Origin of the sequence: Ramlibacter sp. (genome assembly GCF_050250995.1) — a bacterium.
GTDB lineage: Bacteria > Pseudomonadota > Gammaproteobacteria > Burkholderiales > Burkholderiaceae_C > Ramlibacter.
Window position 1 is genome coordinate 1 of record NZ_JBFWNP010000015.1, and the last position, 97,651, is coordinate 97,651.

Here is a 97,651-nt window from a genome sequence, read left to right on the forward strand (position 1 = left end):
CTCGTGGACCACCACGCGCCCGCAGCTCCAGGCGGGCCAGCAGAACAACCCGCTGCTCTTTCGCTACCTCGAAGTCATGGGCGCGGACGCGGGGCCGGCGTGGGAAGACACGCCCGGCGGGACGCAGTTCGTCGAGAGCGAGGGCAACGTCATCGATGCCGGCGCGGGCGACGACTACGTGGTGTCGGGCACGGGCGACGACATCGCGGCCGGCGGCGACGGCGACGACGACATGATCGGCCTCGACGGCGACGACCTGCTGCTGGGCGATGCAGGCGACGACTTTCTCTTGGGCGATGGCACGCAGGGCGACGACTACGTCCACCATGTGCCGCTCGACAGGCACGGCGCCGACACGCTGCTGGGCGGGGCGGGCCACGACATCCTCATCGGCCAGGGCGGCGCCGACGAACTCTACGGCGGCGAAGGAGACGACAAACTCTGGAGCGACGACGACCATTCGCTGGAAACCCCCTCGGCGTATCACGGCAACGACTGGGCCGAAGGCGGCTCGGGCGATGACGACATCACCGGCGGCGGCAGGAACGACACGCTCCTCGGCGGCACGGGCAACGACCGGCTCTGGGGAGACAACGGCCACGCGGTCCAGCTCGCACTGGCTGACCACGGCAAGGACTACCTCGACGCGGGCGACGGCGACGACTATGCGGCCGGCGGCGGCAACGACGACGAACTCCACGGCGGCGAAGGCAACGACACGATGCTGGGCGACGACGTGCAGACCTCGGTCGCCGTGAGCGACCACGGCAAGGACTACCTGGACGGCGAGGGCGGCAACGACCTCCTGGCCGGCGGCGGCAACGACGACACGCTCTTCGGCGGCGAAGGCAACGACCAGCTGCAAGGCGACGACCTGCAAGGCAACCTCGAGCTCGCAGCCCACGGCAACGACCTGCTCGATGGCGAAGCCGGCGACGACACCGTCATCGGCGGCGGCGGCGCCGACGAACTGTACGGCGGCGCGGGCCACGACCTGCTGCGCGGCGACGACCGCCCGGAGAACGTGGAGGCCAGCGCGCACGGCAACGACACGATGGACGGCGGCGAAGGCAACGACACCCTCTTTGGCGGCGGCGGCAGCGACCTCGTCATGGGCGGCGCGGGCGACGACGGCCTCGCGGGTGACAACGGAATGGGAGCCGACGACGGCAACGACACCTTGATCGGCGGCGCCGGCGTGGACTACCTCAGCGGCGGCCAGGGCGACGACCTCTACCGCTTCGCCGCGGGCGACAGCATCGTCAACGCCCTCGGCCAGGCCGACACCATCGCCGACGCGCACGGCAACAACCGGCTGCAGCTCGAAGGCATTGCGCTCGATGCGATCACGGCCGAGGCCCACGGCGCCGACCTGCACCTGCGCTACGGCGACGAAGCCATCGTCGTGACCGACGGACTGGCCAGCGGCATCCAGCGCTACGACATCGGCGGCACGGCCTACACCACCGCGCAACTCTTCGGCCTGCGCGCCAATGCGCCGATCACCATCACTCGGGCCGATGGCAGCACCCAGGCCATGGGCGGCAGCGGCAACGACGTGCTCCTGGGCAACACGCTGGCCGACCAACTGAGCGGCGGGCTGGGCAACGACACGATGGCGGGCGGCGCGGGCGGCGACCGCTACGAATGGGGAGCCGGCCTGGGCGACGACGTCATCGACGACGCGGACGCGCAGGCCGCCAGCGTCGACACGCTGCGCATCGCGGGTGCAATGCCCGAGGACGTCATCGTCACCCGCGCCGGCACGGACCTGCGCCTGCGCCTGGCCACGGGCGACACGGCCACCATTCTTGGCTTCTTCGCAGCCGCGGCCTCGGTCGGCATCGACCGCCTGGAATTCGACGACGGCACCGTGTGGGACCGCGCCGCGATGGCCGCCCACGTGAGCAACGCGCTCGGCGAAGGCCCCGACACCTACACCGGCTCCGCGGACAACGACCTCATCGACGGCCTGGGCGGCGACGACACCCTCTTCGGCGCGGACGGCAACGACAGCATTGCCGGCGGCGCGGGCCAGGACGTGCTCCACGGCGACGCCGGCGCCGACACGCTCGACGGCGGCGCGGGTTCGGACTCGCTCGACGGCGGCGCGGGCGCCGACACCTATCGCTTCGCGCTCGGCGGCGGCAACGACCTCATTGCCGACAGCGGAGTCGACGGCGCTGCAGACAAGCTCCTGCTGGGCGCCGGCATCACGATGAACAACGTGCGCATCGGCGGCCTGGCAAATCCGGTGCTCACGCTGCTGCCCACCGGCGAGCAGATCCGCCTCGGCCCCAACTCGCTGGTGGAGCGCATCGAATTCGCGGACCGGCGCGGCTGGAACCACGACCAGATCCTGCTGCGCGCCGCGCGCGACGCCACCACCGAAGGCGACGACAACCTCGAAGCGTTCGCCGGCTCGGCCGCCGACATCCACACCGACGGCAAGGCCGGCAACGACCACATCACCTTTGCCGGCCCCGGCCGCCGGCACCTGCAGGGGGGCGCGGGCGACGACGTCCTCACCAGCGGCAGCGGCACCGACACGCTCGAAGGTGGCGCGGGCTACGACCGTCTGTACGCCGGCGACGGCAACGACGTCCTCAAGGAAGGCGAATTCATGTACGGCGGCAAGGGCGGCGACACCTACGAGTTCGCCACGTGGCAGGCCGCCGACATCGAGGAGACGCTCGAAGCCCCGAGTGCAGCCGAGGCCATCGACGCCATCGTGCTGCCCGCGAACATCACGCCCGAGCAGGTGCGCGTGGAACGCGACTTCAACGACTACACCCACGGCTGGGACGACGTGCTGCTGCGCACCGGCGCCGCGGGCAGCGCGCCGATCCGCATGGTCATGCAGGCGTACAACGACGACCCCGCGGACATGAAGATCGAAGAAGTGCGATTCGCCGACGGCACCACCTGGGCCGACCTGATCGGACGCCTGGTCAACTACCAGAAGACGAACCAGGCCGACGACATCAAGGGCCAGCGCTGGGGCGAAACGATCGACGCGCTCGGCGGCAACGACACGGTGCAGGGCTATTTCGGCGACGACGAACTGCTCGGGGGTGAAGGCGACGACCTGATCTACGGCGACGCGTACGTCTCATGGGCCGACGTGCGCGACGGCAACGACACGCTCGACGGCGACGCCGGGCGGGACACCCTGCTAGGAGGGGGAGGCGACGATCGCTACCAATGGCGTCGCGGCGTGGGCAACGACACGGTGATCGATGCGGGTGGCGTCGATACGCTCGCGCTCGGCCCCGGCATCGCGCAGGCGGACGTCGCGCTGTACCGCGCGGGCGCCGACCTCGTCGTCGTGCTCGACGGCAGCGCCACGCAGCTCATCGTGGCCGGGCACTTCGACAGCGCCGACACCGCGCTGGAATCCGTTGCCTTCGCCGACGGCAGCGCGTGGGACGCCGCGCAGATCGCCGGCCGCACCGCCGCCGGCAACGCGAACGCGATGACCGGCACGGCCGGCAACGACCTCTTCCTCGTCGACGACACGCTCGACACCATCGCCGAAGGCGTCGATGCGGGCACGGACAGCGTGCAGGCCTCGGTGAGCTACATCCTCCCGGACAACGTCGAGAACCTCACGCTCACCGGCCCCTTGAACCTGGAAGGCACGGGCAACCGCGTGAACAACGTCATCACGGGCAACGCCGCGGCCAACGTGCTGCGCGGCGCGCGCGAGGCGATGCTGCTGAACGAGGGCACCGGCGCGGACACGCTGGCCGGCGGCGCGGGCGACGACACGTACTGGGTCAACACGGTCAACGGCCGTGCGACCAGCGACGAGGTCGACGACGTGGTCGTCGAAGCCGAAGGCGAAGGCACAGACACCGTCCACGTCTGGGGCTACGCCTACACGCTGCCGGCTCACGTGGAGAACCTCGTCGACGTCAACCGCGAATGGGCGGTCTACAGCGCGCAGGGCGAACTGCAGCCGGCTCGCTTCACGGGCAATGCGCGGAACAACGTCATCGACCACGGCGGCGCGCGGCTCGCGCCGGGGTGGCTCGACGGGGGCGCGGGCGCGGACACGATGATCGGCGGCAGCGAGGGCGACACCTACGTGGTCGACGACGAGGGGGACGTCGTGGTGGAGACCGAGCCCGGCGGCGTGCGGCCCGACACGGTGCGCGCAGGCGTCTCCTTCAAGCTCGGCGCATTCCTGGAGAGTCTGATCCTGATCGGCGCGGCGGCCACGCGCGGCGAGGGCAACGCGCAGGCCAACCTGTTCGCATCGGTCAACGGCGCGGCCAACACGCTGGTGGGCGGCGCGGGCGACGACCGCTACGAGATCGATGCGCTCGACGCAGTGACCGAACTCGCGGGCGAAAGCGAAGGCGAGGACACGGTGACGATTCTGCAGGGCACGGCCGGCGCGACGTACGGCCTCGCCTCGTATGCCCATGTGGAGAACCTGACGCTGGGCGAAGCGCTGGGGGCCGCGAATGCGATCGGCGACGCCGGGGCCAACGTCCTGATCGGCAACCGATACGCGAACCTGCTCGAAGGCGGCGCGGGCAACGACACCTTGCAGGACAACCTGCCCGGCAACAACGGCTTCGACCAGGACACCCTGCTGGGCGGCGCGGGCGACGACACGCTGCGCGCGATCTCGGGCTCGGACGAGCTCGATGGCGGCGCGGGCGACGACACCTTGATCGATGGCGGCGGCGCCTGGACGGTGCGTTTCGGCGCGGGCGACGGGCGCGACACGTTCGCGACGAGCGCGCCGGCGTCCAGGGCGCGCGTGCAGTTCGACGCCGGCGTCGCCGCTTCGCAGGTGCAGGTTCGCCGGGACAATGCCGACGTCGTGCTGTCGCTCGGCGACAGCGACAGCGACAGCCTGCGCCTGATCGACTTCTACGCGGATGCGCAGACCGTCGAGCTGCGCGGGGTGATCGACGCGGTGGCGTTCGACGACGGCAGTTCGGCCGCGGCCGCGCGCGTCGACGAAGTGGCCCGGGGGCTGCGCACGGACCTGGTGGAGGCGCCGCAGAACGAGCCGCCGTGGCTGAACCTGCTGCTGACGGATTTCTACGCCATCGAGACCCAGGCCTTCAGCTATACGATCGCGCCGGACCTGATGATCGACATCGACCCGGGCGACACGGTGAGCTACTGGATCGGCATGGAAGACCATGCGCCCATGCCCGGCTGGCTCACGTTCGATGCGGCCACGCGCACGCTCGCGGGCACGCCGGGCAGTTCGGACTCGGGCGTCCTCAACCTTGCCATCGAGGGTACGGACAACCACGGCGCGACCAACGCGGTGCCGCTGGCGATGCATGTGCTCAACATCGTCAACGGCACGTCCTCGGCCAACACGCTCACCGGCACGTCGCAGGCAGACGCGATTTTCGGGCTGGCCGGCAACGACACTCTCAACGGCGCGGGCGGCGACGACTCGCTCGTGGGCGGGCTGGGCAACGATTCGCTGTCGGGCGGCGCCGGCTGGGACACGCTGGACGGCTCCGAGGGGACGGACACGCTCGCGGGCGGCACGGGCGACGATGTCTACCGGCTCGCGCGCGGCCACGGTGCGGACACGATCGTGGAGAACGACGCCACCGAGGACAACGAGGACAGCGTGCGTTTCGGCCCGGACATCGCGATCGACCAGCTGTGGTTCCGCCGGGTGTCCAACAACCTCGAGGTGTCGATCGTGGGCACCTCCGACAAGATGACGGTCACGAACTGGTACCTGGGCAATCAATACAAGGTGGAGATCTTCGAGATCGACAACGGCGACTACCTGGAAGCCGAGGACGTGCAGGGGCTCGTCAACGCCATGGCCGCCTTCAAGGTGCCCGCCAAGGGTCCGCTGACGCTGCCGGCCCACTACTCGGCCGCACTGGAGGCGCAGATCGCGGCGAGCTGGGTGTGACGGGCGATGGATGGTGCGGAAGTGGCAGTAAGCTTCGCCATCCATCAAGGAGGAATATCCAACATGCTGGTCCAGGCGCGCCTCGAGCGCTTCACCCGATGGCTGCTGGTTGCGGCGGCCGTTGTCCTCGCGTCGTGCGCGACGCCGGCCACCGAGGCGCAGCGGCCGAAGAACGTCATCGTGCTGTTCGCCGACGGCGTGGCCGCGACGCAGCTCGAATTCGGCCGCTATTCCAGCCGCGCGCTGCGCAACGCCGGCTTCGCGATCACCGACACCGTGCTCGCGCAGGGGCACATGGGCCTGCTGGCGACTCATCCGCATGGCGCCTTCGCCACCGACTCCGCGGCCGCCGCCACGGCGATGTCGACCGGCGTGAAAACCACGAACGGCGCCGTGGGCGTGGGGCCCGACGGCAAGCCGGTGCGAACCGCGGCCGAATACGCGAAGGCGGCGGGCAAGCGCATCGGCCTCGTCACCACGGCGGAAATCTATGACGCATCGCCGGCCGCGTTCTCCGTGCATGCGCTGCAGCGCGGCAACTCCACCGCCATCGTCGACCAGTATCTCGCCTTCGAGCCCGATGTGATGCTGGGCGGCGGCAGCGATCACTTCCTGCCGGAAGGCCGACCGGGCGGCAAGCGCAAGGACGGGCGGGACGTGATCGCGGCCTTCGCTTCCAAGGGTTACACCGTCGCCCGCAGCGCGGCCGAATTGAGCGCGGCGCGCGGTCCGCGCCTGCTCGGCCTTTTCTCGGACGATGCGATGGACAACGAGATTGACCGCGCGGCGACCTCGCAACCCTCGTTCGCCGACATGGTGGCGGCCGCCCTGCGGTCGCTCGAGAACAGCCCGCAGGGCTTCTTCCTCTTCGCCGAGAACGAGAACACCGACACGGCGGGCCACCGCAACGATGCGGCCGCGCTGATGCGCGACCTGTGGGCGTTCGACGCGGGCGTGCAGGTCGCGCTCGAGTTCCAGAAGCGCCATCCCGACACCTTGATTCTCGTCACCGGAGACCACGAGACGGGCGGCCTGAGCATCACCTACGCGCTGCGCGACCTGCGCGACATCACCTCGCGCAACCGCTTCTACAGCGGCGATACGCAACTGAAGCTGCTCTCGGGCATCACGATGTCGCTCGACAAGGTGCAGGCGACGCTGGGCCGCACGCCGACCTCCGCCGAACTCGACCGGCTGCTCGCCACGCATTTCCCCGGCTTCCGGCTCGACGACGACCTGCGCGAGTCCATCCTGCAGCGCCGCCCTCTGGAGCGCAACCAGTGGGACATCGTGCGCAACGCCCTCGGCCGCATGGTCGCGCGGCAGACCGGCGTGTACTGGGGCACGGCGGGACACACCACGGAGCCGGTGGTCGTCGGCGCGATGGGCCCCGGCGCCGAGCGCTTCCGCGGCTATCGGGACAACACGGACTTCGCGCGGATCCTTCACGGGGTGTTCGGCGCGCGTTGAATTCGCGCCTCGTTACAACTTGTGAGCGTCCTCGTATCATCTCTTCCGGGAACGACGCAGGAGAAGCCATGCCCTCGATGCTGATGAAGGCGGACCAATGGATGTCCTTGACCGAATCGGGCGGCATCGGCACCCGCTCGAAGGTCTCGTTCATGCTGCGCGAGTACGACACGACCACGATGGCGACGGCTGACCAGAAGCTGGCCATGCTCGCGAAGATCCAGGAAACGGCCGCGCAGGGCGTGAAGGCCGGGGAGCCGCATGCAGCGACCTGGGGCATGCTCGGGCTCAGCGCTCAGAAGGAGCGCGATGCGGTCGAGGCGCCGATGCGCGCCGCGCGCGCAGGCCCAGGCCCTGGTCCAGGCGCGGGCTCGCGCGAACTGGGGCAAGGCGAGATCGGCGGTCAACCAGGTGCTGCTGCCTTCGCTCGATTCGCGCCTCTCCGGGGGCCACCAGCACATCAACGAGTCGTACTGGCTCGAAGCCATCGACCCCCGGCATCGCTCCTGGGGCCACATCGAGATGAGCGCAGGCAAGAGTGCGCGCGAGTTGCTCGCCGAGTGGATGAACGACCGCAAGGCGCAGACCTTCTGGGAGTGGTGTACGGCGCAGGGTCTCGACGCATTGCCGTCGGTGCAGTATCTGGCGCCCGACCAGCGCTGGAAATACATGGTGCAGTTCTCGACGGACAAGAAGCTCACCACGCTCAATGCTTCGAAGTCTCCCGAGCCCTTGTCGACGGCGGCGATGAGCACCGCGGTGCATGGCCCCAATTTCGCGATCTGGGTGGCGAGCGGCACGGGCGTCTTCTTCACCTACAGCCACACGCTCAGCCAGTTCCATCACTCTTCCTTCCTCGGCGGCCGGCCGCTCTTGTGCGGCGGCGAGTGGATGAGCTATGGCGGCAAGCTCGTGTACCTCTCGCACCGCACGGGGCACTACCAGTCGAGCGCCGAGGACCTCGTGCTCGCGCTCAAGAAGCTCGAAGGCAAGGTGGACCTGAGCCGGACGCTCGTGCATCTGATGCGCGTGGACGGCCACACGACCAAGGCGGTCAAGTACGTGTGGGCCGAGGAGTTGCTGCGGACCAATCCGGAGGATTCGAAGATGATCCCCCCGGAGGAGTTCACCGAGTGGCAGCGCGAACTCCACGCGAATGGCCTCAACGCCGGGCAGAACGTCGTCTTCAAGCGGCTGGAGCAGGCCATTGCGCAGAACACGTTCGGCGAATGGGAGGCACTGGGCTGGAAAGGCATGCGCACGCTCTCGGGCATGATTTTCAGCGCGGCGGAAAAGCGCGCGCTGCGCCCGGCGCTCGTCCGCTGCACCGCCGCGGGAATCACCTTCAAGGACAACGGCGACTACATGGAGGTGCTGCTGCGCGGCACCGTCATCGGCGGCGAGTCGCGCATCGTGCCCAGCGAAGTCAACATGGCGGCCTTCGCCGCCGCGGGCCTGAAGCTCGACGACGACTCCGAAGGCGACTGCATCCTGAAGGACATCGCGTCGTCGCTCACGCTGTGGGCGCAGCGCAGCACGCTGCCGCGCCTCGACGAGATCGCGGCGCCGGTGCGCTGAGGGGCTCAGGCGCTCAGGCGAAGGGCTTCGTGCGCACGCGCTCGGGCCGCACGCCGATGCCCACCATGCGCGCCGGCAGCCGGCGCAGCAGCGGCAACCTTTGCAGCAGTGTCACCGGCAGCGGCACGCGGTCGGGCTGCGCGGTGCGCGCAAGAACGGGCGAGAGCACGACGTTCTGCACGGCGACCTGGGCGCGCTGCGTGACCCGCGCGGGCCACTGCCGGCGGCGCTGCACGGCTTCGAGATCGCTCGCGGCGAGCCGTCCTTCGCGCAGCGGCTGCGCGAGCAGGTTGGACGCGGCCACGGCGTCCTGGATCGCCAGATTGATCCCGACGCCGCCGACCGGCGACATCGCATGCGCCGCATCGCCGATGCACAGCAGTCCGTCCCGCCACCAGCGCGGCATCATGGCGATCTGCACGCTCAGCAGCTTGACGTCGTCCCAGCTCGCGAGGGCGGGGACGGAGTCGTCGAGGAAGGGGGCGATGTCCGCCACCTTCTTGCGGAACGACTCGATGCTGTCCTGCTTCAAGGTCTCCAGCGAACCTTTCGGGATCACGAAGGCGCATTGCCAGTATGTGCCGCGGTTGAGCGTGACGAGCATCGCGCCGGCGCGGATCGTGCCGCCCGTGATGTCGGGGTCGTTCTTCACGTCGCGGGGAAGGCTGAACCAGAGCACATCGATGGGCGCGCCGAGGTCATCGCTCGCAAGGCCCGCGCTCTCGCGGATCGTCGTATGGCGACCGTCCGCGCCGACGACGAGGTCGGCTGCGATGCGGTATCGGTGGTCTCCCGACTGCGCCTCGATGCCCGTGACGACGCCGTCGTCCTCGATCACGCCGATGGCCCGGGTCGACATCCGCAAGGAGAAACGCGGCAGGCGCTTCGCTTCGTTCGCGATGAAGTCGAGGAAGTCCCATTGCGGCACGAGCACGAGGAAGGGCCGGGGCGCGGGAAGGTGGCGGAAGTCGGCGAGGGTGACGCGCTCGCCGAACACGTCGCCGGTGAGTTCCCGGACCTCCTGGTGCGGAAGTTCCAGGAAGGCTTCGAGCAGCCCCAGGTCATCGAGGACCGTGAGCGTGGACGGGTGGATCGTGTCGCCGCGGAAATCGCGCAGGAAATCGGCATGCTTCTCGAGCACGACGACGTCGACGCCCGCACGCGCGAGCAGGTAGCCGAGCATCAGGCCCGCAGGGCCGCCGCCGGCGATGCAGCATTGGGTGCGGGCGTCGAGGAAATTCTCGTTGGCCATGGGGGGTTCCTTGCCTCGCCGCATCGTAAGGGCCGAATGCGAAGCGGCGCAAGGTGCCGATCGATGCTCTGCAACGCGCGAGGAGTCGTCGGTGGCATGATCCGGTGAACCGGACAGGCCACATGGACTACTTGCTCGTATTTCTCGGCGGCGGCATCGGCGCGATGCTGCGGCATGCATCGAACGGCCTGAGCCTTGCACTGTGGGGCGCCGCCTATCCCTGGGGCACGCTGTTCATCAACGTGTCCGGCTCGCTCCTCATGGGCGTGGTCGTCGAGCTCGCCGCGCTCAAGATCGGGATGCCGCCGCACGTGCGGCTCTTCATCGCCACGGGCATTCTCGGCGGCTACACGACCTTCTCCACGTTTTCGCTGGAGGCCGGGCTTCTCCACGCGCGGGGCGACACGGCCGCCGCCATCGCGTATGCCGTGGGCTCGGTCGTGCTGGGCGTGGCGGGATTCTTCGCGGGCATGCACGCCGTTCGCGCACTCGCCTCGTGAGTCCGCGCGGCTGGCGACGCTGCGGCTTTGCACAAGCGACACGCGCGCGCCTCACAATCGGCGCACGATGAATCGACGCTGGTTGTTGTCGATGGCGCTTGCGTGCTGTCCGGTTGCCGACCTTCGCGCTGAAGGCGGCGAGGGCGGTCCGCGCCACAAGGTCCGTGCCGCCGAGCTGCACGCGGCGTTGTCGACGCGCTTTCCGATGCAGTTCTCGCTCGGCAGCGTGCTGGCGGTGCAGGTCAGCGCGCCGCGCCTGCTGCTCCTGCCCGCGCGGAACAAGGTCGGCGCGACGCTGGTCGCGCAGCTCGTCGGTATTCCGCCCCAGGCCGTTGCGCCCGGCGAAGTCGACGTGGTGTTCGCACTGCATTACGAGCCGTCGGACCGGACCGTGCGCGCCCGCGAGCCGGAAGTCCTGGACTTGAGATGGCGGGGCGTTCCGCCCGAGACGCTTCAGCAACTCCGACGCGGCCTGGGCGCCGTGATGAAGGAGGCAGCGGGCGATCTCGTCGTGCATACGCTTGCGCCGCGCGATCTCGCCCTGGCGGACACGATGGGCTTCGAGCCTCGGCGCATGGACGTCGTGGACGATGGCGTGGTGATCGTGTTCGGCCCCAAGGCGCGCCGTTAGCGCGACAGCACGACCGCACGACAGCACGACAGCACGACAGCACGACAGCACGACAGCGCGACAGTCCGCTCGCGCGTATTCTTCGCAGATGGACGACATGAACCAGATCGAGCCGCCCGCTTCGTTCGCGGCGATCTATTCCTCGAGGGACGGAAGCCGTCTGCTGCGACCCGCGCAGGAGGTGATCGCGCGCTACGAGCTGTGCGAGGACCTTGCGCACGCCCTGGTGGAACGGGCGACGATGATGCTGTCCGGCTCCGAAGGAAACGAGCAGCGCATGATGGAGCAGATCCGCGAGGGCCTCGTCGGCGTGGGTTCGCCGCTGTCCGAGCCGGAGGCCGACTGGGTGGTGCTCCGGCTGCGCGAACTGCTGGAGTGAGAAGGCGTCCTTTTCGGTCCCGCTGCGCGCCGCGCGAGCCGTCACAATACTGCGCACGGCATGAACAAAGGTGTTGAATCATGAGAATTCCCGTTCGATCCATGCAGTGGATTGCTTGCGCAGCGGCTGCCTTCGTCATCGTGGGATGCGCCGCGCTGCGCACTCCCGCGGCATCGAGCGAACGCTTCGCCGCCATCGTCGCCAGTGCCGACCGCGCCCCCGCGGACCGCGTCAACGACCAGCGCCGCAAGCCGGTGGACATGCTGACCTTCATCGACGTGCGCCCCGGCGCCACCGCGCTCGACCTGAGCGCGGCGCGCGGCTACACCACGGAACTCATCGCGCGCGCCGTCACGCCGAGCGGCCGCGTGTATGCGCAGAACGCGCCGCGCGACCCGGCGCGAATGCCACCCCCGCAGGCCGAAGGCCGGGCCGCGCCCCCACCCGCGGCGGCTTCCGCAACGCCTCCCGCGCCCACGCTCGTGGAGCGCGCGGCACGCATGAGCCACATCGTGCCGCTGACCCGGCCCTTCGAAGACCCGCTGCCGCCGGAGGTGGCGGCCGGGTCGATCGACCTCGCCACGCTGATGTTCAACTATCACGACCTCGGGCACCTGCGCGTCGACCGCGCGCGGATGAACCAGGCGGTGTTTCGCGCCATGCGCTCCGGCGGTGTCTACGTGATCGCGGACCATGCCGGGCGGCCCGGCACGGGCATCTCGGAGTCCGGCACGCTGCATCGTGTCGAGGAGGAGTTCGTGGTCCGCGAGGTCGAAGCCGCGGGCTTCCGGCTGGCCGGGCGCGGCGCATTCCTGCGCAACCCCAACGACCCGCGCGACCGCAACACGCCCGTGCCCGCGATGCCCAAGGACCAGTTCGTGCTGAAGTTCGTCAAGCCGTGAGGTCGATGGCGCGCTCTTCCAGCATGCTCGGTGGCGCGACGGGATAGGCTCACCGAAGGTCGGCTCGGGTCGATCTCCTACAACATTCGCATCCAGCAGCGTCTACGGTATGTCCATCGTTTTGGTGAGGTACCGATGCACGCTCTGCTCGTCTTCTGCGCAATCTCCCTGTCCCTTGGCGCCCTGCTCAGCAACTGGGCCTACTGGACAACGGAGCAGATTCAGTGGACCAACTTCGCCTCATGGCTGACGGCCGGCGCGCTCGTGTTCACGGGCGTTGCCCTGGTCTGGGCGCTCGTGGAGCGAGCTCTGAGGCGCAACCGGCATGGGGCGCCGCCACTGTTGTATCTGCTCGGCCTCACAGCCTGTTGCGCGGTAGGACTGCTCAGTTCGCTGGTGCTTGCCAAGGATGGATGGGCCGCGATGCCGGCGGCGCTCTGGCTGTCCGTTCTCGCCGTGCTGCTTGTGACGGTCACCGGCGGCCTCGGCGCCGTCGGCCTGCGCAGGAGGGTGGCGCCATGAGAGCCGCGACGTTCACCGCCATTGCTTCGCTCCTGCTCGCGGCCTGCGGCGATGTGCCCATTGGCGCGCAGTACGGACCCGACCCCGCGCTCCCGCAGCCCAGTCGCGGTTTGCTGCCCGCCATGAAGATCGCAAGCCCCGTGGGCTGGGGCGACCGGCGGCCCGTCGTGCCGCAGGGCTGGACCATCACGCCGATCGCGACCGACCTGAAGATCCCGCGCCAGACCCTGGTGCTGCCCAACGGGGACATCCTGGTGGCCGAAGGCCGCGGCGGCGGCGCGCCGGTCCTCACCCCGAAGGACTTCATCGCCGGCTTCATCAAGGCCAAGGGCAACACGTCGGTCGAGAGCGGCGACCGCCTGACCCTGCTGCGCGACGCCGATGGCGACGGACGCTACGAAGGCCGCTGGGTCTACGCCGAGAACCTGGACGCGCCGTACGGCATGGCGCTGATCGGCAACCAGCTGTTCGTGGCCAACCAGGACGCGCTGGTGCGCTTCGACTACGAGCCGGGACAGACACGGGCCGGCAAGCCGCCGGTCACGGTGACCCAGCTGCCGTCCGTGATCAACCACCATTGGACCAAGGCGCTGACCGCCAGCGCCGACGGCCGTTTCCTCTACGTCGGCATCGGCTCCAACAGCAATGTCGGCGAGCGCGGCATGGAAGTCGAGGAAGATCGCGCGATGGTCTGGCAGATCGATCCGGCCACCGGGGCCTCGCGGCCCTATGCCACGGGTCTGCGCAACCCGACCGCGCTGGCGATCCAGCCCGGCAGCGGCCAGCTGTGGGCCGTGGTCAACGAGCGCGACGAGCTGGGTCCCAATCTCGTGCCCGACTACCTCACCTCGGTGCGCGAAGGCGCTTTCTACGGCTGGCCCTATGCCTATTGGGGCCCCAATCCCGACCCGCGCGTGCGGCCCGCCAACGACGCCAAGGTGCAGGCGACGGTGCGCCCCGACTATGCGCTGCCCTCCCATTCCGCGCCGCTCGGGCTGGCCTTCGTGACCGCCGGCCAGGATCCGCGCTTCGCCGAAGGCGCGTTCGTCGGCCAGCGCGGCAGCTGGAACCGCAAGCAGCCGGTCGGCTACAAGGTCGTGTTCGTGCCGTTCAAGGACGGCCGGCCCGCCGGCGAGCCGATCGACTTCGTCACCGCCTTCCAGGCCGACGGCAAGACCATGGGCCGGCCGGTCGGCGTGACCTTGGATCCCAAGGGCGGCGTGATCGTCGCCGACGACCTGTCGAACACGGTCTGGCGCGCCACGCCCGTTCAGCAGACGGCGCAGTCCCGTTGAGCGGTCAACGCCTCTCGGGCGCTCGCGCGGGCACGCCGGACACCGGACCGTCGAGGTGCCGGGCGCCGATGCGCAGCGCCGCCAGAAGATAAATCGCGCCGCCGGGAATCCACATCAGCAGCCCGGCCAGCTGCTGGTCGGCCAGGCCGGCGGCCTCGGCGCCATAGAGCGGGCGCGGAGAGAACGCCAGCAAGGCGCCCAGCATGCCCGTGTGCGCCATCGTGACCAGCAGCGCCGTGAGCGCCTGCGGCCACTGTCGCCGGCCTCCGGCGAGGACCGACCACCACAGCATCCAGGCCGTGAAGAGGAAGCTGGCGTGCTCCAGCGCGTGCCACAGCGGATCGGCCAGCGCCGCCTTGTACGGCCCGGGCGCATGCCAGGCCCAGACGGCAAGGGCATGCACGGCCGCGCATGCGAGGGGACGCCGAGCCAGGGTCATGGAAAGACGCCAGGCCACGTCGAGCCCGTGTCCGCAGGCGGCACGCCATTGCGCGAGCGGGCGTGCGACCACCAGCAGCGGCGGCACCACTGCCATCAGCAGCATGTGCTGCGCCATGTGCCATGCCGTCGATCGTTCGGCCAGGAGGTCCAGCGGTCCGAACAGGGCCAGCCCGAGCACCAGCATGCCGCCATGAAACGCGGCGCGCCGGCCTGCTGTCGGCGGGCGGCGCAGCGCGCCGGCGGTGAACGCGAGCCATGCAGCGGCGAACAGAATCTGCGTCGTCCACACCGGCCAGTCGCGAAGCGTCCCGCTCGCGCCCGGCGCGTGCGCCGCCGACACCATGGGCCAGGCCAGCAGCACGGCGCAGAATGCGCGCAGGATCAGACGCACGGCGGCAACCACCGCAGCGGAAGACCCCCGGCGAGCGTGGCCACGGCGGCCAGCGCATCGAGTCCGGCGGACAGCCGCGCAACGAATCGCGAGGGCGCGTCGGGCGCATGCCGCACGGCACGGGCCGAGGCCCACGACAGGCCGCCCAGCGCAGCGGCCAGCCCGATGCAGAGCGCGCCCAGGCCCAGGACCCAGACGGGGGGGAGCGCCGCGGCCGACGGCTGCGTGCTGCAGAGCACCGAGACGCCGCCATAGGCCGCGACGAACCACAGGGCCCACAGGCCGAGGCCGAAGGCCGGGTGCAAGGGGTGCCACAGGAGCCGGCGCAGGCGCTGCGCGTTCACGCGAACGCCCTCGGCAGCAGCACCATCGCCAGCCATGCCAGCACGCAGCAGGCCACGGTGTAGCGCCACAGCAGCGTCACCACCGCCGGCTCATAGGGCGCTGCGATGCCGACGTGTCCCAGATGGGCGCGCCACGCCTGCAGCAGCGACAGCACGACCGCTGCCGCCCCATGCAGCAGCAGGTAGGCCAGCGTGAAGACCAGGACCGCGTCATGCGCGTTCGCGGTGGGCGCCAGCGGCGCGCGGCTCCACAGCAGGGCGATGAGCGCGCAGGCCAGCATGCCGGCGCCGGCGGCGGCAAGCATCAGCGGGCGCAGCCGGGCCTGCGAATGCCTGCGTCGCAGCCGTGCGACCGCGATCTCCATCGCGGCCTGGCCTGCCGCGAGCGCCGCGGCCGCGCAAGGCAGCAAGCCGCCTTCGAGCGGCGAACGGGCGGGCGGCTGCCAGTTCGGCGCGACGGTCCACAGGTAGAACCAGGCGAACAGCAGGGACACGTAGAGCGTGCCGTTGGCCAGCAGCGCCAGGCCCATGCCCCAGAGCCCCGGGCCGTCGAACGTGCGCCAATGGAGCTGCAGCCCGTGCGGGAGGTCGCGCGGAAATTCGTCCGACCCCGTGGCCGCCATCGTCGGGTGGGCGCCGTTCTCCCAGGACCAGCGCAGCAGCGCGGCCACCGCGGCGAGGGCGAAGAACCCTGCCAGGGTGTAGGCCTTGGTCAGCAGGCCCAGGCACAGCCCGGCCAGCAGGAGCGCGGCCACGAGCGGCCACCAGGAGTTGGACGGCAGGTGGATCACTTCTCGCGGCACGCCGCTCACGGGGTCGCAGCCCAGGGTTTCGCGGCGCCCGTGGGAGGCGTCCGCCAGGGCATGGTCGCCGGCGGGAATGCTGCGCATCAGCCCCGGCTGCTCCCACAACGGGTGTCGCATGGGAAGCTGCGGCAGGCTCGCGAAGTTGTACGAGCGCGGCGGCGTGCCGGTGGCCCATTCCAGCGTGTCGGCGCGCCACGGATTGGGGCGCGCCTTGCGGCCCAGCCGCCGGTGCAGGGCCAGGTCGAGCAGCACGGCGGCGACGCCGAAGGCCATGACGAAGCTGAACACCGACGACACCAGGTTGGGCCAGTCCCATCCCAGACCGGCGTCGTAGGTGTACACGCGCCGCGGCATGCCGACGAGGCCCGTCCAGTGCATCACGAGGAACGTGCCGTTGAAGCCGATGAAGCTGAGCCAGAAGCCCGCATGCGAAAGCGCGCGCAGCGGCATGCGTCCGCTCAGGTGCGGCAGCCAGTGGTAGAGGCCCGCGACCAGCGGAAACAGCATCCCGCCGATGAGCACATAGTGCAGGTGGGCGACCACGAAATGCGTGTCGTGCGCCTGCCAGTCGAACGGCACGAAGGCCAGCATGACGCCGGTCAGTCCGCCGGCCACGAAGATCGCGAGGAAGCCGGTCAGCCACAGCATCGGAATCGACCAGCGCGGACGGCCGTCGAGCAGCGTGGCGATCCACGCGAACAGCTGGATGCCCGTGGGAATGGCCACCAGCATGCTCGCCACCGCGAAGAAGCTCTGGGCGAGGGCCGGAATGCCGACCGCGAACATGTGATGGACCCACAGGCCGAAGCTGAGGAACCCGACCGCGACCAGCGACAGCACCACCCAGGTGTAGCCCACCAGCGGCCGGCGGGCGTAGACCGGCAGGAGGGTGGAGACGATGCCCGCGGCCGGCAGGAAGATGATGTACACCTCCGGGTGGCCGAACAGCCAGAACAGGTGCTGCCACAGCAAGGGGTCGCCGCCGCGCGCGGGGTCGAAGAACGGCATGCCCGCCGCACGCTCGAGCTCCAGCAGGATCGAGCCGAGGATCAGCGGCGGGAACCCGACGATCACCATGAACGACGACACCAGCATCGCCCAGGCGAACACCGGCAACTGGTGCAGCGCCATGTGAGGACCCCGTGCGCGCAGCACGGACACCACAATGTCGATGGCGGCGGCCATGCTGGAGATCTCGATGAACGTGACGCCCAGCAACCAGAAGTCGGCGTTGGGACCCGGCGAGTGGCGCGCGCTCGACAGCGGCGTGTACATGAACCAGCCTGCGTCGGGCGCGAGCCCCAGCGGGATGCTGGCCACGAGGATCACGCCGCCGAACAGGTAGCACCAGTAGCCGAACGCGGACAGCCGTGGATAGACCAGGTCGCGCGCACCGAGCATCTTGGGCAGCAGGTATGCGGCGAGCCCCTGCAACACCGGCACGGCGAAGAGGAACATCATCATCGTGCCGTGCATCGTGAAGGCCTGGTTGTAGGCCTGTGCGCTCATGAAGCCCGCGCCCGGCCGGGCCAGCTGCACGCGCATGGCCATCGCCAGGAGGCCCGCAAGCACGAAGAAGACCGCGCCGGTGGCCATGAAGCGCACCGCCACGCTGCTGTGATTGACCACCGACAGCGAACGCCAGCCGGTCGGATTGCCCCAGACGCGCTCGAACGCTTCGTGGAGCGCGTGCGCGTCGTGCGCGTCGTGCGCGCCGGAGGACGGCGTGGCGGGCGCTGCGCTCATCGTGCCGCGCCTTCCTTCAGCCAGGCGTCGAACTGCGCCGCGGGCAGCGCCTCGACCTCGAACACCATGTGCGCGTGTCCCAGCCCGCAGAACTCCGCGCACTGCCCGCGCCAGCGGCCCGGCTCCTGCGCCTGCAGCCGGATCACCAGCGTGCGCCCGGGAATCGCATCGAGCTTGCCCGCCAGCGCCGGCACCCAGAACGAGTGAATCACATCGCTGCTGCGGGTGTGAATGTCCACCGGCCGCCCCGCGGGCAGGCGCAGCCGGTTGTCCAGCCGCGGACCCGCGTCGCCGCCATAACGGAACTCCCATCGCCACTGGTTCGCAACGGCGTCGATCCGCAGCGGCGCGGGCGCCAGTCCGGGCAGCGCCAACTGGTGCAGGCCCGCGCCCGCGCCGAAGCCGATGAGCGCGGCGATGGCCACCGCCGGCAGCACGATGCCGCCACCGATCAACCACCTTCGCTCCCATCCCGGGTCCGCCGGCCGCGCGGGCCGCCTGCGGCGGCGCATGCCCGCGAGCCAGAGCAGCAGGACCCCCGCCAACACCGCCGCGGATACGCCCAGCATCCACCACCACACGAGCGCGATGGCCCGCGCCGACGGTCCGGCGGCGTCCAGGGTGGACTGCGGCCCGGCGCAGGCCGGCAGCAAAACCATCGCCACGCAGGCCGCAACGGCGCGGACAATGCCGCCATGCCCCAACCCCCCACGGCACCGCCCGAGCCGATTCAAAGCAATGCCGCGATCGGCGGGCATCCGCTGCACCCGATGCTGATCCATTTCCCCGTGGCGGCGCTCGTCGCGCTGCCTGCAGCGGATGCAGCCTTTCTCTGGAACGGCGATCCCTTCTGGGCGCGAGCCGGGCTGTGGCTGGCCGGCGTGGGCGCGCTCGGCGGCTGGGTCGCCAGCCTCGCGGGACTGGTCGACCTGCTCACCGTGCAGGCGATCCGCCGGAAGGTCACGGCGTGGACGCACGCCTTGCTGGCCGTCATGCTGCTGTCGCTGGGGACGCTGAACTGGCTGCTGCGCCTGCGCCTCGGCGCCGCGGATTCGGTGATGCCGCTGGGCTTCGGCCTCTCGATTCTCAATCTGGTGCTGATCGCCCTTGCGGCGTACCTCGGCGGCAAGCTCGTCTATGAACAGGCCGTGGCCGTCGATGCCGCGGCGGTCCCGGACGAGCACGGTGGCCTGCGAGGCTGAGTCGTGCTCAGGCACGGACATCGGGCTTGCCCAGCACCAGCCACGCCACGGCCATCAGCAACAGCGAGGCGAGCCCGGCCAAAGCGGGACCCAGTGCGCGCGGGACGTTGGAGCGCATCTGTTCGCGGCGCAGCAGGAGCCAGCCGCATGCCGCATGCACGAGGACCAGCATCGCCACCAGGGCGAGTTTGGCCACGAGCCACGCCGCCAGGGGGCCGCGCAGGCCGAAGATGGCGGTGCCGGAGGCGATGGCGACCAGCGCGGCCGGCGTAGCGACGCCCACGTACACCCATCGCAGGAGCAGCGAGGCGCGCGCGGGTGCAAGCGTGCCCGCGCCTGTCGGCGGGCGCGACGCGACGGCCAGCGCAAGGTAGGGCAGGGCGCCGCACCAGACGATCACCGCGCAGATGTGGAGAAGCTTGAGCCAGGGCATGGGATTGGACGGGCCATACTAGCCTCAACCACCGGCGGCAGGGACTATTTGAAACAAGGTTCCGCAAGCGGTGGAACGGAGCATCGCTGTGCGACACTCTCCGAGCAGTCACGCAGCAGTACATGTCGACTCAGCTTCCCGATCCCACGCAATTTCTCGCTTCGCTCGGCCGGTCGTTCAGGGATGACGAAACCCTGGCGGTGGGACACCACCTCGGCGAGATCCATCAATACCGTCGCGACCCCTTCATGCAGGCCGTGGCCATGGCGCGCATGTGGCGCCGTTGTCAGGCGTTCTGGCGGCAGCGGCAGAATGCGCCGCTCAGGATACCGGGCACGGCGCCGGTACCTCAGCAGCCAGACCGCACGCGGCTGAGCAGCGGCGGGCGTCAACGCAGCAACGGCCTGGTGCCGATGCGCACCACGCATGTGTTCTCCGAGGAAGCGACGCGCGTGCGTGCAGCCGTGCTGGAGCGCATCGAGCGGCAACTGCTCAAGGAGCTGTGCGCCATTCTTCAATGCGACGTGTACGCGCTGCCGAATTTTCTGGAGTCCCGCTTCTTCTCGGGCCTGACGAAGCACGGCGTGGACACGGATGCAGGCAGCTTCTCGTGGCCGCTCAAGTACATGGAACAGGCGGAAGCGGCCGAGTTGCGGCTGACCTTCCGCAACGGCTGCGCCCATGCGCTGGTGCGGGAGCACGATGGCGTGGTCGAGCGGCCCGCGGACACCCGAAGCAACACGAAGGAGCCGGCCACGAAGCATCGCCGGTATTGCTTCGGCTACGTGCTCACGGGCACGGACTTGCTGATGGCCGACCATCGCGTCTACGAATTCACTCACCAACGGACGTTCTTCCACTCGTCGTACCTCGCGGGGCAGCAGATCGTGTGTGCCGGCGACATCAGTTTCGAGCAGGGGCGCTGCACGAGCATTTCAAACCTGAGCGGCCACTACCAGCCGACGGAACCGCAGTTGATGCACGTGATCGTGTTCCTGCGCAGCAGGGGGCTGGATGTCTCGCGGACGCTGATCGTGCTGCACTCCGACGCCGACGGCGACCTCGAGGCCCTGAGCGCCGACGATCCCGTCGGTGTGGTCGATCCGCGCCTGCTGCCGGAGGACATGGGCAACCGCTTTCTGCAGTACCGCACGGCGAACATGTTTCTGCAGAAGTATGGGATGCGGGGGTAGCCGGAAACCTCGGGGACGGCGCCTGGACCGAGAACGGAGCATCGCTTATCGAGCGGGGTCACGCAGCCGCCCACACGGTAACCTCGCCCGCCATCGAGCCCCGCCGTGGACTCGGCATTCGAGGCCGGATGAAGATCTCGACGTCGCGATCCATCAGGGTGATGAGATGCAGGAGGCGTTCGCTCGAGAAACGAGCCAGCTTGAAGCGCTTCAGCTCCGAGACATGAGGCTGGGAAATCCCAAGGCGCTTCGCGGCAACGGTCTGTGTCATGCCTTCGAGAAGATCGATGAGCCGCATGGCCAACTGCACACGCAGACGTCGGTCGTCGGAATCCGGCAAGCCGAGATCCGCGAATACATTGCCCGAGCCGGTTTCGACATATCCCGACGCGGGGTGTTTGGATTTAGCTTTCATGGTGTTCCTTGTAATGCTTCTGAGCCACCTTGAGCCTGTCGTGAATCAGGTCCACATCATTCTGCGCGGTACGGATTCCGCTGCTTGACTTCTTCTGGAAGCAGTGGAGCACATAGACCGCCTCGGCGAAGCGTATCGTGTACACCGCGCGAAACGCGTCGCCGCGGTGCGTCTCCACCAGCTCCAGCACCCCTGAGCCCTCGCCCTTCCATGGCTTGGCCTGTGCCGGCGTGGCTCCCATCTGCACCGCGCCGAGTGCATAACCCAGGTCGTCAACCACGCCAGCCGGCATTGCCAGCAAGTCCTTCTTGGCAGAGCCGACCCAGTGCAGGGGTTTTTCTCGGAGCGGTAAGCGCATCGGCTCCAATATACCGTATTCGGTATGGGGGCCGAATACCGCCCCTCGGTGGAAGCGCCGTCAAAGGACAGCGCTCACGCCGCCGGCTCCCGCAGTGCCAGCACGAATGCCACCACCTCGGAGAACGATCGCACCACCAGATCGACCGGGCCGCGCACCAGCGCCTCGTCGGCGAGCCCTTCCTGATAGGGCGGCTTCACCGTCAGGACCATCGCGTACGGGTAGGCGTCGCGCAGCTTGAGCGAGGCGGATTGCCACGCCTCGTGGTCCTCTTCCAGTGGGTAGGCGAGCACGACCGTGGAAACCAGCACGGTGCCACCGACCGCCGCCGGGCCGGGAACGCTCCCGCCGTAGTCCCAGCGGGCATCGACAGAAATGCTCCTCGTCTCCACGCCTTCGTCGCGCAGCGACTGGCTCAACAGTTCGCACATCAGGCCGTCGCGCTCGGTATCCAGGCCCGCGCAGAGCACGTGCGACGACTTCAGGTCCTCCCGCGACCCCGGCCAGAGGCTCAGCCGCGTCGAGCGCACCTGGCGCAGATGGGCGCCGATGTCTGCCTCCAGCAGCGATGCCGATCGGCGCCTGCGGCTCGCATCGACGGCCGGCGCCGCCTGGTCGAGCGCCTCCGCGGCCTGCCGGATGCTCAGGCGCACGCGCTCCTGCTGCTCCTTGCCGATGCGCGACTGCCGCGCATCCGACGAGGCCAGCGCGAGCGCGGGCAGCACGACCTGGTCGCAGTAGCGCGCGAAGTTGTTGCGGCGCAGGTACGGTCGCGCGGCCGCCACGATGTTCTGCGGATCGCCCGACAGCGCTTGCTGGTAGAAGCGCAGTCCTTCGGACAGCCCCGGCGTTTCGCCGAAGATGACGGTGATCGGCTCCAGCGCGCGGATGTAGCGTCCCGCCACCACGAGGCACAGCGTCATCGGCGTGGACAGCAGCAGCCCCAGCGGCCCCCAGACCGAGCCCCAGAAGATCGCGGAGAGCACCACGCCCAGCGGCGCGAGGCCGGCCGTGTGTCCATACACCTGCGGCTCCACGAAGTGCGCCACGAGGCCCGACAGCACGAGGAAGCTGCCGATGCTCCAGAACATCAGCGACCATCCGGGATCGACGGCCGCCGCGAACGCCGCGATGGAGACACCCGCGCCCAACGCGCCGACATAAGGCACGAACCGCGACAGCGCGCCGAGCGCACCCCAGAGCGCGGGATTGGGAATGCCGACGATCCACAGCGCCAGGCCCAGCACGACGCCGAATGTCGCATTCACGACGAACTGCGAGAACAGGAAGCGCGAGACGCCCTGGGCGGCGTCTTCGATGGCCTCGATGGTCCCGCCCACCTCCGCCTCGCCCGCAAGCCGGATCACGCGTTCGCGGATGGTCTCGTGGCCCAGCAGGATGAAGACCAGCAGCACGAGCACCATCCCCGCCTTCGACAAGGGACCCCAGAGGGACGACAGGAAGAAGGCCGTGGGGTCGTTACGCGTCGCCAGCGCGTCGGAGTGGGGGGCAGGCGGGCGCGCGGCAGGCGCATCGGGAACGATGGTGACGATGTCGGAGCGGAATTTTTCCAGGGGGTTGATGACCACGTCGCGGGCGCGCTGCAGCTTGCTCCGGATCGCCTGCTTGTACTGGGGCAGGTCGCTCGCCACATCGACGAATTGCGAGGTGAGGAAGATGGCGGCGAGGCCGATGCTGAGGGTTGCGATCAGGACCGCGATGGCCGCGCCTCCTGCGTGGCCGAAGCCCTTGCCCGCGAGCCGGCGCTTGAGCGGCGCGAGCGCGAGGCTCAGCACGCCGGCGAGGGCCAGCGGCGCGAGGACTTCGCGCCCCACATAGAGCAGGGCGATGACACACGTGGCAGCGATGATTCGCGAAGCACCTGAAGACGGGGCGAGAGAGATGGGGCGCATCGCGAGGCGGCTGGGCCGGAGGCCGGGGGTTGGAGGGAGGTCGGGTTTGAGGATACCTGTTGCGGGCGACCCGGTGGGGTTTCGAAACGTGAAGTCGGCAGTCTCTTCGCGCGCCGATCTGGAGATGGCGCAGGTTCTCGCCGTGGGCTTCTACGGACGCAGCTCAGCGTGAGCTTGCAGGCGGGCCGGCATCCGTCAGGCCGGGGCCATGAATCATTCGAGCGACACCTGCTTGTGCGGCCGTTGCCTCGCACAGGGCACAAGGACGCGAGGTGGAGTAGAGCACCGCGCCGCGGAGGGCGTCCGGGCCGAATCGCTCGCGTGCGTCGCGGATGGCTTCGCGTTCGGCATGGGCGTCGGAGTCCTTGCGCTGGATGACGCGGCTGGGGGCTTGACCGACGATGCGGTCGGAGTGAACGACGACGGCGCCGTAGGGTTGGTCGCCTTGGGCGAGGGCGAGGCGGCGCATGGATTCGGCGGCTTCGTACCAGCGGTGCTGGGGGAGCGAGGGTTGGGCGCGAAGCGCCGGGACGGCGACGACGGTGGATAGCGCGAGGAAGGGGCGGCGTTTCATTGTTTGAAGCGGAAGGGCGCCGATGCTGTTGCGAGGCGTGCAGACCGAACTCAGCCAGCGAGCAATTGTTTCGTCAACGGATCATGCTCGCCGCCGAAGAAGCGATCAATGCATCTCGTGAAGATCGGGTTCGACGACACTGCCTCGAACAAGGTGAGGCACGAGCGGAGTTTCATTGCGTCGATGTCGCCGAAGATTTCTTCCGCCGACGCGCTTCTCGCATTCAACAAGACGTTGCAGCATTCGAGCAGACGTGGGCCGAGCACGGGGTGGTCAAGGTAAGCCCGGGCCTCGTCGAGGCCGCTGATCCCGTAGAACTTCGCGGTGTCGCTGCGACCGAGCGCAGCAAGCTGGGGGAACACAAACCACATCCAGTGCGATCGCTTCGCCGACTCGTCGAGTTCCGCTCTCACCGCGCGCCAGACCGGGGCTTGTGCGTCGACGAAGCGTTGGAGGTTGAACGGGTCCATTTCTTCAGCATATTCTGCTTCGACTTGACAGCCGTTCGCTAGCCCAGCGGCTCTCCTTACATCGGTCCGTCCGATTCGTCTGCCCAACGAATTGAACCGCGCCCGTTTGTCCGAATGTGACCGCCGGCTGGTTTCCTTACGCAAGGGCTTCGATAAAGAAGTGCATTGGAGCCTAGGCCGCGGGACCTTGTGCCCGCTGCTGCCTCGGTCAACACGGATGACAGTTTCTGGCCGGAAGCAGACATCAGCTTCTCACCGGTTGCGGAGTCGGAAAGAGCCGCCGCGCGAGACGGATCGAAAGCAGGCTCACGTCTTGCGCCGCGGTGGCTTCACTTGGGCGGCTGAGGTGACCGGTCGAAGTGAGGAATCTTTCCATCGAGGCAGACCCAAGGCTGCGCGCTGGACGTCCATATGTCGAGCATCGGCGCAAAGCTCGCTGCATCTTCCAGCGTCGGGAACCGGATCGACGTGAATTGCGGATTGGCCTCGCTCTGCGTGAAGAGAGGAGTGCCGCAGTCGGCGCAGAAGGTACGCGTGGTGTGCATGCCGCTACTTGCGCGAACTGAGTGCGTTGCCGGACTGCCTTGCACCTCCAGATCGGCACTCGCGACGACCACGCCGGATGCAAACGGCGCCCCGCTGGAGATCTGACAATCGCGGCAGTGGCAGTTCAGCATCGCGAGCGGCGCGCTCCGGCACGTGTAGCGCACCGAGCCGCATGCGCATCGGCCGGAGAGATTCGAATCCATGCTGCGATTATGGGACGTCCGCTTCCGACCCAAAGCAGACATTGCTCCCCCTCAGGCACCGGCCAGCGTGGGCACGGTCCGCCGCGCTCCATCCGGATATCCCTCACTAGCACTGCTGGCTACCGCTCGACCCTTCAATCCGGAAACCGCTCGACGTGCGTTTCTCCATTGCGGCCGAAGTACGTGACATGGCGTCCGGTCATCCAGACCGTGTAGCCGATGCACCCCGCGCGCTGCGAGAGTGCCTTGAACTCGGGGTACATCACCCGTCCTTGCTGGGCCCCCAGGATTGCCGCACGCACAGCGTCTGCGTCGAAGGTTTTGGGAGTCGCGCCAGAGGCAGGATCGAAAGCGAGGTCCAGCGTGTCGCCGTCGGCCAGGTAGAAAGTCGTTCGGCCTGAGCGGTAATCGACATGGTACGACTCGACCTCGACGGCCAGGAGTCGTCCAACTGCTTCGCCGAAATGGATCTCGGCCCCGTTCGATGCCTCGAACGTGGACTGGATGACGGTCCTGGTGTTCTCGTGCATGGTGCTTCTCTTCATCGGATGGGTTTCCGCCCCGTTGCCGCATCACGGTCGAGAACGTACTTTCGCGCCTCATGCCACGGAATGGACTTGCCACTCGCCAGGAACCGCTCCATCCGCGCATCCGCCTCCTCGTGAAAGTCTGCGTGACGCTCGACCCTCTCGGTCTCGTGCGCGATGGCTTCGACCATGAGTTCGTGCGCCGATACTCCGGCGCGCGCCGCCGCGCGGGCGATGCGCTGTTTCAGGTCGTCGGAGATTCGGCTGTTTGTGATGCTCATGGAACCCTCGCGCGTCAGCGTAGCACGCGTGTGCTCCATGGGGCAGGCATGAAAGTCCGCGCGCAGTAGCCGAAGTTTTCGCCCGAGTCCCCCGAACCGCCGGGACCACCTGATAATGCCCCTTCGCTCCTCGCCCGATTCGCAGTCCCCTCGATGTTCCGCCACAGCCTCACCCACCCCACCCGCACGGCCCGCATCGTCGTGCTGGCGTGGCTGTTGGCGATGCTGCTGGCACAGACGCTTGGCCTCATCCACCGGGGCGCGCACATCGAGGGCATGCGAAAGAGTTCCGCTGCGACCGCCCACGCGCATTTCGCGGATTCGCGCACGCACGCCTCGACGCGCATCGAGGCCCTGTTCAACGGCCACACCGCCGACGCCGACTGTCGGCTCTACGACGCGATCGGCCAGGTGGGTTGTGCGCCCGCGGCCACGGTCCTCGTGCACGTCACGGTCTTCAGCACATTCATCATCGCCAGCGGAGCCGAATTCAAGGCCCGCTGGAGCGCGCTCTTCGACGCGCGCGGTCCGCCTCCTTCCCACTGAAATCCCGTTCCCGGCCCATGCCTTCGCGTCCTCACGCGAGGGCGCCGGTCCCGTTCGACTTTTCAGTGAGATGGCCTTGCACAACTTCAACAATCCCATTCCCATCGGCGCAGCGCGCCCGGTATTCGCGGCCACGCTCGCTTTCGCCGCACTCACCGCATCCGCCCAGCAGCCCGACACCTGGCAGTTCGGCTACGCGCTGGACCTCTCCGCCGCGTCGCGACAACTCGCCCTCGGCCAGCGCGACAGAGGCCTCGGCCTCGGCCACAGCGACGTCAGCGCACGCGGCCCGCTCGGCCGTCACTTCGATGCGCAGGTCACCGCCGTCACGCACACCGCCGAGCGCAAGTTCGAGTTCGAACTCGAAGAGGCTTGGCTCCAGACGCGCACACTCCCATCAGGACTGCAGGTCCGCGCCGGCCGCTTCGCCTCCCAGCTCGGCTACCTCAACGAGCAGCATCCGCACAGCGACGACTTCGTCGAGCGGCCGCTCCTGTACCGCGCGTTCTTCGGCGGCCACTGGATCGACGACGGGCTGCGCATCAACTGGACCGCGCCCACCGACGTCTACATGCGCTTCGGGCTCGAAGCCTTTCGCGGCCGCGGTCTCGTCCCCGACGCCGCGGCCACCAAGCGGCCCGGCGTGCTGGTGCTCACGGGGCGAATCGGCGGCGACATCGGCCGCAGCCAGAGCTGGCAGGCCGGTCTGTCGCTGGTGCACAACCGCCGGGGCGGGGCGCTCGAAGACGACGCGGAGGCCGGCCATGCCGAAGACCACGACGACCACGCCTCCGAATCGGAGCCGGCTCACGCACACAGCCACGGCGCCGCATTCGGCGGACGGCGAATGCGCGTGGCCGATCTCGCATGGAAGTGGTCGCCCGATGGCAACAACCGGCAGCAGCAGGTCCGCGTCGCCTACGAACATGCCTGGGTGGACCGCGTGAATCGATTCGCGACCCGCGGCGATTCGCATCGCGCGTCGTACCTCAGTGTCGTGTGGCGCTTCGCGCCCGCCTGGGAAGCCGGCGTGCGCGCCGACCTGCTGAAGGTGCGGCGACCGCACGAAGACCATTTCGACGATGGCCGCCTGCGCGAGTCGGCCCTCATGCTCGCGTACAAGCCGTCCCACACGCAGACGCTGCGAGTCCAGCTCACGAAGCAGAACGACCGCGTCGGCTTTCCCGGCGCGACTCGTGCAGTGCAGATCCAGTACATCCTGACCGGAGGCGCGCATGCGGCCCACTCGTTCTGACTTCCGCCGCGCCGCGTTCAGCGCCGCACTCACATGCGGCGCGCTCTTCGCAACCACTTCCGCGCAGGCACTGAACGTCTTCACCTGCGAGCCCGAATGGGCGGCGCTCGTGAAACAGCTCGCGCCCGCCGCCGACGTGCGCAGCGCCACCCACGCGCGTCAGGACCCGCATCACATCGAGGCGCGGCCCAGCCTCATCGCCCAGCTACGGCAGGCAGACCTGGCGGTCTGCACGGGCGCCGATCTCGAGGCGGGCTGGTTGCCGACGCTGCAGCAACGCTCGGGCAACCCGCGCGTGCAGAAGGGCGCGCCGGGCATGCTCTTCGCCGCCGACCACCTCACGCTGATCGATCCGCGTCCGAACGCTTCCGCGTCCGATGGCGACGTGCATGCGGCCGGCAATCCGCATGCCCACCTCGACCCGCGCCGCGTGCTCGAGATCGCGGAGGTGCTTGCCCGTCGCCTCGAAGCGGTCGATCCGCCGGGCGCGTCGGGCTACCGCTCGCGGCTGGCCGCGTTCCGCACGGACTGGCAGGCGCGCATCGCTCAATGGGAACGCCGCGCCGCGCCGTTGCGCGGCATGCGCGTCGCGGCGCAGCACTCGACGTTCGCGTATGTCTGGCGCTGGCTGGGCATCGAGCAGGTGGCGGACCTCGAGCCGAAGCCCGGCGTGCCGCCGACGCCGGGGCATCTGCAGAAGATCCTGGACGCGGCGAAGGGCGCGCCGCCGCGTGCCATCGTCGTGTCGGCCCACCAGGACCCGCGCGCGGGGCAATGGCTCGCGCAGCAGCTCGGCGCGGGCGCGACCTTGCTGCAACTGCCGTCCACGGTGACGGACGAGCCGCCCGCGAACACGCTGGCCGCGCTGTTCGACCATCTGATCGAGCGCCTGCTCGCGGCGCAGCGATGACGCCCGCGGACTTTGCCTGGCTCGCCGCGCCCGCCGCCGCGCTTCTGGCGGCGACGCTCGCGCTCGTCCCGCTCGGGGCGCAGGTGCTGGCGCGCGGAGTCGTCTTCATCGACCTCGCGGTGGCGCAGGTGGCGGCGCTCGGCGTGCTCGCGGTCGGCATGGCGGTCGAAGGCGCGCCGCCGATGGCGGCGACGGCTGCCGCCGCCGTCGCCGCGCTGGCGGGTGCGGCGTTCGTGCGCTGGCTCGCGCAGCGCTGGCCGGAGCAGCGCGAAGCACTCATCGGCCTCGTGTACGTGGCGGGGTCCGCCGCCTGCGTCGTCGCGGTGGCCTTCGATCCGCATGGGCGCGAACGGCTTACGGCACTGCTGGCCGCCGACGTGCTGTGGGTGCCGTGGTCCTCGGTGCTCCTGCTCGCCGTCGCGGCAGGCGTCGTGGTTACGGTCGCGGCGAGGGCGCATGGGGCCGCGCTCGCGCGCGACGCGATGTTCTATCCGCTGTTCGCGTTGACCTTGTCCGTGGCGGTTCAGACGCTGGGCCTCTATCTCGTCTTCGCATTGCTGATCGCACCGGCCCTCTGGACGCGCCGGGGACACGGCCTCGCCACCGCCATCGCGGCGGGCGGTGCCGCCTGCGCGCTGGGCATGGCCGTCTCCTGGGGCTTCGACGGGCCGAGCGGCGCGTGCGTGGCGCTCTCTCTTTGCCTGCTCGGACTGGGTAGCGCCTGGCGGCTACGTCCGCACTCGGACGACATGCACGGCATAGCTCGGCGTTAGCCTACAGGCGCAGGCTGCGCCCGTCGTTAGGCTACCGCCGATGACGAATGCGACCGAGTGCGATCCGCCGAACTGCATTGCGGCCCCGAACGCGGAGGCGCTTCAACGCGCCATTGCCGCGCGGGACCGGCAGTTGCAGATCGCGACCCACGAGCTGCGCACGCCGATCTCGACGATCCTGCTGAACCTGCAGATGCTGGAGCACGCCTGCCGCGACAAGGATTCGATCGACAGCGCGGTCGTCACCCGGCTCCTGGAAGTGCCCAAGCGGCAGCTGACGCGCCTGGTCCACATGGTCGATCTCCTGCTCGACAGTGCGCAGGTTGAAAGCGACCGGCTTGTCCTGCATCGGGAGACGCTCGACCTCTGCGCGCTCGTTCACGACGTGGCGGCCCGCCATTCCGAAATGGCGCGGGGGCGCGGTTGCGTTCTCGACGTTCGTTCCTGCGAGCCGCTCTTCGGCGAGTGGGACCGGCTGCGGATGGAACAGGTGGTGAGCAACCTCGTGACCAATGCGATCAAGTACGGCGGGCCGCGGGCGGACCTGTATGCCGAGCGCACCGAAGAGGGCGCGCGTATCGTGGTCGAGGACACCGGACGCGGAATCGCACCGGAGGATCGCGCGCGGATCTTCGAGCCCTACGAGCGGCTCGTCACGGCGTCGAGCGGCGACGGGGCCGGCCTGGGCCTGTACATCGTGCGAGAGATCGTCCGTGCCCACGGCGGCCGCATCGAGGTGACCGGCGCGCCGTCCGGCGGCGCACGCTTCACGGTGCTTCTTCCCATCACAACAAATGAAAACATGGATGGCCACGAAAGAAACGTCCTCCGAGAGCGATGAGAAACGCGCCGCTGCGAACGGGCCGGTCGAGCCGCACGCGATTGCGCGAATCGAAAGCCAGATACCGCGGCTCGACTACATCCTGAAGGGCGGCTTTTTCCGGGGCGGCACCTACACGCTGTACGGCCCGCCCGGGGCGGGAAAGACGATCCTGGCCAATCAGCTCTGCTTCAACCATCTGGCGCTGACCGACGGCAAGTGCGTCTACATCACGGTGCTCGCGGAATCGCACGCCAAGATGTTCAATCATCTGTCCACCTTGCGATTCTTCGACCCCAAGGTCGTCGGCACGCGCCTGAAGTACATCGCGGCCTACCAGACCCTGCGCAAGAACGGCCTGCCCGGCGTGCTGTCCCTGATCCAGGCCACCGTGATGAGCGAGAAGCCCGGCATCCTGATCATCGACGGACTCGAGTCGATCGAGGAGGCGGCCGACGAGCGCGTTCACGCCAAGGAATTCCTCAATCAGCTGCAGGCGTTCACTTCGATGACCGCGACCACCACGTTCCTGTGCGCGGTCGACAAAGGCGATGTGAGCCGCAGCGACGAGAACGCGATGGTGGATGGCGTTCTGGAGCTGTCGGACCACCTGATCGGACCGCGCGCCGTGCGCGAACTCACGGTCCACAAATTCCGCGGCTCCGGCTACCTGCGCGGGCGGCACGAAGTGGAAATCACCGACGCCGGAATCCAGATCCACCCGCGCACCGAGATCCAGTTCGACAGCCCGCCGACCCACGGCGACGAGCGGCGCGAGCGCATGAGTTTCGGCGTCAAAGGCCTCGACGACATGATGCGCGGCGGCGTGCTGTCCGGCTCCACCGTGGCCCTGATCGGCGCGCCCGGTTCGGGCAAGACGACGCTGGGCCTCAGCTTCCTCGTCGAAGGCGCCAAGCGCGGACAGAAGGGCATGTATTTCGGTTTCTACGAGCCGCCCCCGCGCCTGATCGAGCGCGCCGAAGCCATGGGCATTCCCCTGAAGGAGCATGTCGACAGCGGCGCCATCCAGCTCGTGTGGCAGCCGCCGCTGGAACACTACATGGACTCGCTCGCGGAGTCGCTGCTCGAGCGGGTGCGCGGCGAGGAGCCGTCCCGGCGGCGCCTGTTCGTCGACGGCGTCCAGGGCTTCGCCGCGGCATCCGTCTATGCCGACCGTTTGCCGAGATTCCTTTCCGCCCTGACGAACCAGCTGCGCGCCTGGGACGTGACGACGCTCATTTCCGAGGAGCTGCCGCTGTTCGGCACGGAGCTCGAGGTGTCCACGCCGGAGCTGGCGCATGTCGTCGAAACGGTGCTGCTGCTGCGGTATGTGGAGCTGAAGTCGCAGTTGCACCGGCTCATCTCGATCATGAAGATGCGCGAGAGCGACTACGACAGTTCCATCCGCGAGTTCAAGCTGGGTGCGGGCGGACTGAGCGTCAACGATTCCTTCGAGAGCGCGGAAGCCATCCTGTCGGGCTTCCCGAGGCGCGTGGGGGGAATGCAATGAAGAAGATTCTCGTTGTCGACGACGAGTTCGACCTTCTGGAGACGATCTGCGCGACGCTGGAGATGGGCGGGTACGAACCCATCCGGGCCGGCAACGGCCGGGAGGCGCTGGAGATCGTGGAAGGCGCGCAGCCCGACCTGGTGCTGACCGACGTGATGATGCCTTACGTGTCCGGCTACGAACTCGTCGCGGCGCTGCGCAAGAAGTCGCAATGCCAGGACGTTCCGGCGGTGATCATGAGCGCCATCGATGTTTCGCAGCATCCCGAGGGGACGTGGATTGCGGTGCTGAAGAAACCCTTCACGTTCGAGACGCTGCTCGGCACGGTGGAGAAGATCGTCGGCAAGTGACGCGGTGCCGCCGCCGCGCCGCTACCCGCGGTGCAGCGGCGCGCGCCCGGGCTGCATGTACCCGTAACGCAGGTTCGTGCGGCCCTCGCCGTGCAGATCGTATTCGGCCTTCGCGACAGCGACGAAATCGTCCTTCAGCGCCGCGCGCTGTTCGGGTCGGTAGTGATAGAGCCGCGCGGAGTTGTCGCCGAAGATCTGGCGCTTCACCGGACCGTCGGCCGCGCCGAGCGGCGCAAAGCCGTACTTCTGCTGCATGTCCTGCGGGATCTCGAGCCGGCGCAGCGCCTCGATCTGCCACTGCGGCGCGCCGGTCCACACCGCATCGGTGCCCCACACGACATGATCGGCGCCGAGTCCCGCGACCAGCTGGCCCATCATGGCGGCGCACAGCCGCGGCTCGGACACCGTGCTCTGCGCGAAGATCTGGCCGAGGTCGGCGTACACGTTCTTCACGCCGTGCTTGCGCGGAATCTCGGCGAGGTCCGTCACCCAGTCGATGCGTCCGGTGCGCTCGAACTGTTCCCACGACGGCGCGACCGGGCCGGACCGGTAGCCCGAGTGGTAGACGATGAAGTTCAGTTGCGGCCAGTCCTTCGCCGCCTTCGCGACGTCGCGCACGTCGGCATGCTTGAGCAGATCGGGGAAGCGCTGCGTCACCGACTCTGGGAACAGGCCCTTGTGGACGCACACGTTGGCGAGGCTGGGCCGCGTGCGCGCCGCGCGCGCCAGCTTCTCGTAGAAGGGATAGAGCAGCTTCTCGTCGTCCAGGTGCCAGGGGTGGCGCGCGAGATGCTTGTTGGTGTTGTCGCCGACGGTGTAGCCCTTGAACGAATCGGGCTTCAGCTTCTCCAGGTCCTCGTCGACCTTGTCCAGCCAGCCGGGCAGGCCGGGCATGAAGATCGCGTGCGAGAACATGCGCCGCGCGCCGGCCTTCATGTTGACTTCCTCGCGCGCCTTCGCCTTCATCTCGTTCGTGAGGAACCAGTCGCGCGGGTCTTCGGAGCCGGAGCCGGAAATCAGCGCCACCTTCGTGTCGCTGTCGAGCCAGATCTCCTTGAAGTAGTTCGCGAACTTCAGGTCGTCGAGCGTCTGCGGCTTGCCGACCAGCGCGGGGTTCCAGCCGGCCTTGCCCACCGCCTCGCGCGAGCGCACGAAGCCTTCGAGCCGCGTGTCGTCGCGCAGGAAGTGCGTGTGCATGTCCATGATGAACTGGCCCTTGAGCCCGGCCGCGCGCGCATCGGCCATCTCGGGCGTCGCCGCTTCGGCGCGGCTCACGAGGTAGAGTGGGCCGAACGTTTCGTTCATCGCGACGAAGGCGGCGGCCATGCCCGCGGCGCTCTGGAAGAAGCGGCGGCGCGACACGCCCTGGTGCTTCGCGAGCTGCGTGCCCAGCGCGCCGATGCGCGATTCGAACTCGCGCTGCTTCGCGGACTGCGGCGCGGGCAGGTACTCGTCGCTTGACACCGGTCGCGTCGGGATGGGGCTGCGAAACCGGTCGCGCTCGGCGGGCGTCAGGCGGGCAATGTCTTCGACGGACAGCATCGGGGACTCCTGGGGGCGGGGCGCGGGAATTCAGTGTAATGGCAGCCTGCCCCTGGCATCTCTCCGACAATACGTCCATGTCCCGAGATTCCACCCTGACGCCCGAGCCGACATCCGTACGCACGTCGGCGCCGCGACGCAAGCCGCCGCGGCCGGTGCCGCCCCTGCTGCAGAAGCTGTTCGAGCTGTATCCCCGCCTGTTCGGCGCGAAATTCCTGCCGCTCAAGCGCGGCGTTTTCGAAGACCTGCTGGCCGCGCACCCGGAGGCGCTGCCTGCCGCCGAGCTGAAGGTTGCGCTGGCGGTCCACACGCGCTCGACGCGCTACATCGAGGCCGTCGCATCGGGCGTGCCGCGTCACGATCTGCAAGCGACGCCTGTGGAGCCCGTGGCGCCCGAGCACGTGCATCACGCGATCCTGGAGTTGTACAAGCGCCGCGGCGGCAAGTCGCCGGAACAGGCACGCGAGCGCGCCGTGGCGCAACTCACGGCCGCGATCGAGGCCTCGGGGCTGGGGCGCGAAGACTACCGCGCGCGCTTCGTTTCGGCCGACGGCGACATTCAGGCGCTCGTCGAAGATGCGCTGGCGATCGTGGCGCAGAAGAACGCGCGCCGCGAGGCCTTGCAGAACGCGTTCAAGGCCAGCGGCAAGACGGTCGCCGAGTTCGCGCAGATGTATGGCCTGGATCCGGCGGAGGCGAAGGCGCTGCTGCAGTGAACGGGGCGCTCTTCTACCCAGGGTCCTTTTTTCTCTCGAGTTCGTGAAGCAGGACCTGGAGGGGGTGCGAGAGGTGCGCACCGTCCAGCCGATGCGCCTGGCTGCGGCACGAATACCCCGTGGCCATCACAGTATCCGAGCCAGCAGCAGCCAGAGCGGGCGCCCAGCTGAGTCGATAGATGGATTCGGAACTCTGCCGGTTCGCGCGCTCGTGGCCGTAGAGACCCGCCATCCCGCAGCATCCGCTCGGCACGATCTCGAATTCGATGCCAAGATGCCGTGCCACCGCCACCCAGCTGGCCGTGGCAGCCGGCGCGTTGGTTCGCTCGGTGCAATGCGGCAGCAACTTCCAGGTTCGACCCGTACCTTCCCGCTTCGGAATCCGGTCGAGGCGTTGCGCCAGCCACTCCTGGGGCAACGCCACCTGCGGCACCGCGTCCTTCCCGAGGGCCTGGACGTATTCGGCACGGTACGCGAGGGTCATGGATGGATCGACACCGACAAGGTCGACGCCCGCGCGTTCCAGGTCGCGCAGCATTCGTGCATTCCGCTTTGCTGTCGTGCGAAACGAGTCCAGCATGCCCAGAACGTGCTGCGGCTTGCCGTTGGGCAGAAACGGCGCGAGCCACGGACGAAAGCCCAGCACCTGCAGCAGCTCGATCCAGTCCATCACCACGCGTGAGTCGTAGTGCGTCGTGAAGGCGTCCTGCACGATCACGACGCTCCGGGCTCGCTCGGTGTCCGGCAACGCACGCAGCAACTGGGGCGTTGCGACCGCTACACCCAGTCGCTGAGCGGCCTGCGCGGCCTCGACAGTGCCGAGTTCGGGCAAGTCAACCAGTCCGAGCCAGCGCGCGACCGCCCGGCTCAGCGGGTTGTGTGTCAACCCATTGGAAAGACGGGGCGCCCGGGCCGCAATCGGCAGCAGCGACTCCAAGCGCGCGACCAGCAGATCCTTGGCCGGTCGCAAGTACCGGCCGTAGTACGTCTCGAGGAAGCGCGAACGGAAAGCAGGCACGTCGACTTTGATGGGGCACTGGCCCACACACGACTTGCAAGCGAGGCACCCGTCCATCGCCTCCTTCACTTCCCGGGAGAAATCGGCCTGGCCGCGCCGGCCTCGCCACGTATTCAGCGCGCGGTGCGGCCATTCACGCCAGCGTGAAGACCGCTTTGCGTCCGGATCCATTCCCTGCCGCGCCAACAACCGCAGCCACTCGCGCATCAACGAAGCACGCCCTTTCGGCGAGTGCCTGCGGTCCCGCGTCGCTTTCCACGAAGGACACATCGCATCGTCGGGGTCGAAATTGAAGCAGGCCGCGTTGCCGTTGCAGTGCAGCGAATCTTCATTGGCGCTGCGCACGCCGATCGGGATCAGCCGATCATGCTGGCCTCGCGTGGGCACGCCATCGATCCGGGTGAGCGTCTGGCCCGGCGGCGACGCGATCTTGCCGGGGTTGAGCTGGTTGTGCGGGTCGAAAGCCACCTTGATCTCCTGCATGCGCGGATAAAGCGGGCCGAAGAACTCGGGCACGTACTCCGAGCGGAACCCCTTGCCATGCTCCCCCCAGAGCACGCCCTTGTACTTGCGCGTGAGCTCGAAGACCTCGTCCGAAATCTCACGCACGAGCCTTTCCTGCTCGGGATCCTTCATGTCGAGCGCCGGCCGCACGTGCAGGCAGCCGGCATCGACGTGCCCGAACATCCCGTAGACCAGGCCGCGCCTGTCGAGTGCCGCACGAAACTCGCGGATGTAGTCGGCGAGGTTCTCGGGTGGAACCACGGTGTCTTCCACGAAGGGCATGGGACGCTTGTCGCCTTGCATGTTGCCGAGCAGTCCGACCGACTTCTTGCGCATCGACCAGATCGCAGCAGCGGCGCCGGCGTCCTGCGCGACGGTGTAGCCCCTGCGCCCGGCGCCGCCTTGCGCAAGCGCCGCTTCGACGCGCGCGAGCTGCTCCTCCAGCTGCGCCCGTTCGCTCGCGACGAACTCGACGATGTTCACGCCCTCGGCCGGGCCCTGCGGATCGTCCGGGAAATAGTCGCGCACCTTCAGCCAGATGGCGTCTTGCCGCGCGAGGCCCAGCACCGTGGCGTCGATTGTTTCGCTCGACGCCGCCTGCAGCTTCATCAGGTTGCCCGCGTCACGCAGCGCGGCGTCGAAGGTCGCGTAGCGAATGTTCAACAAGGCCGTGAATCGCGGCACCGGCGTGAGCCGGACTTTCGCCTCCGTGACGAATGCCAGCGTGCCTTCGGCGCCGCAGATCACCGCGCTCAGGTCCAGGCGCCCTTCGCAGTCGCACAGGTGCGCCAGGTCGTAGCCCGTCACGCAGCGGTTCAGCTTCGGGAAGCGCTCGGCGATGAGTTCCCCGTCTTCCTCGCGAATGCGGTCCAGCACGCGAAGCACCTGCCCCACCCGATCGTTGCGGCTCTTCGCCGTGAGCAGTTCCAGGGCCGTCAACGGCCGGGAGTGCCACTCGGTTCCGTCCATGAACACCGCCCGCAACGCCATCACGTGGTCGCGCGTCTTGCCGTACAGCACCGAGCCTTGCCCCGACGCGTCGGTGGCGATCATCCCGCCGATCGTGGCGCGGTTCGAGGGAGAGAGCTCCGGCGCGAAGAACAGGCCGTGGGGCGCAACCGCCGCGTTGAGCTGGTCCTTCACCACGCCGGCCTGGACGCGCGCCCAACCCTCCTCGGCGTTGACCTCGAGGATCGCATTCATGTGGCGCGAAAGGTCAACCGAGATGCCATCGGTCAATGACTGCCCGTTGGTGCCGGTGCCGCCGCCGCGCGGCGTGAACGTCAAGGCGTTGAAGCGCGGCTCGTTCGCGAGTTTCGCGATCCGCACGACGTCGGTGTCGTGGCGCGGGAACAGGATCGCCTGCGGGGCGACCTGGTAGATCGAGTTGTCGGTGGCGAAGACGGTGCGCTCCGCGTGCGAGTGCGCGATGTCGCCTTCGAAGCCGCGCAGGCGCAGCTCGGCAAGGAAATCCAGGGTGAGCGACGACGGCCGCTCACCCGCCCGGAGTGCGGGGATCACGCGCGCTTTCCTTCCGCCCGGTGGGCGCTGAACTCGCCGCGCTGACGCTTGAAGCGGTGCGAGGCCACCCGCAGGTGCAACTGCATCACTTGCCTGGCCAGTTCGCCGTCGCCCGCGCGCACGGCGGCGGCGAGATCGCGGTGGTGGCCCAGGCTCTGCACCTTGTCCTGCAGGGTACTGATGAAGTGCGAGCGCAGCACGATCGGCATGTCGATCAGGCTCGTGAGCATGGCGCGAAGCCGCGGCGAGCCGCTGCCTTCCAGCAGCGCGCGGTGGAACTGCGCATTGATGAGCTGCAGCTTTTCTGACAGTTCGCTGCCGCCCTTTGAGATGGCCTTGTCCATCTGCTCATTCAGCGCATCCAGCCGGTCTGCCAGGCCCGCACCGCCGCGGCGAGCGGCAAGGTCCGCGGCGTGCGACTCGAGCAGTCCGCGCAGGTCGAAGGTTTCCTCGATGTCGAACTCGGTCCACTCCGCAACGCGCACGCCGCGATTGGGGTCCGCCGTGGCGAGGCCGTCGTCCACGAGCCGCTTGAGGGCAACCCGCACCGGCGTGCGGCTGATGTCCAGCTCGCGCGCGATGTGCTCCTCCTTCAGCTGGGCGCCTGGCGCATAGGTGCCGCCGACCACCCTCTGCTTCAGGACTTCATACGCCTTGTCGGCGGCAGCAGCCATTTTTGTACCTATTTTGTATTTTCACGACAAACGGTCATCAGCTAAGGGGACGAATTTACGTGCCTTGATTGTTTTTTTATTGTACATTACGCGCACTGCCATCTCCACCCTTCCCAACGAACCATGGTCGGACTCCAAATCCTCAAGCGCAAGCGCCAAGTCTCCTCGCAACTCGTGCAAGCCTTCAAGGGCCTGCCCGTTGCCAACATCAGCGACTGCATGGCGCGCATGACGGCCGCGGGCCCCCGCCTGCGCCCCATGCACGACGGCGCGTATCTCGCGGGCCCCGCGCTCACGGTGAAGTGCCGGCCCGGCGACAACCTCATGATCCACAAGGCCCTTGCGCTTGCGCAGCCCGGCGACGTGATCGTGGTCGATGCCGGAGGCGACCTCACCAACGCGCTGTTCGGCGAGATCATGGTGGCGACCTCCGTGAAGATCGGCTTGGCCGGCATCGTGCTGAACGGCGCGGTGCGCGACTCCGAGGAGATCCGTCGTGGCAGCTTCCCGCTGTACGCGGCTGGCGTGAGCCACCGCGGCCCGTACAAGGACGGCCCCGGCGAAATCAATGTCCCGATTGCCATCGACGGCATGGTCATCCAGCCCGGCGACCTGATCGTCGGAGATGCGGATGGCCTGCTGTGCGTTCCGTTCGACGAGGCCGAAGCGCTGCTCGCTGCAACCCACAGGAAGATGGAAGCGGAGAAGAAGATGATGGCGGACATCGCCGCCGGCACGCTCGACAAGTCGTGGATCGACGAAACGCTGCGGCGCATCGGCTGCAACACGGAGCCGATGTGACGGCGACCGGGAAGCGAGTCGTCCGGTCGGACCTCTGGATCAGCCCTGCGTTCGACGAGCGTCTGGCCCGGGAGAGCGACATTTCCCTCGCCGTGTTCCCGATCGAGGGGAACGACCCGCTCGGCCGCGACCTGCTGGCTGCGGCCCACGTGTACCACATCTCCGCGGCGAAGGACGAGTTGCCGCAGCAATGGTTCGCGCGTGCGGAGCTGCTGTCCCGCTGTCCCGACCTGCTGTGCGTTTCCGCGGGAGGCGCGGGCTACGACACCGTGGACGTTGCCGCATGCACCGCGGCGGGCGTGGCGGTGGTGAACCAGGCAGGCGGCAACGCCGTCTCGGTCGCCGAACACACGCTGGGCTTCATGTTGGGCGTCTCGCGTCGCATGCTGGAGGGGGATCGCCGGATGCGCCGCGAGATCGGTTACACGCGCGAGGACGTGATGGGCCGCGAGATCCGGGGCAAGACGGTGGGCCTCGTCGGCATCGGCCACATCGGCACGCGCGTGGCGTCCCTCGCACGCGCGTTCGGGATGGAAGTCATCGCGACCGACCCATTCCTTTCCTTGGACGAGATCGCGCGCCGTGGCGCCAAGGCAGTCTCGTTCGACGACCTGCTCGCGCAGTCCGACTTCGTGTCGCTGCATTGCCCGCGGGATGCCGGCACCCTGAAGCTGATGAACGCGAAGGCCTTCGCCCGGATGAAGAAGGGCGCGATCTTCATCACGACCGCGCGCGGCGGCATCCACGACGAAGCGGCGCTGGTCGATGCACTGCGTTCGGGCCATATCGCCGGCGCCGGCATCGACGTCTGGGACCAGGAGCCGCCGCCCCTGGATCACCCGTTGCTTGCCATGGACAACGTGTACGCCACCTTCCACACGGCCGGCGTGACGCATGAGGCCCGCCGCAACGTCGCCGCGATCGGCGCGGAGCAGATCGTTGGCCTGTTGCGCGGCGAGCGCCCGCCGCGGCTGGTCAACCCCGAAGTCTGGCCGGCATACGAGAAGCGACGCGCGCGCCTCTTCAGCTGATCCGTTCGAACCATCCAACCCAGGAGACACTTCAAATGCACCGAATTCTTTCCATGCTGCGCAAAGCGCTGCCCGCCCTCGCACTGTACGTGGCCGCTGCCGCGCCCGGCCTCGCCCACGCAGCCTACCCCGAGGCGCCGATCAAGATGATCGTGTCCTACTCCGCCGGCGGCGGCACGGACATCACCGCCCGCCTGTTGGCCCAGTACATGCAGAAGCATCTGGGCGCGAACGCCTCGATCGCGGTCATCAATCGCCCGGGCGCGGGCGGCGGCATCGGCTTCGCGGAACTGATGAATGCGCAGCCCGACGGCTACACGATCGGCTTCATCAACACGCCCAACGTGCTCACGATTCCGATCGAGCGCAAGGCGCCGTTCCACTGGCAGAACTTCGACCTGCTGGGCAACATCGTGGACGATCCGGGCAACTTTTCCGTGCATGCCGACACGCCGATCAAGAACCTCGCGGAACTGGTGACGTACGCGAAGGCGAATCCCGGGAAGGTCACCTACGGCACCACCGGCATCGGCTCCGACGATCACCTTGCCGCGCTGTCGTTCGAGAAGGCCGCGGGCGTGAAGTTCACGCACGTGCCTTTCAAGGGCGCCGCCGAAGTACACAACGCAATCGCCACCAAGCAGATCTTCATGGCGGCCATGAACATCGGCGAGGCCATGCAGTACCAGAAGGGCGGCACGCCGCTGCGCCATCTCGGCACCATGAGCGAGAAGCGCTCGACGCTGGCGCCGCAGGTTCCGACGTTCAAGGAACAGGGCTTCAACGTGATCATGGCCTCCCTGCGCGGCGTCGCGGCGCCGAAGAATCTGCCGCCCGCCGTGCGCGAGCAACTGGTGGCCGCAGTCCAGAAGGCCGTCAACGATCCCGAATTCCAGGCCAAGGCCGCCGGCTTCTTTGCTCCGCTGCGTTACCTGGCTCCCGCAGCCTACGCGACCGAGCTGAAGAGCGACGAAGCCGAGTTCAGGCAACTGTGGCAGACGATGCCTTGGACGGACAAATAAGCCTTGATTCCGTATCGTCCTGAGGCTTACTCCGCGCGGATCTTCGCCCGCGTCACCACTTCCTTCCAGCGCTTCTGCTCCACCGCGATGAACTGCGCGAACTGAGCCGGCGTGCTGCCGACGGCTTCGGCCGCGTCCTGGTTCAGCCGCTCGATGGCGGCCGTGCTCTTCATGCCCTTGACTGTTTCGGCAGCGAGCTTGTCGATGTTGGCCTGCGCCATCGTCGCCGGTGCGAGCATGCCGTACCACTGCGTCATCTCGAAACCGGGGAAGCCTTGCTCGGCCACCGTCGGCACGTCGGGCAGCTGCGCGAGGCGCTTCGTCGAACCGGTCGCGATGCAGCGCAGCTTGCCCGTCTTGATGTGCTGGATGATGGCCGACGCGCCGACCGACGCGGCCTGCAGGCGTCCCGCGAGCAGGTCGGTGAGCTGAGGACCCGTGCCGCGGTACGGGATGTGCGTGATGAACATGCCGCTCGCCATCTTGAGGTACTCCATGGCGAGATGGCCCGCGCTGCCGTTGCCGGCGGAGCCGTAGTTCAGCTGCGCCGGCTTCGACTTCACGAGCGCGACGAACTCGCGCAGATTCTTCGCGGGCACGTCGGGATGCACGACGTAGAGGCTCGGCACCTTGGCCAGCAGGCTCACGGGCTTGAAGTCCTTGTTGGCGTCGTAGGGCAGCTTGTCGAACATGTACGGGTTGACCGCAAGCGTGCCGATGTGACCGAGGATGACCGTGTGCTGGTCGTCGGCACGCGCGACCTCCTGCATGGCGATGTTGCCCGACGCGCCGGGCTTGTTGTCGACGAAGACGCTCTGGCCGATCGTTTTGGAGAGCTCGCCCGCGGCCGAGCGCGCGATGATTTCGGAGCTGCCGCCGGGCGCGAAGGGCACGACGAAACGGATCGGCTTGCTGGGCCAGGCCTGGGCGAAGGCGCCCAGCGGCGCCGCGACGAGCGCGGCAGCGCCGGTGGTGAAGCTGCGGCGGGAAATTCGGGTCATGGAGCTTGTCTTTCTATGGAGCAGGGCCGAGCCTCGCATTCTCGCGCCTGACCGACAATGCGTGTTTCACCGCATTCATGAGCACCGCCACATTCGCCTCGCTGGGGCTCGCGCCCGCACTCGCCGACGCCTGCGCGCGGGCGGGTTTCGACGCGCCGTCGCCGATCCAGGTGGAGGCGATACCGTCCTTGCTGCGCGGCGCCGACTTGCTGGGCCTCGCGCCCACGGGCTCGGGCAAGACCGCGGCCTTCGTGCTGCCGCTGCTGCAGCGGCTTCTGGCCGGCCCGCAACGCGCCTTCCGGCGGGTGCGCGTGCTCGTGCTCGTGCCGACGCGCGAACTGGCGGCGCAGGTGGGCGAGGTGTTCGCGCGCCTCGGTGCGTCGGCCGCGCGGCCCCTGAAGGTCGACGTGGTCCACGGCGGCGTGTCGATCAACCCGCAGATGATGCGGCTGCGTGGCGGCGCCGACATCGTCGTCGCCACGCCGGGTCGCCTGCTCGACCTGCTCGATCACAATGCGCTGCGCCTGGACAGCGTCGAGACGCTCGTGCTCGACGAAGCCGACCGGCTGCTCGACCTCGGTTTCGCGGCGGAGCGCGACCGCATCCTGGCCGCGTTGCCGGCACGGCGGCAGAACCTCTTGTTCTCGGCGACCTTTCCGGCCGACGTGCAGGCGCTCGCCGATGCGCTGTTGCACGAACCCGTTCGGGTGGAGGCCGCTTCGCAGGTCGAGGCGATTCCGGAGATCGAGCACAGGACGATCGCGGTGGATGACGGACGGCGCACGGAACTGCTGCGCCACCTGCTCCTGCGGCAGGACAAGGGGCAGCGCGCACTCGTGTTCGTGGCGACGCGCCGCGGGACCGAGCACGTCGCGCACAAATTGACCGGGCGCGGCGTCGGCGCGGCGGCGCTGCACGGCGAGCTAAGCCAGTCGCAACGCACGCGCGTGCTGCAGGATCTTCGGGACGGCGCGATATCCGTCGTCGTGACGACCGACCTGGCCGCGCGCGGGATCGACGTGCCCGGCCTCGACCTGGTGGTGAACTACGACCTGCCGCGCTCGGCCGCGGACTACGTCCATCGCGTGGGGCGCACGGCGCGCGCCGGTGCGCGGGGTGCGGCGATCAGCTTCGTCGGCGCCGCATCGGAGGCGCACATGCGACTGATCGAGAAGCAGCATGGTTTGCGTCTCGCGCGCGAGCAGGTGCCCGGATTCGAGCCGGTGGAGGTGGCGCCGCCGGTGCGCGCCGACGCGGGCACCGGCGGGATCAAGGGCCGGCGGCCGAGCAAGAAGGACAAGTTGCGGGCGGCGGCGGCCGATGCCGCCGTGGGGAAGCCGGCGGGCGGTGGCGTGCCGGGTGGCGAAGATTAAGGCGCGCAACGCCGCCGGGGTGCGCATGTCGAACGCCGATCAACCGTCGCCGCGGAAGCGGGTTGTCGCGAGCGGAGACTATGCAAGCATCGGCTCCGGCCCCGGCCTCATCCAGCGGCACGACAACTTCGACACGCTCGTGCGCGACGTCGAGCACTGGCGCGCCGTGTTGACGCAATGGGAAGCGCGGATCGCGCGTTACGAGCAGGTCACGGCGCCCGTGCGTCACGAACTGCATGCCGCATGGCGCGAGTGGGTCTTCGCACTTGACGAAGCGACGCTTCAGCCCGCGTTCGCGCGGCACGAGCGCGAGCAGTTGCGCGGGTGGCTGCTCGAAGCGGCGGGCGCGCTGCTCGAAGGCGAGGACGATGCCGGAGTCGCATCGGTGGCGAACCGTCATGCGGACCCGTCGCCCGCAGCGCCGGGCGATGGCGATCGCGCGATCCACGAGGCCGGCGAAGTCATCGATGACGCGCTGCCGGACTGGGAGCGGGAGGCCGCCGCCGCCGCGGCGCAGCGCGCCGAGTGGGCCGCGCAGCGACGCGCCGCCGCCGGCGAGAAGCGGAGCCGGCAGGCCGCGGAAGACACGCGGCAGTCGTTGCGCGACGTCTATCGCCGGCTCGCGAGCGCGGTGCATCCGGACCGCGAGTCCGACGCGGCGCAGCGCGCGCGCAAGACGGCGCTCATGCAACAGGCGAACGAAGCGTACGCACGGGACGACCTGCATGCCCTGCTGGAACTGCAGCGGCGCGCCGGCGCGCTCGATGCGGCGCAGGCAGTCGCCGCCGACCCGCGCCGCTTGCAGCACTACACGGCGTTGTTGCAGGAGCAGTTGGCGGCATTGCAATCCCGGGTGCGGCAACTCGAGTCCGAATTTCGGGCGGCGACGGGACTCGCGCCGGGGTCGGGGCTGCAACCGCGCAAGGCCGACCGGCAGATCTCCGCGGAAACCCAGAGACTGCGCGCCGACTTGCTGGGCCTGCGTCGCCAGATTGCGCTGTTGCGCGACGTGGAGGAAACGAGGCGGTGGTTGCGCGAGGAGCGTCAGAATCCATGACGCGCTGTCTCCGAGGCTGGCAACTGGGGAGTCGAGGACCTCGGACCGGGCCAGCTGGAAGGCCTTGCGCCACCACCGCCGAGGCGTCACGATGGTTGGGTCGCCGACGGGTCGGGAGGGGCGCCTGCCTTTCGCTTGCCTCGATCGGCGTGATTCTGCAAGGGGCGATGCCATGAAAACGAAGACGATCCTCCTGCTGGCTGCGACGCACATCGCCGCGTGCGCCGCCGGCTTTGCGCTCGGCATCTATTACCTGCCGATCCTCGCCGCGCCGCCCGCGCCGAGCGCGGCCGAGGTGCAGGCGGCCGCCGGGAAGGCAAGCTTCCAGGGCGAGTTCAAGCGGGCGCTGAAGGGCAGCGACGCGCTCCACTGGGGCGAGGGCAAGGTGAGCGTCGGCCCCTCGCACGTCACGCTCGTTGGCAGCGTCGCGCCGGGTCCGGCGTACAAGCTGTACCTCGTGCCGAAATTCGTAGAGACCAACGACGATTTCCGCGCAATCAAGTCGCAGTCCCTGCAGGTCGGCGACGTCAAGACCTTCGACAACTTCATCGTGCCGCTGCCCGCGGGCGCGCCGCTCGACCGCTACGACACGGTGCTGATCTGGTGCGAGGCGTTCTCGCAGTTCATCACGGCGGCGAGATATCGTTGACTGCGCGCCCGCTGGCGTCGCTCCCTCCGATTCCGCCCATCGGAATCCCACCGTTGCCTCCATCCGGCGCGCTTCCCATACTGCGCCGATGCACACCCTCTCACGCCGCCGTTTCACCGCAGGCAGCCTGGCGCTGCTCGCAGCTCCGTGGTCGCATCACGCCCGCGCGCAGGCGTTCCCCAGCAAGCCGATCCGCTTCATCATCGGCTTCACCGCCTCGGGCGCGGCGGACGTGATGTGCCGCACCGTCGCGCAGCACCTCGGAACGCGGCTCGGGCAATCGATCGCGGTGGAAAACCGGCTCGGCGCGAGCGGCATCATCGCGGCCGACGCGGTGGCGAAGTCGCCCCCGGACGGCTACACGCTGCTCTTCGGATTGCCGGGGCCGATGGTGATCCTGCCCGCGCTCGGGCAGAAGCTGCCCTACGACCCGATCAAGGACTTCGCGCCCGTCGGCCCCGCCGGCAACCTGCCGCTGGTGCTGGTGGTGCCGAGCGGCCTGCCGGCACAGAATCTGAAGGAGCTCATCGCGCTCGCGAAGGCGCAACCCGGCAAGCTCAATTACGCATCGACCGGACCCGGTTCGACGACGCATCTCGGCATGGAGCTTCTCAAGCACGCCGCCGGGCTCGACATCCGCCAGGTGCCGTACAAGGGACAGGCCGCCGCGCTGCCCGACCTGCTCGCCGGCAACGTGCAGATGCTGCTGGCCGGCTGGTCGACGGCAATCCCGCACGTGAAGTCGGGCAAGCTGCGCTACATCGCGGTCACGGGCGACCAGCGCTCCGCCGCGCAGCCGCAGGTGCCCACCATGGCGGAGCTCGGCATCCCCGGCATCGACCCGTCGCTGTGGTGCGGCCTGTGGGCCCCGGCGGGGACGCCCGCGGACATCGTGACGAAGCTCAGCACCGAGCTCGCAGCCGTGACGCAGTCGGCGCCCGTGCGCGAGCGCTTCGCGGAACTCGGCATGGACCCGATGACGGCGGATGCGCAGCAATTCGCGCGCTTCGTTCAGTCGGAGCAGACGCGCTGGGTGCGCGTCATCAAGGAGACGAACCTCAAGATGGAGTGACGGTCACTCCGCGCGGCGGAAGCGGAAGCGGCGCAGCAGCGCGCGCGCGCTCAGCCAGAGGAGCCGCAACCCGTCGAGGGACTGCGGTGTCGCCGGTGCGGCCAGGGGCGAGGACGCGGCAGGCGTCGTCGAGGCAGGCGGCCCCGGATCATGGATCGCCCCATCTTCCACGGCGTGCGATGGCGCCTGCGCCATTTGCTGCTCGAGGTTGCGCGCGAAGTCCTCCACCAGCGCCTGCGCGACCGCCTGGATCATCGCGCTGCTGCGGCCGAACTGGGCGACCATGCCGGAGAGTTCGACATCGGCTTCGATTGCGGTGCGCGACGACCTCGCATCGTCGGCAAGCGGCTCGACATGGAAGCGCATGCGCGCATACACCGCGCCGCGGCCCTTGTCGGCGGCGCCGCGCGCGGTCGCGGTCGCACGCCGCGCGGCATCGTCGCGTTCGTCGAACCGGAACTCGCCCTTGAAGCGGAAAGCCGCCGGGCCGAGCTTCACCCGCAGGCTGCCGCGATGCGTCGCATCGTCGACGCGCTCGTCCAGCTGCGCGCCGGGCAGGCACGAGGCCACGCCCTCCACGTCCTTCAGGCGTTCCCACACTTGCGCCGCGGGGCGCGCACTCGTGAACTCGCAGGCAATCGTGACGGCCATGCGTTCAGTCCGGGAACTTCAGGTTGCGTTCCGCGATGATTTTGCGGAAATTGGCGATGTCGCTGCGCAACTGCTCGCCGAGTTCGTCCGGCGTGCCGGCGCCGGGCTCGAAGCCGATCATGCGCAGGTCCGAACGCACCTTCGGCTCCTTCAGGGCGCCGGCGAGCGCCGCACTCAGGCGCGCGACGATCGGGTCGGGCGTGGCCTTGGGCGCGACGAGCCCGTTCCAGCCGTTGTAGACGAAGCCGGGCAGGCCGGTCTGCGACAGCGGCGGCACGGTGGGCATCGACGGCCAGTTCTCGGCATTCGTCGTGGCGAGCGCCTGGATCTTGCCCGTTTCCACCAGCGGCTTCGCGCCCGCGAGAAACGCGACGTGGATGCGTCCGCCCGCCATGTCGAGGGCCGCCGCCGCCTCGCCGCGATACGGCACGTGAACCATGTCGATGCCGGCGGCGGCCGCGAACATCTCGGCCACCAGATGCTGGCTCGATCCGTAGCCGATGCTCGCGTACGAAAGCTTCCCGGGGTTGGCCTTCGCGTACCGGATCAGCTCCTCGGTCGTCTTCACGTTCAAGGCTGGGGAGACTGTGAGCATCATCGCGGCCACGCCGATCTTTCCTACGGGCCGCATCTCGCCCACGATGTCGAAGGCCTGCCGGGGGCGGGCCGCGAGGTTGGAGGAATTCGCCGCGCTCGGCAGCGCGAGCGTGTAGCCGTCGGGCGGCGACTGCGCGGCGCGCTGCAGCGCGATGTTGCCGGTGCCGCCGGTGAGGTATTCGAAGACGAGCGGCTGGCCGAGCGCCTGGCGCATCGGCTCGGCGACCGCGCGCAGGCACTGCTCGGCCGCGCCGCCCGCGACCGTGGGCACCATCACCTTGATCGGCTTGTCCGGAAAGCCCGCCTGCGCGCGTACCGCCGCCGGCGCGGCGACGAGGCCGGCGGAGGCCGTGGCGACGATGAAGCTTCTGCGAGTCGTACCCATGCTATGTCTCCTCTCGTTGGACGGCGTCGAGGAATTCGAGCACCGCCTTGTTGAATGCGCCCGGCTGGTCCAGGCACGAAAAGTGGCCCGCGCCCGCCAAGGTGACGAGGCGCGCGCGAGGGATGCCGTTCGCGAGCACGGCGCCCGCGGCGGGCGGCGTGCTCGCGTCGAGCTCGCCGCAGACCACGAGCGTGGGGGCGGCGATGGAAGCGACCTGCGAGCGGAAGTCCTGCCGCAGGATCGATGCGAGCGTCTGCACATACGCATTCGCGCCGGAGTTCTCCACGTCGAGTCGATACGCGGCGCCCACGTCCGAATCGACGTCGGGCGCAAGGCGGCTGCGCACGTACTGCTCGGCGAAGGCGGAGAAGCCCAGCTCGCGGATCTGCGCGCGGATGCCTTCGAGACGCTGCGCCGCGACCTCGGGCGCCGTGCCGCCGGCCGAGGTGTTGGCGAGCACGAGCGCGCGCACGCGGTGCGGATGCGAGATCGCCACCTGCATCGCCGTGTGGCCGCCCATCGAGATGCCCATGACCACCGCGCGCTCGATGCCGAGCGTGTCGAGCACGTCGATCGCGTCCTGCGCATTGCGCGCGATGTCGAAGGGGCCGGGCAGGGCGCACGTGCCGTGAAGCCGCGCGTCGAAGCGGATCAGGCGCATGTCGGGCAGCGCCGATCGCGCGAATCCGTCCCACATCGAGAGGGAACCACCCAGGCTGTGCAGCGCGAGCACGGGCAGGCCACGGCCTTCGTCGCGCATGGCAGGGGATGCGTCGTCGCGCCGCATGGCAGATCAGGCCTTCCGCGACCGCGCAATGGCGAGCAGCGAGCCGGCGAGATCGTCGACCAGCGACGTCGGCATCGGTTGCACCGAGGCGCCGAACTTCTTGACGGTGGCGAGCACGGCGCGCGGACGCGTGAGCATGGCGTCGATCAACGCATCCGCGCGCTGCCGCAACTCCGACTCGACATGCACGCGGCTGACGATGCCCGCCTGCATCGCTTCGGCGGCCGAGAGCTCCTGCGCGCTGTAGACCATGTACTCGAGCGTCTTGCGCGACACGCGCGTGTGCAGCGCCGCCATCGCGAGCGCGGGCGGCACGCCATGCTCGATCTCGGGCAGCGAGAAACGCGCGCCCTCGCTCGCGAGCGTGACGTCGCACGTCCCTGCGAGCGCGCAGCCGAAGCCGCGCGCGCGGCCGCGCACGACCGATACCACCGGCTGCGGGCAGCCGCGAAGCGCGCCGTAGAGATCGAGGATGGGCTGCATGAAGCGCTCGCGGTTGTCCCAGGTGCTCAGGCCTTCGCGGACCTCGCCTTTGTTGTCGCGGCCAAGGCAGAAGTCCTCGCCCGCGGCGTCCAGCACGACGAGGCGCACATCGGTGTTCGCGGCGGCTTCGCGGAGTACGCGGGTGAGGTCCTGGAGCATCGCCATGTCGACCGCGTTGCCGGCGTCGGCGCGGTTCAGCAGGATGCGCGCGGCGCCGCCTTCGGTCCGCGTCTCGATCCGGTTCGTGCTCATGCGCCTCCTCCCTGTGAGGCTGCGGCGGGCCGCCCGCGCGGCTCGTGTCCCGCGACCACCTTGCGATCCATCAGCGCGCGCACCTGCCCGGGCGGCAGCCCGAGGATGTCGCTCAGCACACGCTCCGTGTCCTCGCCGAGCAGCGGCGGGTAGCGATGCTGCTGCGCGCCGCTTTCGGGCACCTTGAAGGGATTGCCGGCCACGCGCGCGCTCAGGCCCCTGGCCTCGTCGCGCAACTCGAGATTCATCTCGCGATGCAGTACCTGCGGATCGGCCATCACGCGGTCGAGCGTGTTCACCTCGGCCACCGGCACCTCGTGCGCATGCAGCACGCGCACCCAGTCGGCGGCATCGCGCTTCAGGAAGGCCGCTTCCAGCGCGGCCCAGATCTCGTCGCGCACGTAGTAGCGTTGCGCGCGCGTCGCCATGCGCGGGTCGTCGCGCAGGTCGATGCGCTCCACGGCTTCGCACAGCGACCGCCACATGCGGTCGGTGTTCGCGGTCACGACCACGTCGCGGCCGTCCCGCGCGGTGAACGCGCGATAGGACGGCACCGACTCGTGCTCCCGTCCCTGCGGACCCGGCACCTTGCCGGAGGCGAGGTAGTACGCGGCCTGATAGGACAGCATTGCCACCTGGCAGTCGAGCATGCCGATGTCGATGAAGCGGCCTTCGCCCGTGCGGTTGCGGTGATGCAGCGCGGCGAGGATGCCCATCACCGCGTACTGGCCTGCGGCGAGATCGGCGAGGGGAATGCCGGCGCGCACCGGCCGGCCGTCGCGCTCGCCCGTGAGGCTCATTCCGCCCGACAAGGCCTGGATCACCATGTCGTACGCGGGTCGCGTGCGATAGGGGCCGTCCTGTCCGAAGCCCGAGAGCGAGCAGTACACGAGCCGCGGATTGATCTGGCGCAGGCGCTCGTAGGAGAGCCCGGACTTCGCCATCGCGCCCGGGCGCAGGTTCTCGAAGAACACGTCGCACTTCGTCGCGAGCTGCTCGATCAGCGCCGCGCCCTCGGGGGTGCGGTAGTCGATCACCGCGCTGCGCTTGTTGCGGTTGCAGCTGAGGTAGTACGCGCTGTCTTCTCCGATGAAGTTGGGCGGCAGCACGCGGGTGTGGTCGCCGCCGGGCGGCTCCACCTTGATCACTTCCGCGCCCAGGTCGCCCAGCAACTGCGTGGCGAACGGCCCGGACAGGAAGATCGAGAGATCGAGGACGCGCACGCCCTCCAGGAGGCCGACGCCGGTCATTGAAGGGTCTCCCCGTCGCCGGCGGTGCGGCGGCGCGCCGCGCCCAGGCTCGCCGAGAGAAGGCGCGCCTGTTCGAGCAGCGTATGGATGTAGAAATTCGCGCGGTCGCTGCGGAAGCGCTGCTCGGGCACGATCAGCAGCACGCAACCGACGAGCGCGTCGCCCGAGCCGAACACGGGTGCCGCGAAGCCGACCGCCCAGTCGATGAAGTGGCCCCGCGACATCGCGTAGCCGCGCTTGCGGATGGTCTTCGCCTCTTCGGCCCAGGTGTCCCAGTCCGGCGCGGCCCAGCCGGATTCGGAAGGAGCGGCCTCGGCGAGCGCCAGGCGCTGCTGCGCCTCGGGCAGCCACGCGAGGATGGCGCGGCCGGCGGAGCCCCAGACGAGCGGGCGCAGCTTGTGCATGCGGAAGCGGTAGCGCAGCGGATGCGAGGGATTGCGCTGCTCCACGAACACCATGCGCGGCTCGTTGCCCACCTGCATCGCGAAGATGGCCGTCTCGTCGCACCGCTGCACGATCTCGTGCAGCGCCGACTGCGCGAGCGCGACCGGTGCGATGTGATGCGTGGTGAGCGCGCCGAGGCGGAAGAATTCGAGCGCGGCACGGTAGCGGTGCTGCGGCGTGCGCACGACCCATTCGGCGCGCAGGAGTTCCTCGAGCAGGCGATGCACGGTGCTCGGCGCAAGGTGCAGTTGTTCGCCGAGCGCCTTCACGCTCTGCGGCTCGCCGGCTTCGACCAGCGCTCGCATCAGCGCCGTGGTGCGCGCGATGACGCCCTTGGCCGCGTTGTCCTCGCGCGGCGGCTTGGTCTTGCGTGCGGCGACGCTCGCGGCCTTCTTCGTGCGCAGCGGTTCGGCGGTCGAGGACGGGGCCGCGCGCTTCCTCGCACCGTGCAACGGTTGGGCGCTGGCGCTCACGGCCGCCCCTGCGCCAGTAGTTCGACGATCCGCATCGGCGTGATCGGCGCTTCGTGGATGCGCACGCCGAAGGGCGAGAGCGCGTGTTCGATCGCCGAGATGATGGCCGCGGCCGCGGGCAGCGTGCCGCCTTCTCCCGCGCCCTTCACGCCGAGCGGATTGAGCGGCGAAGGCGTTTCCATATGATGCACCTCGATGGGCGGAAGTCCCGCAGCGGTCGGCATCAGGTACTCGCCGAAATTCGTCGATACCGGCTGGCCGCTGTCGTCGTAGACCATCTGCTCCAGCAGCGCGTTGCCGATGCCGTGGACGACGCCGCCCACGACCTGCCCATGCACCACCATCGGGTTGATCGCGCGGCCGCAGTCGTCCAGCACCACGTAGCGCAGCAGCGTGACGTGGCCGGTCTCGACGTCGACCTCGGCCTCCACCACGTGGCAGCCGTTCGAGTAGGTCGAGGCGCTCGGCGAGAAGTAGGCCGTGTGTTCGAGCCCCGGCGAATCGATGCCCTCCGGCAAGGAATAGCCGGGCATGCCGGTGCCGTAGAAAGAGAGCTGGCGGAAATCGAGCCGGCGGGTCGGGTCCGTCGTGTCGTACACGCCGCCGTCCTTCATCGTCAGCTTCGCCGGGTCGGTCTGGAGCATCTGCGCGCCGATGAGCAGCGCGCGGCGCCGTACCTCGACGGCCGCGAGATGCACGGCGTTGCCCGCGTTCACCGCACTGCGCGCGGCGAAGGTACCCATGCCGAGCGAGATGCCGGCCGTGTCGCCGGTCACCACCTCGATCTGCTGCGGCGCGATGCCCAGTTGATCGGCGGCGATCTGCGCGAGCGTGGTCTTGTGCGACTGCCCGTGCGGCGCGGCCCCGGTGTAGAGCACCACCGCGCCGGTGTTGGTGATCTTCAGCGCGGCGCCTTCGTAGGGGCCGAGGCCGGTGCCTTCCACGAAGTTCGCCATCCCGATGCCGATGTACCGTCCCGCCTCGCGCGCCTTCTTCCGGCGCGCATCGAAGTCCGCGTAGCCCGCGATCTCGAGCGCGCGGCGCTGCGCCTCGGGATAGTCGCCGCTGTCGTAGACGACCGGCTTGCCGTCGCGCGAGATCATCCGGCAGCTCCACGGCATCTGCGCGGGCTGGATGAAGTTGCGTCGGCGCACCTCCGCGCGGTCCAGCTTCATCTCGGCGGCGACGATGTCCATCAGCCGCTCCATGGAGAACACCGCCTGCGGCCGGCCGGCGCCACGCACCGGCGTACACATGATCCGGTTGGTGAACACCGCCAGCAGCTCGATGCTGAAGGCGGGAATAACGTACGGTCCGTGGAGCGTGGTCACCGCGATCCACGGCAGCACGAGGCCCCAGGGCACGTACGCGCCGCAGTCGTTCGTGAGTCGTCCGCGCAGGCCGCGGATGCGCGCGTCGGCATCGACCGCGATCTCCAGATCCCAGATCTGGTCGCGCTCCTGGTGCGTGCAGAGGAAGTGCTCGCGCCGGTCCTCGACCCACTTGACCGGCTTGTTCAGCTGCATCGCCGACAGCACGAGCAGCGTGTATTCCGGGTAGAACGAACCCTTGGGACCGAAGCCGCCGCCCACGTCCGGCGCGACCACGCGCAACTGGCTGTCGGACAGTCCCAGCATGTCGAGCAGGTTGCGCTTTGTGCGGTGCGGCGACTGCGTGGCGATGTAGGCGACGACACCCTGCTGGCAGGTGTCCGGCACGGCGAGGCAGGTGCGCGTCTCCATCGCGAAGCCGCCGCCTCGATGCTGGTGGAAGGTTGCCCGGAAGCGGTGCGCGGCGCCCGCGAACGCGGCGTCGACGTCGCCATCGGCGAAGGTCGTGCGGCCCGCGACGTTGGTGTCGCTGCCCAGATGCGCGCGCGGGCCGTCGGGCGCGAGGGCCTGCTTCAGGTTCGCGACGGCGGGAAGCGCCTCGTAGTCGACGTCGACCAGGGCGCAGGCGTCCTCCGCCAGCGCGCGGCTCGTTGCAATGACCATCGCCACGGGCTCGCCGACGTAGCGCACTTCCTCGGGCGGCAGCGTGTACTGCGTCTGCACCTGCGTGATCGCCGGGTTGGGCACGAGCAGCGGCATGGTGCGTTTCTGCAGGTGCGCGGGCAGGTCGGCGAAAGTGACGATGCGAACGACGCCCCTGGCCGACTGCGCGGCCGAGGTGTCGATGCCGCGGATGCGCGCATGCGCGAGCGGGCTGCGCACGAAGGCCGCGTGCAGCAGGCCGGGCGGCGCCATGTCGTCGACGAAGCGGGCCTGGCCGGTCAGCAGCGGCGCGTCTTCCACGCGCGGCACGGAAGCGCCGAAGTGCGTATGGGGCAGCTCGTGCGGCTTCATGCGTGCGCTCCGGCGGCGGACAGCAGGGGGCTCGTCTCCACTGTCGCGCCGGCATGCCGCAGGGCCTGCGCGACCGCGTCGACGATGCCCTGGTAGCCCGTGCAGCGGCACAGGTTGCCCGAGAGCATCTCGCGGATCTCCGCTTCGGTCACCGTGGCGGACACGTCGCGCTTCTCCATGAACTCGGTCACCGTCATGAGGATCCCCGGCGTGCAGAAGCCGCATTGCAGCGCGTGGCACTGCGCGAAGGCCTGCTGCAGTGGATTGAGCTGCGCTGCGGTGCCGAGACTCTCGACGGTGCGGACTTCGCAGCCGTCCGCCTGCACCGCGAGCATGAGACAGCCTCGCACCGAACGGCCGTCGACCAGCACCGTGCAGGCGCCGCACACCCCGTGCTCGCAGCCCACGTGGGTGCCCGTGAGCCCGCCTTCGTAGCGCAGGAAGTCCACCAGGTTGAGCCGCGGATCCACGCTGCCCGCGCAGGCCTGCGAATTCACCGTGAGCCGGATTTCGTGTCTGTCTTCCATCGTTCCTGATCCTCCTCAGCGCAGGCGGGCCGCCGCGCGTTCGAGTCCGCGGCGCACGAGCACGCCTGCCAGATGTTTGCGGTAGGCGCCGCGCACGTAGGCGTCGTCCATGGCGTCGATCTCGCGAGCCTCCGACGCTGCCTGTTCCCATGCGGCGGCGGACATGGGCTCGCCGATGAGTGCCTTCTCGGCCCGGGCCAGGCGCACCGGCGCGCTCGCGCAGCCGCCCAGCGCGATCGCGGCTCGCGCGATGCGGCCCTGCGCGTCGAGCGACAGCAGCGCCGCAACGCACACGATCGCGAAGTCGCCGTGCCGTCGCGCGTACTCGTCGAAGGCGAAGCCGTGCCCGGCGGGCCAGGGGTCGAAGGCGATGGCCGCGAGCAATTCCCCGTCGCGCAGCGCGGGCGTGAGATAGCCGAGGCTCCAGTCGGCCACCGGCACGCTGCGACTGCCTTCCGGCCCGACGATCTCCATGCGCGCATCGAGCGCCGCCGCCACCGTGAACAGTTCCGCCGCCGGGTCGAGATGGCAGAGCGATCCGCCGATCGTGCCCCGGTTGCGCGTCTGCGGGTGCCCGACGTGCGCGAGGGCCTCGCCGAAGAGTGGGGCACGTTCGCGAAGCAGGGGCGTCGTCGCGAGGTCGCACTGCCGCGTCATTGCGCCGATTCGGATCGCGCCGCCGTCGCCGCGCACGCCCGCGAGGCCTTCGACGCGGTTGATGTCGACGAGATGGTCCGGTTGCACGACGCGGAAGTTGAGCATCGGCATCAGCGACTGACCGCCCGCGAGCACCTTGGCGTTCTCGTGTTCCGCGAGCAGCGCGAGCGCCTGGTCGAGGGTGCGGGGCGCGTGATACCGGAACGCGGCGGGCTTCATGCGGTTTCCTCGGTGGCAAGCGGTTCGTGGACGTGGCCCAGCAGATGCGACAGGCGCGCGGCGTGGCTCACGACGCTGCTCGCGAGCAGGTCGCGGCGCGCGGGCGCGAACCGCATCTCGGGGATGGTGAGCGCCAGCACGGCGGCGACGCGGCCGCCTGCGGCGAACACGGGCGCGCCGATGCCGACGGCGCCCGGCAGACGCTCGCCCTGGCTGAAGGCGTAACCGTCGCGGCGAATGCTTTCGAGCTCCGCCTCGAGTTGCTGCGCCGTGGCGCGCTTCAAGGGGGCGCGAACGCCGGTCGGCGCAGAACGCATGGCCAATGTCTCGCGTTGCTGCGCCGACAGGTGCGCGAGCAGCGGCTTGCAGCTCGCGCCGGCGAACAGCTCCTTGCGCTCGCCCAGCGGCAGTTCGTACTGCAGGGCGGCGGAACCGTACTCGGCGGCGACGCAGGCCGCGAGCAATTCATCGGGCAACAGCACGTTCAGCGTTGCGCTCTCGTCGGTTTCCGCCACGAGCGACTTCAGCACCGGCCGCGCGAGCTGCTCCAGCGGATGGTGATGGGCGATGAGCGCGGCGAGCCGCAGGGCCTGCGGGCCGAGCGAATAGCCGCTCTCCGCATCGCGGCAGGCGAGTTGCGTGGCGACGAGGCGCTCCAGCGTCCGCCGCGCCTCCATGGCCGACAGGCCGGCCGCCTGCGCGACATCCGCCAGGCGGGCGGGCGCGGGCGCGCTCGCCAGCGCCGTCAGCACGGACAGCGTGCGCGAGGCCGCGGGCGTACGCACGGTGCGCCCTTCAGCGCGCGAGGACGGTGATCGCACAGGCGCCATGATCGAGTCCGATGATGCCGCCGCCCGTGCAGTGCGCCAAGCCGACCTTCGCGCCTTCCACCTGGCGCTTTCCGGCCTGGCCGCGCAGTTGCCACACGAGTTCGCAGAGTTGTGCGATGCCGGTCGCGCCGACCGGGTGACCCTTCGACAGCAGGCCGCCGCTCGGGTTGACGGGGATGCGGCCGCCCACCGAGGTCGCGCCGCTTTCGAGCAGGTGCATGGCCGCGCCGCGCTCGCAGAAGCCGAGCGCCTCGTAGTACAGCAGCTCCGCGATGGAGAAGGCGTCATGCACTTCCGCGAAGTCGACGTCCTTCGGCCCGAGCCCGGCCTCCTCGTAGGTCTCCTTCGCGCCGCGCAGGGTGATCTCGGGCGAGGTCATGTCGCGGTAGCCGGGCATGTAGACGCCGGAGGTGAGATGCGCCGCGCGCACCCACACCGGCGGCTGCGCGCAGCGCTCCACCTTGCTCGCGGCCGTGAGCACCACCGCCGCGGCGCCGTCGCCGGTGGGGCAGCAGTGCAGCATGGTGAAGGGCTCGGCGATGGGCTTGGCGTTCATCACGTCGTCGACCGTCACGAGATTCTGGAACTGCGCGAGCGGGTTGAGCGCGCCGTGGCGATGCGCCTTCACGGGCACTTGCGAGAGTTGCCGGAGCGTGAGCCGATGGTCGTGCAGGTAGCGGCGCGCGCGCATCGAATACAGCGCGGGCATGCTCATGCCGACGGCCACGTCCGCGTCGTCGGGCTGGCCGGGCAGCACCCCGCCGCCGAGCGCCGAGAGCTTGTCGATACCGAGCACGAGCGCGGTGTCGTAGTGCCCGTCCTGGATCGCGAGCCAGGCCTGGCGGAACGCGGTGGCGCCGCTGGAGCAGGCGTTCTCGCAGTTGACAACGGGAATGCCCAGCATGCCGAGCGAGCGCAGCACGCGCTGCCCCGGCAGGCGGCCGGCGAAGCCGGAGCCGGCGAAAACGGCTTCGATTTGTCCGCGCTCGAGTCCCGCGTCCTGCACGGCGGCCTTCACGACCGGCCAGCCGAGGTCGTGCAGGGCGAGGTCGGGGTAGCGGCCGAAGCGGTTCATGGCGGCGCCGACGACGGCGACACGGCGGCCTGTGTTCGTGGAGGTCATGCGCTCACTCCGCCAGCGTGAATTGATGCGCGAAGTGGTCGCGCCCGGCCTTGTCGGTGCGCAGCCGTCCCTCGCCGACGACGACCTGCACGTCGAGCGGAATGTCGGTGCCCGCGCCGCGGACCGGTCCGCTCACGCGCACCGCGCCGCCGTCGAAGTCGACGACGCCGATCACGTAGGGCGTGTCCCAGCCCTCGCGGCCGCGGTGGACCACCGAATAGGCGTACAGCGTTCCGTTGCGCGGAAGGAGGTGATCCTCCAACTGCTCGCTCCAGCAGTTCGCGCACACGGGCGGGCGGGGGAATGCACGCCAGCCGCAGGCGGTGCAGCGTCCGCACACGAGCCGGACGTGTCCTTCGCCATCGCGCGCGAGTGTCCCGGGCAGTGCCCAGCTTCGTTCGTCTTGCCTCGTTTCCATCGTCGTCGTTCCTTCGTGCGGCCTGGTTTCGCGGCGAGTATGGGACGGTGCGGGCCGGAAACCATGCGAGCGATTCCGGCTGGCGGAATGCGGTGCGCGTTCGGCGGATGGTGGACAAGAGCAATCGGTGCCGTACAGTCGACCGATGCCCGTACGAGACGAATTCGCCACCTACTGCGCCGAGCTGCTGTCCTCGGCGGGCGCGGAGCAGCAAGCGCATGTTCGGCGGCCGCGGACTCTACGTCGACGACGTGTTCGTCGCGATCCTCGCGGGCGACGTGCTCTACCTGAAGACCGACGACGAGACCCGCGAGCGATTCGAGACCGCCGGGGGTTGCCGTTTCGAGTACACCCGCCAGGGGACGACGCAGGTCACGGGCTACTGGGCGCCCCCGTCCGACGCCATGGACTCGCCGGCGCTCATGGGACCCTGGGTGCGGCTCGCACTGGACGCCGCGCTCCGGGCGCGAGCGGGAAACCGAAAGAGGCGCTGACCGCACGCGCAGGCGGTATAAGGTCGGTCCATGAAGGCCGTTTACCTCCAGCAATTCGGCGGACCCGAGGTCCTGATCCACGGAGACCTTCCCGATCCGGCCGCAGGCCCCGGGCAGGTCGTCGTCGACGTCCATGTGGCGAGCGTCAATGCCGCCGACTGGCGGGCGATCTCCGGCAAGTACGTGAGTCCGGGCGCGGAGATCCGCTTCCCGCTGATCCTGGGCCGCGATTTCTCCGGCACCGTCGGTGCGATCGGGGAGGGCGTCGACGACTTCCGCGTCGGCGACGAGGTGTTCGGCGTGCTCGAAGCCGGCCGCAACGGGACGTATTGCGAGAAGCTGGCGATCGGCGCGGCTATCGTCGCGAAGAAGCCTCCGGACGTTTCGCACACCGTCGCCGCCGCGCTGGCCCTCACGGGGCTCACGGCGCTGAGCGCGATCGAGGACACGCTGCGGCTCCAGCCGGGCGAGACGGTGCTGGTGCAGGGCGGCGCGGGCGGGGTGGCGAGCGTCGCCATCCAGATCGCGAAGCACATCGGCGCACGCGTCGTCACCACGGCCAGCGCCGGCAACATGGCGTGGCTGCGCGAACTCGGCGCCGAAGAAGTGATCGACTACGGCGCCACGGACTTCACGAAAGCGGTTCGCGACTGCGACGCGGTGCTCGATACGGTCGGCGGCGAAGTGGCGAACCGGTCCCTGGAGGTCCTGAAGCCGGGTGGCCGAGCCGCGTTCATCGGCGGACTGCCGACGGAGCCGACGCGCGGCGACGTGGCGATCCTGAAGCCGCCCGTGGCTCGTGCGCGGGCGCCGCTGGAGCGCATCGTTGCACTCCACCAGGCCGGCGTGGTGCGGACGCCCGTCGTGACCGACTATCCGCTGTCGCGCGCCGCGGAGGCCGTCGGCGTCAGCGCGGCGAGGCACCTGCGGGGGAAGCTGGTGCTGAAGGTGCGGTGAACGGCGGCGCTCGGGGCGACAACGCCTTCACGAGCAGCGCGTGGTCCGGCTTGCTCTTCGGAGACATGGTCTGGCGGAAGTGCCAGTAGAAGCCGCCGCCGACGAACGCCGGCTCCAGGGTCGTGTACGAATGAAACCGCCCGATGAGCTCGGCGCGCGTCGCGGCGTCCCGAGGGATTTCGCGGCCCCAGCCGAATTCGCCGAACGCGACTTTCGCCGCCGGAAAGCGCCGCGCGAGGCCGGTGAAGATGGCATCGATCTCCCGCTGAGTGAGCCGGTGGCCGCCGTTCTCGTCTTCGTAATAGCTCACCAGGACGTAGTCGAGGCCTGCACGCAGCCGGTGGCCCGGCGGAATATGGGTGTCGATCCACGGCAGCATGTCGTGGCCGGGTGTCGCCGGGTTCTCATGGAAGAACGTCAGCGCCGTCTTCTTGCCGTGCGCCCGCGCCACGTCGAACATCGCTTCGATCTTCGGCACGGGATCGCGCCCCACCCAATTGCCGTTGACCTCGTTGCCCACCTCCCAGATCGTCGCCGCATCGCCCAGCGCCCGCAGGTAGCGGTGCGCGCGTTCGCCCGCGCGCTTCGCGTCGATGTCCTTCATCCAGGACGAGTCGACGGGAAGCGCCATCACGTCCGCCACGGCGGCGAGCCGGCGCACCGAGTCGACGTACGACGAAGGCGGGGTGCCTTCGTCGAGCACGACGCGCAAAGCCGGCCGGCGCGGCAGCGCGGACAGTGCCTCGATCTGCGCGGCGGTGTCGACGTTCGGGTCGTCGGTGGTCACGCCCAGCCAGGGCCACGCGCGCGGTGCAATAGCGGAGGCCTGCGACGGCGCCATGACCTGCGCACGCGTGCCGGGAAGCACGCTCGCGGCGCAGGCGCAGAGCCCCCACGCAAACCAGCGCCAAGGCGGCGTCATGTCGTGGGTGGGAAGCGGCGGCGTCAGCCGCGCCGCGCCGCCTCGATCTTCGCGATGTCGATCTTGCGCATCGTCATCATCGCTTCGAAGGCGCGCTTGGCCGCCGCGGGGTCGGGATCTTGAAACGCATCGGTGAGGGCGCGCGGCGTGATCTGCCAGTTCACGCCCCACTTGTCCTTGCACCAGCCGCATTCGCTTTCCTGCCCGCCGTTGCCGACGATGGCGTTCCACAGCCGGTCGGTCTCGGCCTGGTCGTCGGTCGCGATCTGGAACGAAAACGATTCGTTGTGCTTGAACACCGGTCCGCCGTTGAGCCCCATGCAGGGGATGCCGCACACGGTGAAGTCCACGGTGAGCACGTCGCCCTCTTTGCCCGACGGATAGTCGCCGGGCGCGCGGTGCGTGGCCAGGACCGCGCTGTCGGGGAAGGTCTTCGCGTAGAACTCGGCGGCTTCGAGCGCCGTGCCGTCGTACCAGAGACAGATCGTGTTCTTGGGAATCGTCAAGGTTTTTTCTCCTGCTTCGTGGATGCCATTTTGACCCCACGACCCTCGGTTTTCGAGGTCAGGCGGCCATTCCGTGACCTTTGCATTTGGCATCATGGCTCATCAGCGGACGCAACTGTCGGAATCCGCTGACGGCTGCATCGGCGGCTTGCCTGCATAGTCTCCTCCTCGACTGTACGGAAGGTCCATGCCCGTTCGCGCCCGCTCGCTCCTGCTCATCCTTGCCTCGCTGCTCGCGCCGGCGCTCGCCGTGGCGCAGGCGCCCGCGCCGGGCGGGGTCGACGCGAACGCGCCCTCGTTCGATCTGGTGGTGGAGGCGCCGGGCGACCTGCGCGAGCTGCTCGAGCGCCACCTCGAACTGCGCCGGTACCGCGAGGTCAGCGACCTCGACGACGTGGAAATCCAGCGGCTGATCGTGCTGGCCGAGCGCGACGCGCGGCAGCTGCTCGGCACGCGCGGCTACTTCAGCCCGACGATCCGAATCGCGCGCGACAAGGGTCCGTCGCGCCCGCGCATCACCGTCGCGGTGGAGCCGGGCACGCCGGCCGCCATCGACAAGGTCGACATCGCTTTCGAAGGCGCCATCACGGCCGAGGAGCGTGGGATCGCGCAGCAGCGCGAGGGCATCCGCGGCGGCTGGGCGCTTCCCGTGGGGCGCCGGTTCACCCAGCAGGACTGGGATGGCGCGAAGCGACAGGCGCTGCAGGACCTCACGGCGCGCCGCTTTCTCGCGGGACGCATCGAGTACAGCCTGGCGGACGTCGATGCGGCGGCGAACAAGGCGTCGCTGTCCTTGCGGCTGAACTCGGGACCGGTGTACCGGCTCGGACCCATGCAGGTCACGGGTATCGAGAAGTATGACCCTGTGCTGGTGCCCCGTTTCTCGCAGCTGCAGCCCGGCTCGCTGTACGACCGCAACGAGCTCGTGGAGGCGCAGTTGCGGCTCACGGGCAGCGGCTACTTCGATTCGGCATTCCTCCTGGTCGACCCCGACGGCGATCCGGCGGCCGCGCCCGTGCAGGTCGCCGTGCGCGAAGCGCCGCTGCAGCGCCTCGTGCTCGGTGTGGGCGTGACCACCGACGTGGGCCCGCGCACGACTGTCGAGCACACGCACAACCGCCTGCCCCTCGTGGGCTGGCGCACCGTCAGCAAGCTCGACCTCAACCGCAAGACGCCGCTGATCCAGGCCGAGGCCACGTCCATCCCCGACGACGACCTCTGGCGCTGGAGCGTGCTCGGACGCACCGGGCGCGTGGAGGACGACGGCGTGCTCACCCACGGCCAGCGGCTGCGCATGGGCCGCATCAAGTCGTGGCGGCACATCGACCGCAACTACTACCTGCAGTACGACCGGGCGACCGCGCGGGCGGACGGCAGCGTCTTCGTCGCGCCGCAGGAGCTCGGCACGGGCTCGGCGCTCAGCGCCAACTACGTGTGGACCGGCCGCTACTTCGACAGCGACCTCTTGCCCACGGCCGGCTACGGCATCACGGGCGAGCTGGGCGGCGGCATCACGCTGGCCGGCGATCGCTCGGTCTTCCTGCGGCCGATGGCGCACGGTCTCATGTACCGGCCGATGAAGGAAGGGCGGCTGCAGTTTCGCGCGGAGCTCGGCGCGGTGATCGCGCGCAAGTCGGCGCTGCTGCCCGCCACGCTGCTCTACCGCACGGGCGGCGACACGACGGTGCGCGGCTACAAGTATCACGAGATCGGCGTGGACCTCGCGGGCGGTCGCACCGGCCCCGGCCGCTATCTCGCGAGCGGCAGCGTCGAATGGCAACGTCCGCTTCGCATCCGCGGCAACGCGTCGGACTTCGAGAGCGTGATGTTCGTGGACGCGGGCGCGGTGGCCAACCGCATCGGCGACCTCAAGCCGCGCGTCGGCGTCGGCGGCGGCGTGCGCTGGCGCAGCCCCGTCGGCCCGCTGGACGTCGCGCTCGGCTACGGTCTGAAGACGCAGAAGCTGCGCCTGCACCTCAACGTGGGGGTGACGTTTTGATGCTGGCGATGCTGTCCCGGGCGCTGCGCACGCTGCTGGGCATCGTCGTGGGCGCGATCGTCCTGCTGATGCTGCTGGCGGGCGGCCTGTGGTGGTGGACGGACACGGAAGGCTCGCTCGACTGGGCGTTGCGCCGCGCGGCGCGTGACCTGCCCGTGACGCTCGAAGGCGTGACGGGGTCGCTGCGCGACGGTTTGCGCATCGAGCGATTCGTGTGGGAGAAAGACGGCCTGAAAGTCGAGGCGCGCAAGGTCCACCTCGAATGGAACGCGCCGGCGCTTGTCAGGCGCACGGTGCAGGTCGACGAGCTCGAAGCCGCATCGGTCATCGTCACCGACAAGCGGCCCGCGACGGGCGAGCCGTTCAGCTTGCCGGCGTCGCTCGCGCTGCCGATGCGCGTGGTGGTGGACAAGTTCAGCGTCGGCGAGATCGACTATCGCAATGGCGTCGCGGTGAACGCGAAGGGCGCGGCCGGGAGCTATCGGTTCGGCGGCCTGAAGCACGAGCTGGTCATCGACGGCGTGCGCTGGGCCGAAGGGCGCTACGGCGGCAAGCTGGAGCTCGGCGCGACCGGCGACATGAAGGTGGACGCGCGCGTTCGCGGCGCGCTTTCGACGCCGGTGCCCGGCGCGCAGGAGAAGGTGCCGCTGGAGTTCGAGGCCACCGCGCGCGGGACCGTGCGCACGCTCGACGTGCAGGCGCTGCTGTCGGCGCGCCCGGACGTGAAGGCGACGCAGCCGCCGCGCGCGACCGTGACGGCACACGTCACGCCATTCGCCGATCAGCCGGTGCCGCGCGCCAACGCCGTGCTGCAGCGCGTGGACGTCGGCGCGCTGTGGCCGCAGGCGCCTCGTACCCTGCTGTCGGGCCGGGTCGAAGTGAAGCCGGCCGGCACCGCGACATGGGTCGTGAGCGCCGACCTCGACAACGCCGCCGCCGGACCGTGGGACCAGGGCAGGCTGCCCGCGAGTGCGCTGCGCGGCGCGGGTGAGTGGCACGGCGGCGCGGTGCTCGTGCGCGAACTGTTCGCGTCCGTGGGCGGCGGGGAAGTCCGTGCGAAGGGCGAATGGCGCGCGGGCGGCTGGGAGGTCGATGCGAACGTGAAGGGCGTGAACCCGGCCGAGGTGTACGGCACGCTCGCGCCCATGAACGTGAGCGGCAAGGCGCAGGCGCGCCAAGTGAAGGATGGCATCGCGTTCGATGTCGATCTTGCGGGGCAGGCGCGGGCGCGGCCGGCTGCACGACCGTCGGCACAACCGTCGGCCGGCGGCGACGCAGCCTCCGCGCTTGCCGCGCTGCAGATCCAGCAACTGCTGGCCAGGGGCCAATGGGCGGGCGACACGCTCACCTTGCAGACCCTGCAGGCGCGCGCGAGCGACGCGCAGCTGCGCGGCACGCTCGCGGCGAACATCAAGGCGCGCTCCGGCAGCGGCCGCCTCGAGCTCGACGCGCCGGGCATGAACGCGCGCGTGGACGGATCGATCTCCGCCTCGCGCGGCGGCGGCAAGGTCGAGGTGCGCGCCAGCGACCTCGCGCGCGTGCAGCAGTGGCTGCGCGGCGTGCCGCTCGTGCCTTCGGCGCTCGTCGCGACGCCCGTCGCGGGGCAGGCGCTCACCGCGTTTACATGGCAGGGCGGCTGGAACGACCCCGCGGTGCAGGGCTCGATCACGTCGCCGCAGGTGCGCTGGGGCAGCGGCGACGCGGCCTGGGCCGTCCGGGACGTGTCGGCCACCGTCGCCGGACGCCTGCGCGATGCGCAGCTGCAGCTTCGCGCGCTGGCGCAGCAGGGCACGCGCAGCGTGCAGGCGAACCTGAGCGCCCGCGGCGGCAAGGCGGGTGCGGAGTGGCGTGCGGCCGTCTCCGAATTCCGCTTCGCCCTGAAGGACCCGTCGCTCGGGGGCGGCGAGATTCCGTGGGAGCTGCAGTCGCGCACGCCCTTCGACCTTCAATGGGCCGACGGCGTGCTCGCCACCAGCGCGGGCGAAGCCACCCTCAGCGCGCCGGCCACGGGCGCCTCGCGAACGCCGCCCGCGACCCTTGCGTGGTCGCCCATCCGCTGGGGCGGCGGCGAGCTGCGTTCGCAGGGGCGCATCGCCGGCCTGCCGATGTCGTGGCTCTCCATCGTCGGCGGCCCGCAGCTCGCTGGCGGTGCCCTGTCGGGCGACATGGTGTTCGACGGCCAGTGGAACGCGCAGCTCGCGCGCGACCTGCGGCTCGATGCGACCCTGTCGCGCGTGCGCGGCGACATCGACGTCTTCGCCGAGAGCGACGAAGGCGTGGGCCGGCGGGTGAAGGCCGGCGTGCGCGACGCCGGCGTGCGCGTGCGTGCGCAGGCCGGGCGGGTCGAATTGTCGGCGCGCTGGGACAGCGAGCGCGCCGGCACGGCGACGGCCGAGGTCTCCTCCCGCCTCGTGCCTGGCGGCGCGCTCGGGTGGCAGTGGCCGCAGGACGCGCCGCTGCAGGGCCGCGTGCGCGCGGAGCTGCCGCGCATCGGCATCTGGTCGCTGCTCGCGCCGCCGGGCTGGCGCCTGCGCGGCACGGTGCGCGCCGACGTCGAGATCGCGGGCACGCGCGCTGCGCCGCGTCCGAGCGGCATCGTGAGCGGGGACGAACTCGCGCTGCGTTCGGTGGTCGACGGCGTCGAGCTGCGCGACGGCCGGCTGCGCGTGCGGCTCGACGGCGATCGGCTGCGCGTCGAGGAACTCCTGCTGCGGGGCGCGGGCGAAGGCGAGGGCGGCGGCACGCTCACGGCGCGCGGCGAGGGCCGCTGGACCGCGGCCGGGCCCGAGTTCGACGCGTCCGTGCAGCTCGCGAAACTGCGCGCGAGCATCCGCGCCGACCGGCGCATCACCATGTCGGGCACGCTCGACGCGAAGGTGACGCCGCAGCGCGCCGAGGTCGATGGACGCCTCTCGGTGGACGAGGCCGTCATCACGATCCCGGAAGAGTCGGCGCCGCAGCTCGGCGACGACGTCGTCGTGCGCAATGCGCCGGGACAGATCGCGACGGCGGACGAGCGCAAGAGGCAGCCGCCGCCGCAGCGCGCCGAGGGCCAGGCGGCGCAGCGGCCGATGCGCGCGTCGCTCAGGATCTCGTTGGGCAATGCGTTCCGGCTGCAGGGCCGCGGCGTCGACACCCGGCTGGCCGGCGACGTGGAAGTGACGGCGACGTCGCTGCGCGAGCCGCGCCTGAACGGCACCGTGCGAACGGTCGGCGGACGCTATCGCGCGTACGGCCAGCAGCTCGACATCGAGCGCGGCGAGATCCGTTTCACGGGTCCGCCGGACAATCCCGCGCTCGACGTGCTCGCCATTCGGCCGCGCATGGAACAGCGCGTCGGCGTGATGGTCACGGGCCGCGCGCAGTCGCCCGTGGTGCGGCTGTATTCCGAGCCCGACATGGCCGATGCGCAGAAGCTCACGCTGCTCGTCACGGGCAAGCCGACGGCCGCGACCGGCGCCGAGGCGGCGCTGGTGCAGCAGGCCGCGCTCGCGCTGCTCGCCGCGCGCGGCGGCGGCAAATCGGGCCCGGGCATCGCGGGCCGGCTCGGGCTGGACAACCTGTCGGTGAGCCGCGGCAGCGAGGGCGCGATGGTGTCGCTCGGCAAGCGTTTCGCGGACAACTTCTATGCCTCGTACGAGCGCACCCTGTCGGGCGGCATGGGCACGCTCTACATCTTCTACGAGCTGTCGCGAAGGATGAAGGTGCGCGCGGAGGCGGGGCAGGCATCTGCCATCGACCTCATCTTCACGTTCGCGTGGTGAGCGCTCGCGCGTGATTGCGAAATCCGCGAAGTTCGCCGCACGGCCGCGCACGGCGCTGCACAATCCCTTGGAACTACCCGAGAGGCCGATATGTTCAAGTTCATCGCCAAGTTCGCGGCAGTCGCCGCGCTGACCGTGGCCGCCGGCGTCGCCGCGGCCTACCCCACGAAGCCGATCACGCTGATCGTTCCCTTCAGCGCGGGCACCATCAACGACATTCTCGCGCGCGACTTCGCGCAGGCGCTCACGAGCGTCGCGAAGGTGAACGTGGTGGTCGAGAACCGCACCGGCGCCGAGGGCACGCTGGGCGGCATGGGCCTGCTGAGCGCGCCGGCCGACGGCCACACGCTGATGTTCAGCAGCAACTCGCTCACCGTGTTCGATCCGCTCATCAAGAAGACGATTCCGTACGACCCGATCAAGGACCTCGTGCCGGTGTGCAGCGTGGGCCGCAGCACGCTGTTGCTCAACGTGTCGGCGGCGGGTCCGTACAAGACGGTAACCGATTTCGTCGCGGCGGCGAAGGCGCAGCCGGGCAAGCTGACCTTCGCGTACGCGAGCACCGGGATGCGTCTGGCGGGCGAGATGTTCGCGCAGGCGGCCGGCGTGCAGCTCACGGGCGTGCCGTATCGCGCGAGCGTGGCGGGCCTGACCGACGTCAGCTCGGGCCAGGTCGACGCGGTCTTCATCGACCATTCGTCCGCGCGTTCGTTCTTCGAAGGCGGCAAGCTGCGGCCGCTCGTGGCCGGCGCGCAGAAGCGCATCGCCGCGCTGCCGAACCTGCCGTCCGCCGCCGAGGCAGGGCTGCCCGCCTTCGCCGTGCAGCCCTGGTTCGGCGTCTACGCCTCCGGCAAGACGCCGCCCGCCATCATGGCGCAGGTGAACGAACTCGTCGGCCGCGCGGTCAAGACCCCCGAGATCGCGGCCATGCAGCAGAATCGCGGCCTCGAATCGGCCGACACCTGCGGCGACGCGATGGTGAAGTTCCGCAACGACGAGATGGAGACTTGGCGCGCGGTGGTGAAGAAGGCGGGGATCCAGCCTTCTTGAGCGGGATCCCGGACTCTACACAGCCGCCGTCACCCTGATCCCTCGGATCTGCCCCGCTTCGCGCGACACCGGACGCGGATAGGTCTGCGCGTCGAAGCGGTGCAGCAGCTCCGCTTCGCGTGCGCGGGCGACGGCCACGTTCGCGAGCTTCACATGGCCGAAGCCGCGCATCGACAGGGGCAGGGCGGCGATGTCGGTGGCGACCTTCAGGCGTTCGGCCGTCAGCGCGGGCAGCAGTGACGCGATGCGCTGCGTGTAGGCCCCGATCGACTCGCGCTCCATCCTGCGCTCCGCCGTCCGGCCGAAGAGGTCGAGCCAGGTGCCGCGCAATCGCTTGCCCAGGGCGAGCGCGCGCATCGCGGGCAGCATCCACGCACCGAGGCGGATCTTGCGCGGCGGCTGGCCGCCGCGCGAGCGCGAGAGCACGGGCGGCGCCATGTAGAACTCGAGCGCGGCATCGCCTTCGAACTGCTCGCGCAGCGTGCGCTGGAATTCGCCGTCGGTGTAGAGGCGGGCGACCTCGTATTCGTCCTTGTACGCCATGAGCTTCAGCAGCGACCGGGCGACGGCGCGCGTGAAGGGCAGCGAGGCGTCGACATTCAACGAAGCCTCGCGCGCGCGGACCTGCTCGACGAACGCCATGTAGCGGGAGGCATAGACCGCGTCCTGGTAGCCGGTGAGGTGACGCACCGCTTGCGCGACGATCGCATCGAGCGTCTCTGCGGCGTGCGCCTCGCTCGGCCCGGGCGCATGCACGCCGACCAGCGCCTCCACGGCGCGTGGGTCGTGCGCGCCCAGCCTGCCGAGCGAGAACGCGAGCTTGTTGGTCTCGACGCCCACGCCGTTCAGCTCGATCGCGCGCAGCATGGCCGCGAGGCTCACCGGCACCAGACCGCGCTGCCACGCGGAGCCGAGCGCCACCATGTTCGAGTAGATCGTGTCGCCGAGGAAGGCTTCCGCCAGGGCCTGCGCATCGAGCGTCTCGACGCGCTCGGCGCCGGCGGCGAAGCGCAGCTTCTCCAGCAGTTCGGGCGCGCGCAGGCTCGCGTCCGGGTTGCGCAGGCTCTCGGCCACCGGCACCTCGTGCAGGTTCGCTAGGATGCGCGTGCGGCCGTGGCGCACGGTGACCAGCGCTTCGGGGGAGGCGCCGACGACGAGGTCGCACGCGAGGATGGCATCGGCCTGCTGCGTGTCGATGCGCACCTGGTTGAGTCGCGAGGGGACGTCGGCAAGCCGGACATAGGAAAGCACCGAGCCGCCCTTCTGCGCGAACCCCATGAAGTCGAGCACGCTCGCGCTTTTGCCTTCGAGGTGCGCGGCCATCGCGACGAGCGCGCCGAGGGTGACGACGCCCGTGCCGCCGACGCCGGTGACGAGAAGGTCGTAGGGGGCGGTCCAGGTGGGGTCCGCGGGCAGGGGCAGCCGTTCGATGTGGGCTTGGAATGCGTCGAGGATGGGAAGCCCTGGATCCCCGCCTTCGCGGGAATCCAGGGCTCCCGCCTTCTTCCGCGGCTTCGCCCCGACCACCCCGACGAAGCTCGGACAGAACCCCTTCGCGCACGAATAGTCCTTGTTGCAGCTCGACTGGTCGATCTTCCGCTTGCGTCCCATCGACGTCTCGAGCGGCAGCACCGCCACGCAGTTGCTCTGCACGGTGCAGTCGCCGCAGCCTTCGCACACGCGCTCGTTGATGAAGAGGCGCCGCGCGGGCTCGACCAGCTCCCCTTTCTTGCGCCGCCGCCGCTTCTCCGCCGCGCAGGTCTGCTCGTAGATCAGCACCGTGACGCCCGGCATCTCGCGCAGGCGACGCTGCACCGCATCGAGCTCGGCGCGATCATGGAATTCGGTGCCTGAGGGAAATCGCGAATGCAGTCCGTCGTACTTCGCAATGTCGTCCGACAGCACCACGACCTTCTTCACGCCCTCGGCCTCCACCTGCCGCGCGATGCCGTCGACGCTGATGATGCCGTCCACCGGCTGGCCGCCCGTCATCGCCACCGCATCGTTGAAGAGGATCTTGTACGTGAGCGTCGCCTTCGCCGCGACCGCCTGGCGAATCGCGAGATAGCCCGAGTGGTAGTAGGTTCCGTCGCCGAGGTTCTGGAACACGTGCGGCACCTTCGTGAACATCGCGTGGGACACCCAGTCGACGCCTTCGCCGCCCATCTGGATCAGGCCCTCGGTGTCGCGGTCCATCCAGCTCGCCATGAAGTGGCAGCCGATGCCGGCTTGCGCATGCGAGCCCTCGGGCACCTTCGTCGAGGTGTTGTGCGGGCAGCCCGCGCAGAAGTAGGGCTGTCGCTTCACGCTGTCCGATCCGTTGGACAGCAGCTCGGGCGGCGTGAAGTCGCGCACGAGGTGGCGGCGGTCGAGGTCCGGGTAGTGCGCCACGAGCCAGTTCGCCACGATCTCGATCAGGCGCGACGGACGCAGCTCGCCGAGCGCCGAGACGAGCGCGCGACCCTGCGCATCGTGCTTGCCGACGACGGCGGGACGCACCGCGTCGTTGTAGAACATCGAGCGCAGCTGCTCCTCGACGACCGGACCCTTTTCCTCGATGACCAGCAACTCCGACAGGCCGCGCGCGAACTCCCGCATGCGGGTGGGCTCGATGGGATACGTGAGGCCGAGCTTGCAGATGCGCACGCCATGCTGCGCGAGCGTCTCGGGCGAGATGTCGAGGCGGCGCAGTACCTCCATGAAATCGTAATGCGCCTTGCCGGCGGTGACGATGCCGACGGTGGCCCGCGGACTCTCGACGATGTGACGGTCGATGCTGTTGATGCGGGCGAATGCGCGCACGGCGTCGAGCTTCGCATGCAGGCGCTGCTCGATGACGAGCGAGGGGAGGTCGGGCCAGCGGTAGTGCAACCCGCCCGCGGGCGGCACGTAGCCGGTCAGCGCACGGACGGTCTGCGCGTCCTGCCACGTCGCGACCCGGGCATTCACGAGATCGAGGTCGACGGTCGATCCGCTTTCCACGATCTCCGACAGCGCGGTGAACCCGACCCAGTTGCCGGAGAAGCGCGACAGCGCCCAGCCGTAGAGCCCGAACTCGAGGTACTCGGCCACGCTTGCCGGCGAGACGATGGGCGCGTGCCAGGACTGGAAGGCCTGATCGCTCTGGTGCGGCATGGACGAGGAAACGCAGCCGTGGTCGTCGCCCGCGACCATCAGCACGCCGCCGTGCGGCGACGCGCCGTACGCGTTGCCGTGTTTGAGCGCATCGCCCGCGCGGTCGACGCCCGGCCCCTTGCCGTACCACATGGCGAACACGCCGTCGCACGTGCGTTCGGGGTCGGCCTCGACGCGCTGCGTGCCGAGCACAGCCGTCGCGCCCAGCTCTTCGTTGATCGCGGGAAGGAATCGCAGTCCAGCCTCGTCGAACTTCCGGCCGGCCTTCCAGACCTGCTGGTCGAGCATGCCCAGGGGCGAGCCGCGGTAGCCGCTGAGGAAGCCCCGTGTGTTCAGGCCTGCGGCGGCATCGCGTTGCCGCTGCATGAGCATGAGGCGAACGAGCGCCTGCGTGCCCGTGAGGAACACGGCCCCATCGGGCGACCACAGGTTGTCGGCGAGCCGGTAGCCGGGGCGGGCGAGCGTCGTCTGCATGCGGGAGAGCTTACGCGCGGTAGGGAGAAAAGTGATTCTTCTTTACCTCTTCCGACGTGCCGTACGAGAATGATGTTCTCGCGGGCTTGAAGGGGCTGGAGAATGATCGAACTCGACCGTCACGACCTCCTGCTGCTTGCCGAGCTCCAGCGCGATTCACGCCAGACGGTGCAGCAACTCGCCACCGCCGTCGGGCTGTCGAACACGCCTTGCTGGAAGCGCGTGAAGGAGCTGGAGGCGCGCGGCGTGATTCGCGGCTACACCGCGCTGGTCGACCGCGAGAAGGTCGGCCTGATGCTGTGTGTGCTGGCCGAGGTCAACCTCACGCGCCACCACGAGGACGACGTGCAGAAGTTCGAGCGTGCCGTCGCCGCGTGCCCGCAGATCGTGGGCTGCTACGCGACGACGGGCCAGGCCGACTACATGATCAAGGTGCTCGTGCCCGACATCAAGAGCTACGAATCCTTCCTGCACGAGACCGTGTTCAAGCTGCCCGGCGTCACGCACGTGCGATCGAGCGTGGTCCTGAAGGAGGTGAAGGCGGAGACGCGGCTGCCCGTGGAGGGGACGGAGAAGGTAGCGCCGCGGCGCAGGCGGGCGTGAGGGCAGGGTCTGGCGTCAGAAGGGATTGACGATCCGCAGGGTGTCGTCGATCACGAGGCCGGAGTGCATGTCCTCGGAATACAGAGTCCTGCATTCTGCGATCAATGCAGAGGCCGCGATCATGGCGTCATACAGTGCCAGTTGATGGCGCTGAGCCAGGGTCCGGCCGAGCCGGTTCGTTTCGACGGTCAGGGGCTCGACTGCGACGAAGGCCTCGACCAACGCGAGCAACTCGTCGATCTCGGCCCACGACAGGGCCAGCTTGCGGCGCGCGACGTTCGTGACCTCGTTGAGAACCTGGACGCTGACGGTCGCGCCCGAGCGAAGGATCGCTTCCGCACGATCGGCCTTCGCCGCATCCGAGGACAGAAGATACAGGAGGACGTTGCTGTCGAGAAACGCGTCACTTCCGGCCATTGGCATCGTCCCGATCGAATCTGAAATCGACCGGCAGCCTTCCCCGGAACTTTCGCAACCTTGCGAGCAACGCATCCTTGCCCGGCTTCTTCTTCACCTCGAACACACGTTCCCCCGCCACGATCACCTCGATGTCGTCACCTTCATGGAGTTGCAGGGCGTCGACCACGGACGCCGGCAACCGGATGGCAAGACTGTTTCCCCACTTCGACACCTGCATGACAGCCTCTGGATATACCTTCATAAAAAGTATATCCACGATTTCTCATCGGTACAAGTTGTCCGCATGTCATAAAGTCGATTGCATGAACACCCTCCAGAGCTACATCGCCGGCCGCTGGGTCGGCGCCACCGCGGCGCAGGCGCTGCGCAGCGCGGTCAACGGCAAGACCGTCGCGGCCACGCATGCGGAGAAGATCGACTTCGCCGAAGCGGTCGACCACGCGAGGCGCGTCGGCGTGCCGAACTGCTGAAGCTCGACTTCCAGCAGCGCGCCGAGCGGCTCAAGGCCATGGCGAAGTTCCTCGGCGAGCGCAAGGAGACGCTTTATGCGATTTCCGCGCACACCGGCGCGACGCGCACCGACAGCTGGATCGACATCGAGGGTGGCAGCGGTACGTTGTTCGCGTATTCGGGCGTCGGCGCGAACGAGCTGCCGTCGGGCAACGTGGTCCACGAAGGGCCGGTGATTCCGCTCGGCAAGAAGGGCGGCTTCGCAGGCACGCACATCCTGGTGCCGCGCGGCGGCGTCGCGGTCCACATCAACGCGTTCAATTTTCCGGTGTGGGGCCTGCTCGAGAAATTCGCCCCGAGTTTCCTCGCGGGCATGCCCTGCATCGGCAAGCCGGCGACGTCGACGAGCTATCTCACCGAAGCATGCGTGCGCCTGCTCATGGAATCGGGTCTGCTGCCCGAGGGCAGCCTGCAACTCGTGATCGGTAGCACGGGCGACCTGCTCGACCGGCTCGATGGCAGCGACGTCGTCACCTTCACCGGCTCCGCCGACACGGCGGCGAAGCTGCGCGTGCATCCGAACATCGTGCGGCATTCGATTCCTTTCAACGCCGAGGCCGACTCGCTGAACATGGCCGTGCTCGCGCCCGACGTCGCACCGGACGACGAGGAGTTCGACCTCTTCGTCAAGGAGGTGGCGCGCGAGATGACGGTGAAGGCCGGGCAGAAATGCACGGCGATCCGCCGCGCGATCGTGCCGGCTTCGCATGTCGATGAAGTCGCGAAGCGCCTGCGCGCACGCCTCGCGAAGACGGTCGTGGGCGATCCGTCGCTGGAAGACGTGCGCATGGGCGCGCTGGCCTCTCACGACCAGCTCGCGGACGTTGCGGCGCGCGTGCAATCGCTGCTGGGGAGCGCCGAGCTCGTGTTCGGCGAGAAAGACGGATTCGCGCCGAAGGGCGAGGGCGTCGCCGGAGGCGCGTTCTTTGCGCCCACGCTGCTGCTCGCCCGCGACGCGCTGAACGACGACGCGGTGCATGACATCGAAGCGTTCGGGCCCGTGTCGACGCTTATGACGTATCGCGATCTCGACGAAGCGCTGGCGCTCGCCGCCAAGGGCAAGGGCAGCCTGGTCGGCACGCTCGTCACGAAGGACCCGGCAACGGCCGCGCGCTTCGTGCCGGCGGCCGCGGCCACGCACGGGCGCATCCTCATCCTCGACCGCGAAGCCGCGGTCGATTCGACCGGACACGGCTCCCCGCTGCCGGTGCTCAAGCACGGCGGCCCGGGCCGCGCGGGCGGCGGCGAAGAACTCGGTGGGGTGCGGGCGGTGAAGCACTACCTGCAGCGCACGGCGGTCCAGGGCTCGCCCACGATGCTCGCGGCGGTCACGGGCGAACACGTGCGCGGCGCGAAGGTGCGCGACGACGGCGTGCATCCGTTCCGCAAGTACTTCGAGGACCTTCAGGTCGGCGACTCGCTGCTCACGCATCGCCGCACGGTGACCGAGGCCGACATCGTCGCCTTCGGCGGCATCTCGGGCGATTACTTCTACATGCACTTCGACGACGTCGCCGCGAAGGAGTCGCCCTTCGGCAAGCGCATCGCGCACGGCTACTTCGTGCTGTCGGCGGCGGCGGGCCTGTTCGTGTCGCCTGCGCCGGGGCCGGTGCTCGCGAACTACGGCCTCGACACGCTGCGCTTCATCAAGCCCGTGGGCATCGGCGACACGATCCAGGCACGGCTCACGGCGAAGCGCAAGATCGACAAGAAGAAGGACCAGGGCGTGGTGGCGTGGGACGTCGAGGTGACGAACCAGGAGGGGCAGGTGGTGGCGAGCTACGACATTTTGACGCTGGTGGCGAAGCGGGGCGGGTAGGCTTTCCAGGGGCGTGACATACTGCCAGCCCATGGCCGAGCCTTTCCCTTTTTCTGCGATCGTGGGGCAGGACGAAATGAAGCTGGCGATCCTCGCGACCGCGATCGATCCCCGCATCGGCGGTGTCCTGGTCTTCGGCGACCGGGGCACCGGCAAGTCCACTGCCGTGCGTGCGCTGGCGGCCTTGTTGCCGCCCATCCGCGTCGTCGTCGCCTGCCGCTACAACTGCGACCCCGCCGAGCCCTTCGCCGAATGCCCCGACTGCGCCGCGTCGCGCACGTCATCCGCCAGGTCGCCGCGCTCGGCACTGGTGCCCGTGCCGGTGGTCGACTTGCCACTCGGCGCGACCGAGGACCGGGTGGTCGGCGCCCTGGACCTGGAGCGCGCGCTCGCGCAGGGTGTCAAGGCTTTCGAGCCGGGCCTGCTGGCCCGCGCCAACCGCGGCTATCTCTACATCGACGAAGTGAACCTGCTGGAGGATCACCTGGTCGACCTCCTGATCGACGTGGCAGCTTCCGGCGAAAACGTGGTGGAGCGCGAAGGCCTGAGCGTGCGTCACCCCGCGCGTTTCGTGCTGGTGGGCAGCGGCAATCCCGAGGAGGGCGAGCTGCGGCCGCAGTTGCTGGACCGGTTCGGTCTCTCGGTGGAGGTCAAGACGCCGCAGGACCTGGATGTGCGCGTCGAGGTGGTACGGCGGCGCGATGCCTTCGAGAGCGACCCGGCCGGCTTCGTGGCCCAGTGGGCGAAGGAGGACGCGCGCACGCGGCGACGCATCGTGGCCGGCCGCAACCGGCTCGCGAGCGTGGAAGTGCCGGACTCGACCCGCGCGCTCGCCGCTCGGTTGTGCACCGTGCTCGGCACGGACGGCTTGCGGGGCGATCTCACGCTCATGCGGGCCGCGCGCGCGCTGGCGGCCCTGGAGGGCGATGCCGAAGTCGGCGCCGCGCACCTGCGGCGCATGGCCGCGCCTGCCCTGCGCCACCGCCTGCGTCGCAATCCGCTGGACGACGCGGGCTCCACCGTCCGCGTGGAGCGGGCGGTGGCGGACCTGCTCGGCGCGTGATGTCCGCGGCCTCGATACCGGCCGGACACGCGGATGCAGTGGCGGATGCGGTGGCGGATGCGGTGGCGGATGCGGTGGCGGCGGCTGCGCTGTTCGCGGTGGACCCGGCGGGGCTGCAGGGCGTCGTGCTGCGTGCGCCGGCAGGCGCCGCGCGCGACGAATGGACGGCGCTGCTGCAAGCGCTGCTGCCCCCGGCGACGCCGTGGCGGCGTGTTCCAGCGCACTGCACGGACTCCGCGCTGCTGGGCGGCCTCGACCTCGGCGCGACCTTGCGGGAAGGCCGTCCGGTCGCCCGGCAGGGAATGCTGGCCGCCGCGGATGGCGGCGTGATCGTGCTGCCGATGGCCGAGCGGCTGGCTGCCGGGCGTGCAGCGCTGCTCGCCGCCGTGCTCGACACCGGCGAGCTTGCTGCGGGCCACGACGCCCTCCTGCCCAGGAGGCCGGCGCGGCTGGGCGTGCTCGCGCTGGACGAGGGCGTGAGTGACGAGGAGGGCGTTCCGGCGGCCCTGATGGACCGCCTCGCATTCCATGTGGATCTGCAAGGCTTCGCCATCCCCGAGGGTGAAGTGGCGCCCGGGTCCGCCGAAGACATCGCGCGTGCGCGCGGCTTGCTGCCGCTCGTGCGCTGCGGCGACGACATCCTGCAAGCCCTGTGCGCGGCGGCGCTGGCGCTGGGAGTGGACTCCGCTCGGGCCTCCTTGCTCGCGGTGCGCGCGGCGCGCGCGGCGGCGGCCCTGGACGGGGTGGCCGAGGTGCGGGAGCCGCACGCCGCGCTCGCGGCGCGGCTGGTGCTGGCGCCGCGTGCCACGCAGGTTCCGGCGCAGCCCGCCGACGAAGCACGGAGCGCGCAGGAGCCGGCGGAGGCGCCCCCACCGGAAGTGCAGGCGGAATCCCCCCCCCGAACCCCAGGCGCAGTCCCCGGATACCCCAGGGCCTCAGGACGAAGGCGACACGTCGGAGGGGGCCGAGATCGCAGCCGACGCCTTGGCCGACAGCGTGCTGGCCGCAGCGCACGCCGCGATTCCCGCCGGACTGCTGGCCGGCTTGAAGCTGGGGACCGGCCATCGCGCGCGGGGCGCCGCGGGGCGCTCCGGCGCCGCGCAGAAAAGCCAGTCGCGCGGGCGGCCCATTGGCGCGCGCCGCGGCGAGCCGCGGGCCGGCGCACGGCTGCACCTGATCGAGACCCTGCGCGCTGCCGCGCCCTGGCAAAGGCTGCGGCGCGCGCAGATGGGGCAGGCGCCTTCGGCGGACCCGGGGACGGCAGCAGGCGCCGGGCCCGCCGCGCCGCGCGTGCTGGTGCGGCGCGAGGATTTCCACGTCGCCCGTCTGCGTCAGCGCAGGCAGACCACCACCGTGTTCGTCGTCGATGCTTCGGGGTCCGCGGCGTTGAACCGGCTGGCGGAAGCCAAGGGGGCCGTCGAACTGTTGCTGGCCGACTGCTACGTCCGCCGCGACCGGGTGGCGGTGCTGGCCTTCCGTGGCGCGGGCGCCGAATTGCTGTTGCCGCCCACGCGCTCGCTGGCACGGGCCAAGCGCAGTCTCGCAGCATTGCCCGGAGGCGGCGGTACCCCGCTGGCCGCCGGTCTCGACGCGGCGCGCCAGTTGGCGGACGGCATCCGGCGGCGGGGCGAGACGCCGATCGTGGTGCTGCTGACCGATGGCCGCGCGAACATCGCGCGCGATGGCACGCCGGGCCGCGCCCGCGCCATCGATGAGGCGCATGCGGCCGCGCGGCAACTGCGCATGGAGGCCTTCACCGCCTTGCTGCTGGACACATCGCCGCAACCCGAGGCCAGCGCCCGGCTGCTGGCGCAGGCGATGGGCGCCACCTACCTGCCGCTGCCTTACGCCGGCGCGCAACGGCTGTCGCAGGCCGTGCACGCCGCCACGGCAGCGGCCGGGCGCTGAGGCAGGGCGATCGTGCCCGCTGCCCTGGCCTGGGAACGCGATGGCCTGGACTGGCCGCACCGCGACGCTAGCCGGTTCGTGCAGGCGGGCGGCCTGCGCTGGCATGTTCAGCGCTTCGATCCCGCATCGGATCCGCAAGAACCGGAGACGCCCACCGTGCTGCTGCTGCACGGCACGGGTTCGTCCACGCATTCATGGCGCGACGTGGCGCCCTTGCTCGCGCGACATGTCCCGGTCGTGGCCTGCGACCTCCCGGGGCATGCCTTCAGCGCCATGCCCGAGCGGGGCGCGGCAAGCGAGCAGTTCCTGGTGTCCGGCATGGCCCGCGCGGTCGCAGACCTGCTCAAGGTGATGGGGGTGCGGCCGGCGCTGGTCGCCGGGCATTCGGCCGGCGCCGCGGTCGCCTTGCGGATGTGCCTCGATGGCTGGATCGCCCCGCGCGCCGTCGTGGGCATCAATGCCGCCCTGATGCCCTGGGGCGGCCTGGCGGGCCAGCTGGTGTCCCCCGCGGCGCGCCTGATGGCGGCGACGAGCCTCGTGCCGCGCCTGTTTGCCTGGCGGGCGAGCGACCCGGCGGTGCTCAGACGCCTTGTCGGGGGGACCGGTTCGACGCTGGACGCGACCGGATTGGCGCTCTACGGCCGGCTCGTGCGCGATCCGGGCCACGCGGCCGCGGCGCTGGCGATGATGGCGCAGTGGGACCTGCATTCGCTGATGCGCGACATGCCCCGACTGAATGTGCCTTTGCAGGTCGTGGTCGGCGCGTGCGACCGGACCGTCTCGCCACGCGAAGCGTCGCGCGTGCAGGCGATGGTGCCCGCGGCATGCCGGTTGCCCGTCATTTCCCTTCCGGGGCTGGGCCACCTGGCGCACGAGGAGCGCCCCGACGCCGTCGCCGCCATCCTGCTGGAACGGCTGGGCGTCCCGGTTTCGGCAAACCGGTGAGGCAAGCACCGAGTTGTCATATTTTGTTGACACTCATATGATGCTTCGATGTTGACACCCGCCGACAGCCTGTCGAAACCCCATGCCGTCGTGATCGGAAGCGGGTTTGGCGGGCTGGCGGCGGCGGTCCGGCTGGGTGCCCGCGGCTACCGGGTCACGGTCCTGGAGAAGCTGGATGCCCCTGGCGGTCGCGCGTATGTGCACCGGCAGGACGGCTTTACCTTCGATGCGGGCCCCACGGTGATTACCGCGCCGTTCCTGCTGGAGGAGCTCTGGGCCTTGTGCGGCCGGCGGCTGCAGGACGACATCGACCTGCGTCCGGTTGCGCCTTACTACCGCATCCGCTTCGACGACGGGACCGTCTTCGACTACAGCGGCGATGCCGATGCCATGCGTGCCGAGGTCGCCAAGCTGGCGCCGGGGGACGTGGCGGGCTACGAGCGATTCCTGGCTGCGAGCGAGGCGATCTACAAGGTCGGCTTCGAGCAACTGGGCCACGTGCCGTTCGACTCCTGGACCGACATGCTGCGGGTGCTCCCGGCCCTGCTCAGGCTGGAGGGGTACCGCACGGTCTATTCGCTGGCCTGCAAGCACGTCAGGGATGCGCGCTTGCGGGTGGTGCTGACCTTCCAGTCGCTGCTGGTGGGCGGCAATCCCTTCGCCACAACTTCCGTGTATTGCCTCATCGCATTCCTGGAGCGGCGCTGGGGTGTGCACTTCCCCATGGGGGGCACCGGAACCCTGGTCGACGGACTCGTCCGCCTGATCGAAGGACAGGGCGGCACGGTGCGCTGCCGCAGCGGCGTGTCCGAAATCACCGTGGAGCAGGGCGCCGCCACCGGCGTGCGCCTGGAGAGCGGCGAAGTTCTCGCAGCCGACGTGGTCGTGTCCAACGCCGATTCGGCCACGACTTACCGCAAGCTGGTCGCGCCCGAGCATCGCAGGCGGTGGACCGACAGGCGCATCGCGAAGTCGCGCTATTCCATGAGCCTGTTCGTCTGGTATTTCGGCACCCGTCGCCAGTACCCCGACGTGGCGCACCACACCATCGCACTTGGGCCGCGGTACCGCGAACTGCTCGGCGACATTTTCGATCGCAAGGTGCTGGCCGAGGACTTCAGCCTGTACCTGCACCGGCCCACGGCCACCGATCCCTCGTTGGCGCCGCCGGGCTGCGACACGTTCTACGTGCTTGCGCCCGTGCCCCACCTGCAAAGCGGAACGGACTGGGCCCGCACGGCGGAGCCTTACCGCAAGTCGATCGCCCAGCGGCTGCAGGCGACCCTGCTGCCCGGCCTGGAAGACCAGATCGTCACTTCGCGCCTGCTCACGCCCCAGGACTTCCAGGACCGGTTGTCTTCTTACCGCGGCGCGGCGTTCGGCCTGGAGCCGGTGCTGAGCCAGAGCGCGTGGTTCCGTCCGCACAACCGCAGCGAGGAGCTGCGCAATCTTTACCTCGTCGGGGCCGGCACTCATCCCGGCGCCGGCCTGCCCGGCGTGCTTTCTTCGGCACGCGTCCTCGATTCGGTGGTCCCCCATGCAGACACATTCGCCCAGCCTCGTTACTCCCCCGGCCTGGCCGGCCCTGCCGTCGCCTGAGGACGCGGGCCCGGCCTCGCTGGCCGCGGCCGCAGCCGACATGGCCGCCTGCCGCGCCGCGCTGCGCGTAGGCTCGTACACTTTTTTTGCGGCATCCCTGCTGCTGCCCGCGCGGGTCCGCGAGCCGGCTTGTGCCCTCTATGCCTTCTGCCGGCTGGCCGACGATGCCGTGGACGAGGGCGCCGACAAGACCGCAGCCGTTGCCGCCATGCGTTCGCGCCTGGACAGCGCGTATCGCGGCCGGCCGCTGCCGGTCCCGGCGGACCGGGCGCTTGCCGCCGTGCTCGCGCACTTCGCCATCCCGCGCGCGATCCCCGCCGCCCTGCTCGAAGGCTTCGAGTGGGACGCCGCGGGCAGGCGCTACGAAACCATCGAAGACCTGCAGGCCTATGCGGCGCGCGTGGCGGGCACGGTAGGCGCGATGATGGCCTTGCTCATGGGGGTGCGCTGCGCGGAGAGCGTGGCGCGCGCCACCGAGCTCGGGGTGGCGATGCAGCTTTCGAACATTGCCCGGGACGTGGGCGAGGATGCGCGGTCCGGCCGGCTCTACCTGCCGCTGGCCTGGCTGCGCGAGGCCGGCGTGGACCCCGATGCCTGGCTCGCGCGCCCGGTCTTCAACCCGGCCATCGCCGCGGTCGTGCAACGGCTGCTGCGGGTCGCAGACGGCCTCTACGCGGGCGTTGGCGAGGGGGTCGCGTTGCTGCCGCTGGATTGCCGGCCCGGCATCAACGCGGCGCGCTTCCTCTACGCAGACATCGGTCACGAGGTGGCACGCCGGGGCCTCGACTCCATCTCCACGCGCGCCGTCGTCGCGCGCCGTCGCAAGCTGTGGTTGCTGGCGCGCGCGTTGACGTGCCTGGCGCCTGCGATGCCCGCCTCGCCCAGATCCTGCCTGGCGGAAACGAAGTTCCTGGTGGATGCGGTGCTCGCGCAGCCCGATGCCGCGCCGACGCAGCCGCTGCCCTGGTGGCGAGTGCGCCGGCGCATGGATGCGCGTGCGGTCTGGATCATCGAACTGTTCGACCGGCTCGAGCGCCGGGAGCAGGCGGGGCGGCTGCCGGCGAGCATCTGAACATGGATTCCAGCTGGTCGCCCCTCATCCTCATCGAACTCGTCCTGGTGTTCGGCGGCGTGCTGGCGTGGGGCGTCTGGCAGCTCTGGACGCTGCGCAAGGAAAACGAGAAGGCGGCACGACGCGAGCGCGAACAGGCGCGCGACGAATAGCGTCTTCCGCAGCGGTTCAGTTCGGTGCCGAAGGCTTCGGCGACTCGGGCTCGTGCATTCGACGGCGCGCCCGCCGCAGCGCCAGCATCACCGCGAGAGCCGCCACAGGAATGGACAGGCCGACGATGAGGTCGGGCTGGAGCGCGAGCCCGCCCGCCTTGCCCGCCTTGGCCAGGTAGCCGAGCAGGCCGGCGACGTAGTAGACGATCGCCGCGACGGACAGGCCTTCGACGGTTTGCTGCAGCCGCAACTGCAGCTTGGCGCGTCGGTCCATCGATTCCAGCAGTGCCTGGTTCTGGCGCTCGCGGGCGATGTCGACGCGCGTGGACAGCAGTGCGCTTGCTTTCGCGACCCGATCCGACAGGCCACGCAGGCGCTGTGCCGCCGTGGCGCACGTGGCCACCGCGGGCGTCAGCCGGCGTGCCATGAATTCCTCGATGGTCTGCATGCCGGGCAGCCGGGTTTCGCGCAACTCGCCGATCCGCGTGGTCACGAGTTCGTGATACGCACGGCAAGCGTCGAAGCGGAACTGGCTGCTCGACAGACAACTCTCGATCTCGGCGGCCAGACGGGTCAGCTCGTGCAACAAGGCCTCGTCCTTGCCGCCCTCGGCGGCGATGCGCGCCGTCAGCTCGGCAAGTGACGCTTCGATGGCGCCGATTCGCGGCCCCAGGTGCCGGGCGATCGGCAGGGCCAGCAGGGCCATCATCCGGTAGGCCTCGATCTCGAACAGTCGCTGGAGGGTCTGCCCTGCCTGCCGCTCGGTGAAACCGCGGTTGTGGACGACGAAACGAACGAACCCGTCCGGCTGGATCCTGAAGTCCGTGTAGGCGAGTCCGGCACCGCCTCCAATCTCCCCGCCGACCGAGACGTTGCCGCCGAACAGCGTCGACAGTTCGGCGGCGTCGGGGGGCGTTGCCGCGTCGCGAATCACCTCCGCATGCGCCGCGACGATGGTGGTTCCGGGCAGGCCCGCGAGCCAGCCGGAAGGCATCAGGGAGGCGGCGGGCTCGGTGAATGCCTGCGGGCTCAAGCCGGGCGCCATCATCGTGAAGCCGGAAAATTCCCCGTGGCGCTCCCACTTGAAGCGCACTTTGCCAAGCTGGGCGCCGTACTGGGTCGCGTCCAGTGCCGGGGGCGGGACCTGGTACGCCTCGCACAAGGCGGCGATGTGAGCGCGTTCGCGGTCGCGGTCCCGAAGGTCGATCAGCACCGCGACATAGGTCGCGCGGCCCGGTGTGGTCAGCGGCTGCGGCGGGCGCGCGTGAACCTCGGCGGCCATGGCGAGCCGCGACGGATGGTCAGGCGGCAGCATGACGGCTCCCTTGGGTATGGATCATCGAGCGCTCCTTACTGAGTCAACCGGTCGTTCAAGGCGTGACCCTTCCGGCAGGACGCGGGCGCGCCCGGCCCGCGAGCCGGGGCATGCGAAACGGCAGCATCAGCTGGACCGCCCGCGCGGCCCAGCGGTGCAGCGACAGACTCTCGTGCACGGCAGCGACCTCTTCTCCGAACATGCAGGTGCGCAGCAGGGAGCGGGCATAGAACGGGGCGTCTTCCAGCGTCTGCACGACGCGTGGCGCGAAGACGCGATCGCACCGGGTGGCGCGGGCCAGGCGCCAGCCGGTCGGCGGCAGCGGTGCGCGCGGCGGCGGATCGACCTGGCGCACCTGGCCCGTGCCATCGAATTGAAGCGCCAGCGCCATCGCGCTGCCATCGCTGCGTTCCACGTCGTAGAGCACGGCGGCGCGTTGCCCCGGCAGGGCGGCGCGCGACCAGTCCCAGCGTGCGAAATCCTGCTCGAGGGGCCGTTCGCCGGCGTTGCAATCGAGGTAGCCGGCCCCTTCCCAGCGCAGCGCCGGATGCGACAGGTCCACCTCGACCCGGGCGCACGGCGCGATCGGACACCACAGGTGCCGCCCCGCCGCATCGAGCGGGTAACGCGTGTTCATCAGCGCCGCGGGGCGCAGGCGAACGGTGCCGCGCACGCGCGATGGCCAGGGGACGGTCACTTCCTCGATCTGGATGGTCAGGATGCCATCGGACCACGTGAGCTGGCTGGGTCCGATTCGCAGGACCGAGGGGCCGCGGCGCACCGCATCGGCGCCTCTTTCGGTCATGGTCCAGCCGGTGGCCGATCCGGTGCCCGGCTGCGCATACAGCGCGACGTTCAGCGCGCAGTGGTCCAGTGCGTCGGCGGACCCGCGGCGCCGCGCTTGCGCGTAATACGGGGAGAAGACGCTGCCGATGAAAGCGATGAGGGTCAGGCCGTGCCGGCCGTCGTCGCTGAGCGCGTCCAGATACCACCACGCGTAGCCGCCGCGCGTGACGTGCAGGTCGAACGCCGGGCTCACGGTGCCGGCTCCCACGGGCCGGCACGACCCTGCGCCGGCCTCATGCCCGGCTCCTGCGCATGGCCTGAGCCATGTCGGCGATGACGCTGGCTGCCGCCTGCCGTCCGGACAACGCCGCCATGGGCACGCCGGGACCGGGGTGCGTGCTGCCGCCGGCAAGGTACAGGCCGTCGAGGCGGCTGCGTGCGCCGGGTCGGGTGAAGGAAGCCCTCCATCCGTGCGATGCGCGGCCGTACAGCGCGCCGCCGGTCGCGGGAAAACGCTGTCCGAATTCGGCGGGTGTGGTGCGCAGGACGTGCGGGCCGTCGGGTGAGAGACGCAGGCCGCAGCGCTCCATCCGCGCGAAAGTGCGACGCTGGCACTGCGCCAATGCGTCGGCGTCCGGCGGGCTGCCGTCGCGGGTCGCCGCTGCATTCACAAGACACAGGAGTCGTTCGACGCCGGTCGGCGGACCGGCGTCTTCATCGCCCCGATCCTGGGCGCAGACGTAGAGCGTCGGATCGGCGGGCAGCTGCCCCCGTCGAAGCGTGTCGAACTCCGCCGCGTAGTCGCCCGAGAAGAACACGTTGTGGCGCAGCAGCGGAAAGCCATACGCGGGCGTGAGCAGGTTCCAGGTGACCGCGGACAACGAGCGCGTGGCCGAGGGCGACGGGCTGACGGCGGAACGCGCCGCGACCCCCAGCAGGCCCATGGAAAGGGCGCGAGCGTCACCGTTGAACACCACGGCATCGGCGGCCAGTGTTTCGCCGGTGGACAGCCTCACGCCGCTTGCCCGACCCCCGGCCACGAGGATTTCGGCCACGCTGGCGCCGTAGCGCAGGACCGCGCCGCGCTGCGCCGCGAGTTCGGCCAGCACGGTGGCCAGCCGGCGCATCCCGCCATCCGCCAGCCAGACGCCTTGCTGTTCCACATGGGCCACCAGCATCAAGGTGGCGGGCGCGGCGAAGGGGGACGAGCCACAGTAGGTGGCGTAGCGCCCGAACAGCTGGCGCAGGCGCGGATCGCGGAAGTAGTCGCCCAGGGCGCTCCACATGGAGCGGAAGGGCGCGATGCCGGCCAGTGCCGGCAGTCCGCGCATGCCGGCCTGGCGAACCAGCGACAGGGGGCTGGGCCGCGGACCGCGCAGGAACGAGTGCTCCAGCGTCTGGTAGATGCGCCGCGTGCGCTGGCAAAAGGCCAGGTAGCCGCGCGCCGCTTCTGCGCCCGCGAAGGTGCCGATCGCGTCGGCGGAACGGCCGGCATCGGCAAACAGGTCGAGTCGCTCTTCCGCGCTCCATGCGTGGCGCGCGAGCGTGGCGACCGGGCGCAAATGCAGGTGTTCGCCCAATCGCGCGCCCACGACGTCGAACAGTTCGTCGAACACCCAGCGCATGGTGAACACGGTCGGACCTGCGTCCAGCTCCAGGCCGCCCAATGTCACGGGACGTAGCTTGCCCCCCGGTCCCGAGGCCGTCTCGAGCACCGTCACCCGGACGCCCTGCGCCGCCAGCAGCAGGGCCGCGACCAGGCCGCCGACACCTGCTCCGACAACGATGGCGCTGGACGATGGCCTCACCGGCGGCCTCGGCCGAATGCCTGTTGACGGGCTTTGTGCATGTGTCTATATTAGCTGACACTAAGCATGACAAGAGAGATTGACATGAAAGCGATCACCCGCATCGAGCAGTCCCTGGCCGCCGTGATCGCCACGACCGAGGCGCCGGGCTGTCCGCCCAAGTTGGCGGGCGCCATCCAGCACGCCGTGTTTCCCGGTGGGGCCCGAATCCGCCCGCAGCTATGCCTCGCGGTGGCCCGTGCCTGCGGCGATGGCGATCCGGTGCTGGCCGATGCCGCCGCCGTCGCGATCGAGTTGCTGCATTGCGCTTCGCTGGTCCATGACGACCTTCCCTGCTTCGACGATGCTCAGACGCGGCGGGGCCGCGCCTCGGTGCAGTGGGCTTATGGCGAAAGCATGGCGGTGCTCGCCGGCGATGCGCTGATCGTCCTGGCCTTCGACGCCCTGGCCAATGCCGCCGGTGGGTCGCTGCAGCGCCTGCCGGGCCTGATGCGCATCATCACGGCCGGTGTCGGCATGCCCTATGGCATCGTCGCCGGGCAGGCGTGGGAGTCCGAATCGCGGGTTTCGCTGACGGTGTACCAGCGCGCCAAGACCGGCGCATTGTTCGTGGCGGCCACGGCCGCCGGCGCCCAGGCCGCAGGCGCCGATCCCGCGCCGTGGCAGGGGCTGGGTCACTGGCTGGGCGAGGCCTACCAGGTGGCCGACGACATCCGCGATGTCGTGGCGGATCCGCAGTTGCTGGGCAAACCCGTGGGTCGTGACGCAGCGCTCGGCCGGCCGAGCGCTGCCGCGGCGCTTGGCCTCGGAGGTGCGCTCGATCATTTCAACCAGCTGATCGCCAACGCAAGCGCGTCCATCCCCGAGTGCGACGGCGCCGCGCAGCTGCGCGAACTGGTGCGCATGGAATCCGAGCGGCTGGTGCCCCTGACCATGTCCCGGGCCGTGCGCGATCGCCTGCCGGCGGCGGCGAACTGATCGGCAATCGGGAAGACCGTGAGCGCCCTGGTGCAGCCGGAGCCGAACGCAGCGGAGGCCATCGTTGCGTGGTCGGACCGCTGGTTCGCGTGGCGCAATCGCCTGCTGGCGAGCCGCGTGTTCCAGAAGCGGGCTGCCTTCTTCGCGCTGACCCGCCCGGTCGCGCGTCGGCGCGCGGGTGAACTGTTCGACCTCGTGGCCGGTTTCGTCTATTCGCAGGTCCTGCTCGCCTGCGTCCGACTGAACCTGTTCGACATCCTGGCCGAAGGACCGCGGACCGTCGCGTCCCTCGCGCGGCGGCTCGGCTTGTCGGAGCCGGCCGCGCTGCGGCTGCTGGCCGCGGCGCATGCGCTTCGCCTTGCCGAGCGGCGCAGCGGGGATCGCTACGGCCTCGGCGTGCTCGGCGCGACCATGGTCGGCAACCATGCCCTCGCGGCGATGGTGGAGCATCACACCGCGTTGTACGCCGACCTCGCGGACCCGGTGGCCTTGTTGCGCGGCGAGTCCGCGCGAACCACGCATCTGTCCGGCTACTGGGCCTACGCGAGCATCGGGGATCCCAGGACCTTGCCGCAGTCGCAGGTGGCTGATTACACCGCGTTGATGTCGGCGTCCCAGCCGCTCGTGGCCGAAGAGATCCTGGATGCCTATGCGTTGGAGGGTCACCGTTGCCTGCTCGACGTCGGGGGCGGCGAGGGCAGTTTTCTCCTCAGTGCCGCCGAACGGGCGCCCCATCTGCGGCTGATGCTCTTCGACCTGCCTTCCGTTTCTCAGAAGGCAGCTGCCTGCTTCGCCGACGCGGGTCTTGCATCGCGGGCGACAGCCCACGGCGGCGATTTCCGCACGGACCCGCTGCCCCGCGGCGCAGACCTCGCCACGCTCGTGCGCGTCGTTCACGACCACGACGACGCGGGTGCGGGCCGGCTCCTTGCGGCGATTCACGAGGCGCTTGAGCCGGGCGGGGTCTTGCTGCTCGCGGAGCCGATGGCGGGCACGGCGGGCGCGGAAGCGATGGGCGACGCCTACTTCGGCTTTTACCTGTTGGCCATGGGCAGCGGCCAACCGCGCACGCCGCAGCGCCTGACGGAGATGCTCGTCGCAGCGGGCTTCGAACAGGTTCGCCGACTGTCGACGCGCGTTCCGTTGCAAACGCAGATCCTGATCGCGCGGAAAAAACGCGCCCCTCCGGCGACCGGCGGTGTAAATCTTGATTGACGATATCAATAGTCAGATTAAGATGACACGCATGAGTTCCCTGTCCGTGATCGCATCCGCCGCGCGACGGTCGAGGTCATGGTCATGAATGCCCTCGCCGTCGTCCTCGAGCAGCCCGAACACCTGGTGCTCAGCCGCCTGGAACTGGCCGCGCCCGGCGACGCCGACGTGGTCGTCGACATCGACTACAGCGGCATCAGCACCGGCACCGAGAAGCTGCTCTGGACCGGCCGCATGCCTGCCTTCCCGGGCATGGGCTACCCCCTCGTTCCAGGGTATGAATCGGTCGGTCGCGTGAGCGAAGCGGGCCGCGCTTCCGGTCGCCGTGTCGGCGAAGCGGTGTTCGTCCCCGGTTCCAACTGCTTCGGGCCGGTGCGCGGTCTGTTCGGCGGCGCGGCGCAGAAGCTGGTGGTCCCGGGCGCGCGTGCCTTGCGGATCGATCCCCAGCTGGCCGAGCGCGGCGTGCTGCTCGCGCTGGCTGCCACGGCTTTCCATGCGACCAGCGCTCCTGGCGCACTGCAACCGGACCTCATCGTCGGGCACGGCGTGCTGGGCCGATTGATCGCACGCCTGGCCGTTCTGGCGGGGGCGCAACCGGTGGTCTGGGAAACCAACGCCGAACGCCGCAATGGAGCGTCGGGCTACGAAGTCGTCGATCCCGCGGCAGACGCTCGCCGCGACTACGCGTGCATTTGCGACGTCAGCGGGGACAGCGCCCTGCTGGACACCTTGATCGCGCGCCTGGCGCCCGGCGGCGAGGTGGTGCTCGCGGGGTTCTACGAGGCGCCGCTGTCCTTTGCATTCCCCCCGGCTTTCATGCGCGAGGCACGCATCCGCGTCGCCGCGCAGTGGCAGCCGACCGACCTGGATGCCGTGCGCGCGCTTGCCGAATCGGGGCGCCTGTCCCTGGACGGACTGATCACGCATCGCTGCGACGCGCTGCAGGCAGACCATGCCTACCGCACGGCTTTCGGCGATCCCGGCTGCCTGAAGATGATTCTCGATTGGAGAGCTTGCTCATGAGTTCCAGCACCATCCCGGCCGAGGCGGCCATCACCTTGATGCGGAACATGGCGCTGCGCGCCGAAGCCGCGGTCGAGCCCGCGCCGGTGTCCACGGGCCCGGTCACCAAGGAAACCCAGATCATCGCCATCTACGGCAAGGGGGGGATCGGCAAGAGCTTCACGCTGGCCAACCTCTCCTACATGATGGCGCAGCAAGGCAAGAAGGTGCTCCTGATCGGCTGCGATCCCAAGAGCGACACCACCAGCCTGCTGTTCGGCGGACGGGCCTGCCCGACCATCATCGAAACCTCGTCGCGCAAGAAGCTCGCCGGCGAGCCGGTCGCGATCGGCGACGTCTGCTTCAAGCGCGACGGCGTGTACGCCATGGAACTCGGCGGCCCGGAAGTGGGTCGCGGCTGTGGCGGGCGCGGCATCATCCACGGCTTCGAACTCCTGGAAAAACTCGGCTTCCACGAGTGGGGCTTCGACTACGTCCTGCTCGACTTCCTGGGCGACGTGGTGTGCGGCGGCTTCGGGCTGCCGATCGCGCGCGACATGTGCCAGAAGGTGATCGTCGTCGCCAGCAACGACCTGCAGTCGCTCTACGTGGCCAACAACGTGTGTTCGGCGGTGGAGTATTTCCGCAAGCTCGGTGGCAACGTCGGCGTGGCCGGGATGGTGATCAATCGGGACGACGGCACCGGCGAGGCCGCGGCGTTCGCGGGCCAGGTCGGCATCCCGGTGCTGTCGGTGATTCCCGCCAACGACGACATCCGGCGCAAGAGCGCGAGCTACGAAATCATCGGCCGGCCCGACTCGCCCTGGGGTCCGCTGTTCGCCCAGCTCGCCGACAACGTCGGGACTTCGCTGCCCGTGCGCCCGAAGCCGATGACCCAGGACCAGCTGCTGGGACTGTTCTCCGCGGACACCGTGGGCCGCAACGTGGTGCTGGAGCCCGCGACGCAGTTCGACATGTGCGGCAAGACCGAGATCAAGCGCGAGACCCTCGAAGTGGTCTACGACGCAGCCTGAGCGACCCGCCGCAATGAGCAAGACCATTCCGATCGTCGCCGCCGCGACCGTTCAAGGCGACACGTCGTCGAGCGTGCGCGCCGCCGGCGGCGATGGCGTGGGCTGCCACGCCGGCGCCGAGCAGATGCTGGCAGCGGCCAAGGCGGCCGGCAAGTCGGAAACGCTGGAGCGCTACGCCAGGGACTATCCCGTGGCGCCTTCGACCGGCCCGCACGACCAGCCGCAAAGCATGTGCCCGGCGTTCGGCGCGCTGCGGGTGGGCCTGCGCATGCGGCGAACGGCAACGATCCTGTCGGGGTCGGCTTGCTGCGTCTACGGCCTGACCTTCACTTCGCATTTCTATGGGGCGCGCCGCAGCGTGGGCTACGTCCCGTTCAACTCGGAGACGCTGGTCACCGGCAAGCTGTTCGAGGACATCCGCGAGGCGGTGCACAAGGAAGCGGACCCCGAGCGCTACGACGCGATCGTCGTCATCAACCTGTGCGTGCCGACGGCCAGCGGCGTGCCGCTGCAGATCCTGCCGAAAGACATCAACGGGGTGCGCATCATCGGCATCGACGTGCCCGGCTTCGGCGTGCCGACCCATGCCGAAGCCAAGGATGTGCTGGCCGGTGCGATGCTCAGGTATGCGCGCGCCGAAGTGGAGGCCGGGCCCGTCCAGGCGCCGCGCACCGGCGCTTCGGGCAAGCCGACGATCACGCTGCTGGGCGAGATGTTCCCGGCCGACCCGGTGATCATCGGCCGCATGCTGGAGCCGATGGGCCTGGCCGCGGGGCCGGTGGTACCGACGCGCGAATGGCGCGAGCTGTACGCGGCGCTCGATTGCGCGGCCGTGGCTGCCATCCATCCCTTCTACACCGCCAGCATCCGCGAGTTCGATGCGGCGGGCCGCGCCGTCGTCGGTTCGGCGCCGGTCGGCCATGACGGCACCGAAGCCTGGCTGCAGGCGATCGGAAGCGCCGTCAACGTGCCGCAGGCGAAGATCGATGCGGTCAAGAACATGATGCTGCCGGCCATCCGCGGCGCGTTGGCGAAGGCGCCGATCAAGGGCCGCATCACGCTCAGCGGCTACGAAGGCTCGGAGTTGCTGGTGGGCCGCCTGCTGGTGGAGAGCGGCGCCGATCTGCGCTACGTGGGCACCGCCTGCCCGCGTACCGCCTGGAGCGACGCGGACCGGGAGTGGCTGGAGTCCAGGGGCGTGCACGTGCAGTTCCGCGCGTCGCTGGAGCAGGACCTCGCGGCAATGCACGAGTGGACGCCGGACCTCGCCATCGGCACCACGCCGGTGGTGCAGGCCGCCAAGGAGCGCTGCATCCCCGCCCTCTACTTCACCAACCTGATTTCGGCGCGTCCGCTGATGGGGCCGGCCGGCGCCGGCTCGCTGGGCACCGTGATCAACGCCGCCATCGGCACCAAGGCGCGGTTCGACGAGATGAAGGCCTTCTTCGGCGACACCGGGGCGGGCCACGCCGCGGGGGTCTGGGAAGCATCGAACGGTGTGCCGCGGGACCGGCCGGAGTTCAAGGCCGACACCCGTCGACAAGTGCAGAAGATGCTCAAGAAGCGCAAGGCCGAGGAGATGATATGAGCGGCACGGGACGCATCGCATGCTAGTGCTCGACCACGATCGCGCGGGCGGCTATTGGGGCGCGGTGTATGTGTTCACCGCGATCAAGGGCCTGCAGGTCGTGATCGACGGCCCCGTGGGCTGCGAGAACCTGCCGGTCACGTCCGTGCTGCACTACACCGACGCGCTGCCGCCGCACGAACTGCCCATCGTGGTCACGGGGCTGGCCGAGGAGCAGCTGGGTCGGGAGGGCACGGAAGGCTCGATGCGCCGCGCGCACGCGGCGCTCGATCCCGACCTCCCCTCGGTCGTGGTCACGGGCTCGATCGCCGAGATGATCGGCGGCGGCGTGACGCCCTCGGGGACCACCATCCAGCGTTTCCTGCCGCGGACGATCGACGAGGACCAGTGGCAATGCGCGGATCGCGCCATGTTCTGGCTGTGGTCGGAGTACGGCCTGAAGCATGTGCCGGCGCGCAAGCCGCTGGCCGAGCGGCCGGCGGGCGAGAAGCCGCGCGTCAACATCATCGGTCCGAGCTACGGCGCCTTCAACGGACCCAGCGACCTGGCCGAGATCCGCCGGCTGGTGCAGGGCATCGGCGCCGAGATCAACATGGTGTTCCCGCTGGGCAGCCACCTCGCGGATGTTTCGCGCCTGGTCGAGGCCGACGTCAACATCTGCATGTACCGGGAGTTCGGCCGGAAGCTGTGCGAGGCCCTCGACCGGCCTTATCTGCAGGCGCCGATCGGCCTGCACAGCACGACGAAGTTCCTGCGCAGCCTGGGCGCATTGCTCGGACTCGACCCGGAGCCCTTCATCGAGTGCGAGAAGCACAGCACGATCAAGCCGGTCTGGGACTTGTGGCGTTCGGTCACCCAGGATTTTTTCGGCACCGCGAGCTTCGCCGTGGTCGCCAACGAGACCTACACCCGCGGCATCCGCCATTTCCTCGAAGAGGAGCTCGGCATGCCCTGCAACTTCGCGGTGGCCCGGCATGCGGGCGCCAAGACCGACAACGCCGAAGTGCGTCGCCTGGTGGCCGAGAAGACCCCGCTCGTGCTTTACGGCAGCTACAACGAGCGCATGTACCTCGCCGAGTGCGGCGGCGGGGGAATGATGAAGGCCACCTTCATCCCGGCGTCCTTCCCGCTGCCCATCATCCGGCGCCACACGGGCACGCCGTTCATGGGCTATGCCGGCGCGACGTACATCCTCCAGGAGTTCTGCAACGCGCTGTTCGATGCGCTGTTCCACATCCTGCCGACGGCCGCGGACCTGGACCGCGTCGATCCGACCCCGGTGCGCATCGGCGAACAGCACACCCGGCCCTGGGACGAGGATGCCCGGACGCTGCTGGACGAATTCGTGGAGACCGAGCCGGTGCTGGTGCAGATTTCCGCGGCCAAGCGGCTGCGCGACCGGGCCGAGCGCGATGCGCATGCCGCGGGCGAAGCGCGGATCACCGCGCAGCGGGTGGAGCGCTCGCGTCGCGCGCTGCGGCACGGAGAGGTCGCATGAAGACCCATCGAATTTCCCGGCGCCAGCGCGCCGGACTCGCCAGACATCGCGGCAGTCGCCGCGGGTGCCCTGCCGCGCGGGCGTTGCGCGGTGGCGGCCGAGAGGCCATTGATCTAAGGGTTCATTTATGGCTTTAGCAGAAAGAACAGGCTCGTTGTCCGGCTTGACCGAGCAGGAAGCGCGGGAATTCCACGGGATTTTCGTGACGAGTTTCATCGGCTTCACCGCCATCGCGGTCGTGGCCCACATCCTGGTCTGGTACTGGCGCCCCTGGCTCTGACGGTGCGGCCAAGGTGAACGCCATGGACCGCGCAACACAAGCCTGGACTCCGCAGATGCTCAGGAGCGACGCCCGCGTCTTCCGCGGCATTTTCGTGGTGGGCTTCGTGGTGCTGCTCGGCGTTGCGCTCGTCGCCGAGTTGTTGAACTGGCGCTGGCGCTCGTGGTTGCCCGGTGCCGAGAGTGAGAAATCGTTGATCGGTGGAGTGAAGGCGGCTGTCTACAGCTTCATGTCCCACCTAACCTAGGAAATACACCATGTGGAAAATCTGGCTTCTTTTCGATCCGCGCAGGGTGCTCGTCGCCCTGTTCACCTTCCTGTTCATCCTGGCGCTGGTGATTCACTTCATCCTGCTCAGCACGGACAGGTTCAACTGGCTGGACGGCGGACGCAACGCCGCGAAGGCCGCCTCGCAGAACAGCTCGATGCCGGCAGCGGCACCGGCGACCAAGTAGGCCGCGCGCTGCAGCCCTACGGGACGGCGGCGCTTCGGCGCGCCGTCCATCCTGCGCACCCCGGAAGGACACGACATGGCCATGCTCAGTTTTGAAAAGAAGTACCGCGTTCGCGGTGGCACCCTTGTGGGGGGCGATCTGTTCGACTTCTGGGTCGGGCCTTTCTGGGTGGGGTTCTTCGGCATCACCACCATCTTCTTCGCGGTGATCGGCACCCTGCTGATCGTCTGGGGCGCCTCGCAGGGGCCGACCTGGAACCTCTGGCAGATCAGCATCGCGCCGCCCGATCTGAAATACGGGCTGTCCTTTGCGCCGCTCAAGGAGGGCGGGCTCTGGCAGCTGATCACCTTCTGCGCGACGGGCGCCTTCATATCGTGGGCGCTGCGCGAGGTGGAAATCTGCCGGAAGCTCGGCATCGGCTACCACGTGCCCGTCGCTTTCGGATTCGCGATCTTCGCCTACGTCACGCTCGTGATCATTCGCCCCGTCCTCATGGGCGCCTGGGGACACGGCTTTCCGTACGGGATCATGAGCCACCTCGACTGGGTCTCGAATACGGGATACCAGTACCTGCACTTCCACTACAACCCGGCCCACATGCTGGCGGTGAGTTTCTTCTTCGCCACCACGCTGGCGCTGTCGCTGCATGGCGCGCTGATTCTTTCGGCGACCAACCCCGGACCGGGCGAGCCGGTGAAGACGCCCGACCACGAGAACACTTTTTTCCGCGACGCCATCGGGTACTCGATCGGCACGCTGGGGGTACACCGCCTGGGCTTGTTCCTGGCACTGTCCGCCGCGTTCTGGAGCGCGATCTGCATCGTCATCAGCGGACCGTTCTGGACCCGCGGGTGGCCGGAGTGGTGGACCTGGTGGCTCAACCTTCCGGTGTGGCGCTGATGGACCGCATGCAAGGAGAACGACATGGCTGAGTACCAGAATCTCTTCACCCAGGTCCAGGTGGCAGCGCCCGCCTATGCCGGCGTGCCCGTCCCGGACGGCGGACGCGAGCGGATCGGGCCGCCGCTGCACAGCCACCTGCTGGGCCGCATCGGCGACGCGCAGATCGGGCCGATCTACCTGGGGTGGTGGGGCCTTGCGTCCGCACTCTGCTTCTTCATCGCGCTGGAGATCGTCGGGCTCAACATGCTCGCCTCGGTGAACTGGGACCCGATCCAGTTCGTGCGGCAACTGTTCTGGCTCGGGCTGGAGCCGCCGCCCCCTGCGTATGGGCTCACGCTGTTCCCGCCGCTCAACGAGGGCGGCTGGTGGCTGATGGCCGGCTTCTTCATGACGGCGTCGGTGCTGCTGTGGTGGGTGCGCATGTACCGGCGCGCCAAGGCGCTGGGCCTGGGCACGCACGTGGCCTGGGCCTTCGCGGCCGCGATCTGGCTGATGCTGTGCCTGGGCTTCATCCGCCCGATCCTGATGGGCAGCTGGGGCGAAGCGGTGCCGTTCGGGATCTTCCCGCACCTGGACTGGACGGCGGCGTTCTCCATCCGCTACGGGAACCTGTTCTACAACCCGTTCCACATGCTTTCGATCGCCTTCCTGTATGGCGCGACGCTGCTGTTCGCGATGCACGGCGCCACGATCCTGGCGGTGAGCCGTTTCGGCGGCGATCGGGAGATCGAACAGATCGTGGACCGCGGCACCGCCACCGAGCGCGCGGCGCTGTTCTGGCGCTGGACCATGGGTTGGAACGCGACGATGGAGTCGATCCACATCTGGGCCTGGTGGTTCGCGGTGCTGTGCCCGCTGACCGGCGGCATCGGCATCCTGCTGACCGGGACGGTCGTGGACAACTGGTATCTGTGGGCCGTCAAGCACGGCGTCGCCCCGGTGTATCCGTCGGTCTTTCCTGCGGTCGCCGACCCCGCCTTGATGGGTATCAAGCCATGAACGCTCGCCATCGTTTCGTCTCGTATGTGGTGCTTGGCGCGGCAGCGCTGCTGTCCGGCTGCGAGCGCCCGCCCGTGCTCTCGGTGCAAAGCGGCTACCGGGGAACCGGCATGGAGCAGGTCTACAACCCTCGCCTGCTGGCGGAGCAGGCGCCCGGGCAGGCGATGCCGGCGGCGCTCGATCCGGCTTCGCCGGACGGACCCAAGGCGGGGCAGATCTACCAGAACGTCAAGGTGCTCGGACACCTGAGCATCGGCGAATTCGCGCGCAACATGACGGCCATCACGGCCTGGGTCGCGCCCAAGGAAGGCTGCACGTATTGCCACAATCCCGCGAACTTCGCCGATGACGGCAAGTACGCCAAGGTGGTCGCGCGTCGCATGCTGCAGATGACGCAGCACATCAACACCGACTGGAAGACCCACGTCGCCGATACGGGCGTGACCTGCTACACCTGCCACCGCGGCAACCCCGTGCCGCCGAGCGTGTGGTTCACGGCCGAAGGCGCCAAGCCCGGCAATCGCATGAGCGGCAACAAGGGCGGACAGAACGCGCCGGCCGAATCGGTGGCCTATGCCTCGCTGCCCAACGATCCGTTCACGCCCTTCATTTCCCAGAGCCTCAGCTCGCGGGTGATCGGGCCGACCGCGCTGCCGACCGGCAACCGGGCCTCGGTCAAGCAGGCCGAGTGGACCTACGGGATGATGATGCACATGTCCGACTCGCTGGGCGTGAACTGCACCTATTGCCACAACTCGCGTTCCTTCGCCAGCTGGGAGTCGAGCTCGCCGCAGCGCGTCACCGCCTACCACGGCATCCGGCTTGCACGCGACCTGAACGTGAGCTATCTCGAGCCGCTGACGTCGACGTTCCCGAAGGAGCGCCTGGGTCCGAATGGCGACGTGGCCAAGGTCAACTGCGCCACCTGCCACCAGGGCGCGTACAAGCCGCTCAATGGCGCGAAGATGCTGCAGTCGCATCCCGAACTCGCGAGGCCCGGCCCGGCGATGCCGGCCGCGGCGGCGGCCAGCGCGGGGGCCGCTGCGGTGGCCGTTGCGGCGGCACCCGCCGCACCGGCACCGGCACCGGCACCGGCGGCGTCGGCATCGCGTTAAACAGTTCCGGTCGGAAGGCTCAGCGGTCCGTGGGCGGTGAACGCATCGCCCACTTCCACAGGTTCTCGCTGGGCAGCGGCAGGACCAGGAACCAGTGCTCGAGGATCGCGAGCGCCAGCAGTGAGCCCACCAGGCTGAGGCTGGTCGCCGTGGCGGCGCTGGCCGCAGGCGCGAAGGCGGCGTGCCAGAGCGGCACGGCCACCGCGGTGGAGACGATGACCGAAACCGGAAACAGCGGGTTCATCGGTTCGCGGCGAAAGTAGCTGTGCAGGTAGCGAAGGTGGGCCGGCAGGAAACTCTCGTAGAGATTGCGTACGCCGAGAAACACGTTGAGCTTGGCGCTCTGCCGCATCGCCCATAGCACGGCGAACGTCCAGAAGCCGGTCTGGTTCGGTTGGCCCCAGGTCGCCGCAAGGACCGCGGCGCCCAGCACGAGCAGCGCGATTTCATGGTGGATCACCGTGCCGAGCGCTTCCCGCGTGCGCGCCCAACCGGCCAACCCGGGCGTGGCTGCGGTGCGTCGCGGCCCGGTGACATATCCGAGCAGGAAGGCGACTTCCTGCCAGGCCCACACGGCCACCGCGCAGGTGAAGGCGCAATAGGCACTGGCCACCGAGGTGCTCGCGCTGCTGGCGGCCAGGCCGGCGAGCGCGGCGAACAGCAGCAACGTGGCGCCCAGCATCGTCCATTTGAACGTGCGGCGCGGCAGCCCGTCGAGGTACAGGATGACTCCGGTGCTGAACCACCAGAGCAGCAGCGTGAAGAGCAGGGGAAGGACGTGCCGCTCCACGGGGGCTCACGGAGCTTCGTTGCGCCGTATCGCGGCCGGTATCACCACGCCGGCGCCATGCGCACCTGCGCCGGCAGCGCGTGTCGCCTGACCGGCAGCAGGTACAGCCGCGCGAAAGTCAGCGCGCCGCGCAGGGCGAGGCCCGCGCTGGCCAGGCGGCCGGCCAGGCCGCCGCGTGCGCGCGCGCGCTCGATGCGCCGCGACAGGTCCAGCAGGCGGGCCAGACCTGCCCGGAACTCCGGATGGTCGATGTCCAGCGTCACCGGAAAGACCTGGCGCGAGATCTCGTTGGTGATGCGAAACACCGTGTAGTCGTACTCCGTGGCGTCCAGGCCCATGGCCGCATTGAGCTCGGGCCGCGCGTGGTCGCGCACGTACATGGTGGCGTACACCGCGAGCTGGAAGAAGCGGATCCACAGGGTGTTGGCGCCCCGGAGCAAGTCGGGGTTGGCCCGCATGATCAGCGCGAAGGATTCGCCGTGGCGGAATTCATCGTTGCACCAGCGCTCGAACCAGCGAAAGATCGGGTGGAAGCGCTTGTCCGGATGGCGTTCGAGCTGGCGATAGATCGTGATGTAGCGCGCGTAGCCGATCTTCTCGGACAGATAGGTGGCATAGAAGATG

At 69.4% G+C, this 97,651-nt stretch carries 90 protein-coding genes and 2 pseudogenes; 52 read left to right on the forward strand and 40 right to left on the reverse strand.

Annotated elements, in window-relative coordinates; translation table 11 throughout:
• The 3 genes from AB7E83_RS12150 to AB7E83_RS12160 all read left to right on the forward strand — a co-directional run.
• On the forward strand, positions 1–5,911 hold a 5,911-nt coding region (locus tag AB7E83_RS12150), incomplete at its 5' end, for a calcium-binding protein (protein WP_428569661.1).
• A 63-nt stretch (positions 5,912–5,974) separates the two neighbouring features.
• The gene (locus tag AB7E83_RS12155; protein WP_428569664.1) at positions 5,975–7,381 is read left to right on the forward strand and encodes an alkaline phosphatase; all 1,407 of its coding nucleotides are present in this window, start codon (positions 5,975–5,977) and stop codon (positions 7,379–7,381) included.
• 309 nt (positions 7,382–7,690) lie between these two features.
• Positions 7,691–8,959 (forward strand): hypothetical protein, encoded by a 1,269-nt coding sequence (locus AB7E83_RS12160; RefSeq protein ID WP_428569667.1) that lies wholly within the window; start codon positions 7,691–7,693, stop codon positions 8,957–8,959.
• A 13-nt stretch (positions 8,960–8,972) separates the two neighbouring features.
• On the opposite strand, the gene AB7E83_RS12165 is transcribed toward AB7E83_RS12160, so the two are convergent.
• Complete coding sequence (locus AB7E83_RS12165) at positions 8,973–10,211, reverse strand: FAD-dependent oxidoreductase (protein WP_428569669.1); 1,239 nt, start codon at positions 10,209–10,211, stop codon at positions 8,973–8,975.
• Between the two features lie 122 nt (positions 10,212–10,333).
• Between AB7E83_RS12165 and crcB the strand changes: the two genes are divergently transcribed.
• The 6 genes from crcB (at position 10,334) to AB7E83_RS12195 (ending at position 14,440) form a co-directional block, all read left to right on the forward strand.
• The gene (gene crcB, locus AB7E83_RS12170; RefSeq protein ID WP_428569672.1) at positions 10,334–10,711 is read left to right on the forward strand and encodes a fluoride efflux transporter CrcB; all 378 of its coding nucleotides are present in this window, start codon (positions 10,334–10,336) and stop codon (positions 10,709–10,711) included.
• Positions 10,712–10,778: 67 nt separating this feature from the next.
• Positions 10,779–11,342, forward strand: coding sequence for a DUF1439 domain-containing protein (locus tag AB7E83_RS12175; RefSeq protein ID WP_428569673.1), 564 nt, complete (start codon positions 10,779–10,781; stop codon positions 11,340–11,342).
• 97 nt (positions 11,343–11,439) lie between these two features.
• Positions 11,440–11,721, forward strand: coding sequence for a hypothetical protein (locus tag AB7E83_RS12180; protein ID WP_428569675.1), 282 nt, complete (start codon positions 11,440–11,442; stop codon positions 11,719–11,721).
• Between the two features lie 101 nt (positions 11,722–11,822).
• A complete protein-coding gene (locus tag AB7E83_RS12185; RefSeq protein WP_428569677.1) occupies positions 11,823–12,623 on the forward strand; it encodes a class I SAM-dependent methyltransferase in 801 nt (266 codons plus the stop codon).
• A 135-nt stretch (positions 12,624–12,758) separates the two neighbouring features.
• The gene (locus AB7E83_RS12190; protein ID WP_428569680.1) at positions 12,759–13,145 is read left to right on the forward strand and encodes a DUF2231 domain-containing protein; all 387 of its coding nucleotides are present in this window, start codon (positions 12,759–12,761) and stop codon (positions 13,143–13,145) included.
• On the forward strand, positions 13,142–14,440 hold the full coding sequence (locus AB7E83_RS12195; RefSeq protein WP_428569681.1) for a PQQ-dependent sugar dehydrogenase: 1,299 nt from the start codon (positions 13,142–13,144) through the stop codon (positions 14,438–14,440). Before AB7E83_RS12190 ends, AB7E83_RS12195 begins: the two co-directional genes overlap by 4 nt.
• 4 nt (positions 14,441–14,444) lie before the next feature.
• On the opposite strand, the gene AB7E83_RS12200 is transcribed toward AB7E83_RS12195, so the two are convergent.
• The 4 genes from AB7E83_RS12200 to coxB are packed head-to-tail and all read right to left on the reverse strand — an operon-like array spanning position 14,445 to position 18,827.
• On the reverse strand, positions 14,445–15,272 hold the full coding sequence (locus tag AB7E83_RS12200) for a cytochrome c oxidase assembly protein (RefSeq protein ID WP_428569684.1): 828 nt from the start codon (positions 15,270–15,272) through the stop codon (positions 14,445–14,447).
• Entirely contained in the window at positions 15,263–15,616 is a 354-nt protein-coding gene (locus AB7E83_RS12205) for a hypothetical protein (protein ID WP_428569686.1), read from the reverse strand. Before AB7E83_RS12205 ends, AB7E83_RS12200 begins: the two co-directional genes overlap by 10 nt.
• Positions 15,613–18,168, reverse strand: a complete 2,556-nt coding sequence (gene ctaD / locus AB7E83_RS12210; protein ID WP_428569688.1) for a cytochrome c oxidase subunit I — start codon at positions 18,166–18,168, stop codon at positions 15,613–15,615. Before ctaD ends, AB7E83_RS12205 begins: the two co-directional genes overlap by 4 nt.
• Positions 18,165–18,827, reverse strand: coding sequence for a cytochrome c oxidase subunit II (coxB, locus tag AB7E83_RS12215; RefSeq protein ID WP_428569886.1), 663 nt, complete (start codon positions 18,825–18,827; stop codon positions 18,165–18,167). The genes ctaD and coxB overlap by 4 nt, the downstream gene beginning before the upstream one ends.
• A gap of 36 nt (positions 18,828–18,863) precedes the next feature.
• Between coxB and AB7E83_RS12220 the strand changes: the two genes are divergently transcribed.
• On the forward strand, positions 18,864–19,370 hold the full coding sequence (locus AB7E83_RS12220) for a DUF2231 domain-containing protein (RefSeq protein ID WP_428569690.1): 507 nt from the start codon (positions 18,864–18,866) through the stop codon (positions 19,368–19,370).
• A gap of 7 nt (positions 19,371–19,377) precedes the next feature.
• On the opposite strand, the gene AB7E83_RS12225 is transcribed toward AB7E83_RS12220, so the two are convergent.
• Entirely contained in the window at positions 19,378–19,803 is a 426-nt protein-coding gene (locus AB7E83_RS12225) for a CopD family protein (RefSeq protein WP_428569693.1), read from the reverse strand.
• A 122-nt stretch (positions 19,804–19,925) separates the two neighbouring features.
• Here AB7E83_RS12225 and AB7E83_RS12230 point away from each other — a divergent pair, with 122 nt between their 5' ends.
• Positions 19,926–20,996, forward strand: a complete 1,071-nt coding sequence (locus AB7E83_RS12230) for a hypothetical protein (protein WP_428569696.1) — start codon at positions 19,926–19,928, stop codon at positions 20,994–20,996.
• A 58-nt stretch (positions 20,997–21,054) separates the two neighbouring features.
• On the opposite strand, the gene AB7E83_RS12235 is transcribed toward AB7E83_RS12230, so the two are convergent.
• The 8 genes from AB7E83_RS12235 to AB7E83_RS12270 form a co-directional block, all read right to left on the reverse strand.
• Complete coding sequence (locus AB7E83_RS12235) at positions 21,055–21,411, reverse strand: helix-turn-helix domain-containing protein (protein ID WP_428569698.1); 357 nt, start codon at positions 21,409–21,411, stop codon at positions 21,055–21,057.
• Complete coding sequence (locus tag AB7E83_RS12240) at positions 21,401–21,769, reverse strand: type II toxin-antitoxin system RelE/ParE family toxin (RefSeq protein ID WP_428569701.1); 369 nt, start codon at positions 21,767–21,769, stop codon at positions 21,401–21,403. The genes AB7E83_RS12235 and AB7E83_RS12240 overlap by 11 nt, the downstream gene beginning before the upstream one ends.
• Positions 21,770–21,843: 74 nt before the next feature.
• On the reverse strand, positions 21,844–23,682 hold the full coding sequence (locus AB7E83_RS12245; protein WP_428569704.1) for an AI-2E family transporter: 1,839 nt from the start codon (positions 23,680–23,682) through the stop codon (positions 21,844–21,846).
• 163 nt (positions 23,683–23,845) lie between these two features.
• Positions 23,846–24,256, reverse strand: a complete 411-nt coding sequence (locus tag AB7E83_RS12250) for a deaminase (RefSeq protein ID WP_428569707.1) — start codon at positions 24,254–24,256, stop codon at positions 23,846–23,848.
• A 50-nt stretch (positions 24,257–24,306) separates the two neighbouring features.
• Positions 24,307–24,726, reverse strand: coding sequence for a DUF1810 domain-containing protein (locus tag AB7E83_RS12255; RefSeq protein WP_428569710.1), 420 nt, complete (start codon positions 24,724–24,726; stop codon positions 24,307–24,309).
• A gap of 329 nt (positions 24,727–25,055) precedes the next feature.
• Positions 25,056–25,475, reverse strand: a complete 420-nt coding sequence (locus tag AB7E83_RS12260) for a GFA family protein (RefSeq protein WP_428569713.1) — start codon at positions 25,473–25,475, stop codon at positions 25,056–25,058.
• 134 nt (positions 25,476–25,609) lie between these two features.
• Entirely contained in the window at positions 25,610–26,005 is a 396-nt protein-coding gene (locus tag AB7E83_RS12265; RefSeq protein ID WP_428569716.1) for a DUF1398 domain-containing protein, read from the reverse strand.
• Positions 26,006–26,016: 11 nt separating this feature from the next.
• Positions 26,017–26,283, reverse strand: a complete 267-nt coding sequence (locus AB7E83_RS12270) for a CopG family transcriptional regulator (protein WP_428569719.1) — start codon at positions 26,281–26,283, stop codon at positions 26,017–26,019.
• 153 nt (positions 26,284–26,436) lie between these two features.
• Here AB7E83_RS12270 and AB7E83_RS12275 point away from each other — a divergent pair, with 153 nt between their 5' ends.
• The 7 genes from AB7E83_RS12275 to AB7E83_RS12305 all read left to right on the forward strand — a co-directional run bounded on the left by AB7E83_RS12275 (position 26,437) and on the right by AB7E83_RS12305 (position 32,447).
• Positions 26,437–26,829: a hypothetical protein gene (locus AB7E83_RS12275; protein WP_428569722.1), complete on the forward strand. Its 393-nt coding sequence runs from the start codon at positions 26,437–26,439 to the stop codon at positions 26,827–26,829.
• A 70-nt stretch (positions 26,830–26,899) separates the two neighbouring features.
• Positions 26,900–28,084, forward strand: coding sequence for a hypothetical protein (locus AB7E83_RS12280; protein WP_428569725.1), 1,185 nt, complete (start codon positions 26,900–26,902; stop codon positions 28,082–28,084).
• On the forward strand, positions 28,065–28,994 hold the full coding sequence (locus AB7E83_RS12285) for a metal ABC transporter substrate-binding protein (protein ID WP_428569728.1): 930 nt from the start codon (positions 28,065–28,067) through the stop codon (positions 28,992–28,994). Before AB7E83_RS12280 ends, AB7E83_RS12285 begins: the two co-directional genes overlap by 20 nt.
• Positions 28,991–29,767 carry a metal ABC transporter permease gene (locus AB7E83_RS12290; RefSeq protein WP_428569731.1) on the forward strand — a complete coding sequence of 259 codons (777 nt, stop codon included), beginning with the start codon at positions 28,991–28,993 and terminating at the stop codon, positions 29,765–29,767. Before AB7E83_RS12285 ends, AB7E83_RS12290 begins: the two co-directional genes overlap by 4 nt.
• A gap of 40 nt (positions 29,768–29,807) precedes the next feature.
• Complete coding sequence (locus AB7E83_RS12295; RefSeq protein WP_428569733.1) at positions 29,808–30,608, forward strand: sensor histidine kinase; 801 nt, start codon at positions 29,808–29,810, stop codon at positions 30,606–30,608.
• The gene (locus AB7E83_RS12300; RefSeq protein ID WP_428569736.1) at positions 30,574–32,097 is read left to right on the forward strand and encodes an RAD55 family ATPase; all 1,524 of its coding nucleotides are present in this window, start codon (positions 30,574–30,576) and stop codon (positions 32,095–32,097) included. Before AB7E83_RS12295 ends, AB7E83_RS12300 begins: the two co-directional genes overlap by 35 nt.
• Positions 32,094–32,447, forward strand: coding sequence for a response regulator (locus AB7E83_RS12305; RefSeq protein ID WP_428569738.1), 354 nt, complete (start codon positions 32,094–32,096; stop codon positions 32,445–32,447). The genes AB7E83_RS12300 and AB7E83_RS12305 overlap by 4 nt, the downstream gene beginning before the upstream one ends.
• Before the next feature lie 21 nt (positions 32,448–32,468).
• Here AB7E83_RS12305 and AB7E83_RS12310 read toward each other — a convergent pair whose 3' ends face one another.
• On the reverse strand, positions 32,469–33,989 hold the full coding sequence (locus AB7E83_RS12310; protein ID WP_428569741.1) for an amidohydrolase family protein: 1,521 nt from the start codon (positions 33,987–33,989) through the stop codon (positions 32,469–32,471).
• Positions 33,990–34,066: 77 nt separating this feature from the next.
• Between AB7E83_RS12310 and AB7E83_RS12315 the strand changes: the two genes are divergently transcribed.
• Complete coding sequence (locus AB7E83_RS12315) at positions 34,067–34,705, forward strand: ProQ/FINO family protein (protein ID WP_428569744.1); 639 nt, start codon at positions 34,067–34,069, stop codon at positions 34,703–34,705.
• Between the two features lie 13 nt (positions 34,706–34,718).
• Here the strand turns inward: AB7E83_RS12315 and ydiJ are convergent, their stop codons facing one another.
• Both ydiJ and AB7E83_RS12325 read right to left on the reverse strand, forming a co-directional pair.
• Positions 34,719–37,748 carry a D-2-hydroxyglutarate dehydrogenase YdiJ gene (ydiJ, locus tag AB7E83_RS12320; protein WP_428569747.1) on the reverse strand — a complete coding sequence of 1,010 codons (3,030 nt, stop codon included), beginning with the start codon at positions 37,746–37,748 and terminating at the stop codon, positions 34,719–34,721.
• Entirely contained in the window at positions 37,745–38,422 is a 678-nt protein-coding gene (locus AB7E83_RS12325) for a GntR family transcriptional regulator (protein WP_428569750.1), read from the reverse strand. Before AB7E83_RS12325 ends, ydiJ begins: the two co-directional genes overlap by 4 nt.
• A gap of 123 nt (positions 38,423–38,545) precedes the next feature.
• Between AB7E83_RS12325 and AB7E83_RS12330 the strand changes: the two genes are divergently transcribed.
• From AB7E83_RS12330 to AB7E83_RS12340, 3 genes are read left to right on the forward strand one after another with little or no spacing between them, the layout of a single operon-like run.
• The gene (locus AB7E83_RS12330; protein ID WP_428569753.1) at positions 38,546–39,223 is read left to right on the forward strand and encodes an RraA family protein; all 678 of its coding nucleotides are present in this window, start codon (positions 38,546–38,548) and stop codon (positions 39,221–39,223) included.
• Entirely contained in the window at positions 39,220–40,254 is a 1,035-nt protein-coding gene (locus AB7E83_RS12335; RefSeq protein ID WP_428569754.1) for a hydroxyacid dehydrogenase, read from the forward strand. The genes AB7E83_RS12330 and AB7E83_RS12335 overlap by 4 nt, the downstream gene beginning before the upstream one ends.
• Before the next feature lie 53 nt (positions 40,255–40,307).
• A complete protein-coding gene (locus AB7E83_RS12340; RefSeq protein WP_428569756.1) occupies positions 40,308–41,276 on the forward strand; it encodes a tripartite tricarboxylate transporter substrate binding protein in 969 nt (322 codons plus the stop codon).
• 26 nt (positions 41,277–41,302) lie between these two features.
• On the opposite strand, the gene AB7E83_RS12345 is transcribed toward AB7E83_RS12340, so the two are convergent.
• Complete coding sequence (locus AB7E83_RS12345) at positions 41,303–42,277, reverse strand: Bug family tripartite tricarboxylate transporter substrate binding protein (RefSeq protein WP_428569758.1); 975 nt, start codon at positions 42,275–42,277, stop codon at positions 41,303–41,305.
• 77 nt (positions 42,278–42,354) lie between these two features.
• Here AB7E83_RS12345 and AB7E83_RS12350 point away from each other — a divergent pair, with 77 nt between their 5' ends.
• The 4 genes from AB7E83_RS12350 to AB7E83_RS12365 all read left to right on the forward strand — a co-directional run bounded on the left by AB7E83_RS12350 (position 42,355) and on the right by AB7E83_RS12365 (position 46,428).
• A complete protein-coding gene (locus AB7E83_RS12350; RefSeq protein ID WP_428569761.1) occupies positions 42,355–43,650 on the forward strand; it encodes a DEAD/DEAH box helicase in 1,296 nt (431 codons plus the stop codon).
• Entirely contained in the window at positions 43,637–44,707 is a 1,071-nt protein-coding gene (locus tag AB7E83_RS12355) for a J domain-containing protein (RefSeq protein ID WP_428569764.1), read from the forward strand. Before AB7E83_RS12350 ends, AB7E83_RS12355 begins: the two co-directional genes overlap by 14 nt.
• A gap of 172 nt (positions 44,708–44,879) precedes the next feature.
• Positions 44,880–45,356, forward strand: a complete 477-nt coding sequence (locus AB7E83_RS12360; protein ID WP_428569766.1) for a DM13 domain-containing protein — start codon at positions 44,880–44,882, stop codon at positions 45,354–45,356.
• A gap of 88 nt (positions 45,357–45,444) precedes the next feature.
• Positions 45,445–46,428 (forward strand): Bug family tripartite tricarboxylate transporter substrate binding protein, encoded by a 984-nt coding sequence (locus tag AB7E83_RS12365; RefSeq protein ID WP_428569769.1) that lies wholly within the window; start codon positions 45,445–45,447, stop codon positions 46,426–46,428.
• A 3-nt stretch (positions 46,429–46,431) separates the two neighbouring features.
• On the opposite strand, the gene AB7E83_RS12370 is transcribed toward AB7E83_RS12365, so the two are convergent.
• The 12 genes from AB7E83_RS12370 to AB7E83_RS12425 are packed head-to-tail and all read right to left on the reverse strand — an operon-like array spanning position 46,432 to position 57,869.
• Positions 46,432–47,079 (reverse strand): SRPBCC family protein, encoded by a 648-nt coding sequence (locus AB7E83_RS12370; RefSeq protein ID WP_428569771.1) that lies wholly within the window; start codon positions 47,077–47,079, stop codon positions 46,432–46,434.
• Between the two features lie 4 nt (positions 47,080–47,083).
• The gene (locus AB7E83_RS12375; protein ID WP_428569774.1) at positions 47,084–48,061 is read right to left on the reverse strand and encodes a Bug family tripartite tricarboxylate transporter substrate binding protein; all 978 of its coding nucleotides are present in this window, start codon (positions 48,059–48,061) and stop codon (positions 47,084–47,086) included.
• 1 nt (position 48,062) lies between these two features.
• Positions 48,063–48,821, reverse strand: a complete 759-nt coding sequence (locus tag AB7E83_RS12380) for an alpha/beta fold hydrolase (RefSeq protein WP_428569777.1) — start codon at positions 48,819–48,821, stop codon at positions 48,063–48,065.
• A gap of 33 nt (positions 48,822–48,854) precedes the next feature.
• The gene (locus tag AB7E83_RS12385) at positions 48,855–49,583 is read right to left on the reverse strand and encodes an enoyl-CoA hydratase/isomerase family protein (protein WP_428569779.1); all 729 of its coding nucleotides are present in this window, start codon (positions 49,581–49,583) and stop codon (positions 48,855–48,857) included.
• A complete protein-coding gene (locus AB7E83_RS12390) occupies positions 49,580–50,833 on the reverse strand; it encodes a CaiB/BaiF CoA transferase family protein (RefSeq protein WP_428569781.1) in 1,254 nt (417 codons plus the stop codon). The genes AB7E83_RS12385 and AB7E83_RS12390 overlap by 4 nt, the downstream gene beginning before the upstream one ends.
• Complete coding sequence (locus AB7E83_RS12395; protein ID WP_428569784.1) at positions 50,830–51,750, reverse strand: IclR family transcriptional regulator; 921 nt, start codon at positions 51,748–51,750, stop codon at positions 50,830–50,832. The genes AB7E83_RS12390 and AB7E83_RS12395 overlap by 4 nt, the downstream gene beginning before the upstream one ends.
• Positions 51,747–54,095 (reverse strand): xanthine dehydrogenase family protein molybdopterin-binding subunit, encoded by a 2,349-nt coding sequence (locus tag AB7E83_RS12400; RefSeq protein WP_428569787.1) that lies wholly within the window; start codon positions 54,093–54,095, stop codon positions 51,747–51,749. The genes AB7E83_RS12395 and AB7E83_RS12400 overlap by 4 nt, the downstream gene beginning before the upstream one ends.
• Entirely contained in the window at positions 54,092–54,622 is a 531-nt protein-coding gene (locus AB7E83_RS12405) for a (2Fe-2S)-binding protein (protein ID WP_428569790.1), read from the reverse strand. The genes AB7E83_RS12400 and AB7E83_RS12405 overlap by 4 nt, the downstream gene beginning before the upstream one ends.
• A gap of 15 nt (positions 54,623–54,637) precedes the next feature.
• Positions 54,638–55,498: an FAD binding domain-containing protein gene (locus AB7E83_RS12410; protein WP_428569793.1), complete on the reverse strand. Its 861-nt coding sequence runs from the start codon at positions 55,496–55,498 to the stop codon at positions 54,638–54,640.
• The gene (locus AB7E83_RS12415; RefSeq protein WP_428569796.1) at positions 55,495–56,283 is read right to left on the reverse strand and encodes an IclR family transcriptional regulator; all 789 of its coding nucleotides are present in this window, start codon (positions 56,281–56,283) and stop codon (positions 55,495–55,497) included. The genes AB7E83_RS12410 and AB7E83_RS12415 overlap by 4 nt, the downstream gene beginning before the upstream one ends.
• A 10-nt stretch (positions 56,284–56,293) precedes the next feature.
• Positions 56,294–57,451, reverse strand: coding sequence for a thiolase family protein (locus tag AB7E83_RS12420; protein ID WP_428569799.1), 1,158 nt, complete (start codon positions 57,449–57,451; stop codon positions 56,294–56,296).
• Positions 57,452–57,455: 4 nt separating this feature from the next.
• Positions 57,456–57,869 (reverse strand): Zn-ribbon domain-containing OB-fold protein, encoded by a 414-nt coding sequence (locus tag AB7E83_RS12425; RefSeq protein ID WP_428569801.1) that lies wholly within the window; start codon positions 57,867–57,869, stop codon positions 57,456–57,458.
• A gap of 218 nt (positions 57,870–58,087) precedes the next feature.
• On the opposite strand from AB7E83_RS12425, the gene AB7E83_RS12430 reads away from it, so the two are divergent.
• On the forward strand, positions 58,088–58,363 hold the full coding sequence (locus AB7E83_RS12430) for a TfoX/Sxy family protein (RefSeq protein ID WP_428569804.1): 276 nt from the start codon (positions 58,088–58,090) through the stop codon (positions 58,361–58,363).
• A gap of 30 nt (positions 58,364–58,393) precedes the next feature.
• Positions 58,394–59,320 (forward strand): NADP-dependent oxidoreductase, encoded by a 927-nt coding sequence (locus AB7E83_RS12435; RefSeq protein WP_428569806.1) that lies wholly within the window; start codon positions 58,394–58,396, stop codon positions 59,318–59,320.
• Here AB7E83_RS12435 and AB7E83_RS12440 read toward each other — a convergent pair.
• Both AB7E83_RS12440 and AB7E83_RS12445 read right to left on the reverse strand, forming a co-directional pair.
• Entirely contained in the window at positions 59,271–60,242 is a 972-nt protein-coding gene (locus AB7E83_RS12440) for a hypothetical protein (RefSeq protein ID WP_428569809.1), read from the reverse strand. The two genes, AB7E83_RS12435 and AB7E83_RS12440, sit on opposite strands and share 50 nt — an antisense overlap.
• 23 nt (positions 60,243–60,265) lie before the next feature.
• The gene (locus AB7E83_RS12445; protein WP_428569889.1) at positions 60,266–60,742 is read right to left on the reverse strand and encodes a VOC family protein; all 477 of its coding nucleotides are present in this window, start codon (positions 60,740–60,742) and stop codon (positions 60,266–60,268) included.
• A gap of 193 nt (positions 60,743–60,935) precedes the next feature.
• Here AB7E83_RS12445 and AB7E83_RS12450 point away from each other — a divergent pair, with 193 nt between their 5' ends.
• The 3 genes from AB7E83_RS12450 to AB7E83_RS12460 all read left to right on the forward strand — a co-directional run bounded on the left by AB7E83_RS12450 (position 60,936) and on the right by AB7E83_RS12460 (position 67,561).
• Positions 60,936–62,747 (forward strand): autotransporter assembly complex protein TamA, encoded by a 1,812-nt coding sequence (locus AB7E83_RS12450; protein WP_428569811.1) that lies wholly within the window; start codon positions 60,936–60,938, stop codon positions 62,745–62,747.
• On the forward strand, positions 62,747–66,511 hold the full coding sequence (locus AB7E83_RS12455) for a translocation/assembly module TamB domain-containing protein (protein WP_428569814.1): 3,765 nt from the start codon (positions 62,747–62,749) through the stop codon (positions 66,509–66,511). Before AB7E83_RS12450 ends, AB7E83_RS12455 begins: the two co-directional genes overlap by 1 nt.
• Before the next feature lie 90 nt (positions 66,512–66,601).
• On the forward strand, positions 66,602–67,561 hold the full coding sequence (locus AB7E83_RS12460; protein WP_428569816.1) for a Bug family tripartite tricarboxylate transporter substrate binding protein: 960 nt from the start codon (positions 66,602–66,604) through the stop codon (positions 67,559–67,561).
• Positions 67,562–67,576: 15 nt separating this feature from the next.
• On the opposite strand, the gene AB7E83_RS12465 is transcribed toward AB7E83_RS12460, so the two are convergent.
• Positions 67,577–71,170: an indolepyruvate ferredoxin oxidoreductase family protein gene (locus tag AB7E83_RS12465; RefSeq protein ID WP_428569818.1), complete on the reverse strand. Its 3,594-nt coding sequence runs from the start codon at positions 71,168–71,170 to the stop codon at positions 67,577–67,579.
• A gap of 102 nt (positions 71,171–71,272) precedes the next feature.
• Between AB7E83_RS12465 and AB7E83_RS12470 the strand changes: the two genes are divergently transcribed.
• Positions 71,273–71,773: an Lrp/AsnC family transcriptional regulator gene (locus AB7E83_RS12470; protein ID WP_428569821.1), complete on the forward strand. Its 501-nt coding sequence runs from the start codon at positions 71,273–71,275 to the stop codon at positions 71,771–71,773.
• A 15-nt stretch (positions 71,774–71,788) separates the two neighbouring features.
• On the opposite strand, the gene AB7E83_RS12475 is transcribed toward AB7E83_RS12470, so the two are convergent.
• Both AB7E83_RS12475 and AB7E83_RS12480 read right to left on the reverse strand, forming a co-directional pair.
• On the reverse strand, positions 71,789–72,190 hold the full coding sequence (locus tag AB7E83_RS12475; RefSeq protein WP_428569823.1) for a PIN domain-containing protein: 402 nt from the start codon (positions 72,188–72,190) through the stop codon (positions 71,789–71,791).
• Complete coding sequence (locus tag AB7E83_RS12480; RefSeq protein ID WP_428569826.1) at positions 72,177–72,410, reverse strand: AbrB/MazE/SpoVT family DNA-binding domain-containing protein; 234 nt, start codon at positions 72,408–72,410, stop codon at positions 72,177–72,179. The genes AB7E83_RS12475 and AB7E83_RS12480 overlap by 14 nt, the downstream gene beginning before the upstream one ends.
• A gap of 85 nt (positions 72,411–72,495) precedes the next feature.
• Here AB7E83_RS12480 and paaZ point away from each other — a divergent pair.
• The 8 genes and pseudogenes from paaZ to AB7E83_RS12520 all read left to right on the forward strand — a co-directional run bounded on the left by paaZ (position 72,496) and on the right by AB7E83_RS12520 (position 81,261).
• Positions 72,496–74,522: pseudogene (gene paaZ / locus AB7E83_RS12485) on the forward strand (phenylacetic acid degradation bifunctional protein PaaZ).
• A gap of 31 nt (positions 74,523–74,553) precedes the next feature.
• Positions 74,554–75,585, forward strand: coding sequence for a magnesium chelatase ATPase subunit I (gene bchI / locus AB7E83_RS12490; RefSeq protein ID WP_428569829.1), 1,032 nt, complete (start codon positions 74,554–74,556; stop codon positions 75,583–75,585).
• Positions 75,586–76,094: 509 nt separating this feature from the next.
• Positions 76,095–76,376: pseudogene (gene bchD / locus AB7E83_RS12495) on the forward strand (magnesium chelatase subunit D); the annotation flags it as partial.
• A gap of 193 nt (positions 76,377–76,569) precedes the next feature.
• Positions 76,570–77,493, forward strand: a complete 924-nt coding sequence (locus tag AB7E83_RS12500; RefSeq protein WP_428569831.1) for a VWA domain-containing protein — start codon at positions 76,570–76,572, stop codon at positions 77,491–77,493.
• A 12-nt stretch (positions 77,494–77,505) separates the two neighbouring features.
• Positions 77,506–78,438 (forward strand): alpha/beta fold hydrolase BchO, encoded by a 933-nt coding sequence (bchO, locus tag AB7E83_RS12505; RefSeq protein WP_428569833.1) that lies wholly within the window; start codon positions 77,506–77,508, stop codon positions 78,436–78,438.
• A gap of 48 nt (positions 78,439–78,486) precedes the next feature.
• Positions 78,487–80,037 (forward strand): phytoene desaturase, encoded by a 1,551-nt coding sequence (locus AB7E83_RS12510; RefSeq protein ID WP_428569836.1) that lies wholly within the window; start codon positions 78,487–78,489, stop codon positions 80,035–80,037.
• A gap of 40 nt (positions 80,038–80,077) precedes the next feature.
• Complete coding sequence (locus AB7E83_RS12515) at positions 80,078–81,109, forward strand: phytoene/squalene synthase family protein (protein WP_428569839.1); 1,032 nt, start codon at positions 80,078–80,080, stop codon at positions 81,107–81,109.
• Positions 81,110–81,111: 2 nt separating this feature from the next.
• A complete protein-coding gene (locus AB7E83_RS12520) occupies positions 81,112–81,261 on the forward strand; it encodes a hypothetical protein (protein WP_428569841.1) in 150 nt (49 codons plus the stop codon).
• 16 nt (positions 81,262–81,277) lie between these two features.
• Here AB7E83_RS12520 and AB7E83_RS12525 read toward each other — a convergent pair whose 3' ends face one another.
• Genes AB7E83_RS12525 through crtD form a run of 3 tightly spaced genes read right to left on the reverse strand, consistent with a single transcriptional unit; the run spans position 81,278 to position 85,170 of the window.
• Entirely contained in the window at positions 81,278–82,576 is a 1,299-nt protein-coding gene (locus tag AB7E83_RS12525) for a DUF3422 family protein (RefSeq protein ID WP_428569844.1), read from the reverse strand.
• A gap of 55 nt (positions 82,577–82,631) precedes the next feature.
• Entirely contained in the window at positions 82,632–83,615 is a 984-nt protein-coding gene (locus AB7E83_RS12530) for a carotenoid 1,2-hydratase (protein ID WP_428569846.1), read from the reverse strand.
• A 40-nt stretch (positions 83,616–83,655) separates the two neighbouring features.
• On the reverse strand, positions 83,656–85,170 hold the full coding sequence (gene crtD, locus AB7E83_RS12535) for a 1-hydroxycarotenoid 3,4-desaturase CrtD (RefSeq protein WP_428569849.1): 1,515 nt from the start codon (positions 85,168–85,170) through the stop codon (positions 83,656–83,658).
• 84 nt (positions 85,171–85,254) lie between these two features.
• Between crtD and AB7E83_RS12540 the strand changes: the two genes are divergently transcribed.
• The 12 genes from AB7E83_RS12540 (at position 85,255) to pufC (ending at position 96,237) form a co-directional block, all read left to right on the forward strand.
• Complete coding sequence (locus AB7E83_RS12540) at positions 85,255–86,148, forward strand: polyprenyl synthetase family protein (RefSeq protein WP_428569852.1); 894 nt, start codon at positions 85,255–85,257, stop codon at positions 86,146–86,148.
• Positions 86,149–86,166: 18 nt separating this feature from the next.
• Positions 86,167–87,363, forward strand: coding sequence for a methyltransferase (locus AB7E83_RS12545; RefSeq protein ID WP_428569854.1), 1,197 nt, complete (start codon positions 86,167–86,169; stop codon positions 87,361–87,363).
• Between the two features lie 84 nt (positions 87,364–87,447).
• Positions 87,448–88,386, forward strand: coding sequence for a chlorophyll synthesis pathway protein BchC (bchC, locus tag AB7E83_RS12550; protein WP_428569857.1), 939 nt, complete (start codon positions 87,448–87,450; stop codon positions 88,384–88,386).
• On the forward strand, positions 88,383–89,399 hold the full coding sequence (locus AB7E83_RS12555) for a chlorophyllide a reductase iron protein subunit X (protein WP_428569859.1): 1,017 nt from the start codon (positions 88,383–88,385) through the stop codon (positions 89,397–89,399). The genes bchC and AB7E83_RS12555 overlap by 4 nt, the downstream gene beginning before the upstream one ends.
• A gap of 13 nt (positions 89,400–89,412) precedes the next feature.
• Positions 89,413–90,987, forward strand: a complete 1,575-nt coding sequence (bchY, locus tag AB7E83_RS12560; RefSeq protein WP_428569861.1) for a chlorophyllide a reductase subunit Y — start codon at positions 89,413–89,415, stop codon at positions 90,985–90,987.
• Positions 90,988–91,006: 19 nt separating this feature from the next.
• Positions 91,007–92,485, forward strand: a complete 1,479-nt coding sequence (gene bchZ / locus AB7E83_RS12565; protein ID WP_428569864.1) for a chlorophyllide a reductase subunit Z — start codon at positions 91,007–91,009, stop codon at positions 92,483–92,485.
• Positions 92,486–92,612: 127 nt separating this feature from the next.
• The gene (pufB, locus tag AB7E83_RS12570; RefSeq protein WP_428569866.1) at positions 92,613–92,765 is read left to right on the forward strand and encodes a light-harvesting antenna LH1, beta subunit; all 153 of its coding nucleotides are present in this window, start codon (positions 92,613–92,615) and stop codon (positions 92,763–92,765) included.
• Positions 92,766–92,787: 22 nt separating this feature from the next.
• Positions 92,788–93,012, forward strand: coding sequence for a hypothetical protein (locus tag AB7E83_RS12575; RefSeq protein ID WP_428569869.1), 225 nt, complete (start codon positions 92,788–92,790; stop codon positions 93,010–93,012).
• A 10-nt stretch (positions 93,013–93,022) separates the two neighbouring features.
• Complete coding sequence (pufA, locus tag AB7E83_RS12580) at positions 93,023–93,220, forward strand: light-harvesting antenna LH1, alpha subunit (RefSeq protein WP_428569871.1); 198 nt, start codon at positions 93,023–93,025, stop codon at positions 93,218–93,220.
• A gap of 75 nt (positions 93,221–93,295) precedes the next feature.
• Positions 93,296–94,120, forward strand: a complete 825-nt coding sequence (gene pufL, locus AB7E83_RS12585) for a photosynthetic reaction center subunit L (protein WP_428569872.1) — start codon at positions 93,296–93,298, stop codon at positions 94,118–94,120.
• A gap of 24 nt (positions 94,121–94,144) precedes the next feature.
• Positions 94,145–95,122 (forward strand): photosynthetic reaction center subunit M, encoded by a 978-nt coding sequence (gene pufM / locus AB7E83_RS12590; protein WP_428569875.1) that lies wholly within the window; start codon positions 94,145–94,147, stop codon positions 95,120–95,122.
• Positions 95,119–96,237, forward strand: coding sequence for a photosynthetic reaction center cytochrome PufC (pufC, locus tag AB7E83_RS12595; RefSeq protein ID WP_428569877.1), 1,119 nt, complete (start codon positions 95,119–95,121; stop codon positions 96,235–96,237). The genes pufM and pufC overlap by 4 nt, the downstream gene beginning before the upstream one ends.
• Positions 96,238–96,256: 19 nt before the next feature.
• On the opposite strand, the gene puhE is transcribed toward pufC, so the two are convergent.
• Positions 96,257–97,027: a putative photosynthetic complex assembly protein PuhE gene (gene puhE / locus AB7E83_RS12600; RefSeq protein WP_428569880.1), complete on the reverse strand. Its 771-nt coding sequence runs from the start codon at positions 97,025–97,027 to the stop codon at positions 96,257–96,259.
• A gap of 41 nt (positions 97,028–97,068) precedes the next feature.
• On the reverse strand, positions 97,069–97,651 hold a 583-nt coding region (gene acsF / locus AB7E83_RS12605; protein ID WP_428569883.1), incomplete at its 5' end, for a magnesium-protoporphyrin IX monomethyl ester (oxidative) cyclase.

Bases quoted from the DNA above. Each gene is read 5' to 3' on its own strand.
- AB7E83_RS12155 (WP_428569664.1), top strand. From the start codon at position 5,975: ATGCTGGTCCAGGCGCGCCTCGAGCGCTTCACCCGATGGCTGCTGGTT.
- AB7E83_RS12160 (WP_428569667.1), top strand. From the start codon at position 7,691: ATGCGGTCGAGGCGCCGATGCGCGCCGCGCGCGCAGGCCCAGGCCCTG.
- AB7E83_RS12165 (WP_428569669.1), bottom strand. From the start codon at position 10,211: ATGGCCAACGAGAATTTCCTCGACGCCCGCACCCAATGCTGCATCGCC.
- crcB (WP_428569672.1), top strand. From the start codon at position 10,334: ATGGACTACTTGCTCGTATTTCTCGGCGGCGGCATCGGCGCGATGCTG.
- AB7E83_RS12175 (WP_428569673.1), top strand. From the start codon at position 10,779: ATGAATCGACGCTGGTTGTTGTCGATGGCGCTTGCGTGCTGTCCGGTT.
- AB7E83_RS12180 (WP_428569675.1), top strand. From the start codon at position 11,440: ATGAACCAGATCGAGCCGCCCGCTTCGTTCGCGGCGATCTATTCCTCG.
- AB7E83_RS12185 (WP_428569677.1), top strand. From the start codon at position 11,823: ATGCAGTGGATTGCTTGCGCAGCGGCTGCCTTCGTCATCGTGGGATGC.
- AB7E83_RS12190 (WP_428569680.1), top strand. From the start codon at position 12,759: ATGCACGCTCTGCTCGTCTTCTGCGCAATCTCCCTGTCCCTTGGCGCC.
- AB7E83_RS12195 (WP_428569681.1), top strand. From the start codon at position 13,142: ATGAGAGCCGCGACGTTCACCGCCATTGCTTCGCTCCTGCTCGCGGCC.
- ctaD (WP_428569688.1), bottom strand. From the start codon at position 18,168: ATGAGCGCAGCGCCCGCCACGCCGTCCTCCGGCGCGCACGACGCGCAC.
- coxB (WP_428569886.1), bottom strand. From the start codon at position 18,827: ATGGTTTTGCTGCCGGCCTGCGCCGGGCCGCAGTCCACCCTGGACGCC.
- AB7E83_RS12220 (WP_428569690.1), top strand. From the start codon at position 18,864: ATGCCCCAACCCCCCACGGCACCGCCCGAGCCGATTCAAAGCAATGCC.
- AB7E83_RS12225 (WP_428569693.1), bottom strand. From the start codon at position 19,803: ATGCCCTGGCTCAAGCTTCTCCACATCTGCGCGGTGATCGTCTGGTGC.
- AB7E83_RS12230 (WP_428569696.1), top strand. From the start codon at position 19,926: ATGTCGACTCAGCTTCCCGATCCCACGCAATTTCTCGCTTCGCTCGGC.
- AB7E83_RS12235 (WP_428569698.1), bottom strand. From the start codon at position 21,411: ATGAAAGCTAAATCCAAACACCCCGCGTCGGGATATGTCGAAACCGGC.
- AB7E83_RS12240 (WP_428569701.1), bottom strand. From the start codon at position 21,769: ATGCGCTTACCGCTCCGAGAAAAACCCCTGCACTGGGTCGGCTCTGCC.
- AB7E83_RS12245 (WP_428569704.1), bottom strand. From the start codon at position 23,682: ATGCGCCCCATCTCTCTCGCCCCGTCTTCAGGTGCTTCGCGAATCATC.
- AB7E83_RS12250 (WP_428569707.1), bottom strand. From the start codon at position 24,256: ATGAAACGCCGCCCCTTCCTCGCGCTATCCACCGTCGTCGCCGTCCCG.
- AB7E83_RS12255 (WP_428569710.1), bottom strand. From the start codon at position 24,726: ATGGACCCGTTCAACCTCCAACGCTTCGTCGACGCACAAGCCCCGGTC.
- AB7E83_RS12260 (WP_428569713.1), bottom strand. From the start codon at position 25,475: ATGGATTCGAATCTCTCCGGCCGATGCGCATGCGGCTCGGTGCGCTAC.
- AB7E83_RS12265 (WP_428569716.1), bottom strand. From the start codon at position 26,005: ATGCACGAGAACACCAGGACCGTCATCCAGTCCACGTTCGAGGCATCG.
- AB7E83_RS12270 (WP_428569719.1), bottom strand. From the start codon at position 26,283: ATGAGCATCACAAACAGCCGAATCTCCGACGACCTGAAACAGCGCATC.
- AB7E83_RS12275 (WP_428569722.1), top strand. From the start codon at position 26,437: ATGTTCCGCCACAGCCTCACCCACCCCACCCGCACGGCCCGCATCGTC.
- AB7E83_RS12280 (WP_428569725.1), top strand. From the start codon at position 26,900: ATGGCCTTGCACAACTTCAACAATCCCATTCCCATCGGCGCAGCGCGC.
- AB7E83_RS12285 (WP_428569728.1), top strand. From the start codon at position 28,065: ATGCGGCCCACTCGTTCTGACTTCCGCCGCGCCGCGTTCAGCGCCGCA.
- AB7E83_RS12290 (WP_428569731.1), top strand. From the start codon at position 28,991: ATGACGCCCGCGGACTTTGCCTGGCTCGCCGCGCCCGCCGCCGCGCTT.
- AB7E83_RS12295 (WP_428569733.1), top strand. From the start codon at position 29,808: ATGACGAATGCGACCGAGTGCGATCCGCCGAACTGCATTGCGGCCCCG.
- AB7E83_RS12300 (WP_428569736.1), top strand. From the start codon at position 30,574: ATGGCCACGAAAGAAACGTCCTCCGAGAGCGATGAGAAACGCGCCGCT.
- AB7E83_RS12305 (WP_428569738.1), top strand. From the start codon at position 32,094: ATGAAGAAGATTCTCGTTGTCGACGACGAGTTCGACCTTCTGGAGACG.
- AB7E83_RS12310 (WP_428569741.1), bottom strand. From the start codon at position 33,989: ATGCTGTCCGTCGAAGACATTGCCCGCCTGACGCCCGCCGAGCGCGAC.
- AB7E83_RS12315 (WP_428569744.1), top strand. From the start codon at position 34,067: ATGTCCCGAGATTCCACCCTGACGCCCGAGCCGACATCCGTACGCACG.
- AB7E83_RS12325 (WP_428569750.1), bottom strand. From the start codon at position 38,422: ATGGCTGCTGCCGCCGACAAGGCGTATGAAGTCCTGAAGCAGAGGGTG.
- AB7E83_RS12330 (WP_428569753.1), top strand. From the start codon at position 38,546: ATGGTCGGACTCCAAATCCTCAAGCGCAAGCGCCAAGTCTCCTCGCAA.
- AB7E83_RS12340 (WP_428569756.1), top strand. From the start codon at position 40,308: ATGCTGCGCAAAGCGCTGCCCGCCCTCGCACTGTACGTGGCCGCTGCC.
- AB7E83_RS12345 (WP_428569758.1), bottom strand. From the start codon at position 42,277: ATGACCCGAATTTCCCGCCGCAGCTTCACCACCGGCGCTGCCGCGCTC.
- AB7E83_RS12350 (WP_428569761.1), top strand. From the start codon at position 42,355: ATGAGCACCGCCACATTCGCCTCGCTGGGGCTCGCGCCCGCACTCGCC.
- AB7E83_RS12360 (WP_428569766.1), top strand. From the start codon at position 44,880: ATGAAAACGAAGACGATCCTCCTGCTGGCTGCGACGCACATCGCCGCG.
- AB7E83_RS12365 (WP_428569769.1), top strand. From the start codon at position 45,445: ATGCACACCCTCTCACGCCGCCGTTTCACCGCAGGCAGCCTGGCGCTG.
- AB7E83_RS12370 (WP_428569771.1), bottom strand. From the start codon at position 47,079: ATGGCCGTCACGATTGCCTGCGAGTTCACGAGTGCGCGCCCCGCGGCG.
- AB7E83_RS12375 (WP_428569774.1), bottom strand. From the start codon at position 48,061: ATGGGTACGACTCGCAGAAGCTTCATCGTCGCCACGGCCTCCGCCGGC.
- AB7E83_RS12380 (WP_428569777.1), bottom strand. From the start codon at position 48,821: ATGCGCGACGAAGGCCGTGGCCTGCCCGTGCTCGCGCTGCACAGCCTG.
- AB7E83_RS12385 (WP_428569779.1), bottom strand. From the start codon at position 49,583: ATGAGCACGAACCGGATCGAGACGCGGACCGAAGGCGGCGCCGCGCGC.
- AB7E83_RS12390 (WP_428569781.1), bottom strand. From the start codon at position 50,833: ATGACCGGCGTCGGCCTCCTGGAGGGCGTGCGCGTCCTCGATCTCTCG.
- AB7E83_RS12400 (WP_428569787.1), bottom strand. From the start codon at position 54,095: ATGAAGCCGCACGAGCTGCCCCATACGCACTTCGGCGCTTCCGTGCCG.
- AB7E83_RS12405 (WP_428569790.1), bottom strand. From the start codon at position 54,622: ATGGAAGACAGACACGAAATCCGGCTCACGGTGAATTCGCAGGCCTGC.
- AB7E83_RS12410 (WP_428569793.1), bottom strand. From the start codon at position 55,498: ATGAAGCCCGCCGCGTTCCGGTATCACGCGCCCCGCACCCTCGACCAG.
- AB7E83_RS12420 (WP_428569799.1), bottom strand. From the start codon at position 57,451: ATGACCTCCACGAACACAGGCCGCCGTGTCGCCGTCGTCGGCGCCGCC.
- AB7E83_RS12425 (WP_428569801.1), bottom strand. From the start codon at position 57,869: ATGGAAACGAGGCAAGACGAACGAAGCTGGGCACTGCCCGGGACACTC.
- AB7E83_RS12430 (WP_428569804.1), top strand. From the start codon at position 58,088: ATGTTCGGCGGCCGCGGACTCTACGTCGACGACGTGTTCGTCGCGATC.
- AB7E83_RS12435 (WP_428569806.1), top strand. From the start codon at position 58,394: ATGAAGGCCGTTTACCTCCAGCAATTCGGCGGACCCGAGGTCCTGATC.
- AB7E83_RS12440 (WP_428569809.1), bottom strand. From the start codon at position 60,242: ATGACGCCGCCTTGGCGCTGGTTTGCGTGGGGGCTCTGCGCCTGCGCC.
- AB7E83_RS12450 (WP_428569811.1), top strand. From the start codon at position 60,936: ATGCCCGTTCGCGCCCGCTCGCTCCTGCTCATCCTTGCCTCGCTGCTC.
- AB7E83_RS12455 (WP_428569814.1), top strand. From the start codon at position 62,747: ATGCTGGCGATGCTGTCCCGGGCGCTGCGCACGCTGCTGGGCATCGTC.
- AB7E83_RS12460 (WP_428569816.1), top strand. From the start codon at position 66,602: ATGTTCAAGTTCATCGCCAAGTTCGCGGCAGTCGCCGCGCTGACCGTG.
- AB7E83_RS12465 (WP_428569818.1), bottom strand. From the start codon at position 71,170: ATGCAGACGACGCTCGCCCGCCCCGGCTACCGGCTCGCCGACAACCTG.
- AB7E83_RS12470 (WP_428569821.1), top strand. From the start codon at position 71,273: ATGATCGAACTCGACCGTCACGACCTCCTGCTGCTTGCCGAGCTCCAG.
- AB7E83_RS12475 (WP_428569823.1), bottom strand. From the start codon at position 72,190: ATGGCCGGAAGTGACGCGTTTCTCGACAGCAACGTCCTCCTGTATCTT.
- AB7E83_RS12480 (WP_428569826.1), bottom strand. From the start codon at position 72,410: ATGCAGGTGTCGAAGTGGGGAAACAGTCTTGCCATCCGGTTGCCGGCG.
- bchI (WP_428569829.1), top strand. From the start codon at position 74,554: ATGGCCGAGCCTTTCCCTTTTTCTGCGATCGTGGGGCAGGACGAAATG.
- AB7E83_RS12510 (WP_428569836.1), top strand. From the start codon at position 78,487: ATGTTGACACCCGCCGACAGCCTGTCGAAACCCCATGCCGTCGTGATC.
- AB7E83_RS12515 (WP_428569839.1), top strand. From the start codon at position 80,078: ATGGCCGCCTGCCGCGCCGCGCTGCGCGTAGGCTCGTACACTTTTTTT.
- AB7E83_RS12520 (WP_428569841.1), top strand. From the start codon at position 81,112: ATGGATTCCAGCTGGTCGCCCCTCATCCTCATCGAACTCGTCCTGGTG.
- AB7E83_RS12525 (WP_428569844.1), bottom strand. From the start codon at position 82,576: ATGCTGCCGCCTGACCATCCGTCGCGGCTCGCCATGGCCGCCGAGGTT.
- AB7E83_RS12540 (WP_428569852.1), top strand. From the start codon at position 85,255: ATGAAAGCGATCACCCGCATCGAGCAGTCCCTGGCCGCCGTGATCGCC.
- bchC (WP_428569857.1), top strand. From the start codon at position 87,448: ATGAATGCCCTCGCCGTCGTCCTCGAGCAGCCCGAACACCTGGTGCTC.
- AB7E83_RS12555 (WP_428569859.1), top strand. From the start codon at position 88,383: ATGAGTTCCAGCACCATCCCGGCCGAGGCGGCCATCACCTTGATGCGG.
- bchY (WP_428569861.1), top strand. From the start codon at position 89,413: ATGAGCAAGACCATTCCGATCGTCGCCGCCGCGACCGTTCAAGGCGAC.
- bchZ (WP_428569864.1), top strand. From the start codon at position 91,007: ATGCTAGTGCTCGACCACGATCGCGCGGGCGGCTATTGGGGCGCGGTG.
- pufB (WP_428569866.1), top strand. From the start codon at position 92,613: ATGGCTTTAGCAGAAAGAACAGGCTCGTTGTCCGGCTTGACCGAGCAG.
- AB7E83_RS12575 (WP_428569869.1), top strand. From the start codon at position 92,788: ATGGACCGCGCAACACAAGCCTGGACTCCGCAGATGCTCAGGAGCGAC.
- pufA (WP_428569871.1), top strand. From the start codon at position 93,023: ATGTGGAAAATCTGGCTTCTTTTCGATCCGCGCAGGGTGCTCGTCGCC.
- pufL (WP_428569872.1), top strand. From the start codon at position 93,296: ATGGCCATGCTCAGTTTTGAAAAGAAGTACCGCGTTCGCGGTGGCACC.
- pufM (WP_428569875.1), top strand. From the start codon at position 94,145: ATGGCTGAGTACCAGAATCTCTTCACCCAGGTCCAGGTGGCAGCGCCC.
- pufC (WP_428569877.1), top strand. From the start codon at position 95,119: ATGAACGCTCGCCATCGTTTCGTCTCGTATGTGGTGCTTGGCGCGGCA.